95 protein-coding genes and 1 tRNA gene (1 of these 96 running past the window's edge) are annotated in these 115343 nt (G+C 66.7%); 42 read left to right on the top strand and 54 right to left on the bottom strand.

The annotated features are described in order from the left end of the window. The 3 genes from EJ903_RS16705 to EJ903_RS16695 form a co-directional block, all read right to left on the bottom strand. Nucleotides 1–2742, bottom strand: the 5' portion of a protein-coding gene (locus tag EJ903_RS16705) for a response regulator (RefSeq protein WP_246015673.1). It extends 999 nt beyond the left edge of the window; the window shows 2742 of its 3741 coding nt (coding positions 1–2742); the start codon lies at nt 2740–2742; its stop codon lies beyond the left edge, outside the window. Beyond that, nucleotides 2739–4151: a sigma-54-dependent transcriptional regulator gene (locus tag EJ903_RS16700; protein WP_126617477.1), complete on the bottom strand. Its 1413-nt coding sequence runs from the start codon at nt 4149–4151 to the stop codon at nt 2739–2741. Before EJ903_RS16700 ends, EJ903_RS16705 begins: the two co-directional genes overlap by 4 nt. 84 nt (nt 4152–4235) lie before the next feature. Next, nucleotides 4236–5006 (bottom strand): FCD domain-containing protein, encoded by a 771-nt coding sequence (locus EJ903_RS16695; protein ID WP_126617475.1) that lies wholly within the window; start codon nt 5004–5006, stop codon nt 4236–4238. A 498-nt stretch (nt 5007–5504) separates the two neighbouring features. Here EJ903_RS16695 and lldP point away from each other — a divergent pair, with 498 nt between their 5' ends. The 7 genes from lldP (at nt 5505) to EJ903_RS16660 (ending at nt 16864) form a co-directional block, all read left to right on the top strand. Beyond that, the gene (gene lldP, locus EJ903_RS16690) at nt 5505–7148 is read left to right on the top strand and encodes an L-lactate permease (protein ID WP_126617473.1); all 1644 of its coding nucleotides are present in this window, start codon (nt 5505–5507) and stop codon (nt 7146–7148) included. Nucleotides 7149–7269: 121 nt separating this feature from the next. After that, a complete protein-coding gene (locus EJ903_RS16685) occupies nt 7270–10125 on the top strand; it encodes an FAD-binding and (Fe-S)-binding domain-containing protein (protein ID WP_126617471.1) in 2856 nt (951 codons plus the stop codon). 63 nt (nt 10126–10188) lie between these two features. After that, nucleotides 10189–10959 carry a (Fe-S)-binding protein gene (locus EJ903_RS16680; protein ID WP_126617469.1) on the top strand — a complete coding sequence of 257 codons (771 nt, stop codon included), beginning with the start codon at nt 10189–10191 and terminating at the stop codon, nt 10957–10959. Further along, nucleotides 10952–12388, top strand: a complete 1437-nt coding sequence (locus EJ903_RS16675; RefSeq protein WP_126617467.1) for a LutB/LldF family L-lactate oxidation iron-sulfur protein — start codon at nt 10952–10954, stop codon at nt 12386–12388. Before EJ903_RS16680 ends, EJ903_RS16675 begins: the two co-directional genes overlap by 8 nt. Beyond that, nucleotides 12381–13040, top strand: a complete 660-nt coding sequence (locus tag EJ903_RS16670; protein ID WP_126617465.1) for a LutC/YkgG family protein — start codon at nt 12381–12383, stop codon at nt 13038–13040. The genes EJ903_RS16675 and EJ903_RS16670 overlap by 8 nt, the downstream gene beginning before the upstream one ends. A gap of 141 nt (nt 13041–13181) precedes the next feature. Continuing rightward, the gene (locus EJ903_RS16665) at nt 13182–16628 is read left to right on the top strand and encodes a pyruvate carboxylase (protein WP_126617463.1); all 3447 of its coding nucleotides are present in this window, start codon (nt 13182–13184) and stop codon (nt 16626–16628) included. 14 nt (nt 16629–16642) lie between these two features. Further along, complete coding sequence (locus tag EJ903_RS16660) at nt 16643–16864, top strand: hypothetical protein (RefSeq protein ID WP_126617461.1); 222 nt, start codon at nt 16643–16645, stop codon at nt 16862–16864. Between the two features lie 63 nt (nt 16865–16927). Here EJ903_RS16660 and glpK read toward each other — a convergent pair whose 3' ends face one another. From glpK to EJ903_RS16615, 9 genes are all read right to left on the bottom strand, one after another. Then, complete coding sequence (gene glpK / locus EJ903_RS16655; protein WP_126617459.1) at nt 16928–18418, bottom strand: glycerol kinase GlpK; 1491 nt, start codon at nt 18416–18418, stop codon at nt 16928–16930. Between the two features lie 284 nt (nt 18419–18702). Further along, on the bottom strand, nt 18703–20391 hold the full coding sequence (locus EJ903_RS16650; RefSeq protein WP_377007341.1) for an ABC transporter substrate-binding protein: 1689 nt from the start codon (nt 20389–20391) through the stop codon (nt 18703–18705). 167 nt (nt 20392–20558) lie between these two features. Next, a complete protein-coding gene (locus tag EJ903_RS16645; RefSeq protein WP_210211463.1) occupies nt 20559–20837 on the bottom strand; it encodes a DUF2160 domain-containing protein in 279 nt (92 codons plus the stop codon). 16 nt (nt 20838–20853) lie between these two features. Continuing rightward, nucleotides 20854–21723 (bottom strand): carbohydrate ABC transporter permease, encoded by an 870-nt coding sequence (locus EJ903_RS16640; RefSeq protein ID WP_210211462.1) that lies wholly within the window; start codon nt 21721–21723, stop codon nt 20854–20856. Continuing rightward, entirely contained in the window at nt 21720–22595 is an 876-nt protein-coding gene (locus EJ903_RS16635; protein ID WP_126617457.1) for a carbohydrate ABC transporter permease, read from the bottom strand. Before EJ903_RS16635 ends, EJ903_RS16640 begins: the two co-directional genes overlap by 4 nt. A gap of 12 nt (nt 22596–22607) precedes the next feature. Beyond that, on the bottom strand, nt 22608–23705 hold the full coding sequence (locus EJ903_RS16630) for an ABC transporter ATP-binding protein (RefSeq protein ID WP_126617455.1): 1098 nt from the start codon (nt 23703–23705) through the stop codon (nt 22608–22610). 12 nt (nt 23706–23717) lie between these two features. Next, nucleotides 23718–24821 carry an ABC transporter ATP-binding protein gene (locus EJ903_RS16625; RefSeq protein ID WP_126617453.1) on the bottom strand — a complete coding sequence of 368 codons (1104 nt, stop codon included), beginning with the start codon at nt 24819–24821 and terminating at the stop codon, nt 23718–23720. Continuing rightward, nucleotides 24818–26386, bottom strand: coding sequence for a glycerol-3-phosphate dehydrogenase (gene glpD / locus EJ903_RS16620; protein WP_126617451.1), 1569 nt, complete (start codon nt 26384–26386; stop codon nt 24818–24820). The genes EJ903_RS16625 and glpD overlap by 4 nt, the downstream gene beginning before the upstream one ends. Before the next feature lie 322 nt (nt 26387–26708). Further along, nucleotides 26709–28835, bottom strand: coding sequence for a methyl-accepting chemotaxis protein (locus EJ903_RS16615; protein ID WP_246015669.1), 2127 nt, complete (start codon nt 28833–28835; stop codon nt 26709–26711). 475 nt (nt 28836–29310) lie between these two features. Between EJ903_RS16615 and EJ903_RS16610 the strand changes: the two genes are divergently transcribed. Further along, complete coding sequence (locus EJ903_RS16610; protein WP_126617447.1) at nt 29311–30129, top strand: DeoR family transcriptional regulator; 819 nt, start codon at nt 29311–29313, stop codon at nt 30127–30129. A gap of 6 nt (nt 30130–30135) precedes the next feature. On the opposite strand, the gene EJ903_RS16605 is transcribed toward EJ903_RS16610, so the two are convergent. After that, nucleotides 30136–30804: a dienelactone hydrolase family protein gene (locus tag EJ903_RS16605; RefSeq protein WP_126617445.1), complete on the bottom strand. Its 669-nt coding sequence runs from the start codon at nt 30802–30804 to the stop codon at nt 30136–30138. A 149-nt stretch (nt 30805–30953) separates the two neighbouring features. On the opposite strand from EJ903_RS16605, the gene EJ903_RS16600 reads away from it, so the two are divergent. Next, complete coding sequence (locus EJ903_RS16600) at nt 30954–32000, top strand: GMP reductase (protein ID WP_126617443.1); 1047 nt, start codon at nt 30954–30956, stop codon at nt 31998–32000. 63 nt (nt 32001–32063) lie between these two features. On the opposite strand, the gene EJ903_RS16595 is transcribed toward EJ903_RS16600, so the two are convergent. Beyond that, a complete protein-coding gene (locus tag EJ903_RS16595) occupies nt 32064–32891 on the bottom strand; it encodes a substrate-binding periplasmic protein (protein ID WP_126617441.1) in 828 nt (275 codons plus the stop codon). 272 nt (nt 32892–33163) lie between these two features. Here EJ903_RS16595 and EJ903_RS16590 point away from each other — a divergent pair, with 272 nt between their 5' ends. From EJ903_RS16590 to speB, 5 genes are all read left to right on the top strand, one after another. Continuing rightward, nucleotides 33164–34258 (top strand): ABC transporter substrate-binding protein, encoded by a 1095-nt coding sequence (locus tag EJ903_RS16590; RefSeq protein ID WP_246015668.1) that lies wholly within the window; start codon nt 33164–33166, stop codon nt 34256–34258. Nucleotides 34259–34337: 79 nt separating this feature from the next. Further along, nucleotides 34338–35375, top strand: a complete 1038-nt coding sequence (locus EJ903_RS16585; protein ID WP_126617439.1) for an ABC transporter ATP-binding protein — start codon at nt 34338–34340, stop codon at nt 35373–35375. Next, on the top strand, nt 35372–36226 hold the full coding sequence (locus tag EJ903_RS16580; RefSeq protein WP_126617437.1) for an ABC transporter permease: 855 nt from the start codon (nt 35372–35374) through the stop codon (nt 36224–36226). Before EJ903_RS16585 ends, EJ903_RS16580 begins: the two co-directional genes overlap by 4 nt. Then, nucleotides 36223–37023, top strand: coding sequence for an ABC transporter permease (locus EJ903_RS16575; protein WP_126617435.1), 801 nt, complete (start codon nt 36223–36225; stop codon nt 37021–37023). The genes EJ903_RS16580 and EJ903_RS16575 overlap by 4 nt, the downstream gene beginning before the upstream one ends. 52 nt (nt 37024–37075) lie before the next feature. Then, entirely contained in the window at nt 37076–38131 is a 1056-nt protein-coding gene (gene speB / locus EJ903_RS16570; RefSeq protein ID WP_126617433.1) for an agmatinase, read from the top strand. A 28-nt stretch (nt 38132–38159) separates the two neighbouring features. Here speB and EJ903_RS16565 read toward each other — a convergent pair whose 3' ends face one another. Then, a complete protein-coding gene (locus tag EJ903_RS16565; RefSeq protein ID WP_126617431.1) occupies nt 38160–38798 on the bottom strand; it encodes a LysE family translocator in 639 nt (212 codons plus the stop codon). 218 nt (nt 38799–39016) lie between these two features. Here EJ903_RS16565 and EJ903_RS16560 point away from each other — a divergent pair, with 218 nt between their 5' ends. Further along, on the top strand, nt 39017–39652 hold the full coding sequence (locus tag EJ903_RS16560) for a YitT family protein (protein ID WP_246015666.1): 636 nt from the start codon (nt 39017–39019) through the stop codon (nt 39650–39652). 52 nt (nt 39653–39704) lie between these two features. On the opposite strand, the gene EJ903_RS16555 is transcribed toward EJ903_RS16560, so the two are convergent. Continuing rightward, nucleotides 39705–40946, bottom strand: coding sequence for a M20/M25/M40 family metallo-hydrolase (locus EJ903_RS16555; protein WP_126617429.1), 1242 nt, complete (start codon nt 40944–40946; stop codon nt 39705–39707). After that, a complete protein-coding gene (locus tag EJ903_RS16550) occupies nt 40943–42193 on the bottom strand; it encodes an allantoate amidohydrolase (RefSeq protein ID WP_126617427.1) in 1251 nt (416 codons plus the stop codon). Before EJ903_RS16550 ends, EJ903_RS16555 begins: the two co-directional genes overlap by 4 nt. A 351-nt stretch (nt 42194–42544) precedes the next feature. Between EJ903_RS16550 and EJ903_RS16545 the strand changes: the two genes are divergently transcribed. Beyond that, nucleotides 42545–42778, top strand: coding sequence for a hypothetical protein (locus EJ903_RS16545; RefSeq protein ID WP_246015664.1), 234 nt, complete (start codon nt 42545–42547; stop codon nt 42776–42778). A 96-nt stretch (nt 42779–42874) separates the two neighbouring features. Here EJ903_RS16545 and EJ903_RS16540 read toward each other — a convergent pair whose 3' ends face one another. Then, nucleotides 42875–43084: a hypothetical protein gene (locus EJ903_RS16540; protein WP_126617425.1), complete on the bottom strand. Its 210-nt coding sequence runs from the start codon at nt 43082–43084 to the stop codon at nt 42875–42877. A 202-nt stretch (nt 43085–43286) separates the two neighbouring features. Between EJ903_RS16540 and EJ903_RS16535 the strand changes: the two genes are divergently transcribed. Further along, nucleotides 43287–44033, top strand: a complete 747-nt coding sequence (locus EJ903_RS16535) for an SDR family oxidoreductase (RefSeq protein WP_126617423.1) — start codon at nt 43287–43289, stop codon at nt 44031–44033. 46 nt (nt 44034–44079) lie between these two features. On the opposite strand, the gene EJ903_RS16530 is transcribed toward EJ903_RS16535, so the two are convergent. Continuing rightward, the gene (locus EJ903_RS16530) at nt 44080–45504 is read right to left on the bottom strand and encodes a S41 family peptidase (RefSeq protein WP_126617421.1); all 1425 of its coding nucleotides are present in this window, start codon (nt 45502–45504) and stop codon (nt 44080–44082) included. Between the two features lie 435 nt (nt 45505–45939). Here EJ903_RS16530 and EJ903_RS16525 point away from each other — a divergent pair, with 435 nt between their 5' ends. Beyond that, the gene (locus EJ903_RS16525) at nt 45940–46194 is read left to right on the top strand and encodes a hypothetical protein (protein WP_126617419.1); all 255 of its coding nucleotides are present in this window, start codon (nt 45940–45942) and stop codon (nt 46192–46194) included. Between the two features lie 98 nt (nt 46195–46292). Here EJ903_RS16525 and EJ903_RS16520 read toward each other — a convergent pair whose 3' ends face one another. From EJ903_RS16520 to EJ903_RS16505, 4 genes are all read right to left on the bottom strand, one after another. After that, the gene (locus EJ903_RS16520) at nt 46293–48350 is read right to left on the bottom strand and encodes a methyl-accepting chemotaxis protein (protein WP_126617417.1); all 2058 of its coding nucleotides are present in this window, start codon (nt 48348–48350) and stop codon (nt 46293–46295) included. Nucleotides 48351–48516: 166 nt separating this feature from the next. After that, nucleotides 48517–51816, bottom strand: a complete 3300-nt coding sequence (locus EJ903_RS16515) for a PAS domain S-box protein (protein ID WP_126617415.1) — start codon at nt 51814–51816, stop codon at nt 48517–48519. Beyond that, nucleotides 51816–53651 (bottom strand): PAS domain-containing protein, encoded by a 1836-nt coding sequence (locus EJ903_RS16510; RefSeq protein WP_126617413.1) that lies wholly within the window; start codon nt 53649–53651, stop codon nt 51816–51818. Before EJ903_RS16510 ends, EJ903_RS16515 begins: the two co-directional genes overlap by 1 nt. Before the next feature lie 176 nt (nt 53652–53827). Next, a complete protein-coding gene (locus tag EJ903_RS16505; protein WP_126617411.1) occupies nt 53828–54526 on the bottom strand; it encodes a response regulator transcription factor in 699 nt (232 codons plus the stop codon). Between the two features lie 362 nt (nt 54527–54888). Between EJ903_RS16505 and EJ903_RS16500 the strand changes: the two genes are divergently transcribed. Both EJ903_RS16500 and EJ903_RS16495 read left to right on the top strand, forming a co-directional pair. Beyond that, a complete protein-coding gene (locus tag EJ903_RS16500) occupies nt 54889–55317 on the top strand; it encodes a response regulator (RefSeq protein ID WP_126617410.1) in 429 nt (142 codons plus the stop codon). Continuing rightward, nucleotides 55314–56393 (top strand): HD domain-containing phosphohydrolase, encoded by a 1080-nt coding sequence (locus tag EJ903_RS16495; protein ID WP_126617408.1) that lies wholly within the window; start codon nt 55314–55316, stop codon nt 56391–56393. Before EJ903_RS16500 ends, EJ903_RS16495 begins: the two co-directional genes overlap by 4 nt. A 12-nt stretch (nt 56394–56405) precedes the next feature. On the opposite strand, the gene EJ903_RS16490 is transcribed toward EJ903_RS16495, so the two are convergent. From EJ903_RS16490 to EJ903_RS16475, 4 genes are all read right to left on the bottom strand, one after another. Beyond that, nucleotides 56406–56867 carry a hypothetical protein gene (locus tag EJ903_RS16490; RefSeq protein ID WP_246015662.1) on the bottom strand — a complete coding sequence of 154 codons (462 nt, stop codon included), beginning with the start codon at nt 56865–56867 and terminating at the stop codon, nt 56406–56408. A 50-nt stretch (nt 56868–56917) separates the two neighbouring features. Next, nucleotides 56918–57313, bottom strand: a complete 396-nt coding sequence (locus EJ903_RS16485) for a hypothetical protein (protein ID WP_126617406.1) — start codon at nt 57311–57313, stop codon at nt 56918–56920. A gap of 244 nt (nt 57314–57557) precedes the next feature. After that, the gene (gene ggt / locus EJ903_RS16480; protein ID WP_174237314.1) at nt 57558–59327 is read right to left on the bottom strand and encodes a gamma-glutamyltransferase; all 1770 of its coding nucleotides are present in this window, start codon (nt 59325–59327) and stop codon (nt 57558–57560) included. Nucleotides 59328–59458: 131 nt separating this feature from the next. Further along, a complete protein-coding gene (locus tag EJ903_RS16475; protein WP_126617404.1) occupies nt 59459–60154 on the bottom strand; it encodes a TlpA family protein disulfide reductase in 696 nt (231 codons plus the stop codon). A gap of 39 nt (nt 60155–60193) precedes the next feature. On the opposite strand from EJ903_RS16475, the gene argH reads away from it, so the two are divergent. Genes argH through EJ903_RS16455 form a run of 4 tightly spaced genes read left to right on the top strand, consistent with a single transcriptional unit; the run spans nt 60194 to nt 64084 of the window. Beyond that, complete coding sequence (gene argH, locus EJ903_RS16470) at nt 60194–61621, top strand: argininosuccinate lyase (RefSeq protein WP_126617402.1); 1428 nt, start codon at nt 60194–60196, stop codon at nt 61619–61621. Continuing rightward, on the top strand, nt 61618–61809 hold the full coding sequence (locus EJ903_RS16465) for a hypothetical protein (RefSeq protein WP_126617400.1): 192 nt from the start codon (nt 61618–61620) through the stop codon (nt 61807–61809). Before argH ends, EJ903_RS16465 begins: the two co-directional genes overlap by 4 nt. A gap of 29 nt (nt 61810–61838) precedes the next feature. Then, nucleotides 61839–63098, top strand: a complete 1260-nt coding sequence (gene lysA, locus EJ903_RS16460; RefSeq protein WP_126617514.1) for a diaminopimelate decarboxylase — start codon at nt 61839–61841, stop codon at nt 63096–63098. After that, nucleotides 63089–64084 (top strand): heparan-alpha-glucosaminide N-acetyltransferase, encoded by a 996-nt coding sequence (locus EJ903_RS16455; RefSeq protein WP_377007344.1) that lies wholly within the window; start codon nt 63089–63091, stop codon nt 64082–64084. Before lysA ends, EJ903_RS16455 begins: the two co-directional genes overlap by 10 nt. 48 nt (nt 64085–64132) lie before the next feature. On the opposite strand, the gene EJ903_RS16450 is transcribed toward EJ903_RS16455, so the two are convergent. Then, nucleotides 64133–64741, bottom strand: a complete 609-nt coding sequence (locus EJ903_RS16450) for a TerC family protein (RefSeq protein ID WP_126617509.1) — start codon at nt 64739–64741, stop codon at nt 64133–64135. 548 nt (nt 64742–65289) lie between these two features. On the opposite strand from EJ903_RS16450, the gene EJ903_RS16445 reads away from it, so the two are divergent. The 3 genes from EJ903_RS16445 to EJ903_RS16435 all read left to right on the top strand — a co-directional run bounded on the left by EJ903_RS16445 (nt 65290) and on the right by EJ903_RS16435 (nt 70502). Then, entirely contained in the window at nt 65290–66987 is a 1698-nt protein-coding gene (locus tag EJ903_RS16445; RefSeq protein WP_126617398.1) for a methyl-accepting chemotaxis protein, read from the top strand. Between the two features lie 385 nt (nt 66988–67372). Beyond that, nucleotides 67373–69049, top strand: a complete 1677-nt coding sequence (locus EJ903_RS16440; protein WP_126617396.1) for a methyl-accepting chemotaxis protein — start codon at nt 67373–67375, stop codon at nt 69047–69049. A 244-nt stretch (nt 69050–69293) separates the two neighbouring features. Next, nucleotides 69294–70502, top strand: a complete 1209-nt coding sequence (locus EJ903_RS16435; protein ID WP_126617394.1) for an ABC transporter substrate-binding protein — start codon at nt 69294–69296, stop codon at nt 70500–70502. A gap of 48 nt (nt 70503–70550) precedes the next feature. On the opposite strand, the gene EJ903_RS16430 is transcribed toward EJ903_RS16435, so the two are convergent. The 3 genes from EJ903_RS16430 to zwf form a co-directional block, all read right to left on the bottom strand. Then, a complete protein-coding gene (locus EJ903_RS16430) occupies nt 70551–71630 on the bottom strand; it encodes an oxidoreductase (RefSeq protein ID WP_126617392.1) in 1080 nt (359 codons plus the stop codon). Between the two features lie 33 nt (nt 71631–71663). Beyond that, complete coding sequence (gene glk, locus EJ903_RS16425) at nt 71664–72665, bottom strand: glucokinase (RefSeq protein WP_174237313.1); 1002 nt, start codon at nt 72663–72665, stop codon at nt 71664–71666. A gap of 81 nt (nt 72666–72746) precedes the next feature. Then, nucleotides 72747–74252 carry a glucose-6-phosphate dehydrogenase gene (zwf, locus tag EJ903_RS16420; RefSeq protein WP_126617388.1) on the bottom strand — a complete coding sequence of 502 codons (1506 nt, stop codon included), beginning with the start codon at nt 74250–74252 and terminating at the stop codon, nt 72747–72749. Between the two features lie 553 nt (nt 74253–74805). Between zwf and EJ903_RS16415 the strand changes: the two genes are divergently transcribed. The 5 genes from EJ903_RS16415 to EJ903_RS16395 all read left to right on the top strand — a co-directional run bounded on the left by EJ903_RS16415 (nt 74806) and on the right by EJ903_RS16395 (nt 80897). Then, entirely contained in the window at nt 74806–75759 is a 954-nt protein-coding gene (locus EJ903_RS16415) for a carbohydrate ABC transporter permease (protein WP_126617386.1), read from the top strand. Between the two features lie 31 nt (nt 75760–75790). Beyond that, nucleotides 75791–76642, top strand: coding sequence for a carbohydrate ABC transporter permease (locus EJ903_RS16410; protein ID WP_174237317.1), 852 nt, complete (start codon nt 75791–75793; stop codon nt 76640–76642). 6 nt (nt 76643–76648) lie between these two features. Next, nucleotides 76649–77764 carry an ABC transporter ATP-binding protein gene (locus EJ903_RS16405; protein WP_126617382.1) on the top strand — a complete coding sequence of 372 codons (1116 nt, stop codon included), beginning with the start codon at nt 76649–76651 and terminating at the stop codon, nt 77762–77764. A 135-nt stretch (nt 77765–77899) separates the two neighbouring features. Further along, nucleotides 77900–79588: a methyl-accepting chemotaxis protein gene (locus EJ903_RS16400; RefSeq protein ID WP_126617380.1), complete on the top strand. Its 1689-nt coding sequence runs from the start codon at nt 77900–77902 to the stop codon at nt 79586–79588. A 238-nt stretch (nt 79589–79826) separates the two neighbouring features. Then, complete coding sequence (locus EJ903_RS16395) at nt 79827–80897, top strand: saccharopine dehydrogenase family protein (protein WP_126617507.1); 1071 nt, start codon at nt 79827–79829, stop codon at nt 80895–80897. An 87-nt stretch (nt 80898–80984) separates the two neighbouring features. Here the strand turns inward: EJ903_RS16395 and EJ903_RS16390 are convergent, their stop codons facing one another. The 6 genes from EJ903_RS16390 to EJ903_RS16365 all read right to left on the bottom strand — a co-directional run bounded on the left by EJ903_RS16390 (nt 80985) and on the right by EJ903_RS16365 (nt 87001). After that, entirely contained in the window at nt 80985–81314 is a 330-nt protein-coding gene (locus tag EJ903_RS16390) for an L-rhamnose mutarotase (protein WP_126617378.1), read from the bottom strand. A 17-nt stretch (nt 81315–81331) separates the two neighbouring features. Next, nucleotides 81332–82147 carry an amidohydrolase family protein gene (locus EJ903_RS16385; protein WP_126617376.1) on the bottom strand — a complete coding sequence of 272 codons (816 nt, stop codon included), beginning with the start codon at nt 82145–82147 and terminating at the stop codon, nt 81332–81334. Between the two features lie 4 nt (nt 82148–82151). Continuing rightward, entirely contained in the window at nt 82152–83180 is a 1029-nt protein-coding gene (locus tag EJ903_RS16380; RefSeq protein WP_126617374.1) for an aldo/keto reductase, read from the bottom strand. 107 nt (nt 83181–83287) lie between these two features. Then, on the bottom strand, nt 83288–84232 hold the full coding sequence (locus EJ903_RS16375; protein ID WP_126617372.1) for an ABC transporter substrate-binding protein: 945 nt from the start codon (nt 84230–84232) through the stop codon (nt 83288–83290). A gap of 103 nt (nt 84233–84335) precedes the next feature. Then, nucleotides 84336–85394: an ABC transporter permease gene (locus tag EJ903_RS16370; RefSeq protein ID WP_246015656.1), complete on the bottom strand. Its 1059-nt coding sequence runs from the start codon at nt 85392–85394 to the stop codon at nt 84336–84338. After that, complete coding sequence (locus EJ903_RS16365; RefSeq protein ID WP_126617370.1) at nt 85391–87001, bottom strand: sugar ABC transporter ATP-binding protein; 1611 nt, start codon at nt 86999–87001, stop codon at nt 85391–85393. Before EJ903_RS16365 ends, EJ903_RS16370 begins: the two co-directional genes overlap by 4 nt. Before the next feature lie 283 nt (nt 87002–87284). Here EJ903_RS16365 and EJ903_RS16360 point away from each other — a divergent pair, with 283 nt between their 5' ends. Then, complete coding sequence (locus tag EJ903_RS16360; RefSeq protein ID WP_126617368.1) at nt 87285–87980, top strand: FadR/GntR family transcriptional regulator; 696 nt, start codon at nt 87285–87287, stop codon at nt 87978–87980. On the opposite strand, the gene EJ903_RS16355 is transcribed toward EJ903_RS16360, so the two are convergent. From EJ903_RS16355 to EJ903_RS16345, 3 genes are all read right to left on the bottom strand, one after another. Beyond that, nucleotides 87970–88812, bottom strand: a complete 843-nt coding sequence (locus EJ903_RS16355; protein WP_126617366.1) for a fumarylacetoacetate hydrolase family protein — start codon at nt 88810–88812, stop codon at nt 87970–87972. The two genes, EJ903_RS16360 and EJ903_RS16355, sit on opposite strands and share 11 nt — an antisense overlap. A gap of 37 nt (nt 88813–88849) precedes the next feature. Further along, entirely contained in the window at nt 88850–89593 is a 744-nt protein-coding gene (locus EJ903_RS16350) for an SDR family oxidoreductase (protein ID WP_126617364.1), read from the bottom strand. A gap of 162 nt (nt 89594–89755) precedes the next feature. Continuing rightward, nucleotides 89756–90586, bottom strand: a complete 831-nt coding sequence (locus EJ903_RS16345; protein WP_246015654.1) for an IclR family transcriptional regulator — start codon at nt 90584–90586, stop codon at nt 89756–89758. Between the two features lie 111 nt (nt 90587–90697). Here EJ903_RS16345 and EJ903_RS16340 point away from each other — a divergent pair, with 111 nt between their 5' ends. Further along, a complete protein-coding gene (locus EJ903_RS16340) occupies nt 90698–91981 on the top strand; it encodes an L-fuconate dehydratase (protein ID WP_126617362.1) in 1284 nt (427 codons plus the stop codon). Between the two features lie 116 nt (nt 91982–92097). Further along, on the top strand, nt 92098–93981 hold the full coding sequence (locus EJ903_RS16335) for a matrixin family metalloprotease (RefSeq protein ID WP_126617360.1): 1884 nt from the start codon (nt 92098–92100) through the stop codon (nt 93979–93981). A 15-nt stretch (nt 93982–93996) separates the two neighbouring features. On the opposite strand, the gene EJ903_RS16330 is transcribed toward EJ903_RS16335, so the two are convergent. The 5 genes from EJ903_RS16330 to EJ903_RS16310 all read right to left on the bottom strand — a co-directional run bounded on the left by EJ903_RS16330 (nt 93997) and on the right by EJ903_RS16310 (nt 98028). After that, complete coding sequence (locus EJ903_RS16330; RefSeq protein ID WP_174237315.1) at nt 93997–94761, bottom strand: amino acid ABC transporter ATP-binding protein; 765 nt, start codon at nt 94759–94761, stop codon at nt 93997–93999. A 68-nt stretch (nt 94762–94829) separates the two neighbouring features. Continuing rightward, nucleotides 94830–95504 (bottom strand): amino acid ABC transporter permease, encoded by a 675-nt coding sequence (locus tag EJ903_RS16325; RefSeq protein ID WP_126617356.1) that lies wholly within the window; start codon nt 95502–95504, stop codon nt 94830–94832. A 5-nt stretch (nt 95505–95509) separates the two neighbouring features. Further along, complete coding sequence (locus tag EJ903_RS16320) at nt 95510–96157, bottom strand: amino acid ABC transporter permease (protein ID WP_126617354.1); 648 nt, start codon at nt 96155–96157, stop codon at nt 95510–95512. 127 nt (nt 96158–96284) lie between these two features. Beyond that, nucleotides 96285–97139: a transporter substrate-binding domain-containing protein gene (locus EJ903_RS16315; RefSeq protein WP_126617352.1), complete on the bottom strand. Its 855-nt coding sequence runs from the start codon at nt 97137–97139 to the stop codon at nt 96285–96287. A 76-nt stretch (nt 97140–97215) separates the two neighbouring features. Beyond that, on the bottom strand, nt 97216–98028 hold the full coding sequence (locus EJ903_RS16310; RefSeq protein ID WP_246015652.1) for a histidine utilization transcriptional repressor HutC: 813 nt from the start codon (nt 98026–98028) through the stop codon (nt 97216–97218). Between the two features lie 167 nt (nt 98029–98195). On the opposite strand from EJ903_RS16310, the gene EJ903_RS16305 reads away from it, so the two are divergent. Then, nucleotides 98196–98486, top strand: coding sequence for a hypothetical protein (locus EJ903_RS16305; protein ID WP_126617348.1), 291 nt, complete (start codon nt 98196–98198; stop codon nt 98484–98486). Between the two features lies 1 nt (nt 98487). Further along, nucleotides 98488–98847 (top strand): type II toxin-antitoxin system PemK/MazF family toxin, encoded by a 360-nt coding sequence (locus EJ903_RS16300; protein ID WP_126617346.1) that lies wholly within the window; start codon nt 98488–98490, stop codon nt 98845–98847. Nucleotides 98848–99013: 166 nt separating this feature from the next. On the opposite strand, the gene EJ903_RS16295 is transcribed toward EJ903_RS16300, so the two are convergent. Genes EJ903_RS16295 through EJ903_RS16275 form a run of 5 tightly spaced genes read right to left on the bottom strand, consistent with a single transcriptional unit; the run spans nt 99014 to nt 105674 of the window. Next, nucleotides 99014–99823, bottom strand: coding sequence for an inositol monophosphatase family protein (locus EJ903_RS16295; protein ID WP_126617344.1), 810 nt, complete (start codon nt 99821–99823; stop codon nt 99014–99016). Nucleotides 99824–99882: 59 nt separating this feature from the next. Beyond that, the gene (gene acpA, locus EJ903_RS16290) at nt 99883–101265 is read right to left on the bottom strand and encodes an acid phosphatase (protein ID WP_126617501.1); all 1383 of its coding nucleotides are present in this window, start codon (nt 101263–101265) and stop codon (nt 99883–99885) included. A 42-nt stretch (nt 101266–101307) separates the two neighbouring features. After that, entirely contained in the window at nt 101308–102423 is a 1116-nt protein-coding gene (locus EJ903_RS16285) for an ABC transporter ATP-binding protein (RefSeq protein WP_126617342.1), read from the bottom strand. Further along, a complete protein-coding gene (locus EJ903_RS16280; RefSeq protein WP_126617340.1) occupies nt 102420–104558 on the bottom strand; it encodes an ABC transporter permease in 2139 nt (712 codons plus the stop codon). The genes EJ903_RS16285 and EJ903_RS16280 overlap by 4 nt, the downstream gene beginning before the upstream one ends. A 12-nt stretch (nt 104559–104570) precedes the next feature. After that, nucleotides 104571–105674: an ABC transporter substrate-binding protein gene (locus EJ903_RS16275; protein ID WP_126617338.1), complete on the bottom strand. Its 1104-nt coding sequence runs from the start codon at nt 105672–105674 to the stop codon at nt 104571–104573. A gap of 467 nt (nt 105675–106141) precedes the next feature. Between EJ903_RS16275 and EJ903_RS16270 the strand changes: the two genes are divergently transcribed. The 4 genes from EJ903_RS16270 (at nt 106142) to EJ903_RS16255 (ending at nt 111114) form a co-directional block, all read left to right on the top strand. Then, a complete protein-coding gene (locus EJ903_RS16270; protein ID WP_158627945.1) occupies nt 106142–107125 on the top strand; it encodes a LacI family DNA-binding transcriptional regulator in 984 nt (327 codons plus the stop codon). Nucleotides 107126–107265: 140 nt separating this feature from the next. After that, the gene (gene msrP, locus EJ903_RS16265; RefSeq protein ID WP_126617334.1) at nt 107266–108210 is read left to right on the top strand and encodes a protein-methionine-sulfoxide reductase catalytic subunit MsrP; all 945 of its coding nucleotides are present in this window, start codon (nt 107266–107268) and stop codon (nt 108208–108210) included. 2 nt (nt 108211–108212) lie between these two features. Beyond that, on the top strand, nt 108213–108860 hold the full coding sequence (locus EJ903_RS16260; protein WP_126617332.1) for a protein-methionine-sulfoxide reductase heme-binding subunit MsrQ: 648 nt from the start codon (nt 108213–108215) through the stop codon (nt 108858–108860). A 34-nt stretch (nt 108861–108894) separates the two neighbouring features. Further along, nucleotides 108895–111114, top strand: coding sequence for a tetratricopeptide repeat protein (locus tag EJ903_RS16255; protein ID WP_126617330.1), 2220 nt, complete (start codon nt 108895–108897; stop codon nt 111112–111114). Between the two features lie 3 nt (nt 111115–111117). Here EJ903_RS16255 and EJ903_RS16250 read toward each other — a convergent pair whose 3' ends face one another. Then, complete coding sequence (locus EJ903_RS16250) at nt 111118–112212, bottom strand: FkbM family methyltransferase (RefSeq protein WP_126617328.1); 1095 nt, start codon at nt 112210–112212, stop codon at nt 111118–111120. A 55-nt stretch (nt 112213–112267) separates the two neighbouring features. Beyond that, on the bottom strand, nt 112268–113128 hold the full coding sequence (locus tag EJ903_RS16245) for a glycosyltransferase family 47 protein (protein WP_126617326.1): 861 nt from the start codon (nt 113126–113128) through the stop codon (nt 112268–112270). 216 nt (nt 113129–113344) lie between these two features. Between EJ903_RS16245 and EJ903_RS16240 the strand changes: the two genes are divergently transcribed. Then, complete coding sequence (locus EJ903_RS16240) at nt 113345–114880, top strand: B12-binding domain-containing radical SAM protein (protein ID WP_126617324.1); 1536 nt, start codon at nt 113345–113347, stop codon at nt 114878–114880. Between the two features lie 99 nt (nt 114881–114979). Here EJ903_RS16240 and EJ903_RS16235 read toward each other — a convergent pair whose 3' ends face one another. Both EJ903_RS16235 and EJ903_RS16230 read right to left on the bottom strand, forming a co-directional pair. Continuing rightward, nucleotides 114980–115165 carry a DUF2256 domain-containing protein gene (locus EJ903_RS16235; protein ID WP_126617322.1) on the bottom strand — a complete coding sequence of 62 codons (186 nt, stop codon included), beginning with the start codon at nt 115163–115165 and terminating at the stop codon, nt 114980–114982. Between the two features lie 94 nt (nt 115166–115259). Then, nucleotides 115260–115336 (bottom strand) — tRNA-Met (locus EJ903_RS16230). Nucleotides 115337–115343 lie beyond the last annotated feature (7 nt).

Here is a 115343-nt window from a genome sequence, read left to right as displayed (position 1 = left end):
CGGCTGCCCGGCCATCGCCGCCATGAGGGCACCGCCATCCATCACCGGCATGGTCTGGTCGATCATGGCGACGTCGAAGGGTTGGCCGATCATCGACGCGCGGTCCAGCGCGTCCAGGGCGGCCATGGCGCTGTCCACCACGCTGACGCTCGCCCCCAACCAATCCAGCATGCTGGACAGGACCCGTTGGTTGATCGCCAGATCATCGACAACCAACGCTCGCCGTCCGGCGAGCGGGCGGCTGGTCGGCGCGATCTCCTCCCCACCGAAGGCAAGCGGCAAATCAACCTGGAATCGGCTGCCCTGCCCCAACCGACTGTCCACGGTGATGCAGCCGCCCATCACGTCGGTCAACTGACGGCAGATCGCCAGACCCAGCCCGGTCCCGCCGTATTTGCGGGTGATGGAGCCATCCACCTGCTGGAATTTGTTGAACAGGTTGGGCAAGGCCTCCTCGGGAATGCCGATGCCGCTGTCTGTCACCGACACCCGCATCACCAGATGGTCGGAGGCCTGCTCCACCGCCTCCAACTCGATCGCAACGGTCCCGTGATCGGTGAATTTGACGGCGTTGCCGACCAGATTGATCAGAATCTGGCGAATGCGCGTCGGGTCGCCGATCAGGGTCCGGCGCAAATGCGGATCGACGAAAAAGCCGATCTCGATGTCCTTTTCCCGGGCGCGCGGCGTCAGCAGCTCCACCACCCCTTCCACCACGTCGGCGGGGTCGAAGGGCAGCGCCTCCAGCACAACCTTGCCCGCCTCCAGCTTGGAGAAATCGAGGATGTCGTTGATGATCGCCAACAGGGCGTTGGCCGATCCGCGCACCGCCTGGGCAAACTGGCGCTGCTCCTCGTTCAGCGGGGTGTCGAACAGCAGTTCGGTCATGCCCATGATGCCGTTCATCGGCGTGCGGATTTCGTGGCTCATGGTCGCCAGGAAATCGGATTTGGCGCGCGTCGCCTCCTCCGCGCGCAAGCGCTGCTCGTCGGCCTCCTCGCGGGCGGAATCCAGCCCCTCGGCCAGGGCGCACATGTCGGCGGCCTGGCGCTGCAACTCCACCTCGAACCGTTTGCGTTCGGTGATGTCGGTGCGGGTGCCGACCAACGCGCCGCTGGCGGTCTTGTTTTCCGCCACCAGAATCCATCGGCCATCGGCCAGATGCCGTTCGAACGGCGCACCGGGGTTGCGGTGCCGCACCAACTCGCTGCGGATCCAATCCTCCAGCCCGATGTCCGGTGGCGGACCGCCGAATTCCCCGTTGGCGATGGCCGTGCGCAGGATGGTTTCGAAACGCACGCCGGGCCGGATGATCGACGCGGTGCGCGGATGCGCGTCCAGATACTGCCGGTTGCACAGGATCAGACGGTCGTCGGCGTCGTAGAAGACAAAACCTTCAGGGATCGCCTCGATGGCATCGCTCAGGGTTTGTTTGGCCAGACGCAGGGCCTCTTCGGCCTCCTTCTCGCGGCTGATGTCGGTGTGGGCACCGACCATGCGCACCGCCCGCCCCTCCTCATCCAGCACATGGATGGCCCGGCTGAGGATGTGGACGATGTGGCCGTCCTTGTGACGGAAGCGCTGGACCATTTCGAACACCGGCACCCGACCGGCGTTGTAATCCTCCACCAGCGCCAGCGCCGCCAGCCGGTCTTCCGGCAGGATCAGCTTGGCCCAGCAATCCAGGCTGTTCTCCAACTCGTCGTCGCGGTAGCCAAGCTGCTCCTTCCAGGTCGGCGAGAACCAAACGGTCTCGGTGCGCAGGTCCCAATCCCAAATCCCGTCGCGCGTCGCCTGGAAGGTCAGGGCCAACAGCTCGCGGCTGGACCGCAGCGCCTCTTCCTCGCGGCGGCGGTCGGTGATGTCATGGATCACGCCGAACAGGCCGACCGGCGCGCCGCTCGCGTCCACATCCACCGTGCAGCGGGCCGAGGCGTGGCGCACGCTGCCGTCGGGGCGCACGAAGCGCACGGCGATGGTGAAGCCCTCGCCCAACGTCCGCGCCCGTTCCAGCGACACACGGACCAGTTCCTGATCGTCGGGGTGGGTGACGCTCATCGCCAACGCGCTCGATGGCGGCTCGAACGACGGATCCAGGCCAAGGATGCGGTAAATCTCATCGGACCAGCGCCGTTCACCGGTCACAAGATTGCTGTACCAATGGCCGAACTCGCCCACCTCTTCGGCCAGATTCAGCAGGCGGCTGCGTTCGCGCAGCTCGGTTTCGGCCTGCTCGCGCCGCAGGATCTCCCGCCGCAACTCCAGTTCATCGACCACCAGCTTGGCCAGTTGGGCCAGGGTTTCGGCGTCGCGCGGGCTGAAATCGGGGTGCGGGACCGTGTCGATGACGCAGAGCGTGCCCAGCCGATGCCCGTCGGCCAGCAGCGGCGCGCCCGCGTAAAAACGGATGTCGGGGGCCGACGTGACCAGCGGGTTTCCAGCAAAGCGCGGGTCCTGAAGCGCGTCCCGCACCACCAGAACATCATCGCTGTGGATGGCGTGGGCGCAAAAGGCCAGATCGCGCGGGGTTTCGGTGGCGTCCAGCCCGACCCGGCTTTTGAACCATTGCCGGTCGTGATCGACCAACGACACCAGCGCGATGGCGGTGCCAAAGAACTGCGCGGCCAGACGGGTGATGTTGTCGAACCGGCTTTCCGGATCGGTCTCCACCACGCAATAGGAGTCCAGCGCGCGTTGACGCGCCGCCTCGTCCGGCGGCAACGGGGCGGGAACGGCGCTCACGGTGCGCCCTCCCCCGCGTTGCGCCATTGCTGGAGCTTGCGATAGACGGTGGACGGGCTGATTTCCAGCATCAGCGCGGCGCGCGGCACGTCATCGCCGCACAGGCGCAGGGCGCGCAGGATCAAATCCTTCTCCATCCGCCACAGGGGCGGCACGCTGTTGTCGTCGCCCGCCAGAGACGCGGGGGTCGCCGCATGCGCGGCGGACGCACGCGGGGCCACCGGCAGCGGGGCCGCCAGTTGCGGCGGCAGCATCGCCGCCGTCACCTGCGGGCCGTCGTGCAAGACGACCACGTTGCGCACCACATTTTGCAGTTGCCGGACGTTGCCTGGCCAGTCATAGGCGCGCAACCGCGTCTCCACCTCGGGCGCGAAACCGGTGATGGTCTTGCCCTCCTCGCGCGCGTAGTCCGTCAGGAAGACACGCGCGATCTGGACCACATCCTCCCCCCGGTCGCGCAGCGGCGGCAGGGCCAGCGGGATGACGTGCAGGCGGTAATAGAGGTCCTCGCGGAAGCGCCCGGCCTGCACCTCCGCCAGGGGATCGCGGTTGCTGGCGGCGACGAACCGCACATCGACCCGCTCCTCCTGCCCGCTGCCAACCGGAACCACCGTGCCGGTCTGGACAAAGCGCAGCAGCTTGCTTTGCAGGTCAATCGGCATTTCGCAGATTTCGTCCAGGAACAGGGTCCCGCCATTGGCCAGCACGGCCGCCCCCGGCCGGTCGCCGCTGGCCCCGGTGAAGGCCCCCTTCACATGGCCGAAGATCTCGCTTTCCAGCAAATCCTTGGGGATCGCCGCGCAGTTCAGGGCGATGAAGGGCTGGGAGCGGCGCGGGCTGGCGCGGTGGATCGCCTGGGCCGCCACCTCCTTGCCGGTTCCGCTTTCCCCGGTGATGAAGACGTTGGCGCGGCTGGACGCGACGCTTTCGATGGTGCGGTAGACCGCCTGCATCTCCGCCGAGCCGCCGATGAAGCCGTAAAAGCGGTCGCGGTCCAGATCCTTGCGGTAGCCCTCGACCATCCGCGTCAGGGTGCGGCGTTCCAGCGCGTTGCGCAGGGTCAGGTTCAGCCGGTCGGCGTTGAAGGGCTTGACGATGAAATCGAAGGCCCCCAGCCGCATCGCCTCCACCGCGATGTCGATGGAGCCATGGGCGGTGATGATGACGATGGACACGCCGGGGTCGCGCTCGCGCAGGCGGCGCAGCACGTCCAGCCCCTCCATGTCCGGCAATTTCAGGTCGAGAACGACGGCGTCGGGCGCGCGCTCCTCCACCTTGGCCAGGGCGTCGCCGCCACGGGTGACGTGAACGACCTCCAGCGGCTCACCGCGCAAAAACTCGATGTAGAGTTTCGCCAGGGGAACCGTGTCCTCGATCAACAGCACGCGGGGCTTGGACTGGACGGGCATGGTCCGTTTCGTTCGTCGTCATCAACGGTGAAAGTGTACTCTGCGGCGGGGATTGCTGCCAGTTTCCCTTTGTTCTCCGTTGGATCAATCCGACGAGTCGATCAGATCGGTGCGCCCGATCCGCCGCAAGGACACCTTCAGCCGGGCGTCGTTCTCGCGGATCTCGCGCAGGGTTTTCAGGGTGAAGGCGACGTGCGCCGCCGCCGCCGCCCGGGCGCGGTCGCCATCGCCCGCCAGCACCGCGTCGGCGATGGCCAGATGCTGTTCCAGCAGCAGGTCGCGCACACCGGGGCGGGAATAGAGATCGGCGCGGTTGTAGAACACATCGTTGCGCAGCATGTCCGACAGGGTGCGCATGATGTGCAGCATCACCACATTGTGCGCCGCCTCATAAATCGCCAGATGCAGTTCGGCGTCGGAGTCCGCCTCTTCGGAGCTGTCGTCCTTGCCGTGGGCGGCCTTCATGCGGGCGACGATGGCGCGGATGCCGTCGCGGTCCAGATCGGTCGCCCGCCGCGCGGCCAGGGCGGCGGCCTCCACCTCGATGGCGCTGCGGAACTCCAGATAGTCAAAGGTGGTGTCGGGGTTGTTCTGCAACAGCGACACCAGCGGGTCGCCGATGTGGGACAGGAATTGCGCGATGTGGGTGCCGTTGCGCCCCGTCACCAGCAACCCGCGCTCCTCCAGCTTGGCGATGGCGTCGCGCAGCGACGGGCGCGACACGTCCAGCTTTTGCGCCAATTCGCGTTCGGCCAGCAGCTTTTCCCCCGGACGGAGCGCGCCTTCCAGAATCAGCTTTTCCAGATGATCGGCGATGGCGTCGGCCAGCTTGGCCGGTTTGATCGTCCCAGGCATGGGGAAAGGGTCCTTCTGCGCGTGTCGTTCTTCCATACCCCATGGATTCCAACGCCGTCCACTGCCCCGTCCACCGCCCAGTCCACCGCCCCGCCCGCGCGGACGGCGATGCAAGCCCCACCCCCCTACCAAAGTGCATCGTCGGACGAATGGTTTTGCCGTTGCGCAGTTTGGTAAAATCTTTTATCCACGCTTTCAATCTTGGACAGGAGATGTCCACACTGTCGCGTTTCGGGCAAGCTCCTTGTCCGGCGACGCAGGCGGTCAAGGGCATCCGGGTTTCTGGGGAACGGACGGTCCCGCCGAAAGGCGCAACCGCGTCGCGGCCATCGGGCGGCGGCGAACGCCCGTGTGTTGCCGGTCGCCCGGCCACGCCAACGGCCCAATCCCCACACCGTCCAGGCCAGGAACCCCCGTTGTTCGCACACGGGTGGCCCCATGGCGCGCGCGGTCGCGCCGGGCCATTCCGGTGCGGTCGCACAAACGAATGGATGGAAAATGCAACCTTGGATGCAGGTCTATGATCCGGCGGGAAGCCTGTGGCTGTCCGCGCTGATCGCGGCGTTGCCGATCCTGTTCTTCTTCGTGGCCTTGGCCGTGCTGCGGATGAAGGGGCACATCGCCGCCACCATCACCGTCGCCATCGCGCTGGCCGTCGCCATCCTGTTCTACAAGATGCCGCTGGGCATGGGCTTTGCGTCCGCCGTCTACGGCTTCCTCTATGGTCTGTGGCCGATCGCCTGGATCATCGTCGGGGCGGTGTTCCTCTACAAGATCACGGTCAAGACCGGGCAGTTCGACATCATCCGCTCGTCGGTGCTGTCGATCACCGAGGACCAGCGTTTGCAAATGCTGCTGGTGGGCTTTTCCTTTGGCGCGTTTCTGGAGGGGGCCGCCGGGTTCGGCGCGCCGGTCGCCATCACCGCCGCGCTGCTGGTCGGTCTGGGCTTCAACCCGCTCTACGCCGCCGGTCTGTGCCTGATCGCCAACACCGCCCCGGTGGCCTTCGGCGCGATGGGCATCCCGATGATCGTCGCCGGTCAGGTGACGGGGCTGGATCCGTTCAAGATCGGCCAGATGGCGGGCCGCCAACTGCCCCTGCTGGCGGTGTTCGTGCCCTTCTGGATCGTCTTCATCATGGACGGCGTGCGCGGCGTGCGCGAAACGTGGCCCGCCGTTCTGGTCGCCGGTTCGACCTTTGCATTCGGCGTCTTCTTCACCTCCAACTACATCGGTCCGGAGCTGCCGGACATCACCTCCGCGCTCATCAGCCTGGTCTGTCTGACGCTGTTCCTGAAGGTGTGGAAGCCCAAGCGGATCTTCCGCTTCGAAGGACAGGCGGCCGCCCCGGCGTCGGCCCCGGTCTACACCACCGGGCAGGTGGTCAAGGCGTGGTCGCCCTTCCTGGTTCTGACCGCCATCGTCACGGTGTGGAGCCTTGCCCCCTTCAAGGCGCTGTTCGCCAAGACCGGCGCGCTGGCCTCCACCGTCCTCTATTTCCCCATCGACGGGCTGCACCAGCTGGTGATGCGCGTCGCCCCCATCGTGCCGTCGCCCAAGGGCTATGACGCGGTGTACAAGCTCGATCTGCTGTCGGCCACCGGCACGGCCATCCTGCTGACCGCGCTGGTCACGGTGGTGTTCCTGCGGATGAAGCCCGCCGCCGCCGTCGCCACCTTCGGCGAAACGCTGTCGGAGCTGCGCCGCCCGATCTACTCCATCGGCATGGTGCTGGCCTTCGCCTTCATCGCCAACTATTCGGGCCTGTCCTCCACCCTGGCGCTGCTGCTGGCGGGCACGGGGCAAGCCTTCCCGTTCTTCTCGCCGGTCCTGGGCTGGCTGGGCGTGTTCCTGACCGGGTCGGACACCTCGTCCAACGCCCTGTTCTGCGCCTTGCAAGCCACCACGGCGCAACAGCTCAGCCTGTCGGACATCCTGATGGTGACGGCCAACACAACGGGCGGCGTCACCGGCAAGATGATCTCGCCGCAATCCATCGCGGTCGCCTGCGCGGCGGTCGGGCTGGTGGGGCGCGAAGCCGACCTGTTCCGCTTCACCGTCAAGCACAGCCTGTTCTTTGTCGCGATCATCGGCGCCATCACCACGATCCAGGCCTATCTGGTTCCCTGGATGATCCCCTGAGCGTGCCGTGAACCGCCGGTCGGGCGGGGTCCGCCCCACCCGACCGGCCTGTTGCCTCTTTTGACCCGCCACACCCGATTCACCGCCCGATCCGCCCCCCTGATCCAAAGGACCTGGACCGATGCTGACCACCCTGCCGGCCCCTTACGATCGCGTGTTGACCGAGCTGCGCGGCCTGATGCCCGACGCGCGCCTCATCACCGATCCGCTGCGCACGTTGGCCTATGGCACGGACGCCAGCTTCTACCGCCTGATTCCCAAGATCGTCGCGATTGTGGAGAGCGAGGCGGAGGTCGTCGGCCTGCTGCGCGTCGCCCGCGCCCACGCCACGCCCGTGACCTTCCGCGCCGCCGGAACCAGCCTGTCCGGCCAGGCGGTCAGCGACAGCCTGCTGGTGGTGCTGGGCGACGGCTGGCGCGGTTGTGCAATTTCCGCCGACGCCGCCCTGGTCACGCTGCAACCCGGCGTCATCGGGGCGGAGGCGAACCGCAAGCTGGCCCCGCTGGGCCGCAAGATCGGCCCCGATCCGGCCTCCATCAACACCGCCAAGATCGGCGGCATCGCCGCCAACAACGCGAGCGGCATGTGCTGCGGCACCGCCCAGAACAGCTACCGGACCCTGGAGTCCATGCGGCTGGTGCTGGCCGACGGAACCGCGCTCGACACCGCCGATCCGGCCAGCCGGGCCGCCTTCGCGCAAAGCCACGCCCATGTGCTCGACGCGCTGGCCGCGCTGGGAACCCGCACCCGCGCCAACACCGCCTTGGCCGAGCGCATCCGCAGCAAATTCCGCATCAAGAACACCACCGGCTACAGCCTGAACGCGCTGGTCGATTACAGCGATCCCATCGACATCCTGGCCCATCTGATGATCGGATCGGAAGGCACGCTGGGCTTCCTGTCCGCGATCACGCTGCGCACGGTCCCGGAGCACGCGCACAAGGCCAGCGCGCTGCTGTTCTTCCCCGACATCGCCGAAGCCTGCCGCGCCGTCGCCCTGCTGAAGCCGACGCCGGTGTCGGCGGTGGAGCTGATCGATCGCGCCGGACTGCGCTCCATCGAAAACAAGCCCGGCATGCCGCCCGCCATCAAGGGATTCGGCCCGGACGCCGCCGCCCTGCTGGTGGAAACCCGCGCGGAAAGCGCCGACGCGCTGGCCGCGCAGGTGGAGGGCATCGGCGCGGTGCTGGCCCAGACCACCACCATCGGCGATGGGGCCTTCACCACCGATCCGCAGGCCTGCGAGGGCTTTTGGAAGATCCGCAAGGGGCTGTTCCCGGCGGTGGGCGCGGTGCGCCAGACCGGAACCACCGTCATCATCGAGGATGTGGCCTTCCCGCTTGACCGGCTGGCCGACGCCACGCTGGCCTTGCAGGCGCTGTTCGCCAAGCACGGCTACCACGAGGCGATCATTTTCGGCCACGCGCTGGAAGGCAACCTGCATTTCGTCTTCACCCAGGCGTTCGACACCGACGCCGAGATCGACCGCTACCGCCGCTTCATGGACGAGGTGTGCGCCATGGTCGTGCGGGATTACGACGGCTCGCTGAAGGCCGAACACGGGACCGGCCGCAACATGGCCCCCTTTGTCGAGCTGGAATGGGGGCCGCAGGCCTACGCCCTGATGAAGGAGATCAAGAGTCTGTTCGATCCGCTGGGACTGCTGAACCCCGGCGTCATCCTGAACGGCGATCCCGACGCCCACCTGAAGGATCTGAAGGCGATGCCCGCCGCCCATGGGCTGGTGGACACCTGCATCGAATGCGGCTTCTGCGAACCGACCTGCCCGTCGCACAAGCTCACCCTGTCGCCGCGCCAGCGCATCGTCGGGTGGCGCGAGATCGCCCGGTTGAGCCGCGACGGTGCCGACCCCGCCCGGCTCGACGCCCTGAGTGCGGCCTATGATTACCAGGGGATCGACACCTGTGCGGCCTGCGGCCTGTGCTCCACCGCCTGCCCGGTCGGCATCGAAACCGGGTTGCTGGTGAAGGCCCTGCGCGGGCAGCGGCGCGGCGCGGTCGCCCAGCGCGTCGGCGATTGGGTGGCCGATCACACCGCCGGAACGCTGGAGATGGCGCGCACCGGCCTGCGTCTGGCCGATCTGGCCCGCCGCACCGTCGGCCCGGCGGCGCTCGACACCGCCGCGCGGGTGCTGACCGGTGGTCACGTCACCCGCCTGCCGCGCACCCTGCCGACCGCCACCCGCTTCACCCCCGCCCCGGCGGCCCCGACCGAGTCCAGCGACGCAATCCCCGAAGTCGTCTACATCCCGAGCTGCGTCAGCCGCAGCATGGGACCGGCGGCCAGCGACCCGGAACAAACGCCGCTGCCGCAAAAGGTCGAAGGGCTGATGCGCAAGGCCGGGTTCCGCGTGCTCTACCCGCAGGATCTGGCCGGGCAATGCTGCGGCATGCCGCTGGAAAGCAAGGGTCTGGCCGCCCAGGCCGACGCCAAGGCCGACGCGATGCTCGCCGCCCTGCGCGCCGCCAGCCGCAACAGCGCGCTGCCCATCGTGATGGACACCAGCCCCTGCGCCCTGCGCCTGAAAAAGCGCCTGACCGATGGCGGCCTGGCGATTCTGGACGTTGCCGAGTTCCTGCACCGCCACGCCCTGCCCCGGCTGGAGATCGTCCGCACCGACGAACCGGTGGTGCTGCATCTGACCTGCTCCACCCGCCGCATGGGGCTGGACGGTGCCCTGACCGCCGTGGCCCGGGCCTGTTCCAGCAACGTGGTGATCCCGGAGGATGTCGGCTGCTGCGGCTTTGCCGGTGACAAGGGTTTCTCCACGCCGGAACTCAACGCCCACGCCCTGCGCCATCTGGCCAAGGATGTGCCCGCCGGGGCCAAATCCGGCTATTCGACCAGCCGGACTTGCGAAATCGGGCTGTCGCAGCACGCGGGCGTGCCGTACCGTTCGATTGTGTATCTGGTGGACGCCTGCTCGCGCGCCAAAGCGCCGGTGCCCGCCTTCTGACCGGGCCACAACCCTCTGCTTCGCACCACCGCCTCTCCTCCCCGCCGTCACAGGACCACCGCCATGGACCGCCCCACACCGCCGCCCTCCACACTGGCGACCAAGCCAACCAAGGTCTATTTCTTCGGCACCTGTCTGGTTGACCTGTTCTTTCCCGACGCCGGAATGGCGGGGATGGAGCTGTTGCAGGCCCAGGGGCTGGAGGTGGTGTTCCCCCAGGGACAAAGCTGCTGCGGCCAGCCCGCCTACAATTCCGGCTACCGCGACGACGCGCTGACGGTGGCGCGCGCGCAGTTGGACCTGTTCCCCGGCGATCTGCCCATCGTCGTGCCGTCGGGGTCCTGTGCCGGCATGATGAAGAAACACTGGCCCCACCTGTTCCACGGCGAACCGGACGAGGCCAAGGCGGTGCAGGTCTCCTCCCGCGTGTGGGAGCTGACGCAATTCCTGGTCCAGGTGCTGAACGTGCAACTGACCGACAAGGGCGAGCCGGTGCGCATCACCTGGCACGCCTCCTGCCACGCGCAGCGCGAGATGGGCGTGGTGGAGGAACCCAAGGCGTTGCTGCGCCAACTGGCCAATGTGGAGTTGGTCGAGCTGAAGCGGGAAAAGGAATGCTGCGGCTTCGGCGGCACCTTCGCCGTCCGCCACCCGGACATCTCCGCCGCCATGGTGGGCGACAAGCTGGCCGACATCGAGCAGACCGGGGCCAAACGCGTCGTCTCAGGCGATTGCGGCTGTCTGATGAACATCAACGGCGCGTTGGAGGCCGGACGCAAACCCGTCCAGGGCCAGCACATCGCCCAGTTCCTGAAGGAGCGCATCCATGGCTGACCACGCCGCCCAGGCCGTGAATTTCGCCGCCGCGTCCAAGGCGGCGTTGCAGGACAGCGAGTTGCGCGGCAACTTCCGCCGCGCCATGGACGGGCTGATGACCAAGCGCGCCGTCCAGTTCGCCGATGGGCAGGAATGGCACCGGATGCGCGCGCTCGCCGCGTCGGTCCGGCTGCGCGCCCTGTCGAAGCTGCCCGAATTGCTGGAGCAGCTCGAAACCAACCTGACGCGCAACGGCATCCAGGTGCATTGGGCCGCGACCACGGCGGAGGCCAACGCCATCACGCTGGAGATCATGCGCAAGGCGAACGCCACGCTGGCCGTCAAAGGCAAGTCGATGGTGACGGAGGAGATGCACCTCAACGCCTTCCTTGAGGATCACGGCATCGAGGTGCTGGAAAGCGATCTGGGCGAATACATCGTGCAGTTGGACGGGACCATGCCGTCGCACATCATCATGCCCGCCATCCACCTGAACACCAAACAGATCGCCCACCTGTTCAAGCAGAAGATCAAGGACGCCGCGTCCACCGGCGAGGACGCCGCCGCCCTGACCGATCTGGCCCGCCGCATCCTGCGCCAGAAATTCATGAACGCCGGGGTCGGCATGTCCGGCGTCAACGCGGCGGTGGCGGAAACCGGTACGCTTTGCCTGATCGAGAACGAGGGCAACGGGCGGATGTGCACCACCGTCCCGCCGGTCCACATCGCCTTCATGGGGCTGGAAAAGGTGGTGGAGAAGCTGGAGGACGTGCCGCCGATCATCAGCCTGCTGCCGCGTTCGGCCACCGGTCAACCGATCACCACCTACGTCAACATGATCTCCTCCCCGCGCAAGGAGGGGGAGAAGGACGGCCCGCGCGAGATCCACGTCGTCATCCTCGACAACGGGCGTTCGTCGGTCTACGCCGATCCCGAACTGCGCGACACGCTGCGCTGCATCCGCTGCGGCGCCTGCATGAATCATTGCCCGGTCTACACCAAGGTCGGCGGCCACGCCTATCAGGCCCCCTACCCCGGCCCGATCGGCAAGATCCTGGTCCCGCAGATGGAGGGGTTGGCCAAGCGCGGCGAGATGCCCCACGCCTGCACCATGTGCAACGCCTGCGTCGAGATCTGCCCGGTCAAAATCCCCATCGTCGAGATCATGGGCCGCCTGCGCGTCGAGGCGGTGCGCCCCGGCACGGCGGTGAAGGACGCGGGCGCGCAGGCCAGCCGCACCGAGGCGCTGGTGTGGAAGGGCTGGGCGGCGATGAACAGCTCGCCGCTGGCCTACAGGCTGGCGACCACGGCGCTGTCCACCGTCGGCAACGCCGCCCCGGCCAGCCTGCCGCTGCTGAAGGATTGGACCAACGTGCGCAGCAAGCCGCGCTTTGCCGCCAAAACCCTGCATGATCTGGCCCGCAAGAAGGGGATCCCCGATGTCTGACGCCCGCGCCGCCATTCTGGGAACGCTCCGCCGCACCCGCGACGCCCACCCGCTGACTCCGCCGCCGTCCGATTTTGCCCCGCTGGCCGAGAAACAATGGCCGCCGGAGGAGCGGTTGCCCCGCATCCGCCGCCTGATGGAGGCCGTCCACACCGAGTTTCTGGAGGCCACCGAAGCCGATTGGCCCACCGTGGTGACGGATTTCCTGACCCGCGAAGGGGCCGCCACTCTGCTCTACGCCCCCGAGACCATCGACGGCGCGGTGCTGGCGAACGCGGGTCCGGGCGGAAGCCTGCACCTCATCCCCTATGACCGGCCCATCGACGACTTCAAGCAACAGATGTTCGAGGGCATCGACGCCGGGTTGACCGGCACGCTGGGGGCCATCGCCGACACCGGCAGCCTGATCCTGTGGCCCAGCGCCCAGGAACCCCGGCTGCTGTCGCTGGTTCCGCACATCCATGTGGCGCTTTTGCGGGCGGATGCCCTGTATGACAGCTTTTGGCAGGCGATGCGCGACGGTCGGTGGGCCGATGGCATGCCCACCAACGCCCTGTTGATCTCCGGCCCCAGCAAGACGGCGGACATCGAACAGACGCTGGCCTATGGCGTGCATGGGCCGAAACGGCTGGTCGTCGTGATTGTTCGCTGACCCCCCTACGAAGGGTCAAGTTTCCAAGGCTGGCCCGCCGGTGCGATGACCGCACCGGCGACCACGCGCGTTTGCGTCTGTGTCTCCGTTTGTGCCTGCACAGCCTGTGTCTCGCCCCCATATTTTGAGGAACCCGCGCCCATGCCGACGCCCGTCTTCCGCAAACTTCTGGTCGCCAATCGCGGCGAGATCGCCATCCGCGTGCTGCGCGCGGCCACCGAACTGGGGATCCCCACCGTCGCCGTCTATTCGACGGAAGACCGTTTCGCGCTGCACCGCTTCAAAGCGGACGAGAGTTACCGCATCGGCGAGGGCAAGGGGCCGATCGAGGCCTATCTCGACATCGACGCCATCATCGACGTGGCCAAGCAGACCGGGGCCGACGCCATCCATCCCGGCTACGGCTTCCTGTCGGAAAACCCGGCCTTCGCCGACGCCTGTGCGGCCAACGGCATCACCTTCGTCGGGCCGTCGTCCGACACCATGCGGTTGCTGGGCAACAAGGTGGCGGCGCGCAATCTGGCGGTGGCGGCGGGGGTTCCGGTCATGCCCGCCACCGGTGCCTTGCCCGACGATCCGGTGGAAACCGCGCGGCTGGCCGAGGAGGTCGGCTATCCGCTGATGCTGAAGGCCAGTTGGGGCGGTGGCGGGCGCGGCATGCGCGTCATCGAAACCGCCAAGGAGCTGCCCGATCTGGTCGCCGCTGCCCGGCGCGAGGCGCTGGCCGCCTTTGGCAACGGTGAAGTCTATCTGGAAAAGCTGGTTCGCCGCGCCCGCCATGTCGAGGTGCAGGTGATCGGCGATTCCCACGGCAACCTCGTCCATCTGTTCGAGCGCGATTGCACCGTGCAGCGCCGCAACCAGAAGGTCGTCGAGCGCGCACCCGCCGTCTATCTGACCACCGACGAGCGGCTGGGCCTGTGCGACGCCGCGCTGAAGCTGGCGCGCGCGGCCCAGTACCGCAACGCCGGAACCGTCGAATTCCTGATGGACGCCGACACCGGGGCCTTTTACTTCATCGAGGTCAACCCGCGCGTCCAGGTCGAACACACGATCACCGAGGTCGTGACCGGCATCGACATCGTCAAGGCGCAGATTCGCATCGCCGCCGGGGCCGCCATCGGCGACGAGGCCAGCGGCGTGCCCGACCAGCCCGGCATCCGCCTTTCCGGCCACGCCATCCAGTGCCGCATCACGACCGAGGATCCCGACAACAGCTTCATCCCCGATTACGGCCGCATCACCGCCTATCGCGGGGCCAACGGTTTCGGCATCCGGCTGGACGGCGGCACCGCCTTTTCCGGCGCGCTCATCACCCGCCATTACGACAGCCTGCTGGAAAAGGTCGTCTCCTGGGCACCGACGCCGGAGGAGGCGATCGCCCGCATGGACCGCGCCCTGCGCGAGTTCCGCATTCGCGGTGTCGCCACCAACCTCGCCTTTCTGGAAGCGCTGATCGACCACCCGCTGTTCCGCAGCGGGGCCTACACCACCCGTTTCATCGACACCACGCCGGAGCTGTTCCAGCGCCCGCCGCGCCGCGACCGCGCCACCCGGCTGCTGACCTTCCTGGCCGATGTGATGGTGAACGGCAACCCGGAGCTTAAGGCGGGCAACCACCCGCGCCCGGCGGAACCGAAGGCCCCGTTCGTGTCCCACGACGCCCCGCCCCCCGGCCTGAAGCAGGTGTTGCAGACCCAGGGGGCCGACGCCGTCGCCCGCTGGATGCGGGCGCAGACCAAGACGCTGATCACCGACACCAGCTTCCGCGACGCCCACCAATCGCTGCTGGCGACCCGCGTGCGCAGCCATGACCTGCTGGCGGTCGCCCCGGCCTACGCCCGCCTGCTGCCCGATCTGTTTTCGGTGGAATGCTGGGGCGGGGCGACCTTCGACGTCGCCATGCGCTTCCTGAAGGAAGACCCGTGGGAACGGCTGGACGGCTTGCGCAGCGCCATGCCGAACCTGCTGCTGCAAATGCTGCTGCGCGCGTCCAACGCCGTCGGTTACGCCAATTACCCCGACAATGTGGTGCGCCAGTTCGTCCAACAGGCGGCGGGCAGCGGCGTGGACGTGTTCCGCGTCTTCGACAGCCTGAATTGGGTGGACAACATGCGCGTCGCCATCGACGCCGTGCGCGACACCGGGGCGATCTGCGAGGCGGCGATCTGCTACACCGGCGATCTGCTCGACCCGTCGCGGCCCAAATACGATCTGGCCTATTACGTCGCGCTGGCCAAGGAGCTGGAGGCGGCGGGCGCGCACATTCTGGGGATCAAGGACATGGCCGGGCTGTGCAAGCCCGCCGCCGCGTCGCTGCTGATCCGCACGCTGAAGCAGGAAGTCGGCCTGCCGATCCATTTCCACACGCACGACACCTCCGGGGCGAGTGCGGCCAGCGTGCTGGCCGCCGTGGACGCCGGGGTGGACGCGGTGGACGCGGCGATGGACAGCCTGTCCGGCCTGACCTCGCAACCGCCGTTGGGGTCCATCGTCGCCGCGCTGCGCCACACCCCGCGCGACAGCGGCCTCGACCCCGACTCCATCCGCCGCATCGCCCATTATTGGGAGGAGGTGCGCGCCGCCTACGCGCCGTTTGAAAGCACCATCCGGTCGGGATCGTCGGAGGTCTACCGCCACGAAATGCCGGGCGGGCAATACACCAACCTGCGCGAACAGGCCCGCTCGCTGGGGATTGAGGAGCATCATTGGGACGATGTGGTCCGCGCCTACGCCACCGTGAACCGGCTGTTCGGCGACATCGTGAAGGTGACGCCGACCTCCAAGGTCGTCGGCGACATGGCGCTGATGATGGTGACGGGCGGCCTGACCGAGGCCGACATCCTCGACCCCGCCAAGGAGATCGCCTTCCCCGAGTCCGTCGTGCAACTGATGCGCGGCGAGCTGGGCCAGCCCCCCGGCGGCTTCCCCGAGGCGTTGCAGCGCAAGGTTCTGAAGGGCGAGGCCCCGCTGTCGGCCCGACCGGGTGCCACCATGCCGCCCGCCGATCTGGAGGCCGAACGCGCCGCCGCCGCCACCAAGACCGGGTTGGCCATCGACGACCGGCAGCTTGCCTCCTACCTGATGTACCCGAAGGTGTTCACCGACTTCGCCCAGCACCGCAAGAGCTACGGCGACGTCAGCGTGCTCTCGACCCCGGTCTTCTTCCACGGGCTGATCCAGGGCGAGGAAACCAGCGTCGAGCTGGAACCCGGCAAGGCGCTGCTGATCCGCTATCTGGCGACCGGCGAGGCCGACGAGGAGGGCCGCCGCGCCGTCTTCTTCGAGCTGAACGGCCAGCCGCGCACGATCAAAATCAGCGACCGCAAGGTTGCCCCCGCCCGCGCCGCCCACCCCAAGGCGGAGGACGGCAACCCGGCCCATGTCGGCGCGCCGATGCCCGGCCTCGTCACCGGCATCCTGGTTCAACCCGGACAGACGGTGGAAGCGGGTGATTCGCTGGTGTCGCTGGAAGCGATGAAGATGGAAACCACCGTCCGGGCCGAGCGCGCCGGGGTGGTGGAACGCATCGTCGCCATCCAGGGCCGCAGCGTCGAAACCAAGGACCTGCTGGTCGTGCTGGCGTGAGGGAGGGCGCGGTCATGTCCACGCGCGTCGCCACCGGTGAGCCGCAGCGGCTCTACGAAGCGATCCTGCACCTGCGCAAGCTGGGCCACGACGTGCGCCGGGCGGGCCAGGGCAGCAACCGCCGCCATCGCCATGTGCTGGACGGGGCGGAGGTCAGCGACGCCGCCCTGCTGGAAATCGCCATGACGCGATTCCGGCGGGCGGCGCGGGGCGGCGGGCGAACGGCCCCGGAGTGATTTGGTAAGAAAAGGCCATGCCGGTGGCGCAAAACCACCGGCATGGCCCCACCAATCACAGCTTCAGCGCGACCGGGTGCGGGCCACCGCGTCGCGCCACCCGGCGAACAGGCGGTCGCGGTTGGCCGGATCCATGCGCGGTTCGAACCGCCGTTCGCAGCGCCACCCGGCGGACACCGCCTCCAACCCATCGAACAGACCGACCTTGAGCGCGGCCAGACAGGCGGCCCCCAGCGCGGTGGTTTCGATGATCTCGGGCCGTTCGACCGGCATGCCCAACAGATCGGCCAGGAACTGACACAGCCAATCGTTGGCCGCCATGCCGCCATCGACGCGCAGCGCGTTGATCGCCCCGCCCCAATCCCCGGCCATCGCGTCCATCAGGTCGCGGGTCTGGTAGGCAACCGCCTCCAGCGCGGCCCGCGCGATGTGGGCGGGGCCGACGTCCAGCGTCATGCCGAAAATGGCCGCGCGGGCTTCGGAATCCCAATAGGGCGCGCCCAGACCGACAAAGGCCGGAACCAGATAGACGCCGTGGCTGTCCGGCACGCGGGTGGCCAGATCGTCGGTCTGGCTGGCGTGGGTGATGATGCCCAACCCGTCGCGCAACCACTTGATCGCCGCCCCGGCGACAAAGATGGACCCTTCCTGCGCGTAGCTCGTCACCCCGTTCAGGCGATAGGCGACGGTGGTCAGCAAGCGGTTCTTCGACACCACCGGCGTCGTGCCGGTGTTGATGAGGGCGAAACAACCGGTCCCGTAGGTCGATTTCGCCATGCCCGGCGACAGACAGGCCTGCCCGAAGGCTGCGGCCTGCTGGTCGCCCGCCACCCCGGCGATGGGAACCGGGGCACCAAGAAGGGTGGGTTCGGTGACGCCGAAATCATCGGAGCTGTCGAGCACGCGCGGCAGCATGGCGCGCGGGACCCGGAACAGGCCCAGCAATTCGTCGTCCCAATCCTGGGTGTGGATGTCGAACAGCATGGTGCGCGACGCGTTGGTCGCGTCGGTGGCGTGCACCGCCTTGCCGGTCAACTGATAGATCAGAAAGCTGTCGATGGTCCCGAAACACAGCTCGCCGCGTTCGGCGCGGTCGCGCGCGCCCGGAACATGGTCGAGGATCCAGGCGATCTTGGTGGCCGAGAAATAGGCGTCGATCAACAGGCCGGTCTTGGCCCGGACCATCTCGCCATGCCCGGCGTCGGCGATCTGGTGGCAGAGCGCGGCGGTGCGGCGGTCCTGCCAGACGATGGCGCGGTGGATCGGCTCGCCGGTCGCGCGGTCCCACACCACGGTGGTTTCGCGCTGGTTGGTGATGCCGATGGCGGCGATGTCGGCGGCGGTCAACCCGGCCTGTTCCATCGCTTCGCGCGCAACGGTGCGGACATCGCGCAGAATGTCGGCGGGATCATGCTCGACCCAGCCATCGCCGGGGTAATGCTGCGGAAACTCGCGGCGGGCCACGGCGATGGGCGTTCCGCGACCGTCGAACACGATGGCCCGCGACGACGTGGTCCCCTGGTCGATGGCGAGGATGTGGCCGTTACGGCTCATGGGTGGTTTCCCCCTGGGATGGCGTCGTGTCGTGTGTACCCTCTTCCGTTCCGGCAGAGGGAGGGGAACCGCAGGTCAACGGGAAAATGGTGCTGAAGGTGGTGCGGCGATCACGCCCCAGGGATTCGCCATGCCATCCCCGCACCCGTCCCGCTGCGCGGGTCCCTTCCCTCTCCCGGAACGGAAAAGGGGAACCATAAGAAAAGCGGGGCGGCGGCGCGAACCGCCGCCCCAGGTTTACCCCCGGCGCAACCAGGAGGGTGAACCGTCAACCGCCACCCGTGTTATTGGGCGCGGCCTTCCTTCCAGGCCTTCAGCAGGTCTTCGTAGAGCACGGTCTGACCCTTGGGCTTCTCGTCGGCCAGCTTGGCCTTCGGCGCCTTCGTGGTCGAGAACCACTCCTTCGGGTCCTTCTTCGCGTTCAGCTTGGGCGCGCAGTCGCCACCGATGTTGGCGCGCTCCATGCGAGCCATCACCTGCTCCATCTGCTCGGCCAGATTGTCCATCGCCTGCTGCGGGGTGCGCTCACCCGTCACGGCTTCGGCGATGTTCTGCCACCACAGCGGGGCCAGCTTCGGGTAATCCGGCACGTTGGTGCCGGTCGGCGTCCAGGCCACGCGGGCCGGGCTGCGGTAGAACTCGACCAGACCGCCCAGCTTGGGCGCGGCCGCCGTCATCGCGTCGGACTTGATGTCGCTTTCGCGGATCGGGGTCAGACCGACCAGCGTCTTCTTCAGCGACGCGGTCTTCGACACGGTGAACTGCGCGTACAGCCACGCGGCCTTGCGGCGTTCCAGCGGGGTGGACTTCAGCAGGGTCCAGGAACCGACGTCCTGATAGCCCAGCTTCATGCCCTGTTCCCAGTACGGGCCGTGCGGCGAGGGGGCCATGCGCCACTTCGGCGTGCCGTCGGCGTTGACCACGGGCAGGCCCGGCTTGGTCATGTCGGCGGTGAAGGCGGTGTACCAGAAGATCTGCTGGGCGACCGCGCCCTGGGCCGGAACCGGCCCGGCTTCGGAGAAGGTCATGCCGGCCGCTTCGGGCGGGGCGTACTTCTTCAGCCAGTCGATGTACTTGGTCAGGGCGTAGACCGCCGCCGGGCCGTTGGTGTCGCCGCCGCGCGAAACCGACGCGCCCGCCGGACGGCAGCCTTCGACGCGGATGCCCCATTCGTCCACCGGCTTGCCGTTCGGCAGGCCCTTGTCGCCGCCGCCCGCCATCGAGAGCCACGCGTCGGTGAAGCGCCAGCCGAGCGACGGGTCCTTCTTGCCGTAATCCATGTGGCCATAGACACGGACGCCGTCGATTTCCTTCACGTCGTTGGTGAAGAAATTGGCGATGTCCTCGTAAGCCGACCAATCGACCGGAACGCCCAGCTCATAGCCATACTTGGCCTTGAACTTCTCCTTCAGGTCGGGACGGGCAAACCAGTCGGCGCGGAACCAGTACAGGTTCGCGAACTGCTGGGCAGGAAGTTGGTACAGCTTGCCGTCCGGGCCGGTGGTGAAGCTGGTGCCGATGAAGTCCTTCACGTCCAGCGTCGGCAGGGTGACGTCCTTGCCTTCGCCGGTCATGAAATCGGACAGCGGGATGGCGTGGCCGTAGCGGACGTGGGTGCCGATCAGGTCGCTGTCGTTGATGTAGGCGTCATAGACGTTGCGGCCCGACTGCATCTGGGTCTGCAACTTTTCGATGACGTCGCCTTCCTGGATCAGATCATGCTTGATCTTGACCCCGGTCAGCTCGCTGAACAGCTTGGCGAGCGTCTTGGACTCGAACTCGTGCGTCGTGATCGTTTCCGAAGCGACGTTGATGTCCATGCCCTTGAAGGGTTCGGCCGCCTTGACGAACCACTCCAGCTCCTTCATCTGCTCGTCCTTGGAGAGCGTGGAGGGCTGCAACTCCTCGATGATCTTCTTGGCGACGGCCGCTTGTTCGGCGGTCAGCGCGGCGGCGGGTGCCGCCGAAGCCATGGCGAGCAGCACACCGATGCCACCGGCCATCACCGCCCCTGTCAACCGACGACGCAGCGTCGAGCCGTTGGTCGCGGTCGCAGTCATTCCCTGACGCATGATTCCTCCCAATTGGATCAAATCTTGGTTGACCGAGAGAGCTGTTCTTGAAGGACCGGTTCGGTTCTTCAGCCGAACCGGATGACGAAGGCAGTCCACACCAGGGAAACGCCCAGCGCCCCCCACAGCGCGGCATCGGTCGCCGCCAACCATCCCAGATGGATGAAGGCGCTGCCCAGAAGCCCGATGAACAAACGGTCGCCACGGGTGGTGCGCATCGGCAGGAAGCCCTTGGCCTCCACCGTCGGCGACACCAGTTCCCACACGGTCATCAGGACCAGCATGGAGGCAATCCCGGTGAAAAAGAGCGCGGTCGGCAGGGTCCACGCCATCCATTGCAAATCCATGGTCGCGACCTCCCGATCACACGCGGCCCAGGGCGAAGCCCTTGGCGATGTAGTTGCGGACAAACCAGATCACCAGCGCGCCCGGCAGGATGGTCAGCACCCCCGCCGCCGCCAACAAGCCCCAATCCATGCCCGACGCGCTGACCGTGCGGGTCATCGTCGCGGCGATCGGCTTGGCGTTGACCGAGGTCAGCGTGCGGGCCAGCAACAGTTCCACCCAACTGAACATGAAGCAGAAGAAGGCGGTGACACCGATCCCGGCGCGGATCATCGGCATGAACACGGTGGTGAAGAAACGCGGGAAGCTGTAACCGTCGATGTAGGCCATCTCGTCGATTTCACGCGGCACGCCGGACATGAAGCCTTCCAAAATCCACACCGCGAGCGGCACGTTGAACAGGCAGTGGGCCAGCGCCACCGCGATGTGCGTGTCGAACAGACCGACTTCCGAATAGAGCTGGAAGAAGGGCAGCAGGAAGACGGCGGGCGGGGCCATCTTGTTGGTCAGCAGCCAGAAGAACACATGCTTGTCGCCGATGAAGCGATAGCGGGAGAAGGCGTAGGCGGCGGGCAAGGCCACCAGCAGCGAAATTACCGTGTTCAGCGTGACGTAATAGATCGAGTTGATGTAACCGCTGTACCAGCTCGGGTCCGTGAAGATGATCGCGTAGTTCCGCAGTGTCGGCGCTTGCGGGAACAAAGTCAATCCAGAAAGAATTTCCTCATTCGTCTTGAATGACATGTTGACCATCCAATAGATGGGCAACATCAAAAAGACGATGTAGGCAACCAGGATGATGGTTCGGCGCGACACACGCGATTGCGCTTTGCGGATGTTGGCGGGCGCGGCGAGAGAACCAGGGGCGAGAGCGGCGGCCTTGCTCATTTCTTCTCTCCCGAGCCGGTGTTGGTGATGATGGTGTAGAAGACGAAGGAGAACAGCAGCACGATCAGGAAGTAGATGATCGAGAAGGCCGCCGCCCGACCGATGTCGAACTGCCCCACCGCCATCTGCGTCAGATACTGGCTGAGGAAGGTGGTGGAGTTGCCGGGACCGCCGCCGGTCAGGACGAACGGTTCGGTGTAGATCATGAAGCTGTCCATGAAGCGCAGCAGGATGGCGATGACCAGAACCCCGCGCATCTTGGGCAATTGGATGTAGCGGAACACCGCCCATTTTGACGCACCGTCGATCTTGGCCGCCTGATAGAAGGCGGGCGGGATCGATTGCAGACCGGCGTAGGCCAGCAGCGCGACCAGGCTGGTCCAATGCCACACGTCCATCACCAGCACCGTCAGCCAGGCGTCGAGCGGGCTGGAGGTGTAGTTGTAGTTGATGCCCAGCGCGCGGAAGGTGGCACCGGCCAGACCGATGTCGCCACGGCCGAAAATCTGCCAGATGGTGCCGACGACGTTGAACGGGATCAGCAGCGGCAGGGCCAGCAGCACCAGCGTCAACGAGGTCTTGGCGCTGCGTCCGCCGGGCATGCCCAGGGCGATGACGATGCCCAAGGGGATTTCAATCGCCAGCACCGCCAGCGAATAGATGATCTGGCGGAACAGCGCGTCGTGCAGCCGGTCGTCGGCCAGCACCTTGCCAAACCATTCCGTGCCGACGAACAGCGTCTGGCCGGGGCCGAAGATTTCCTGAACCGAGTAGTTGACGACGGTCATCAGCGGCAGGATGGCGCTGAAGGCGACGATCAGGAACACGGGAATGATCAGGAACCAAGCCCGGTTGTCCTGGACCTTATCCATGGCGTTGGCTCCTCAATTCACGAGATAGCTGTCGTGGTAGAGCTTGGTCCACCGGGTGGGGAAGCGGATGGCGGCGTCGAGCGGGATTTCCTGATCCTCGGACAGCCGCGCCTTCAGCGTGTGGCTGCCCATGCGGACGGTCGCCAGCTTCGAGGTGCCGAGATCATCCACCCCAACCACCTGCACCGGGATCGACCCGGCGGTCCCGCTGCGGGTCAGCTCGACGAACTCCGGGCGGATGCCCAGTTCGAACTTGGCACCGACCTTCGGCAGTTCGTGGTTGGGCAGGCCGTTGGCCGAACCGGGGGCGAGCGGGATGGAAATCCCTTCGACGATGGCCTGATCGCCGCCCAGCGTGCAGGGCATCAGGTTGATGCCGGGGCTGCCGATGAAGTAGCCGACGAAGGTGTGGCGCGGGGCTTCGAACAGCTCCTGCGGGGTGCCCAACTGGACCATGGCCCCTTCATACATGACCGCGACCTTGTCGGCGAAGGTCAGCGCCTCCACCTGATCGTGGGTCACATAGATCATGGTCAGGCGGTATTCCTCGTGAATCTGGCGCAGCTTGCGGCGCAAAATCCATTTGGTGTGCGGGTCGATGACGGTCAGCGGCTCGTCGAACAGGATGGCCGCGACGTCGGAGCGCACCAGACCGCGCCCCATGGAAATCTTCTGCTTGGCGTCCGGGGTCAGCCGCTGAGCGCGCTTCTTCAAGTCCGCCGTCAGGTCCAGCGCCTCGGCCACTTGGCGGACGCGGCGGTCGACATCGGCCTCGGGAACCTTGCGGTTGCGCAGCGGGAAGGCGAGGTTTTCGTAAACGGTCATCGTGTCGTAGATGACCGGGAACTGGAAGACCTGGGCGATGTTGCGCTCTTCCGGGGTGCAGCGGGTCACGTCCAGCCCGTCGAACAGCACGCGCCCTTCGCTGGGAACCAGCAGGCCGGAGATGATGTTCAACAGGGTGGATTTGCCGCAGCCCGACGGGCCGAGCAGCGCGTAGGCCTTGCCGTCCTCCCACTCCTGCGACAGGCGGCGCAGGGCGTAATCGGTCGGCGAGCTGGGCCGGGGGTGATAGGAATGGCCCAGATTGTCGAATTCAATGGTCGCCATGATGTCAGCGCCTCACGCGATGTTGCGCAGCATGCCGCGTCGGCCCTGCGGAGCGGCGACGAGGTCGCCCGCCGTGGAGAAGACGAAGATGCGGTCGGGGTCGGCGTAGACCTGGATCTCGGACCCGATGGGGTGGGTGTGGACGCCATCCTCCCGCGCGATCAGCGTGGTGTTGCCGTGGCGCAGGTGGATGAAGGTTTCCGAACCGCTGATTTCCGACAGTTCCACCCGCCCGGTGATCGGAACCAGCCGGTCGGACCGGCGCAGCACCGTCAGATGGTTGGCGCGGATGCCGACGCGGCAGGGACCGGCGGGCAAATTGCGGTCGTGGGCGGACAGCGGCAGGCTGGTCCCGTCGCTGAGCGCCACCCGGTCGTTGGTCAGGATGGCTTCCAGCACGTTCATCGGCGGGTCGCTGAACACCGACGCGCATTCCTCGGTCGCCGGAGCCTGGAACACCGCGTTGGTCGGGCCGGTCTGCAACAGGCGGCCTTCGTGCAGGACCGTGACGGCCCCGCCCAGGATCAGCGCCTCTTGCGGTTCGGTGGTGGCGTAAACCACGGTGGTCTTGCCGTCGGCGAAGATGTCGCGCAGTTCGGCGCGCAGCTCCTCGCGCAGCTTGTAATCCAGATTGACCAGCGGCTCGTCGAGCAGCAGCAGACCGGCGTTCTTCACCAGCGCGCGGGCGATGGCGCAGCGCTGCTGCTGGCCACCCGACAGTTCGGCGGGCAGGCGGCCCAGATAGGGGGTGATGCGCAGCATGTCGGCGGTGCGCCGCACCTGCGCGTCGATCTCGGTCGCCGATTTGCCCTGACGGCGCAGCGGCGAGGCGATGTTGTCGTAGACCGACATCGCCGGATAATTGATGAACTGCTGATAGACCATGGCGATGTCGCGCTGGCGAACCGGCGCGCCCGTCACGTCCTTGCCGTTTTCCAGAACCCGCCCGGCGCTGGGCGCGTCCAGACCGGCCAGCAGCCGCATCAGGGTGGTTTTGCCCGCCAGCGTCCGGCCCAACAGCACGTTGAAGGTGCCGGGCTGGAGCGCCAGGGACAGGGGGTGAAGATGAAGATCGGCGCCAACCTTTTTGCTGACGCCCTCAAGGGTTACAGTCACCGGAGTCCTCCCATCGACAGCCGCCCGCCCTGATTGTCGGCGGCGGCCGCCGCAGCGTGTCGGCGCTGGTCAAACCACGCGCCGATGGCGTCCCGGATCGTCGCGTCCAGGTGCAGCCCAAGTTTCGAACGACGCCACAGGAAATCCTCGCCGCTGATGGCGAACTCCTCGGTGGCGGCGTGGATCAGTTCCGCTTCATAGACCCCGCCGCCGAAATCGCGGCCCAGGTCGGACAGGCTGGTGGCCTTGCCCAGCACCCGGTCCACCCGCGTGCCATAGGCGCGGGCCAGGCGCAGCGCGGTGTCTTCGGGCAGCCAGGGGCGGCGGCGGCGCAGATCGGTCAGGAAGGCGTTGAAATCGGCGTTGGCGATGTCGCCGCCGGGCAGCGCGAAATCGGCGGTCCAGCAGCCGCCCTTGCGGCCCAGCGCGGCCAGCAGCTTGTCGGTCGCCTCTTCGGCCAGACGGCGGAAGGTGGTGATCTTGCCGCCGAAGATCGACAGCATCGGCGCTTGTCCGGCGGGCGTGTCCATCTCCAGCACGTAATCGCGGGTGACGGCGGACGCGTTGCCGCTGGCGTCGTCGAACAGCGGACGCACGCCGCTGTAGCTCCACACCACATCGCTTTCGGTCACGGGCCGCTTGAAGTAGCGCGACACCGCCCGGCACATGTAGGTGATTTCATCGTCGCCGATGGCCACCGCACCGGGATCGCCGGTGTAATCCTGGTCGGTCGTGCCGATCAGGGTGAATTTGCCCTCGTACGGAATGGCGAAGACGATGCGGCGGTCGTCGTTCTGGAAGATGTAGGCGTGATCGCCCTCATACATCTTCGGAACCACGATGTGACTGCCCTTCACCAGACGCACCGACTTGTCCACCGTGGCCCCGGTGCGGCGGCTGATGACGTCGCGCACCCAGGGACCGGCGGCGTTCACCAGCGCGCGGGCGCGCACGGTGCGGGTTTCGCCGCTGTCGGTGTTGACCAGCGTGGCGACCCATTCGCCGTTCAGGCGCTGGGCCTTCTCGCAGCGGGTGCGGGTCAGGATTTCCGCCCCGCGTTCGCGCGCGTCCATGGCGTTCAGCACCACCAGACGGCTGTCCTGCACCCAGCAATCCGAATATTCGAACGCCTTGGTGAAATCACCGGTCAGCGGCTTGCCCGCCGGGGCACGGGTCAGATCGACGCCGTTCGATCCCGGCAGCAGCTTGCGCTTTCCCAAATGATCATAAAGGAACAAGCCGATGCGCACCATCCAGGCCGGGCGCATGCTGCTGTCGTGGGGCAAGATGAAGCGCAGCGGCCAAATAATGTGCGGAGCGGCGCGCAACAGCACCTCGCGCTCCTGCAACGCTTCGCGCACCAGACGGAATTCGTAATATTCGAGATAGCGGAGGCCGCCATGGATCAGCTTCGTGCTGGCCGACGAGGTGGCGCCCGCAAGGTCGCCCTGTTCGCACAGCACCACCGACAGGCCCCGCCCAATCGCGTCGCGGGCAATCCCCGCGCCGTTCACGCCGCCGCCGACGATCAGCAGATCCACCGCATCGCTGGACGCGTTCGTCATCGTTCCTCTCCGTGTCGCGCCGCCCCGTCCGGGGGTCGGCTGCTTTCGTTTTGGAACATACAATGTTCGTTAGCGCGTGAAAAGGAAAATGTTGGTTGAACGGACCATATTTCGACGCTACGCCCCTTTGATCCGTTTGCCTATCGAAAACAACGAACGCGCCAACGCCTCCCACCTTTTCCAATCCGGTCCCGCATCCGCGCCGGGAAACCGCCTGTCCAATCGGCATAGATCGTTGGTGTGCAATGAATCCGTCACAAAAACGCCCCGTCCTCGGCGGGCGAGAACGGGGCGTTTTGCGAACACGGCCATTCCGTCGCGCTCAGGCGGCGCGGATGCGGCTCAGCAGTTGATCGACGTCATCCGACAGATCGCTGGATTGTTTCGAAAGCGCGCGTGTTGCGTTCAGAACCTTGTTGGCGGCGTTTCCGGTCTGATTCACCGCCTCGCCCACCACCGCCACGGTTTCGGAAATGCTCTGCACCGCGCCCGACGCGTGGTTGATGCTGCGCGCGATTTCGTTGGTGGCCGCCACCTGCTCCTCCACCGCGCTGGCGACGATGGCGGTGATCTCGTCGATTTTGCCGATGGTGCGGCCAATGACGTCGATGGCCGACACCGCGCCCTGCGTGGTGGTGCGGACCGACGCCACCTGTTGGGCGATGTCCTCCGTCGCCTTGGCGGTCTGGCTGGCCAGATTGCGCACCTCTTCGGCAACCACGGCGAAACCACGACCAGCCTCCCCGGCGCGGGCCGCCTCGATGGTGGCGTTGAGCGCCAGAAGGTTGGTTTGCCCGGCGATCGCGTTGATCATGCCCACCACGTCGCCGATCTTTTGCGCCGCCGTGGCCAGCGCGCTCATCAACTCGCTGGTGTGGCGGGCCTCATCGACCGCGTTGCGGGCGATCTGGCTGCTGTCGCTGACCTGCCGGGTGATTTCGGCGATGGAGGCCGACAGTTCGGTCGCGGTCGAGGCCACCGTCTGCACGTTCATCGCGGTTTCGGCCACGGCCTGCCGCACCGCCGCCATCTGCTCGCTGGTGCGTTCGGCGGTGGCGGTCATGCTTTCCGACGCGCTGCGCATGTCGGCGGAGGTGGTGGCAATGGTCGCCGTCGCCCCCTTCACGCTCGCCTCAATGCTGGAGGTGATGGCGGTGACGGTGCGCGCCCGCTCCTCCTCCGCCTGCCTCTGGATGATCTCCTGGCGCGCGTGCAAATCCTGAATTTCCAGGCTCTTGGCGCGGAACACACCGACGGTGTGGGCCATGTCGGCGATCTCGTCCCGCCCACCGACCGTGGCATCGACGCTGAGGTCGCCCGCCGCCACCGCGCGCATCGCCGCGATCACCCGCAGCAGGCGTTGGGTCAGCCGGTTGCGCACATAAAACCAGGCAATGAGCGCCGAGGACAGCAACACCAGCGCGGTGGTCGCGCTCTGCACCGCCACGGCGTGGCTGACGCTGTCCTCCGACGCCGCCACATCCTCGTCCACCCGGCCCTGCTGGTTGGCGACGACGCGGTCAATGGTCTGGCTCAATTCGGTGGCGCTGTTGAGCGTTTCGGTCAGCGCGCTGTCAATCTCCGTCATGACGCTGGCCTGATCGTTGCGGATGCGGAACACGCTGGTCGCCCCGCTGCCGAACACCGCCAGCCCATCGCGCGCCTTGACCAGGGCCGGACGGTCCTGATTGTCCTTCGGCACGCTGTCGATGGCGTTGTTCACCCGCAGCAGCGCCCAATCATATTTGGAGCGGATGCTGTTGAGCGACGGGCCGCTGGGCACGCTTGATGCGGCGGCGATCATGCCATAGGCAAGGTTGCCGTTGGCCTGCACGCTCATCATCGCGGTGATGATCGGCAGTTCCTCTCCCGCCAGCCGCTTGGCCAGCGTGGCGGCGGTGTCCCCGCCCTGGGCGCTGGCCAGATCGGTGACGACGTTTTTGACCGACAGGGTGGAGACCTCCAGCAGCGGCGCGATCAGGTCGGTGAAATCCTCGTGCGACAGCACCGCGTCGGCCACCAGATCGCTCAACTTCTTCTCGATGGCCAGCCGGTCGCCGGTCAGCTTGCCCAGCTTTTCGATGTTGGCGGTCATCCGCTGTTCCAGCCCGGCCACGGCGGTCAAATCCGCCGAGGCCCCCGGCCCGGCGGCGTCGCGCAAGGCCGCGATTCGCTCCTTCAGGCCGGACAGGCGTTGCGTCAGCGCGCCCAGACGTTCGGCCAACTCCTCCGGCGTGGCGGCGTTGGCAACCGACGGGGCGTTCGCCGCGATGGCGGTGCTTTCCTTGGCCAGCGACAACGATTGCACAATGGAGGGCACACCATGGCGGCCAATTTGGGTCATCGAGTCACCCAACACACCGAACGACCACCACGCCATGGCGCTGGCAAAGGCCGCCAGCGCCGCGACACCGCCAAAGGCCAGGAACAGACGGCCTTGTATGCCCATGCTTGCCCCGCTTGGGGCCGTGGGGGGCGATGCAACTGGCGCAGCGGTCATGCTTCTCTCCCTTACGTCAGGCGTCGCGCTTGTGGCTGCGCGTTCCGGCCCGTGGTTGGTTTCAAACGTGCAACAGCGTTGGCGGCTCACAGAAGCCGGGGAAAACCCGCATGGATCGCACAACAGCCCTCGCTCACCTCCCGCCTGTGGTGGCGGACGGGGTGGCAAGGGCCGAATCGCGCGGGTTCCGTGTTTCGTTTTCGTCATATCACGCGCGTTTGCTTTCGTAAAGCAACATGCTTGTGTTGCGAACAACTTTGCGGATACGGTTCGCGCATGCCCTGATCCGCGATCATCGGGGGACGCGAAACAACGCGCGGTGAGGGTTTCGCTTTTCGTTTTGACGGCTTTCGCGCCTGTCCGTTCCTGCGGATCGGTCCTGTTTGATGCCGTTGCCCGTTTTCGCCTTTGGGAGAGTGGTTGGATGGACGCACGCCTTGACGCCGAACACCGCCAGCAGGAGATCGTTGCCCTGGTCCACGCCAAGGGGATGGTGCAAATCCAATGGCTGGCCGAGCATTTCGACGTCACGCCGCAAACCATCCGCCGTGACATCGAACATCTGGCCGGGCAGGCGGCGGTGCGCCGCTTCCGGGGCGGCGTCACCGTGCCGTCAAGCGTGGAGAACATCGCCTACACCACGCGCCAGACCTTGATGGCCGACGAAAAGCGCAAGATCGCGGAACTGGTCGCCCGCCATGTGCCGGAAGACGCGTCCCTCTTCCTCAACATCGGCACGACGACGGAGGCGGTGGCCCAGGCGCTGTTGGGCCACAAGCGGCTGCGCGTGCTGACCAACAACCTGAACGTCGCCACCATCCTGCACAAGAACACCAACTTCGCCCTGTCCATCGCGGGCGGCCAGGTGCGCGAACGCGACGGCGGCATCATCGGCGAGGCGACGGTGGAGTTCATCCGCCGCTACAAGGTCGACATCGGCATCATCGGCATCAGCGGCATCGACAGCGAAGGCGACCTGCTGGATTACGACGAACAGGAGGTCCGCGTCGCCCGCGCCATCATCGAAAGCTCCCGCCGCGTCTTCCTGGTGACGGACCACACCAAATTCGGCCGCAACGCCATGATCCGCATGGCCGACGTCCGCGTCCTCGACGACCTCTTCACCGACCGCCTGCCCCCACCCGACCTGATGGAGGTCCTGTCCACCGCCGACTGCCAGGTTCACGTCGCCGACGGATCGGACAGCAACGGCGGCGCGGAGGAAGCCGGGGAGGAGGAGTAACCCCCCTCAAAACACCGCGCGCAGCAGGCCCAGCGTGCGGGTGCGGGCCAGGGCGGCGCTGGCGGGGTGGTGGCTGCCGCGTTCGTCGCAGTTGAAACCGTGACCGGCGGGGTAGAGGTGGACAGCGACCGTCGGGTGACGGGCGCGCACCGCCTCGGCCACCGACAGGGGGATGGCGTGGTCCTGTTCGCCGAAATGCAGCAGGGTCGGCGCGCGCGGGGAAGCGTCCAGGTTCTTGCCGATGTCGCCGCCGTAATAGCCGATGGCCGCGCGCAGCGGCAGGCGGGCCGCCGCCATCCACGTCAGGCTGCCGCCCCAACAATAGCCGACCATCGCCGCCGCCCCGCCCAGCGCGTCCAGCGCGGCGGTGAGGTCGAGCAGCGCGTCGTCGGTGGACACCCGGCCTTTCAGCGCCCGCCCGCGCGCAACCCCGGCCTCGTCATAGGCGAGTTCGACCGCCGGTTCGGCCCGTTCGAACAGGTCCGGGGCGACCACCCGATAACCGTCCGCCGCAAAGCCGTCGCACACCGCGCGGATGTGGCGGTTGATGCCGAAAATCTCCGGGGCCAGCAGGATGCGGCCGATCTCCTCCCCCCGCGCCGGGGCGTGGTAGGCGCGAAAGCCGTGCCCGTCCGCCGCGCGCAGACGGATCCAACCGCTGGTTTGTTCGTTCATGCCGTTCATCCTGCTCTGTCCGTTGCCCGCTGTTCCATGGGCGGGACGCACATCGGGCTTGCCGAAGCCGTTTCCCCCGCCCACTCTGTACAAGATAGAGCGCGTCTTTCAACCGACAGCCCGGTCACGCGGGCAAGGACAGGTGAGCGGTGATCATCGAAAGCGACCTGAAGCTCGATTTCAAGGATGTGCTGATCCGGCCAAAGCGCAGCACCCTGCAAAGCCGCAACGACGTCAACATCAACCGGACCTTCACCTTTCTGCACAACCAGCGGGATTGGACCGGCTTCCCCCTGATCGCCGCCAACATGGATGTGGTCGGCACGATGGGCATGGCGCGCGCGCTGTCGCGCTATGGCGCGATGACCGCGCTGCACAAGCATTACCCGGCGGACGATCTGATCGCCTTCTTCCAGAGCGATGACTCCGGCAACGTCTTCTATTCCCTGGGCATCACCGAGGCTGACGCCGACAAGTTCAGGGCGGTCAAGGCCAAGGCCCCGGTGGACAAGCTGTGCATCGACGTCGCCAACGGTTACACGGAACGCTTTGTCGAGACCGTCGCCCGCATGCGCGAGGAAAACCCCGACATCGTCATCATGGCGGGCAACGTCGTGACCGGCGACATGACCGAAGCCCTGCTGCTGGCCGGGGCCGACATCGTCAAGGTCGGCATCGGGCCGGGGTCTGTCTGCACCACCCGCAAGATGACCGGTGTCGGCTACCCGCAATTGTCGGCGATCATCGAATGCGCCGACGCCGCCCATGGGCTGAAGGGGCAGGTCTGCGGCGATGGCGGCTGCACCGTGCCGGGCGATCTGTCCAAGGCCTATGGCGCGGGGGCCGATTTCGTCATGCTGGGCGGCATGCTGGCCGGGCACGACGAATGCGAAGGCGACCTGCGCCATGAGGAGCGCGATGGCCAACGGATCCCGGTCGCCATGACCTTCTACGGCATGTCGTCCGACACGGCGATGCACAAATACGCGGGCGGCGTGGCGTCCTACCGCGCGTCGGAAGGCAAGACGGTGGAGGTTCCCTATCGCGGCCCGGTCGATGGAACCGTGCAGGAGATCATGGGCGGCGTGCGCAGCATGATGACCTACATCGGGGCCACCAAGCTGAAGGAGGTGCCCAAACGCACCACCTTCGTCCGCGTCGGCGCGCAACTCAACACCGTGTTCGGCGGCGGTTGATCCCACACGCCAAACCGATGGCGTTCCGGGGTGGCGGGCACCACCCCGGAACGCACGGAACCGTCATTCGCCCAGCGCGCGGGCGAGAATCGCCTTGGCGTCGATCTTCGCCATGCCCTCGGCGAAAAGCTTGGCCAAGGCTTGGCCGTTGGCGTCCTTGCGAAAGGCGATGTGCAGGGTCTTGTCTTCCAGGATCGTCGGGTTGAAGCGCAACTTGTCGGCGGATTCAGCCAATTGCGGCGTGCTGCGGATCAGGTCCTTCATCACCGCCCGATCAACCACCGCCAAATCAATGCGCTCGGCCAGAAGCTTTTTCAGATTGGTCAGGTCGCTGTTGGCCTTGTCGGCGTGCAACGCGCCCTTGGCGATGCGGCCATCGAGATCCTCGGTGTTCACATAGCCATCGACAACGCCAATCTTCTTGCCCTTCAGATCCGACAGGTTGGTCCATGAAACCGGGGCCGCCGTCCGTTCGGCAAACCCCAACGGGCTGCTTCCCAGCGGCACCGACAGGGTGAAATCGCGCTCCACCTCCGCCCCGGCGTATTCCGGGAAATAGCCCTGGAACTCCCCGCCGTCCTTCACTTGGGCCACCGCGCGGTTCCAGGGATAGAAGGCCACATCGACCGAATAACCGACGGCGGCGAAGGCGGCGCGCACCACGGCCACGGCGGCCCCCTTGTCCTTCAGCGTGTCGCCGCTGAAGGGTGGCCAATCCAGCGAGGTCAGGCGGATGGTCTTGTCCTGCGCAACGGCGGGCGTGGACAGGACGGGGAACGCCAAGGCCAAAACAGCCAACGCAACGGCGGTCAGGCGCAGCACACCACGACGGGACGAGCGGTTGGGCGAGCGGCGGAAAGGTTCAGGGCGTGTGGGAAATGAGCTTTGCATAGAGCAACCTCAAGCGATGCGGCGGGGTGTCCCGAACGGTAACACGCGCATCGTGACCGTCCCGTGACGTTTCCCTGCCACCAACCCGACCATGCTTTGCCCACTTAGTTTGACAATCATCAAAGCGAATTTCCGCAAATCCCTATTCTTCCCACCCGGTCCGGCGGTTAGTGAAGACTCAACGCCATCCCAAGCCACGCGCCCACGCGCAAGAAACAAACAAAATGGCCGCCGGATGAGCGCAACGGGAAGCATTCACGCGGAGTTTCACGATGAAAACGAACAACATGGCGGGCGGTCTGCTGGTGGGGCGTCGCGCCATTCTGGCCGGTGGCGCGGCGGCGGTCGGGTTGATGGCCGCCCCGTCGATTCTGCGCGCGGCGGAGACGCTGAAGGTCGGCGTTTACGGCGGTTACTTCAAAGACAGCTTTGACAAGCACATCTTCCCTGAATTCACCAAGGCAACCGGAATCGCCGTGGAGTCGGTGGCCGAACCGACCGGCGACGCGTGGCTGGTCCAGTTGGAACAGGCCGCCCGCGCCAACCAAGCCCCCGCCGACGTGTCGATGATCGCGCAGGTCGGCATGCTGAAGGGCATCAACGCCAAGCTGTGGACGGCCCTGGATCTGGCGAAGCTGCCAAACGCGGCGGCGGTGCTGCCCCATCTGGTCAACAAATACCCCGATGGCCGGGTGGCCGGCATCGGTGCCGTGTCGTGGTACATCACCCTGGTGTCGAACACCAAGGCGATCCCGGAAACCCCGTCCTCCTGGGCGGCGTTGTGGGATGCCAAGCGCAAGGACCAGTTGGGCCTGATGGCCCTGGTCTCCAACTCCTTCCTGCTGGAGGTGACGGCGGCGACCTTCTTCGGTGGCACCAAGCATCTGGACACCGAAGCCGGGCAGCTCGATTGCTTCAAGAAATTGAGCGAGCTGCGCAAGAACGTGAAGCTGTGGTACCGCGACGAGGCCCAGTTCGAAGCCGCCCTGAAGGCGGGCGAGGTGCCGATGGGCCAATATTACCACGACGTCACCGGGTTGGCGGTGGCCGATGGCCATCCGGTGCGCTCCACCTTCCCGAAGGAGGGCGGGATCACCGATTCCGGCAGTTGGGCGGTCAGCCGGGCGTCGAAGAAGGCCGAGCAGGCCCACATCTTCATCAATTACATGTGCCAGCCGTCCATTCAGGCGCTGCTGTCGCGCAAGGTTGGCACCGCCCCCACCATCGACCGCAAGAAGACCGACCTGACCGACGCCGAGTTCGCCGGGGTGTCGAGCGACATCGCGCCGATCATCCCGCGCTATGACCTGTATCTCAGCAAGGCCGACTGGCTGAACCAGAAATGGACGGAGATGATCGTCGGGTAAGGGAATTGCCGTCGCCCCTTTCCCGCCGCGCGGGGAAGGGGCCTGACCTGATGCCATCACGCCACTTCGGGAAGTCTCCATGTCCGGTCTTGCCCTTGACGGTCTCACCAAACGCTATGGCTCCTTCACCGCGTTGCAACCCACCCATCTGACCATCCCGCACGGTCAGTTCGTCTGTTTGCTGGGGCCGTCGGGCTGCGGCAAGACCACGCTGCTGCGCATGGTCGCCGGATTGGACAGCCCAACAGAGGGCCGCATCCTGCTGGACGGCACCGACATCACCCACAAACCAGCGCACCAACGCAATTTCGGCATGGTGTTTCAATCGCTGGCGCTGTTCCCGCATCTGACGGTGGGGGAAAACATCGCCTATCCCCTGCGCATCCGGGGCGTGCCGAAGGCCGACCAGGGGCGTGAGGTGGACCGGTTGCTCGGGCTGGTGCGGTTGCCCGGCGTGGCCGACCGTGCGGTGTCGCAACTGTCGGGCGGCCAGCGCCAGCGCATCGCCATCGCCCGCGCGCTCGCCCTGTCGCCCAAGCTGTTCCTGCTCGACGAACCGCTGTCCGCGCTCGACGCCAAGCTGCGCGAAGCGATGCAGATCGAATTGAAGCTGTTGCAGGAGCGGTTGGGCATCACCACCATCGTCGTCACCCACGACCAGCGCGAGGCGATGACCATGGCCGATCTGGTCGTGGTGATGTCGCAGGGACGGGTCCGTCAGGCGGCCTCCCCCATCGACGTCTACCGCCGCCCGGCCGACAGCTTCGTCGCCGATTTCATCGGCATGACCAACCTGCTGAACGGCCATGTCTCGGCCGGGTCCCTGGCGGTGGAGGGCGGGGCGCTGGCGGTTCCCGGCCTGCCCGCCTCCGGCCCCGCCACGATTTCCGTCCGGCCCGAGGAGCTGCGGGTGCACCGGGAGGGTGCCGGACCAAACCGTCTGCCCGGCACCGTGTCCTTCATCCGCGATCTGGGATCGCATGTGGAGATGCGCATCGACGTGGCCGGGCGCGAGATGATCGCCGTCGCCACCCCGCAGGACCGCCCGATGGTGGAGCCGGGCCAACGGGTGGGGGTGGAGTTGCCGCCGACCTCCTGCGTGGTGTTGCCGTCATGATGCGGCAAGCGCCCCGGCGGGCCGCCGATTACGGCCCCATCGCCTTTCCCGCCGCGATGCTGTTGCTGTTCTTCGCCGTTCCCTTTGGCCTGATGATCGCCGTCTCCTTCTTCCAGCGGGTGGAAGGAGGGTTTTACGAACCGGCCTTTGTCTGGTCGAACTACGCCCGTTTCCTCTCGGTGTTTTTCGGGCGGGTGCTGAGCTTTTCCATGCTGCTGGCCGCCGGGGTGGCCGTGCTGTCGGTGGCGCTGGCCTTTCCCTTCACCTATCTGCTGACCCGGTTGCGGCGGCGGACGCAGGTGCTGTGGCTGGTCTTCCTGCTGTCGGTGCTGTCGCTGTCGGAGGTCATCATCGGCTTTGCCTGGGCCACGCTGCTGTCGGCCAACGCCGGGTTGACCAACCTGCTGGTGATGCTGGGGCTGATGGACGCGCCGACCTCGCTGTCGCCGGGGTTGGGGGCGGTGCTGGTCGGGATCGTCTATCAGGCCTTCCCCTACACGGTGCTGGTGCTCTACCCGGCGCTGTCACGGCTCGATCCCACCCTGATGGAGGCGGCGCGGACCCTGGGGTCGTCCCCGCTCAAAGGCTTTTTCACCGTGGTGGTTCCGGCGCTGCGCAACAGCATCGTCGCCACCCTCATCATGGTCTTCGTCTTCGCGCTGGGCTGCTATCTGCTGCCGCAGTTGCTGGGACGGCCCCAGCACTGGACGCTGTCGGTGCTCATCACCGATCAGGCGCTGTTCCAGGCCAACATGCCGTTTGCCGCCGCGATGGCGGTGTTTCTGGTTCTGGTCAGCCTGGGGCTGGTCGGGCTGTCGCTTCTGGTCGGCAAGAAGGAGAACGCGGCATGAGCGCCTATCTCAACCGCCTGTTCCTGTCGGCGGTCGCCCTGTTCCTGGCGCTGCCGCTGATCGTCGTCGCCGGGGTGTCGATCAACGCCAAAAAGGCGCTGACCTTCCCGCCGCAGGGCTTTTCGCTGGGCTGGTACGCGGAGATCGTCACCGATCACGGCTGGCGTGATGCCCTGACCGCGAGCCTGCTGGTGGCGACCCTGTCGGCGGCGCTGGCGGTGCTGGTCGCCTTTCCGCTCGCCTGGTTCCTGTGGCGCTACCACGCGCCGTGGGCCAAGCTGGTGCACGCGCTGGGGCTGATGCCCTTTGTCCTGCCGCCGGTCATCACCGCGCTGGGACTCCTTGGCTTCTGGACCACCGCCGGTTTCTTTGGCGAGGCGTGGACCGTGGTGGTCAGCCACGGCATCTTTTTCGTGACTCTGCCGCTGGTGACGGTGACGCTGGGTTTTTCCGCCATCGAACCGACGCTGGTGGAAGCGGCGGCGACGATGGGGGCGGACGACCGCACCGTGCTGCGCACCGTGGTGGTCCCGCTGATCCGGCCCTATGTGGTGTCGGGCTTCGCCTTTGCCTTCGTGCTGTCACTCAACGAATACATCATCTCCTACATGACCGTCGGCTTCACGATGGAAACGCTGCCGGTCAAGATCTTCAACGCGCTGCGTTACGGCTACACCCCGACGATGGCGGCCATCGCCGTGCTGTTCGTCGCCGTCGCCGCGCTGGTGTTCGGCCTGATCGCCCGTTTTGGCGATCTCCCCAAACTGCTGGGCGCGTGGTCCGCCGAGGATCGCTGACGCGGCGATCCCCCGCCCGCCCACCACGATGACAACCCGAAAGGTTGCTGCCATGTTCGACGCCACCAAGCTGCAACGCCTGCGCGACCGCTACGCCAACGCGTCGGGCGGGGACATCCACGATCCCGCCTTCGCCCGCGTCGCCGCGCTGCAATTCACCGATGGCGACAAGCGCGCCCTGCCCTACGCCGGGGCCGCAACCCTGCTGGATGCCCCCTATCGACCCGACGCGGCGGATTTCGTCGATTTCGGCGGCCTCGACATCGCCCTGATCGGCGCGCCGATGGATTTGGGCGTGACCAACCGGGCGGGCGCGCGGCTTGGCCCGCGCGCCGTCCGCGCGGTGGAACGGATCGGCCCCTACGAACACGCCCTGCGCATGGTTCCGTCCGCCGAATGCAAACTGGCCGACATCGGCGACGTGCCCTTCACCAGCCGCTACAGCCTGGACCAGTGCCACGCCGACCTGTTTTCCTTTTACAACCGGATCAAGGACGCGGGCGTCATCCCGCTGACGGTGGGCGGCGACCATTCGATCACCGCGTCGATCCTGCGGGCGTTGGGGCGCGACGGCCCGGTCGGCATGGTCCACATCGACGCCCATTGCGACACCGCCGGGGACTACGAAGGGGCAAAGTTCCATCATGGCGGCCCCTTCCGCCAAGCCGTCCTGGACGGGGTGCTGGACCCCGAACGCACGGTGCAGATCGGCATTCGCGGCAACGCCGAATATCTGTGGGAGTTCTCCTACGACAGCGGCATGACCGTGATCCACGCCGAGGATGTGGAAAAGCACGGCATCGCGGCGGCGATTGAAACGGCGCGCCGGGTGGTGGGCGGCGGCCCGGTCTATGTCAGCTTCGACGTGGACGGGCTGGACCCGGCCTTTGCACCGGGAACCGGCACACCGGAGATCGGCGGCCTGACCACGCGCGAGGCGCTGGAGCTGCTGCGCGGCCTGATCGGTCTGGACGTGATCGGCGGCGACGTGATGGAGGTCGCCCCGCAATATGATTCGACCACCAACACCGCCCAGGCGGGCGCGCAGATGCTGTTTGAAATCCTGTGTCTGGCGGTGGACGCCCTGAAAGCGCGCCGCGCCGCATAACGGCAGCGCCGCGCGCGTTCAAAAACGGTCAAACCCGGCGGGCAAGCGCCAGCAGCCCGCCGGCCCCGATCATCAGGCCACCGGTCAGCCGGTTGAGCGTGCGCGCCGCCGACGCGTTGGTCAGCCGCGCGGCCAACCGGTCGCCACCGATGGCGTAGGCCATGATCCAACCGAACTCGCTCACCGTCATCGCGGCGATCAGGACGGTCAGCTGCGGAGCCAGCGGGGCGGCGGCGTCGATGAATTGCGGAAACAGCGCGGCCATGAACACCAACGCCTTGGGGTTGCTGAAGGCCACCAGCATGCCGCGCAGGAACAGGCGGACGGGCGCACCCTCCCCCACACCCGACACGGCGGAGTCATCGCGCGGCCCGGCCTCCGTCACCGGCGCGCGCCACGCGGCGATGCCCAGCCAGGTCAGATAGGCGACACCGGCCCAGCGCACCGCCTCGAACGCGACGACGGAGGTGGAGAGCAGCGCGCCCAGGCCGAAGGCCGACAGCGTGGCCATGATCGCCAGCGCCACGCACATGCCGATCCCGCCCCACACGGCGCGGCGCGCGCCAAAGCGCAGCCCCAGGCTCATCGCCAACAGCATGTTGGGGCCGGGAGTCGCCGAGATGAAAAAGGCGGTGGCGAAGAAGAAGGCGAGGGTCTGCCAGGTCATCGGCGGCGGCTCCGGTGGTGCGTGAAACGCGGGTGCGGGCGATCAGGGGACCACGAACAGTTCCGCCCGACAACCGTCGTCAGCGTCAGCGCAGCCATGCGGCGATCCGGTCGCACAGCCTTGACACCATGCCCCGTTGACAGGTCGCCCGCGCGGGAGTTTGCTGCACTGCACGCAAACCATTCCGCAAAACCATCCCGACGCACCGGAGGCCCATTTTGGCAGACGCCGCCTCATCCCCCACCCCCGCTTTGCCGGTGGAGCGTCATCGCCTGTATGAAGACGCGTTGGCGATGCTGCTCGGCACGCTGTTCATCGCGCTGGGCATGCTGATGTACACGAAAACCATGCTGCTGACCGGTGGGGTGGCGGGGGCGGCCCTGCTGCTCAGCTACGTCACCCGATTGGATTTCGGCGCGCTGTTCTTTCTGGTCAACGTGCCGTTCTACGCGCTGGCCTGGAAGCGGATGGGCTGGATGTTCACCCTGCGCACCGCCATCGCCGTCGGTCTGGTCGCGCTGTTTTCCCGCCTGACCGGCGGTTGGATCGGGGTGGAGCGGCTCGATCCGCTCTACGCCACGGTGATCGGCGGCGGGTTGTTCGGCACCGGCATGCTGATGCTGTTCCGGCACCGCACCGGCCTGGGCGGCATCAACATTCTGGCGCTGTATCTGCAAGAGCGCCACGGCGTGCGCGCGGGCTATTTCCAGTTGGCGGTCGATCTGGTGATTTTGGCCGCCGCGTTCTTCGTGCTGGCCCCGGACCAACTGCTGCTGTCGGTGGTGGGGGCGGTGATCGTCAATCTGCTGTTGGCGATCAACCACAAGCCCGGCCGGTATCTGGGCGTAAGCTGACTCACGCCAAAGCGCCACGGCGGAACGAAACCGCCGTGGCGTCTTTTCCAGTTTACGCCACCAGCAGGTCGGCCAACGCGCGGGCCACCACCAACGTCGCCTTGCGCAGATCCTCCAGCTTCAGCTTTTCATCGGCGCGGTGGCCGTTGGCCTCCAGCAGGTCGCGCGGCCCGGCCCCATAGAGCACCGTCGGGATCCCGGCTTCCGAATAATGGCGGGCGTCGGTGTAGAGCGGGATGCCGTTCTGGCCGACCGGTTGGCCCAGCACCGCTTCGGCGTGACCGGCGAACAGCGCGGCCAGACGCGGCGCGTCGCCGACCGAGCGGAAGGGACGGGCCAGCAGCACCCGGCGGACGCTGACGCGGATGCCCTCGCGCCCGGTCGCCGCCTGTTCGATCAGGGCGCGCAGACCGGCTTCGACCTCCGCCGGGTTTTCCTCCGGAATCATGCGGCGGTCGAGGCGGAAGGTGACGCGGTCCGGCACGACGTTGGTGTTGATGCCGCCCTGGATCAGGCCGATGGTCAGCGACGGGCTGGTGATGCCGGTGACGGCGGAACGCTGCTTGGCCAAGTCGGGCCGGTGGGCGTACAGGGCGGACAGGATGCCGTTCGCCGCCTCCAGCGCGTCAAACCCGGTGTCGGGGCGGGCGGCGTGGGCGGATTTGCCATCGACCTGCACCTCCAGATGCAGGCAACCGTTGTGCGCCGTCACCACCGAATAGGCGAAGCTGGCCGACACCGCGTAATCGGGTTTCGACAACCCCTGATCGAGCAGCCATTTCGGCCCGATCTCGCCCCCGGCCTCCTCGTCATAGGTCAGGTGGAGTTCCACCGTGCCCGCCAGCGGCGCGCCGGTCGCCATCAGCGCCTTGAGGGCAAAGGCGTAGGTGGCGAAATCCGATTTCGACACGGCCACGCCGCGCCCATACATCACGCCGTCGCGGATCTCCGCGCCATAGGGGTCGCTGGACCAGCCCTCGCCCGGCGGCACGACGTCGCCGTGCGCGTTCAGGGCCACGGTCGGGCCATCGCCGAAGCGGTGGCGCACGATCAGGTTGGTGGCGCTGATCATGCCGTTGGCGCGGACCAGATCGGCGGGAACCGGGTGGCGCTCCACGGTGAAGCCCATCGCCTCCAACAGCTCCGCCGCGCGGGCGGCGTGGGGGGCGCAATCGCCCGCCGGGTTGTCCGACGGGACCTTGACCAGTTCGGCCAGAAAACGGGTTTCGGCGTCAAAACCGGCGTCAACGGCGTCCGCCAGAGCGGCAAACAGAGCGGTGTTCGGGGTGGTCATGAACGGGCTTCCGATGCGGGCTGAAAATGATCAACGAAATGGGCGAGCACGCGGGCGCCCGTTTCGGCGTCGGCGGCGGTGATGCGTTCGGCGGGGTTGTGGGAAATGCCCCGTTCGCAGCGCACGAACAGCATGGCGATGTCGGTCAGCGCGGCGACCGCCATGGCGTCGTGACCGGCCCCGCTGGGCAGTTCCGGGGCCTCCAGCCCCAGCGCGCGGGCCGATTGGGCCAGTTGCGCCATCAGGGCGGGGCAGCAGGCCACGGCGGGGCTGTCGTGCAGCGGCGCGATGGAGACCGACACGCCGCGCTGGTCGGCGATGGCCTCCAGCCGGGCGCGGACGGCGGCGACCCGCTCCAGCCGCAGGGCGTCGCGGTCGGCGCGCAGATCGATGGTGAAGCGCACCCGCCCGGCGATGACGTTGGTCGCGCCCGGCGTCGCTTCGATCCGACCAACGGTGCCGACCAACCGTTCCTGGCCCGAACACAGGCTTTCCACCGCCAAAATCATTTCGGCGGCGGCGGCCAGCGCGTCGCGGCGCAGGGTCATCGGCACGGTTCCGGCGTGCCCGGCAAAGCCCTCCACCGTCACCGCCAAGCGTGTGGCCCCGGCGATGGCGGTGACGACGCCCACCGGCTGCCCCAACGCCTCCAGCACCGGCCCCTGTTCAATGTGCAGCTCGACATAGCCCGCGACCTGATCGGGGCGGTAGGCGGCGCTGGCCCAGGCGGCGGGATCCTGACCAAAGGCGGCCAGCGCGTCGCCCAGCCGGACGCCGTCGGCGTCGCGGCTGTCCAGCACCGCCGGGTCGAAGGTTCCGGCGATGGCGCGGCTGCCGATCAGGGTGGATTGAAAGCGCACCCCCTCCTCGTCGCCAAAGCCGATGACCTCGATGGCGAAGGGCAGGCGGCGGCCGCGCGCGTGCAGATCGGCGACGACGGCGATGCCCGACAGCACGCCCAGCATGCCGTCATACTTGCCCGCGTCGCGCACGGTGTCGAGGTGGGAGCCGATGAGCAGGGCGGGCAGGCCCGGCGCATCGCCCTCGTACCGGCCGATGATGTTGCCCAGCGCGTCTTCCCGCACCGCCATCCCGGCTTCCACCATCCAGGCGGCGACCTGATCGTTGGCGCGGCGGTGTTCGGGGGTCAGGTAATGGCGCGACAGCCGCCCCCCGTCGGCGCTGATCGCCGCCAGCGCGTCGCTGCGCTCAAGAAGGGATTGCCCGGAAAGCGGCGGATGAGGCATCGGGGAATCATCCCAAACAAACGGAAACACCGGCCATCATAGTGCCCAGCCTTTCCGCCTCCCTAGCCCCCATGCCGTGAAGACAGTTTCAAAGAATCCCGAAGCCCGCCCGCCAACCGGGCGCAACGCGTGTGCGTCCGCCCATTGTCTATGACGTAGGAGAGACTATCTGAGAAACAGAACCGCGCGCATTGTGATGGTGGCGTCGCGCCACCAAACAAAACGCACCGCACATTGTGCAGACGCAAAATATTGTGCAGATGCGAAAGAGCGCGAGGACAAGACACACGCACCGTCTTGGGGAGGCTCGCAATGCATCCATTTGAAAACGCAACACCGATATCCGGCCCGATGTCGGGGCGCTTTTCCTTCACCCTGTCCGCCGCCCAAATGGCCCAGGCCCAAACCCTGGCCGGCTGGATCACCCTGATCGCCGAGGATCGCGGGATGGACGAAGGGGCGCTCGCCGCCGCCACCGGCCTGGATGTGGAGGATGTGCGCGCCGTTCTGTGCGGCGCGGTGATGATGATCCCGTTGACCGTGCTGGACCACGCCCTGCGCCGCCTGGAAGGGCGCGTGCACTGACATCGGATAAGACTGGCGGAAAAGAGCGGCACGAAAAAGGGGCGGCACCGGATGGTGTGCCGCCCCTTCGCTGGATCGCCGACACCGCCTGAAAGATCAGGCGACCGCCAGAACGTCCCAGGTGATGTTCGCCGGCGCGGTCAGGTGAATGCGGTAGAGCATGCCAGCCTGATCGACCAGAATGTCGGACACCGGGTTTTTCGCCGACAGATCGGTGACGGCGGCGCGGACGTTGCGCGGCAGGTCATCCAGCGACACGGTGCGGTAGCCGACTTTGTCGGACAGCTTGACGGTTTTGTTGCCCATGATGAGGCGCTCGATTCCAAACGGTGATGCAAGACGGGTGAAGCGAGGGGGTGTAAAAAGATCGCGGGACAATGCTCCCGACCGGTTAAGCAAAGGTTAACCTTTTTCACCGCCCACGCAGGCCAGCCGCGCGGACTCCGCACGCCCTGCGGGGCCTCATCAACCATCGTCGAATCGAACAAACGGACCGGAACGAGCCGATATGGGAACCATCCTCATCACCGGCGGCAGCCGGGGCATTGGTGCCGCCATCGTGAAACGGGCGGTGGCGGACGGGCACAGCGTTCTGTTCACCTACCACAGCGACCGCGCGGCGGCGGACCGGTTGGTGGCCGAATGCGATGGCCGGGCGCAGGCCACGCGCTGCGACGTCGCCGATCCGGCGCAGATCGCGGCGGTCTTCGCGCTGGCCGATTCCTTGAAGGCACGAACCGGGGAGCCGCTGACCGGCCTGGTCAACAACGCGGGCATCACCGGCGGCTTTGCCCGCGTGGCCGATCTGCCCATCGACACGCTGCGCGGCGTGCTGGCGACCAACGTCGAAGGCTGCTTCGTCGCCGCGCAACTGGCGGTGCAGCGCCTGTCCACGGCGCGGGGCGGGGCCGGGGGCAGCATCGTCAACCTGTCGTCCCAGGCCGCACGTCTGGGTGGTGGTGGGGAGTGGGTGCATTACGCCGCCAGCAAGGCGGCGGTGGACGCCTTGACCATCGGCTTGGCCCGCGAGGTTGGGCGGGAGGGCATCCGCGTGAACGCCGTGTCGCCCGGCCTGATCGACACCGACATCCACGCGACGGCGGGCGATCCCGACCGGGTCCACCGCCTAGCCGACGGCGTGCCGCTGGGCCGCCCCGGTGCGGCGGTGGAGGTGGCCGACGCGGTGGCGTGGCTGCTGTCCGACCGGTCGAGCTACGTCACCGGGACCATCATCCCGGTGTCGGGCGGGCGCTGACACCGGGGCGGATCATCCGCCCCGCCTCTTCACCGCCCCCGCCCTCTCAGCGACCCGCCAGGGTGCCGGTCAGCCGGGTGCGGATCGCCGCGACGGCGCACTCCAGCGGGCGGTCGGCGTCCGGCTTCGGCGTGCTGTTGGCAACATCCGGACACATGTCGTCCATCCGCCACACGCGCGGCGGCGGCGGCGGCGGGGCGTGCGGGTCGCAGGTGGCCGGATCCGGGTGGGTTTCCTCGGCGTTGCCGTTGGCCGGTTTGACCTCGACGTTCGGCGACACGCCAAAGCAATCGACCAGCGCACCCGACGGGCGGAAATAGCGCGCGGTGGTCAAGCGGATGCCGGTGTCGGTGCTGAGAGACGAAATCGTCTGCACCGACCCCTTGCCATAGGAACGGGTGCCGAACAGCAGCGCGCGGCCATGGTCCTGCATGGCACCGGCCACGATTTCCGACGCCGACGCCGACCCGCTGTTGATGAGCAGCACGATGGGCAGCCCCGGCAGCAAATCCCCACTGGTCCCATGGAAGGAGCGCGCCTCGTCCGGGTCACGCCCGCGCACGCTGACGATGTCCACCGCCTCCAGGAAGCGGTCGGCGACGCTGACCGCCTGGTCGAGCAGACCACCGGGGTTGTTGCGCAGATCGATCACCGCGCCGCTGAGACGCCCGCCCGCCTGACGGCGCATGTCCTCCACCGCCGATTCCAGCGCCGAGGTGGTTTGCTGGTTGAATGTGGCGATGCGGACATAGGCCACATCACCCTCCAGCCGGTAGCGCACCGGGTGGATCTTGACAATGGCGCGGGTCAGCGACACGCGGGTCGTCGGCTCGGTCGCGGGCGGACGGCGCAGGGTCAGCGCCACGGCGCTGCCCACCGGCCCGCGCATGCGCGCCACCGCGTCCTGAAGATTGAGGCCCTTGACCGCCACCTCGTCGATCTTGGCGATCAGATCGCCGCTGCGCAGCCCGGCGCGCGCGGCGGGGGAGCCGTCGATGGGGGAGACGACGCGGATCAGGCCGCTGGCCTCGTCCATCGTCACCTCGATCCCCAACCCGCCGAACTCGCCCTGGGTCTGTTCGCGCAGATACCGGTAACGCTCGGCGTCGAGGAAGCTGGAATAGGGATCGAGCGTGCCCAGCATGCTGTCCAGCGCCGCTTCGGTCAGGGCGCGGTCGGTGGCACGCGGGTTGTCCGTCTTCTTCTTGGCCAACCCCACCAGCGCCTTGTCCACCAGCACCTGCGGGTCATAGGTCTTCACATGTTCCGTCAACACCCGGCGCAGAGCGTCGGCAAACAGCACATAGTTGCGGTCGGCGGTGGACAGCGTGCCAGCGCCGCGCGTCTTGGCGAATTCAGCGCGATAGCGTTCCAGCGCGGCGTTCGTGTCGGCCCGGTTGATCGGCGCAACCGCGCAGGCGGGACCGATCGCCACCATCATCAGCAGCAGGGCCGCCAGCAACTTCGCCATCCTAAGCCCCTCTCGACAGGCCGGGAATCCCGACGGAATCACTCGCATCTCATATGGTACCAGAGGGTTCGCGGTGGATGGCACCCTATCACGGCGTTTCGGCAATCTCAAAGGGTGGGCGGACCGGTGACGGGTGCGGCGGAAGCCGACCTCTGGCGCGTTACGTGTGCCTATTTTTTAAGCAAACCCACTCATCCACAGGCGGTGTTGGCGATTCCCAAGGGCGGCGGGAGTCTTGTTCGGCGCTTGCGCACACATCTATCCACAGATTCTGTGGAGAAGACCCAGGCTCAAAAACTTATCCACAGATATTCACAGAAATGCTCACCCCATCATCCCCAGAAAAGAATCGAATCCGCGCCGCCTGTTCTTGTATCCCCGCCGAATCTGAAATATCCAATCATGGTGCATCGGCAAACTTGATGGGTGTTCATCATGATCGGAGACGCGTTTCATCCAAGGAAAGCGACAATTTCGCTGCGCGTCGATCATCAGGTCAAGATGGCGGCCAAGAATTACGCGCGTCAACGGCAAACACCGCTGTCCGAAGTCATGCGCAGTCTTCTGGTGCGGTACGTCGCCGAATGCGCGCGGGAAAACGCCCAGGCGTCGCCTGACCTGCTGCAACAGCGCCCGCATCAATATGTTGATCTCGCCCGCCTGCAACGCCTGTTGAGCGGCCTGGACTGACCGCGAACCGTTCTCCCGGCAACAAAAAGCCCCGCCGACCCGTTCCCGGTCGGCAGGGCTTTTCTTTGTTCCAGCCGGTTGAGGCCGCCGTCACAGCGTCAGGCGGCGTTTTCCATCGGCGTCAAACCACGCGTCAACCGACCGACCTCGCGATCCACCCACTCCTGATCGGTGGCGGTCAGGTCGAACTTGACGTGGATTCGACCGTTCTCGCTGGATTTGACCCGGCAAGGCACCGGCCGCGACAGGCCATCGACGCGCAACACCAGCGTGCCGCCCGCCGCCGCATCCGGGCCGTCCACCAGCATTGCCCCGCCCGAGGACAGGTTGGCCACCCGCACGCGCACCGGCCCGCGCGCGCCCACTTCCACCGCACCGCTGATCGACACGGCGAAACGGGGGCGGCGGCGACGGTCGACATCGGTGGTGGAGGTGCGGACGACGCGGACCAACACATTGCGCAGGCTGTCGATGCCACCGGCCACGTCGTCGGCGATGGTGCGCACCTCGTTGGCCCGGTTTTGGGTGGCGGAGGCCTCCGCCGACACACGGGCGATGCGGCGCGACACCTCCTTGGCGGCGTCGCTGGTCTGGGCGACCGAGCGGGCGATCTCGTGCGTGGCCGCCGCCTGCTCTTCCACCGCTGCGGCGATGGAGGACGAAATGGTGGACACTTCGTTGATCGTTTCGGCCACCTCCGTCACCGCTCCAACGGCGTTGGCGGTCACGCTTTCGACCTCGCCAATCAGCGCGCTGATCTCCTCGGTCGATTTCGCGGTCTGGTTGGCGAGATTCTTCACCTCGTTGGCGACCACGGCGAAGCCGCGCCCGGCCTCGCCCGCGCGGGCGGCTTCAATCGTGGCGTTCAGCGCCAGCAGGTTGGTCTGGCTGGCGATGTCGTTGATGAGACGGGCCACCGCGCCGATCCGTTCCACCGACGCCGACAGCTTTTCGATGGTGGCGCGGGCCGTGCCCGACCGGTCCACCGCGCGGCCCGTCACCGTGGCGGCGGTCGCCACCTGATGGCCGATGTCGCTGATCGCCGCCGACAGCTCTTCGGTGGCCGCCGCGACGGTTTCGGCGTTGGTCAGCGCCTGTTCGGCGGCGGCGGCAACGTTCTGGGCGTTGTCGCTGACCTGGACCGCCGAGTCCGACATCGCCCCGGCGTTGCCGCTCATCCGCCCGGTGCTTTCCGCCACCTTGTCCACGGCGACGCGGGTTTCGTGCTCCACCTTGTCGGCCATCGCCGCCAGGGCCTTGCGCCGCTCCTCCTCGCCCCGCTCGCGCAATTCGTCCTGGGCGGCGCGCAGCCGGGCGTTCTCCTGCGCGGCACTCTGGAACACCCGCACCGTGTCGGCCATGTGACCCAACTCGTCGCGGCGTTCTTCCATGCCGACCGTCACGTCCAGACGACCGCCCGCCAGATCGACCATGACCCGGCGCAGCCGCTCCAGCGGGCGGATCATCGCCGCTTCCAGAAACAGCACACAGGCCGCCGCCATCAGGGCAATGACCAGCCCGGCCCCGATCAAGGTCAAACGCAAACCGTCGGAAACCCGTTGCACCTCGGTGATCGCCCCGGTCAGGCTGGTCATCCGTGCGCCGCTGACGGCCACCACGCTGTTGCCCAGCTTTTCCAGGCTGTCGCCCATGGCGTCGGCCACGCTGTCGAACTTGCCCATGATGGTGTTGCCCGCCGCCGGGCCGCCGTCGATGTAGGCCCGCGCCATCCGCTTGCCCATCTCATAGAACGGGCCATAGGCGCGCTTGGTGTCCTCGATCTGGCGCACCACCTCGGTCAAACCAAGGGCGCGCGCCAGCTTGGCGGCGGTGGCGGTGTGCTCCTCGAACGCCTTGGCGTAGTCGGCGGCCTTCTTCTCGCCATCGTCCAGCCCGTCCTGCCCGCGCGTGGCCGAAATGTCGGTCAACCATTGCTGGGTCTGGGCCACGTCGTAACGGATGTCCGCCACCACCGACACCAGCGGGACCACGCGGGCAACCACATCGTCGGTGGCCTGCTGGATCGCGGTCAAATGGGTGGTTTGCTGGTCCAGATCCCGCATGGTGAGCAGCGAGGACAGGCCGACGGCGGTGAACACAAACACCGCGACCGCAACGACCTTCGCCCGAATTGAAATGATATGAAGAATGCCCATGACCAACGCCACACCCGTGAAATTCAATCGTATGTTTGCGAACGATTTTCACAATTGGCGCTGGAGCGCCAATCGCAAGAAAACGGTGGTTCAGATTACTATGGCGTAACGAAACTGCCCATCAAAAAGGCGCATTGACCCCGAAACCGCCGAATCACCCCAACGATCAGGCCATCGCGTCGGCGGACAGGGCCGCCAAGGTGTCCGTCAACGCGGCGTCAAGGTCATCGAGCAACGGCGGCCAATCATCGGGGAAGTCGCATTTTTCCAGCCGGGCGGCGGCTCGGCTCAGCCGCAGCGCGCCGATGTTGGCGGCGGTTCCCTTCAGATTGTGGGCCAGAGCCGAAACCGCCACCGGATCGGCGTCCGCCACCGCGCGCAGCTGCGCCACGATCTTGTGCGCCGTCTCGGCAAAGCTGGCGGTTGCCTGCCCCCACGCCGCCGCCCCCACCGCCCCGCGCAGGGACTCGGTGTGTCGACGGTCGATCACCTCATCGTTCGGCGGCATCAACCCGACCGCAGCGCCACCGACCGGGGCGGTCACAGCCCCCAACGGCTCCGACGCGCCCCCGGCGGACAGGGTCGCAAGCAGGGTGAACAGGTCGGCGGTGGCGATGGGTTTGGCGAGATACGCGGTCATGCCGGCGTCACGATACTCCGCCTGCTGGTCCGGCATGGCGTTGCCGGTCAGCGCGACGATGGGGATGCGGGCCACCGCCCCCGGCAGGGCGCGGATGCAGCGGGTGGCGGTGATTCCGTCCATCACCGGCATCTGCACATCCATCAGAACCAAATCGAACGGCTGCTCCTGCACCGCGCGCACCGCCTGCGCCCCATCGCCAACCGCGACCGCCTGATGACCGGCCCGCTCCAGCATGGTCAGCACGATGTCGCGGTTGATGTCGTTGTCCTCCACCACCAGGACCCGCAAACGGCGCGGGGTGATGACGGACGGTGGCGCAGACGGGACCGAAGGCTCGCGCTGGCCCGTCGGCACCTCCGTCACCGGAGCCGCCGCCTGACAGGGGACGATGAACCAGAAGGTGCTGCCTGCCCCCTCACCACTGCGCACGCCGATGCGCCCACCCATCACCGTGACCAGTTCCCGGCTGATCGCCAGCCCCAACCCGGTGCCGCCGAACCGCCGCGTGGTGGAGCTGTCGGCCTGTGTGAAGCGGCGGAACAGGTTTGGCAACACCTCGGCGGGAATGCCGATGCCGGTGTCCTGCACCTCGAACCGCAGAACAAACCCGCCATCGGCCCGCACCGGTTCCTCCAACGACACCCGCACCGACACCCCACCCTGATCGGTGAATTTCAACGCATTCCCAATCAGATTGACCAACACCTGACGGATGCGGCGGACATCCGCCCGCGCCCGGACCGGCACCGCCGGATCCACCGTCGCCTCCAGCGACAGGGACCGCCCGCTGGCGGTTGGGTGCAGCAACTGCACAATTTCGCCCAGCGTGACGCGGGTGTCGAAATCCAGCGGCTCGACCTCGACCTTCCCCGCTTCCAGCTTCGACAAATCCAGAATGTCGTCGATGATCTGCAACAGCGCGTGGCCCGACCGGTTGGCGATGTCCAGCATCTGGCGTTGATCGGTGTCGAGGTTGGGACCATCCACCAGCGCCAGGGCACCCAGCACCCCGTTCATCGGGGTTCGGATTTCGTGGCTCATCGTCGCCAGAAACTCGCTTTTCATCCGGTTGGCGTGATCGGCGGCCTCCTTGGCGCGGCGCAGGCTGGCTTCGATCTCGCGCTGGGCGGTGATGTCGCGCAAGGCGGCGGTGTAATAACTGCGGTCGCCATTGCGCCAGCCGGCCAACGTCACCTCGATCGGGAATTCGCTGCCGTCCTTGCGCCGCCCGACAAAATCGCGGACGTCCGACAAGGGCATCATCGCGCCGACGCTGCGGTAGAACTCCAGCCGTCCATCGGAAGCCACGGAGAAGGCGCTGGGCAGCAACCGTGCCAGTGATCCGCCCACCACCTCGCGCGCGGCGTAACCGAACAACCGCTCCGCCGCCGGGTTGACGGCATCCACCACCCCAGCCTCGTCAATGGTGACAATGGGCTGTCCAACCGACGAGAACATGGCGCGGTACCGCGCCTCGCTGGATTGCAGCCGGAGCGCCGACAACTCCCGTTCGGTGATGTCGGTCGCCGATCCGCGATACCCCAGGAACACGCCATCCTCGCTCCAGATCGGACGACCGCTGACGCTGAAGTAACGAACACCGCCAGGGGTTTTCACCCGATAGCGGAAATTGCGGAACGATTCCCGCCGGTCCATTGCCCCCTGATGCTCAACCCATTTGGCCGCATCGCCCGGTTCACGCAGGGCAACATCCTCGCGCTTCAGGCCAATGGGCAGGGCACCATCGGCCGTCTGGGGGACCAGCGGACCAATCAGGCGGGAAAAGCGCAGGTCGGCGTCCATCTCCCAAAACCAGTCGGACGCCGTTTCCGCCTGGTCGCGAAAGCGCTGCTCGCTGTCGGTCAACCGTTGGGCCGAGGCGGCCAGACGGGCCGATTGCCGGGTCGCCAGCAACGCCAACCCCATCAACCCGACGCTGCTGACCGCCGCGCCGATGATGTAGACGCGCTGACGCAGCCGGGTGTCGGCCAGAAACGCGCCCTCGCCAAAGGCGGCGGTGACGATCAACGGATAATCGTTCAGCACACGATAGGATTGCAGCCGGGGAATGCGATCGATGACGCTGCTGACCCGCAGAAAGCCCTTGGGCTTGACCATCGCCTCGCGCACGGTTTGGGACTGGCTGACATCCTGACCGATGATCTGCTCGTTCAGGATCGAGCGCGCGCGCAGGACGCCATCCTTGCCGATGATCGCGACCACACCATCCGGCCCAACATCCAGATTTTCCAAGGATCGGCTGAAATAAAACGGATCCATCGACGCGACGATCACGCCGGCAAAACCACCATCCGGCTTGTCGATCCGCCGGGTCAGTTGAATCGACCATTTGCCCGATGCCCGTCCGAACACCGGCTTGCCGATGAACAGGCCCGCAGCGGGGTCGGCCACATGCACGCGGAAATGCTCCCGGTCCCCCAAATGCACCCGCGTCGGCGCGTCCTCCACGCTGGTCATCACCAGATCGCCGCGCTCATCGATCACCGCGATCTGGACCAGAATGCTCGACCGCAGCACCGCGTTGCGGATCAAGTCACGGATGTCATGATTGGCGCGCGGAACATGGGTCTGCAATTCGTCAATCAGAAACAACAGCACCTGATCGGCCTCGGCCACCGCACGGGAGGTCTGTTCAGCCACCACCCGGGCCAGGTTGCCGGTGTCACGCTCCGCCCGCGCCATGGTGTCCGACTCGTCCCGCCGCACCAACATCAGGGCGACCAGCCACAGGGAAACAGCCAGCAACAGCGTTCCCGCCCACACAGCGACGGTGAAGCGGTGATGCTGACCGCGCGCCCTCATCACAGGGCCTCGTCCCCTGTGGAACGATCCGGCAACGGGCCAACCAACCGGGTGATGGCATCGGCCAGACGGGCCAGATCGACGGGCGCGCCAAGACATCGGTCCACACCGTCCAGGCCATCCGGTTCCTGCGGGACGGCACCGCCGCCAACCCGGCCAGGCATGGAATCGGTGCACAGGATGCAGGGCAAATCGGGGCGCAGCGCCTTGAACCGCCCGATCAGGGACAGCGCGGTCATGCCGCCCGCCGACGGTCCAGCCACGACGGCAACGTCGAAAAAGCCCGGTTCATCCACCAGGATTTCCAGCGCGTCCGCCGCGCTTTCGCACACGGCCACCTCATAGCCCAACCGCTCCAACCCGATGGACACGCGGTCGCCGCTGGCCCGCACCTCATCCACCACCAGCACATGATGGGTGACGGGACGGGCCGGGGTTTCCGCCACCGCGAGCGACGAGGCCGCCAACGGAACGAACAGCCGCAGCACGGTCCCCTCGCCGGGGTGGGTCCAGATGACAACGCCGCCATCGATCGCCCGGGCCACCGCCAGAATCGAGGGGGGAGCGTCCCCCGCTCCCCCAGCGCGACCGTGGTTGCGCGTGAGCATCAACGGATCCGTCAGCCCGCGAATCTGGGCAACCGTCAGCGGCGGAACGGACCGCGCGAGTGGTGGCAGATGCAGTTCGAACAGCAAATGCGCGCGCGGGCATGGCGGCAACAGCGGGTGGCAGGTCCACCCCACGGGGGCACGCAGGGCATCATCCGCCCCACTCCAGCGGGCGGACAACACAAGCTTGCGATCGGAAACGGGCGCGCTTCCCACCTCGTCGGGCGGCGCAGCCCCGCCCGCACCGCCATCGAGAACAAAGCCAACCAACGCCTGACCCAGAAGGGCGCTGTCGCCAACGCCCTCCACCCCCCCCGCCTCGTTGCGCAGCGACGGGATCGCCCCCCCGGCACCCCGCAACAGCCGATCCACCTCCCCCAAAACCGCAACTGCGGACAGGGGTTGCAGATCGACCGGCATCTCGCGCAGGGAGGACAGAAGATGGCGCAGACCCGTTTTGCTGCGGTCGGTGGCCGCCAGGATGCGGGCGGCGTAACCGGCTTGAACCGACCCGGCGGGCAAATCGGCCACCAGGAAATCCGCGTACCCAGCAACCGCGCCCAAGGTGTTGTTGACATCGTGCACGATCATGCCCGCCAGATCGGCGGCGGCGTCCATGCGGTCGAGCTGGACGGCGCGGACACGGTCCTGCGCCCGATCCCGACCAAGCAACAGAACCCCGCCGTCGGGCAACGGCAGCCGCAGCGGCGTGACCGGCGACGGCCAGACCGTGTCGTCGTCCCATCGGGTTTCCGGGGCCGCCGCCGCCCCCAGCAGAGTCGCCGCCGCCGGGTTGCGGGCGATCACCCAATGGTCGGAGTCCAGGACGACCATCGCTTCCCCGGCCGCATCGAAGGCGGCGCGCAGGGCCGCCGCCGTCAACGCCGCCTCCCCGTCGGGGCGGTCGGTCGTGTCGTCGGCCTCGTCGTCCAGCAAGGCCGCGCGGACGGCGTCCTCCCGCCACGCGGCCGCCGCCTTTTCGCGGCGCAACTCCCGCTCCAGCCGCCGCACCTCCCGACGCGCGGCGAACAGGGCGAACAGGCCCGAGCCGGCCAACGCCGCCGACGCGGCAAACAGCCAGATCAGCGCCGCCCGTTCCCCACCCGCTGGAGACATCCACAGGGCCAGCATCCCCACCACGCCCGCCGCGACCAACGGGGCCACGACGAAAACCTTCCCGTTGGACATCCCGACGGCGGCGTTGGAGGGCGGTGGGGTCACTGGCATCAATCACTCATCGTTTCGGGCAACACGTCGCCGATGACAGATGGACGCCGAAAGCCGGTGCGGACACCGGGGTGCAGCGGCGCAAGGGAGTACAATATCGTGTTGATCGGAAAGGAACAGTTAGGGAAAGCACGGTGGTGCCCCCCCCGCGCCGTCAGCGTCGGCCCCGGCATCGATCAGGACGCAGCGCTCAACCCATGGGTCAAAAGGCCCGCTTCCTGCGCCCGACGGACCGCGTCCGTGCGGTTGCGTGCGCCCAATTTGCGCAGGATGCGGCGGGTGTGCAGCTTCACCGTCACCTCCTGCAAGCTGAGCTGGCGGCCGATCTCCTTGTTGGTGGCCCCGGTGGCCAGCATGCCCAGCACCTGCTCCTCCCGCTCGGTCAGCGGAGAGGACACGCCAAAGTCGGATTCGCCATCGGCGTCGGCCCCATCGCCCTGCTCCTCCGCCGCACCGGCGTCGCTCTCTCCCAGAGTGCCGGACTGACTGAGCAGTTCCAAGGCGACGTCCCGGGGAAAGAAGCTCCCCCCCTCGGCCACCAGGCGCAGCGCCTGGGCCAGCACCCGACGGGGTGTTGTTTTGGGCAAAAAGGCGTCCGCGCCACTGCGCAACACTTCAATCGCCGTGTCGAGATCCTCGGCACCGGTGACGACGGCGACCGGCCCCTCAACACCGGCGCGGCGCAGACGGGTGAAGGGATCGGCACCGCCCCCGCCGGGCATCCGCCAATCCAACACGATCAGGTCGAAACGCGCCGCCCCGACACCGTCGAGCGATCCGATTGACACAATGTCGGCGTCCGCCCACGCCTGACGAATGGACAACTCCAAAGCGTCCCGAAACAAGGGGTGGTCGTCCACCACCAGAATCTTCATCGACCGCCTCCGCCGCCCGGCATCCGCACACCCATCCCTGCCCGGAGTGTAGCACCAAAGTCGAATATAAAAGCGGAAATGTGGTGCAATGACCGTGTGTTCGACCATTGTCCACCCCCTGATGGCGAGGGGATATTATCCCCGGATATCCCATTGCCATGCCCCGTTATCCTTCATGCCCGGTCAGGATTCCCAAAAATGGCTGTACTCTGAGGCCAGGAAAAAGCGACCCTGTGGTTGTCCAACCCCGCCCGGATGGAGGGACCACCCGTCTTTTGGAGCAGCGATCTTTTGCCCCAGCCCACCCCCGGCTCACGCCGCCGAACCGCCGCCCATCCCGGTGGACAGCAAGGATCGACGCCATGGAAATGACCATGTATGAGTTGCGGCCAAGGACCAGCCCCAGCCACATCCTGTTGGTCGATGACGATCCCGATTTTCGCGGAATGGTGAGCACCGCGTTGACCCGGGCCGGTTACATCGTTCACGAGGCGAACAACGGTCGCACCGCGTTGTCTGCGTTTCAGACCCACAGCGTGGATCTGGTTCTGACCGACATCATCATGCCCGAAGCCGATGGTTACGAGATCATCCAACGGGTCAAAAGCGCGCCCAGCCGCCCACCGCTGATCGCCGTCTCGGGCGGCAGCGTCCGGTTGCGGATGGAACTGCCCGGCATGGCCCGCCTGCTGGGGGCGGACGCCGCCTTTGAGAAGCCGGTGGACATCGCCGTGCTGCTCGACACCGTGCGGGCCTTGCTGGACGCCCGGCAAAAGGAACAGCGGACATGAATGTCCTGATCGTCGACGACGACCACACCAATCTCATCATCATGGCCGCTGTCGTCCGCCGCCTGGACGACGCCGAACCCATCACCTTTTCCAACCCGATCGAGGCGCTGGCCTGGCTGGACAGCAACGAACCCGACCTGATCCTGCTGGACCAGATGATGCCGGACATGGACGGCATCACCCTGTTGCAGCGGGTGCGCCAGAACAAGAGCCTGGACGCCGTTCCGGTCATCATCGTCACCGCCGACACCAGCGTGGACACCCGCATCCGCGCGCTGGACGAAGGGTGCAACGACTTTCTGACTAAACCGATCATCATCCCGGAGGTGCAGGCCCGGCTGCGCAACCTGCTGGCCCTGCGCCAAAGCCGCGCCCTGCTGCGCGACCGGGCCGCCCTGCTGGCGGCGGAGGTGCAGCGGATCACGGCGGCGCTGCAACGCCAGGGGGAGGAGTTGGTGCTCCGCCTGTCCTGTGCGGCCGAATACCGCGATCCCGAAACCGGGTCGCACCTGGAACGGATGTCGCGCTACTCCCGCCTGATCGCCGAGGCTGCGGGCTATGACCGCGAGTTCTGCACCAATTTGGTGAAAGCCGCCCCGATGCACGACGTCGGCAAGATCGGCATTCCCGACATGATCCTGCTGAAACCGGGCCGCCTGACACCGGCAGAATTGTCGATCATGCGCCAGCACGCATCCATCGGCCACCGCATTCTGGCGGGCAGCGACGTGCCGCTGTTGCAGATGGCCGCCGAAATCGCCCTGACCCATCATGAGAAATACGACGGGACCGGCTATCCCAACGGCTTGGCGGGAAGCGCCATCCCGGTCGCCGGGCGGATCGTGGCGGTGGCCGACGTGTTCGACGCGCTGACCTCAACCCGGCCCTACAAACGATCCTGGACGTTGGAGGCCGCCCGCAACTTTCTGGAAGCCAACCGGGGCACCCATTTCGACCCGGCCTTTGTCGATGCCTTCATCGAACGCTGGGATGAGGTGTGCGCCATCCACAATGTCTATGAGGAGGCGTACAAGCTGAATCATCCGCCCGAGTTGCACCCGGAAGAACTTCATTAGCCCCGCACGCCATCAATCGACGATGCGCCACGTCCCATCGGGTTGCAGGCAGGCGGTCCCGTAGCTGGATTGGGGACGACCGCCCACCATCACCGTGCTTTGATACTCGCGGCACTGCGCGGTGTTGCGCACTTGCACGGGCGGCGGCGCGTAGATGACGCGCGGCGGCGGTTCATAGACCACCACCGGCGGGGCCGGATAGACCACCATCGGCGGCGGCGGGTAATAAGAGTGCCGGTGATGATGCGGGTAGGGATAGGCCGGGTAATAGCCACCGATGCCGATGTCCACCGTCACCGACCCGCGCGCCAGAGCCTGCACCGGCACCAGCGCCAGCAAAGCGGCAACGCCCATCGCACCAAGACCCAACGACCGCCGCAGCGCCTTCATCGTTCCTCTCCCGACCGCGAACACCGCGACCACCATCAGCCCGGCAGGATACACCGGAACCCCGATGGCCAACAGGGGGGACACGAAAAAGTCACGGGCGCAAGGCGGGCACGGCCCCCGCCTTGCGCAGCGGATCAGATGTCGAGCGGCAAGGTGTCGGGATCATAGCCCAACTGTTCAACGATGGCGCGGGCCAGCGGGATGCTGGTTTCAAACCGCCACTCGTTGCGGCCGGGCAGATATTCGGACACGTTCGGGCGGCCGTTGGCGAAACGGCGCGGGTTGACCTCGTACCAATAGGCATCGCTCAGGGGAATGCCCTGCTCGTCGGCGTAGGTTTGGGCGATGTTCGGCCATTCGTTGACGGCGTTGAGCGGAGCACCCGCGCGTTTGGCAATGTCGGTCTGCTCCAGGAAGGCGATGATGCGCTTTCCCTCGCGTTCGAAATCAGCGACTCGGACAGAGGCGGGGGCCTTGCCCATGCGCAGATACGTCCATTCGCGGTTTTTTTCGGCCAAAGCGTGTTCCACGATGCGTGCTCCGGTTTGCTCTTTAGAAAGCTAGCCGACCATCCGCCGCGCGCCAACAGTTCCGTTGCGCGATTCGCAAAAAGTCGTTGCCCCCCGTGGCTTCTTCTGCCCCCGAAACAGACTTTTGCGTGTTGATGCAGTCAACACCACCATCAAAAAGGGGAAATTGCGGGCAAAAGCACCAACGCCTTTGCCCGCAAACAATCCGCGCTGCGAACGGAAAACCCGATCCATCGCGCCCCAATCAATAGCCCAGCGTCAGGCCATCCGGGTTGCGGGGATCGGACGCCCCCAGGAACAGGCCGTCGGGCCGGATCTGGATGGTCTGGGTGCGGCCCATGGTCTGTTTGACCACCACCTTGTGCCCCTTCTGCTCCAGCAGGCGGATGGTGTCGGGGCTGATGCCGCGCTCCACCCGCAGCTCGTCCGGGGTCCATTGGTGGTGAACGCGCGGAACCGCCGTCGCTTCCGCCGGATTCATGCCGAAATCGATGTGATCCAGGATGGTTTCCAGGGTCGTGGTGATGATGCGGCTGCCGCCGGGGCTGCCCGTGACCAGCCAGGGCTTGCCATCCTTCAGCACGATGGTGGGCGACATCGAACTCAACGGACGCTTGAAGGCCTGGACGGCGTTGGCCTCGCCCCCCACCAGCCCGAAGGCGTTGGGCACGCCGGGCTTGGCCGAGAAATCATCCATCTCGTTGTTCAGCAAAATGCCGGTCCCCGCCGCCACGATGCCGCTGCCGAAATTGAGGTTCAGGGTGTAGGTGACGCCGACGACGTTGCCCTGGGAGTCGGCGACCGAGAAATGGGTGGTCTGGTCGCTTTCGTAGGGCTGCGGCTGGCCGGGCTTGATCGTCTTGGCCGGGGTGGCCTTGTCGGGGTCGATCTTCGCCGCCAGCTCGTCGGCGTAGCGGCGCGCGGTCAGCCCCTTGACCGGGACCTTGGTGAAATCGGGGTCGCCCAGATATTCGGCGCGGTCGGCATAGGCGAACTTCATCGCCTCCGCCATCACATGGATGTTCTGGGCGCTGCCCGACCCGTTTTCCTTCAACGGGTAGCGCTCCAGGATGTTCAAAAGCTGGATGATGTGGGTCCCGCCGGAGCTGGGCGGCGGCATCGACTTCACGGTGTAGCCGCGATAGGTCCCGCTGACCGGCTCACGATCCACGACCTTGTAGCCCTTCAGATCCTCCGCTGTGATGAGGCCGCCGTGACGGGCCATCTCCGCCGCGATCTTTTCGGCGATCGGCCCTTCGTAAAAGGCTTTTGGGCCGTCCTTGGCGATCAACTCCAGCGAATTGGCCAGATCGGTTTGCACCAGCCGTTCCCCGGCGCGCAACGGGCGGTCGCCCTTGAAGAAGATGGCGCGGCTGGCCTCCCATTTGGCGAGGTGATCGTCTTCGGCCTCCAGCAGCCCGGCCAGTTGCGGCGACACCTCGAACCCCTCGCGGGCCAGCCGGATCGCCGGAGCCAGCACCTCGGCCAGGGGCAAGGTCCCGTGCTGGGCCAGGGCGTGGGCCAGCCCGGCCACCGTCCCCGGCACCCCGACGGCGAGGTGGGTGTAGAGCGAGCGGTCGGCGACCACCTTGCCCTGCGCGTCGAGATACATGTCGCGACTGGCGCGCGCCGGCGCCATCTCGCGGAAGTCGATGGCGACGTCGCGCCCGCTCTTGGCCTCGTGCAGCATCATGAAGCCGCCGCCGCCGACGTTGCCCGCGTTGGGCAGCACCACGGCCAGGGCGAAGCCAACGCCCACCGCCGCGTCCACCGCGTTGCCGCCGCGCTTCAGGATCGCCAGACCGACTTCGGTGGCCAGCCGGTGTTCGCTGGCGACCATGCCGTTCAGCGCCCGCACCGGGTGGAAAATGTCATACCCGATGTCGTACCGCACCGACGGCGGGGCCGCCGCCGTCTGCGCCCCGACCGGGCCAGCCAGACCAACGCACAGCGCAACGACAGCGGACAGCATCACCGGGCCGGACAGGCGGAACCGGGCGGGCAGACTCGTCATGCGGGGAACTCTCCAGAACGGACGGAGGGGGGATGGATCGTTGACCAAACGATCAACAACCGCCCCATCGTCCACCGCCCGACCCCAAAAGGTCAATCTTTTGTGTGAAATGGATTCGACCCTGGAATCCCTCAACCGCCGGTCTTCACCACGCCGCCGCTGGGTTGGGAGCCGCCGCGCGCCGGGCCGTTGCCGCGACCGGCGTAGCCGCGCAGGAAGGCCAGCACCTCCGGCGAATCCCACTCCACCGCCCCTTCCATCCGGCCCAGCTCCCGCCCCTCCGCGTCGATCAGCAGGGTGGTGGGCAGGCCGCGCAGGCCCAACGCCTGCATCGACGCGCTGCCGGGATCGAGGAACAGCGCCAGATTCTTGACGCCGGTCTTCTGATAGAAGGGTTCCACCGCGTTGCGCCCGCCCCGGTCGAGCGACAGGGCGACCACCTGGAAACCCGGCCCGCCCAACTGGCCTTGCAGACGGTCGAGCGAAGGCATCTCCTTCACGCACGGCCCGCACCAGGTGGCCCACAGGTTGAGCAGCACGACGCGCCCGGCGAATTGGCTCAGGTCGGCCCGCCGCCCCTCGCCATCGACAAAGGACAGCGGCGGCAAGGGCTTGGGCGTTTCGGCCCCCTTGTATTTCTCCAAACCGGCGATGGTCTGCGCCCCGGCCGCTCCCCCCGCCGGGGATGCGGCGGGCGGCGACGGGGCGTCCAGCCGCAGCACCGTGGGGGCCGCCGGGGCGGACAGGGGCAGCGCGTCGGCGGCCCACCAGGCCCCGACACCGGCCAGACACACACAAACCGTTGCGGTGGCCGTCAAAGTCCGCATACTCACGCTTCCTTGCCCCCCTACCCGAATGCCGTTGACATGAGCGCCGATCACGCCCCGCAAGACAACGCCGCTGCCCCCGCCCCCGCCGCAAGCCAGATGTGGGGCGGCCGTTTCGCGCGCGGCCCTGCCGCCATCATGGAGAAGATCAACGCCTCCATCGGCTTTGACAAGCGTCTGGCCGATCAGGACATCGCCGGATCGAAGGCGCACGCCGCCATGCTGGCCAAGCAGGGCATCATCACCCAGGCCGACGCCGACGCCATCCGCGCCGGATTGGACCGGGTGAAGGAAGAGATTGACGCCGGAAGCTTCGTCTTCAAGACGGAACTGGAAGACATTCACATGAATGTCGAAGCCCGTCTGGCCGAACTGATCGGCGAACCGGCCAAGCGCCTGCACACCGGGCGGTCGCGCAACGATCAGGTCGCCACCGATTTCAAGCTGTGGGTGCGCGACGCGCTCGACCGGCTCGATTCCGGCCTGATGTCGCTGCAAAGCGCGCTGATCGATCTGGCCGAACAGAACACCGACACGGTGATGCCCGGCTTCACCCACCTCCAGGCCGCGCAGCCGGTGTCCTTCGGCCATCACCTGCTGGCCTATGTCGAGATGTTCGGGCGCGACCGCAGCCGCGCGCGCGACGCCCGGTGCCGCCTGAACGAATGCCCGCTGGGGTCGGCGGCGCTGGCCGGAACCCCCTACCCCATCGACCGTTTCATGACGTCGGAGGCGCTGGGCTTCAACCGCCCGACCGCCAATTCGCTCGACGCCGTGTCGGACCGCGATTTCGCGCTGGAATACCTCTCGGTCGCCTCGATCTGCGCGGTGCATCTCTCGCGCTTTGCCGAGGAGATCGTCGTCTGGTGCTCGGCCCAGTTCCGCTTCATCAAGCTGTCGGACGCCTTCACCACCGGTTCCTCCATCATGCCGCAGAAGAAGAACCCCGACGCGGCGGAGCTGGTGCGCGCCAAATCGGGCCGCGTCGTCGGCGCGCTGAACGGCCTGCTGATGGTGATGAAGGGGCTGCCGCTGGCCTATTCCAAGGACATGCAGGAAGACAAGGAACCCGTCTTCGAAACCGACGACACGCTGGCGCTGTGCATCGCCGCGACCGAGGGCATGGTCCGCGACATGCAGCCGAACAAGGCGGCGATGCGCGAGGCCGCCGACCGTGGCTTCCTGAACGCCACCGATCTGGCCGATTGGCTGGTGCGTGAACTCGACATGCCGTTCCGCGAAGCCCACCACGTGACGGGCCGTGCGGTGAAGGCGGCGGAGGACCGGCGCGTCGGCCTGACCGATCTGACGCTGGCCGAGTTCCAGGCCATCGAACCCCGCATCACCGAGGCCGTCTATCCGGCGCTGAGCATCGAAGCGTCGCTGGACAGCCGCCGCAGCTTCGGCGGTGCCTCCCCCGTCCGCGTCAAGGAAGCGGTGAAGGCCGCTCGGGAGCGTTTCCTGTGAAGCACCCCATCCGTGTGACCGTTCTGCTCGTGGCCGCCGCGCTCGCGCTGTCGGCCTGCGGCAAACGCCCGAAATACGTGGACCAGCCCATGCCGGAGGGGCAAACCGATCCCTTCCCCCGCAGCTACCCCAATCCCGCGTTGGATCCCAAGCCCGGCCAACCGTCTTCGGGAGTGCAGTTTCCATGAGCGCGTCCACCAGCAAGCCCAGCGCGCCGATGGGGGCGTTCGCCTACCGCTACGGCGTTCTCCACGCCGAATCGGTGTCGGTGAACGACATCGCGCGCGCCGTCGGCACGCCATTCTATCTCTACTCCACCGCCGCGCTGGAGGCCCATTACAGCGCCTACGCCGGGGCCTTCGCCGGGCAGGACGCGGGCGTCTGCTACGCGCTGAAGGCGAATTCCAATCTGGCGGTCATCCGCACCTTCACCCGGCTGGGGTCGGGGGCCGACGTGGTGTCGGTGGGTGAGATGAAACGCGCGTTGGCGGGCGGCATTCCCGCCGAGCGCATCGTCTTTTCCGGCGTCGGCAAGACGCGCGAGGAGCTGCGCGAGGCGCTGGAAGCCAAGATCCACCAGATCAACGTCGAATCCATCCCGGAGCTGGAGGCGTTGAGCGCGGTGGCGTCGAGCCTGGGGGTGGTCGCCCCCATCGCCATCCGCGTCAACCCTGACGTGGACGCCAAGACGCACGCCAAGATCGCCACCGGCAAGAAAGAGAACAAGTTCGGCATCGATTACGACCAGGCGCGCGACATCTACAAGCTCGCCGCCTCGCTGCCGGGCATCAAGCCGGTGTCGATCGCCGTCCACATCGGCTCGCAATTGACCGATCTGGCCCCCTTCCGCGCCGCCTATGAGCGGGTCGCCGCCCTGCTCCACCAACTGCGCGCCGACGGGCACGACATCCAGCGCCTCGATCTGGGTGGCGGTCTGGGCATCACCTACAAGAACGAGGCACCGCCCGATCTGGCCGACTACGCCGCGATGGTGCGGTCGATCACCGGCAATCTGGGGTGCCGCGTCACGCTGGAGCCGGGCCGGTCGCTGGTCGGCAACGCCGGAATCCTGGTCAGCCGCGTCATCTATGTGAAGCAGGGGTTGCACCGCCGTTTCGCCATCGTCGACGCCGCGATGAACGACCTGATCCGCCCGTCGCTGTACGAGGCCTATCACGGCATCATCCCGGTGGCGGAGCCGGAGGCCGGGGCCGCGTTGGAGCCGTTCGACGTGGTCGGCCCGGTGTGCGAAAGCGGCGACACCTTTGCCGTGCAACGCCCGCTACCGCCGCTGGCGGACGATGATCTGGTCGCCTTCCTGTCGGCGGGGGCCTATGGCGCGGCCATGTCCTCCACCTACAACACCCGCCCCCTGATCCCGGAGGTGCTGGTCAACGGCGACCGTTTCGCCGTGATCCGCCCGCGCCCGACGGTGGAAGAGATGCTGGCGGCCGAACGGGTGCCCGACTGGCTGTAACGGTCACAGATCCGGCCCAAACGCCGACGCGCCGCCCCCGTTTGGACGCGGCGCGCGGCGTGGCGCTGGTCGCCATGGCGGTCTATCACGCCTGTTGGGATCTGACCTTCACCGGCTTGGCCGGGTTTGACCTGTTTGACAACCCGCTGTGGCTGGCCGCCCGCACCGCGATCCTGTCGAGCTTTCTGCTGATCGCTGGCATCGGGCTGGTGTTGGCGACCGAGAGCGGGCTGGATTGGCCCCGCTTTTCCCGCCGCCTGGGCCGCCTGGTGGCCGCCGCCGCCGCCGTGTCGGCCGCGTCCTACGCCGTCTTTCCGGACAGCCCGATCTTTTTTGGCGTTCTGCATCACATGGCGGTGGCGAGCCTGCTGGGGCTGGCCGTCGTCCGCTGGCCCGCCGGGGCCACGCTGGCGCTGGCAGCGGCGGTGCTGGCCGCCGGGCAGACGCTGGCCTTTCCGCTGTTTGACAGCCCGTGGCTGCGCTGGATCGGCCTGACCAGCGTGCCGCCGGATTCCAACGATTTCGTGCCGCTGCTGCCCTGGATGGCGGCCCTGCTGGCCGGGGTGGCGCTGGCCCGCCGCTGGCCGGGGGTTGGCTGTGGCGGTTTGCCGGGGGGCGGCTTGCCGGGCGGCGGTCTGTTGGGGAGTGGCATCGGGCGGCCCGTGGTCCGCGCGCTGGTCTGGGGCGGGCGTCAAAGCCTGGCCATCTACCTGATCCATCAACCGATCTTGTACGGCGCGATCTGGGTTCTGGCGCAAAGCGGGCTGTTTGCGGTCGAATCACCGGCCTCCCGCAACTTCCTCGCTTCCTGCGTCGCCAGTTGCGAGCGGACCGGAACCGCGCCCGCGCTGTGCGAGAGCCGTTGCGGCTGCGTGCGGCGGGAGATCACCGCCTTGGGCCAGTGGGACGCCTTCCTGACCGACCGGCTCGACGCGCAGAGCCGCGCCAACATCGGGGCGGCGGCCCAACGCTGCGTCGCGCCATAAGCCAAGCGGGGGGAAAAAGCCCCCCCGCCGGTTCACCCGATCATCCGGTCAGCGCATTGCCCCGGCGACGGTCAGCACCTCGATCCCGCCGTTGTAGATCATCATCAGCGCGACATAGACGATCACGCCCAGCCCCAGATAGGCGATCCAGTGATAGCGGTTCAGCAGACGCGCGATCACGCTGGCCGCCGCCCCCATCAGCGCCACCGACAGCAGCAGGCCGATCGCCATCACCCACAGATGCTCGCGCGCGGCCCCGGCCACCGCCAGCACATTGTCCAGCGACATCGACACGTCGGCGACGATCACCTGCCAGATGGCGGCCTTCATCGTCTTGCCCCCGCCAGCGGCGGAGCCGGCACCGTCGCCATCGCCATCACCATCCGACACCAGATCGGCCCCTTCCGCCTCTTCCTTCTGTTCGCGCAGCTCGCGGTACAGCTTCCAGCACACCCACAGCAGCAGGATGCCACCGGCAAAGGTCAGGCCAATGATGTCCAGAAGCTGCGTGGTCAGCAGGGCAAAGACAATGCGCAGCCCCACCGCCGCCGCGATGCCCCAGAAAATCACCTGGGCGCGCTGCGCCTTGGCCACGCCCGCCGCCGCCATGCCGACGACGATGGCGTTGTCGCCCGCCAATACCAGATCGATGAACATGACCTGACCAAGCGCGATCAATTCGGGAAGCAGCGAGTCCACGGGCGGGGTTCCTGGGCTAGTTGTCAGACAGGTTGATGGATAGCCCTATATCGCGAGGCTTCGTGTTCGCGCAACCCCCACGCCCGGTGGAAGGTGCGTTTTTCGACGGCTGGGCAGCAAACCCTGGTCAGCCAATCGGATAAAGCCTCTCGCCCACGAGCAGGAGGATCTTGTATCGAATTTCCGCAATATGAATCATGGCGTAACAGATTGTGTAAATATTATAATCAGAAGAAACACTTGACTGCCTGGTCATGGAAAAATTTCACGCTCATCCTGTAAGAATAGGATGTTCAAAAATGGAAATCCCAATGCATTTGTCTCTGGAATTTTTCCGCATTTTGAAACAACAAAGTTGCCTTCGCACCTTCAGATGAACTTTCCGCTGCTTAGGTATCATGAATTTCAGGCTGATCTAAGGGTAGGCCCTGATAGGCGAAGGGGTCGCCTGTGATAGAGTCATGACAATCAACATCCCTTTTGCCTTACGCCCCCCTGGAGGTGTCATGATCCGCTGGTTCGCCAACCAACGTCTGCTGGTCAAAATCCTCACCCCGGTGTCCATCCTGGTCGCGGTGCTGGCGGTCATCAGCGCCACCGCCCTGTCGCGGATCGAGGATCTCGACAAGATGTCCACCGAGGTGATCGACGTGATCGCCGAACGCCGCATCCAGATGCTGGAGGTCAGCCGCCACCTGAACACGGCGACGATTGCGGAAAAAAACATCATCCTGACCAACAACCCGGATGAGTTGCGGGATGCGGCCAAACGTTATCAGGATGAAATGGCGGCCGTCGATGCGGCTCTGGCTGTGCTGGAGCGCACCGCGACCACCCAAGCCCGCCGGGAAACCACGCAGCGCTTGAACAGCCTGCTGCCCGCGTACCGCCAACTCGCCAGCAAGGTGATCGATCTGGCCAGCGCCAACAAGGACGCCGAGGCGGTGAAGCTGAGCATGACGGAATCAGCCGCCGCCCGCCGCGCCATCGCCACCTACATCGACGAACGTGTGGCGATCAACGGCAAGGAAATGGAAACCATCAGCGCCGAATCCGATGTTCTGCTGGTCAACACCCGGCTCGCCATCTGGACCACCTCGGCCGTGGGCCTGCTCGTCGGCGTCGGGTTGACCCTGTTGATTGTCATCGCCACGATCACCCGCCCGATGAGCCGGATTGTCGGCGCGATGGGTGAGGTGTCGCGCGGCAATTTGGACACCGTCATTCGCGGTGCCGACCAGCGCGACGAGGTTGGCCAGTTGGCCCGCGCCCTGGACGTGTTCAAAACCAACGCGCAGGAGGTGCGCCGCCTGGAAGCCCGGCAAGCCGAAGAAAAGGCCCAGGCCGAAGCCCGCCGCAAGGCCGACCTGAACCAACTCGCCACGGCCTTCGAACAGGCGGTGATGGGCATCGTCAACACCGTGGCCGCATCGGCCATCCAGATGGAAGGGGCGGCGACCAGCCTGTCCTCCAGCGCCAGCCAGGCGTCCGGCCAGGCCACCGCTGTGGCGACCGCGTCGGAACAATCCTCCGCCAACGTGCAGACGGTTGCGTCGGCGACCGAGGAGTTGGCGGCCTCCATCCTGGAAATCGGGCGCCAGGTTGCCAACCAGACCCAGATCTCCACCGAAGCGGTGCGCGAGGCCGAACGGACCAAGGCGATGATGCAGGGTCTTGTGGACACCTCGAACCAGATCGGGGCCGTGGTCGATCTCATCAACAACATCGCCAGCCAAACCAACCTGTTGGCGCTGAACGCCACCATCGAAGCCGCAAGGGCGGGTGAAGCGGGCAAGGGCTTTGCCGTCGTCGCGGGCGAGGTGAAGGCGCTGGCGAGCCAAACCGCCAAGGCCACCGACGAGATCCAGACCAAGGTCAAGGACATCCAAAGCGCCACCGTTGGCGCGCAGGGGGCCATCGTCTCGGTGGGCGGCATCATCCAACGGATGAACGAAATCTCCACCACCATCGCGGCGGCCATCGAAGAGCAGAACGCCGCCACCAACGAGATTTCCGGCAACGTCAACCAGGCCGCGCGTGGCACCGAACTGGTCAGCAGCAACATCGTCGGTGTGATGCAGGCCGCCACCGCCACCGGGGCCGCCGCGTCCCAGGTGCTCGGCACCGCCAGCGGCCTCAGCCGCGACGCCGACCGGTTGAAATCGGAAGTGAATCGCTTCATCGCAACGGTGCGCGCCGCCTGAACCGCCCCGTTCATCGTCAGAACAGCCTTCGCCCCCGTGCCGCGATCAACCACGCCCTGCCCGGCGTGGTTGATCTGTTTTTTGTTGAATGATTGATCAAGCTCAAGGGAATGGTCTGACCACATGACGCACAGTGCCGCCCGACATGGTGGATCGGGCATCAAAGAAGGGATGCGCCCTATGGTTGATTTTTCTGTTTTCCGCGAATGCCGTTCGCGCGATCGGCACCGGTTGAGCGGATTGTAACATTATCGTTGCCGAACGCATTCGTTCACCCAAACGGCTGTTGCCGCCTTTGACAACGGCTGATAGCCTGAAACAACCCTTGCGTTTGTTTTGCATTGCAGCAATTGCCCTGGCGTTTGCTGAGAGCGGGAGCCTGTGCATGAGCAATCTTCTGAGTCGCCTGTCCTTTGCCCAGAAACTGGTGTCGCTGACCCTGATCGGCACGATCGCAAGTTGTGCCGCGACTCTGTTCGTGTCGCTCTACTTCATCGCGACCGACCTGAAACGGCAGGAGATCGACCGGCAGGAGATGAACATCCGGGTCGCCAAAGAGATCCTGAATCCGAAAAACCTCCCCTACCGCATCGCCGATGGCAAGCTGATGGTGGGCGACACCCCGCTGGAAGGCACCTTTGAGCATGTCGACCGGATCAAGGCGGCGCTGAACATCACCGTCACCATGTTCCGCGACAACACCCGCATCGCCACCACCCTGGTCAACCCGGACGGAACCCGCGCGGTCGGTTCCAAGATGCCGGACGACATCCACCAGCGCGTCGTCGTGCGTGGGGAAAGTTTCCTGGGGGAATACCCGGTGCTGGGGGTGAATTTCCTCGTCACCTATGTCCCGCTGAAAGACGCGTCGGGCAAGGGCATCGGGGCGTTCGCCGTCGGCATGCCGTCGGGCGAGTTCTACGCCCTGATCCAGCAACTGGGCTGGCGCATCGGCGTGGTGTCGCTGCTGGTGGGCGTGGCGCTGTGCGTGGTGATCTTCGTCTACGTCAAACGCCAGATGGTGGCCTTGCAGCATCTCGCCGCCGCCGTGGAGGCGTTGGGGCACAAGAATTACACCACCCAGGTGACGGAAACCGACCGCGCCGACGAGATCGGCGAGATGGCCCGCGCGGTCGCCGGATTCCGCGACGGGCTGGCCACCGCCGACCGTCTGGCCCAGGAACAGCGCGACGCTGAAGAGGCGCAGGCCCGTCGCCGGGCGGAAATCGACAACGCCACCCGCAGCTTTGCCGGAAAGATCGACGTGGTGGTGCGCGCCGTCACCGAATCGGCCCAGCGCATGCGCGGCAACGCCGAACGCCTGACCAGCAGCGCCGAAAGCACCCAGGCCACCGCCAGCAACGTGTCCAGCGCGGCGGTCCAAGCGTCGAGCAACGTCGAAACCGTCGCCGCCGCCGCCGAAGAGCTGTCGGCCTCCATCGGCGAGATCGGCCGTTATGTGGGCGAGGCCACACAGGTCGCCACCCTGGCGGTGACGGAGGCGCAGACCACCAACGACACGGTCAAGGGGCTGGCCGACGCCGCCAACCGGATCGGCGAGGTGGTTCAGCTCATCAACTCCATCGCCGCGCAAACCAATCTGCTGGCGCTGAACGCCACCATCGAGGCGGCGCGCGCGGGCGAAGCGGGCAAGGGCTTCGCCGTGGTGGCCAGCGAGGTCAAGAATCTCGCCAACCAGACCGCCAAGGCGACGGAGGACATCCAGACCCAGGTCGCGGGCATCCAGGGCGAAACCAACGCGGCGGTGCAGGCGATTTCCACCATCGTCGACACCATCCGCCGCATCAGCGACATCACCGCCACCGTGTCCGAAGCCGTCGGCCAGCAGGGGGCCGCCACCCGCGAAATCGCCCGCAACGTGCAGGAGGCGTCCACCGGGACCCATCAGGTGACGTCGAGCATCGAAGCGGTGTCGCGTCAGGCCCGCGACACCGGGGCCAGCGCCGAAGAGCTGCTAGGGGCCGCGCGGTCGTTGCTCGGTGAATCGCAAAGCCTGTCCAGCGAGGTGGCCAGCTTCCTGTCGGTGGTGCGCCGGGCCTGATCCGGTCGCTCCTCATCATCAACCGGTCCATTCGGGGCCGGAGGGAACACTCCCTCCGGCCTCATTTTTTCATCGCTTGGCGATGCTGTATGTTATATCACCAAATTGGTGATTGACATTATTGTTATGAAGAATACCTTTTATGGATCGACCTCCGCCGGTGCCCGCGCGCCGGACCGTGGAACAAGGGCGGACCAACGCCCGGCCAACCATCGGGGGCAGCATCCAGGGAAGGACAAGCGCGATGATGAAGACAGCCGTTGGTCTGGCCGCCCTTCTGGCGGTCAGCGTGATGCCCGGACTGGTCCAGGCGCAGGGGAAGCCCGTGCGCATCGGCGTTCTGAACGACATGTCCGGCATCTACGCCGACGATCAGGGGCCGGGATCGGTGATCGCCGCCAAGATGGCGGTGGAGGATTTCGGCAATCGGCTGGGCGTGCCGGTGGAGGTGATCGCCGCCGACCACCAGAACAAGACCGACGTCGGGGCCGCCATCGCCCGGCGCTGGTACGAACAGGACAGCGTCGATCTCATCGTCGATGTTCCCAATTCAGCGATCGCGCTGGCCGTCGCCGGGATGGCGCGCGACCAGAACCGGGTGTTCATCGCCTCGGGGGCGGGAACCTCCGAACTCACCGGGAAATCCTGCACCCCCAACAGCGTCCATTGGACCTACGACACCTGGGCGCAGGGCCACAGCATGGGCCAGATTCTGGCCGCGCAGGGCGGCAAGCGCTGGTACTTCATCACCGCCGATTACGCGTTTGGCAAGGATCTGGAAAAGAACGCGGCAGAGGCCGTAACCGCCGCCGGGGGGACCGTGCTGGGATCGGCCCGCCACCCGCTGGGAACCTCGGATTTCTCGTCCTTCCTGTTGCAGGCGCAGGCATCGGGGGCCGATGTGATCGGGCTGGCCAACGCCGGGGCTGACACGGTCAACGCGTTGAAACAGGCCGCCGAATTCGGCATTGGTGGGCAGCAGCGGGTTGCCGCGCTGATTTTGAACATCGTCGGCATGCCCGGCGTCGGGCTGGCGGCGAGCCAGGGCGTGTCGGTGGTCTCGGCCTATTACTGGGACCGCAACGACAACAGCCGGGAGTTCGCCAAACGCTTTTCCGCCCGCCACCCGCGCGGCAACGTGCCCAACGACATGCAGGCGGGCGTCTATTCAGCGGTGCTGCATTACCTGAAAGCGGTCGAATCGCTGAAAAGCGCGGCGGATGGCCGGGCCGTGGTCGCGGCGATGAAGGCGATGCCGACCGACGACCCGCTGTTCGGGCCGGGAAGCGTGCGCGCCGATGGCCGCAAGCTGCACCCGCTCTATCTGCTGACGACCAAGCCGGTGAAGGACTCGCGCGGCGGCTGGGATTTCTTCACCGTCACCGGAACCATTCCGCCCGAACAGGCGTGGCGTCCGCTGGCCGATGGCGGGTGCCCGCTGGTGAAGGGATGACACAACGCTGGGGGGTGGGCGTGGCCGCCCACCCCGCGTTTTGCGCCGTTACGGCAGCGCCACCGTCCGCCGTTCCACCGCGCTGCGCGCGCAGGCTTCCAGCACCGCCATGACGTAGCGGGCGGATTCGGCCGTCACCGGCGGGGCCTCCCCGTCCAGGATGGCGGCGGCCACCCCCCGGTAAAAGGCGGCGTAATCGCCGACGCGGGTTTCGACCACCCGTTCGCCGCCGTCGGCCTCGAACAAGCGGCCATACCGGTCCGGCTCGTCCAGGCCCCAATCGCTGTCGGTCGGGCGGCGTCCGGCGCGCAAGGCGGCCTCCTGCCCATCCATGCCGGATTTCAGGAAGCTGCCCGCGTCGCCGTGGATCTGGTAACGCGGCCCCGGATGGCACACCACCGTTCCGGCGTGCAGGATCGCCCGCATCCGGCCGTAATTCAGGATCAGGTGGAACCAGTCATCGACCTCGCCCGCGCGGCGTTGGGTGCCGACGTCGGCGGTGACGGTCTGCGGCAGGCCGAACAGGGTCAGCGCCTGATCGATCAGATGCGCGCCCAGATCGAACAGCACCCCCGACCCCGGCAAGGGCCGTTCGCGCCACCCCTGCTTGATCGCCGGGCGGAACCGGTCAAAATGCGCCTCGTAATGATAAACCTCGCCCAGGGCACCGCTGTCGATGCAGTCGCGCAGGGTCAGGAAATCGCCGTCCCAGCGCCGGTTGTGGAACACGGTCAACAGCCGGTCCTGACGGTGGGCCAGCTCGATCAACTGGTCGGCCTCGCGGACGGAGGTCGCCATCGGCTTGTCCACCACCACATGCTTGCCCGCCAGCAGCGCGGCGCGGGCCAACGCGGCGTGGCTGGTGTTGGGGGTGGCGATCACCACCACGTCGATGTCGGGATCCGCGATGATGGCGGCGGGGCTGGCGTGGGCGACCGCCTCCGGTGCCGCCTTGCGGATCTCCTCAGTGCGCGAGCTGGCGATGGCGGCCAGCCGCAGGCGCGGTTCGCACTGGATCAGCGGGGCGTGGAAGACCGATCCGGCCAGACCGAACCCAAGCAGCCCGACGGACAGAGGACCGACGGGCGGGCCGGAGGACGGCCCGGAACGGGTCGCGCTGGTGCTCATGGGGCGTTTCCTCAAAAACGGGTGGGTGTGGAGTCAGGCGGCATCCGCCCGGACACCGTGCAGGCTGTCCAGATGGGCGGCGGCCCCGCTCAACGCCGGGGTGTTGGCCAGAATGAGCCAGCTTGGTACGGGCCGCAAGTAATCCGCCATCCGTCCTTTCGCCTCGAACCGGGCGCGGAAGGGGCTGGCGGCGAGAAAGGCGGCAAAGCGCGGGGCGATGCCACCGCCGACATAGACGCCGCCGCGCGCCCCCAAACTCAGCGCCAGATTGCCCGCCGCCCCGCCCAGCAGGGCGCAATAAGTGGTCAGGGTCTGGACGCACAGCCGGTCCAACCCGCCCTCGCCACCGCCAACCGCGCGGCGGGTGATCTCGGCGGCGGGCAGCGGGTCGGTGGACAGGCCCAGCGCCCCGGCGACCGCGCGGTGCAGCCGCTCCAACCCGGACCCGCACAGCACGCTTTCCAACGACACCCGCCCCCGCTCGCCGCGCACCCGGCGCAGCGCCTCGATCTCCAGATCATCGACCGGGGCGAGGTCGGCGTGACCGCCCTCCGCCGACAGGGCGATCCAGCCCTGCGGCGTCGGCAGCGCCCCCGACATGCCCAGCCCGGTGCCGGGCGCGATCAGCGCCAACGGTCGGCCCACCTCCCCGCTCGTCCCCTCCGGCCCCAGCCGCATCAGGTCGTCCGCCCCCAGGCGCGGCAGGGCGAGCGCCAGCGCCTCGCAATCGTTGATCAGGCGCAGCGGGGCAAAGCCGAACCGCTCCGCCAACGCCCGCACCGAGAAATCCCAATTGCGGTTGGACAGCACGATGCGGTCGCCCACCGTCGGCCCGGCCACGGCGATGCAGGCCGAACGCGGGCGGGCGTCCACCCGCTCCAGATAGGCGGCGATGGCGTCGGGCAGATTCAGGTAATCGGCGGCGGGCAGGCTGAGGATGGCGGACGGGGCGGCCCCCGGTTCGGCCACCAGGGCGAAACGGGCGTTGGTGCCGCCGATGTCGGCGACCAGGGCGGGCCAGGCGGTGTCGGTCATGCGGATCTCATGGCTGTTGCGGGTGGGGTGTTGCGGGTGGGGTTTTGTGCGCGGCGGAGGGAACGGAGCGGCGGCCGTGACTCAGAGCGCGACCGGCGCGCCATCCTCCACTTGCCCGTCCTCCTCATGCCAGGTCCGTCCGTCGCGCTCGATCATGGCGATGGCGGCGGACGGCCCCCAGGTCCCGGCGGTGTAGGGTTTGGGCCGCTCGCCGCTGTCGCGCCACGCGCCCAACAGCCCTTCGGCCCATTCCCACGCGCTTTCGACCTCGTCGCGGCGCATGAACAGGGTGGGGTTGCCGCGCACCACGTCCATCAGCAGCCGTTCATAGGCGTCCGGGACCCGCCGCTTGAAGGTTTCGGCGAAGCTGAGATTCAGGGCGGCGGCGCGCAGGCGCAGGCCGCCCGGCCCCGGCTCCTTCGTCATCAGGCGCAGGCGGATGTGTTCGTCGGGTTGCAGGCGCACGACCAGCCGGTTCGGCATCACCGGCCCGGCGGAAGCCCCGAAAATGCTGTGCGGGACCGGGCGGAACTGGATGACGATTTCCGACACCCGTTGCGGCAGCCGTTTGCCGGTGCGCAGGTAAAAGGGAACCCCGGCCCAGCGCCAGTTGCGCAGCTCCGCCCGCAGGCTGACAAAGGTTTCGGTCGCGCTGTCGGCGGCCACCCCGTCCTCGTCGAGATAGCCGGGGACCGGTTCGCCGTCGATGGCCCCGGCGCGGTACTGGCCGCGCACGCTGTGGGTCAGCCCGTCGGCCCCGGTCAGCGGGGCCAGCGCCCGCAGCACCTTCAGCTTTTCATCGCGCACCGCCTCGCGCTCCAGCGAGGCCGGAGCCTCCATCGCGACGAGGCAGAGCAGTTGCAGCAGGTGATTCTGCACCATGTCGCGCAGCGCGCCGGAACGGTCGTAATAGCCGCCACGCCGTTCGATGCCCAGGGATTCGGCGGCGGTGATCTGCACATGGTCGATGCCGCCGCTGTTCCACAGCGGTTCGAACAGGGCGTTGGCGAAGCGCAGCGCCAGCAGATTTTGCACCGTCTCCTTGCCCAGATAATGGTCGATGCGGAAGATCTGGCCTTCCTGGAACACCGCGCCGACCTCGTCGTTGATGCGGCGGGCCGAAGCCAGATCGCGCCCGATCGGCTTTTCCAGAACCACCCGCGACCGCGCCGTCACCAGCCCGGCGCGGGCCAGCCGCTGGCAGATCGGCCCGAACAGGTCGGGATGGGTGGCGAGGTAGAAGACGCGGACCTTGTCCGCCACCCCGTCAAACCGGCTGGCGAGCGCGTCCCAGCCCTCCGTCCCCTGCGCGTCGGCGGTGATGTGATCGAGACGGGCGAGGAAACGGTCGGTCGTCGCCGGGTCGAGCGGGGCGGCGTGCTGGGTCAGCGCGTCCGCAGCCAGCGCCCGGAACGCCGCCCCGTCCAGCCCGATGCGCGACACGCCGATGATGCGGCCATCGTCGGGCAACTGGCCGTCGCGGTCACGCTCGTACAGCGCGGGCAACAGCTTGCGCAGCGACAGATCGCCGGTGGCACCGAACACCACATAATCAAAGGAGGCCACGCGCTCGATGGTGGAACTCATGCTGCTTGTCTTTCCCAATGGTTGGAACCCGATCTTCCCCCTGGGGCGGCGGTGGGGATGATGGGGGTTGGCGCGGCCATAAGCGTCACGCGCCGCCTCCTCTCCCCGCCCCTCTCCCGCCCCTCTCCCTGGTGGGGGGAGCGGGAAGATATGCCGAACCCACGCGTCCCAAAAGCGTTTTGCTCACACCGCGCATTGTTTGCGGCCACACTAATCCGCGACCGCGCGTGCGGGGCCGGTTTCCGTGTAACAGCGGCGTATCAACCGCTTCGACCTGTTACGAAAAGCCGGTTTGTAACGCCCATGTAACAGCAGCCCGGCAACGAAAGCGCCCTGTTACCAAATAGTCCGCCCCCCGCATCATCGGGCAGGTACAGTAACCGCCAGACAAACGACCGCGATCCATCACCAGCGGTCCAACAGCAACCTGTTTCGGGAGGGACCAGAATGCGCGACCTGCGTTTTCCCACGGCGACGACCGCAAGGGCGACCGCGTGGGGGTGTGCCGATGGCGTCGCCCCATGACCGGCCCCCTTCCGGCGAGGATCGCCCCATGACCGTGCCGTCATCCTCTTACAAAGCCACCGCCGCGCCAATCGCCGCCGACACGGACGCCCCCGCCCGTGCCAGCTTGGGCGAGCTGGCGCAACGCCATCTGTCGAAACTGGTGGTCGCCCCGTCCTTCGCGGCGATCCTGGTGTTCGTCTATGGCTTCATCCTGTGGACGGTCTACATCAGCTTCACCAACTCCCGCATGCTGCCCAGCTACGATCTGGTCGGGGCGGAAGCCTATGAGAAGCTGTGGCGGATCGACCGCTGGTACGTCGCCATCGAAAATCTGCTGATTTTCGGCGGCCTGTTCATCGGCGTCAGCCTGGCCATCGGCATCGTGCTGGCGGTTCTGCTCGACCAGCGCATCCGGGGCGAAGGGGTGCTGCGCACCATCTACCTCTACCCGATGGCGTTGAGCTTCATCGTCACCGGCACGGCGTGGAAATGGATCCTGAACCCGACCATCGGCATTCAGGAATTCGTGCGCGATCTGGGCTTTCCCGATTTCACCTTTGACTGGATCGTGCAGCAGGACACCGCCGTCTACACGCTGGTGATCGCGGCGGTCTGGCAAAGCTCCGGCTTCGTCATGGCGCTGTTCCTGGCGGCCCTGCGCGGGGTGGATCAGGAGATCATCAAGGCCGCCTACCTCGACGGGGCCAGCCTGCCGCGTATCTATTGGGGCATCGTGCTGCCCTCGGTCCGCCCGGTGTTCATGAGCGCCTTCGTCATCCTCGCCCATCTGGCGGTGAAGAGTTACGACCTCGTCGTCGCGCTGACCGGCGGCGGTCCGGGTTACGCGTCCGACCTGCCCGCGACCTTCATGTACGAGATGACGTTCCGCCGGAACCAGATCGCCATCGGATCGGCCAGCGCCATGATGATGCTCGCCACCGTCGTCGCCATCATCGTCCCGTATCTCTATTCCGAGCTGAAAGGGGGCAAGCGTGTCTAGCCTGACCTCCGCGCTGCCGCCCGCCGAAGGGATGGGACCGCGCGTCGCCCGCTGGGGCCTGTATCTGATCCTGTTGCTGTTCGCGGCCTATTACCTGCTGCCGCTGGTGGTGATGGTGTCCACCTCCTTCAAGAGCCTGGACGAGATCCGCACCGGCTCGCTGCTGTCGCTGCCGCGCGACATCAGCACCGACGCGTGGACCTACGCCTGGACCCGCGCCTGCATCGGCGCCGATTGCCGGGGCATGGCCCCCTATTTCATGAACTCGCTGGTGATCGTCGTCCCGGCGGTCATCATCTCCACCCTGTTCGGGGCGCTGAACGGCTACGCGCTGACCAAATGGCGCTTTCGCGGGGCCAACGTGATTTTCGCGATGATCCTGTTCGGCAGCTTCCTGCCCTCGCAGGTCATGCTGCTGCCGATGGCGCAGACGCTGGGTTTCCTGGGTCTGGCCGGGTCGGCGGCGGGGTTGATCCTGGTCCACGTCGTCTATGGCCTGGCCTTCACCACCCTGTTTTTCCGCAACTACTACGTCAGCATTCCCGACGATCTGGTGAAGGCGGCGACCATCGACGGGGCCGGGTTCTTCCAGATTTTTACCAAGATCATGCTGCCGCTGTCGCTGCCGATCATGGTGGTGACGATCATCTGGCAGTTCACCCAGATTTGGAACGACTTCCTGTTCGGCGCGTCCTTCGCGGCGGGCGGGGCGCAGCCGGTCACGGTGGCGCTGAACAACCTTGTGAACACCACCACCGGCGTCAAGCAGTACAACGTCGACATGGCGGCCGCGATGATCGCGGGCCTGCCCACCCTCGTCGTCTACGCGCTGGCCGGAAAATACTTCATTCGCGGTTTGACCGCTGGCTCGGTCAAGGGGTGATCTGACATGGCGACTCTCACCATCAACAACGTCCGCAAGCAGTATGGCAACGTCGAGATCCTGAAGGGGATCGACCTCAGCCTGACGGATGGCGAATTCCTGGTTCTGCTCGGCCCGTCGGGCTGCGGCAAATCCACCCTGCTGAACATGATCGCCGGGTTGGAAACCATCAGTGCGGGTGAAATCCGCATCGACCAGCGGGTCATCAACGGTGTCCATCCCAAGGACCGCGACATCGCCATGGTGTTCCAGTCCTACGCGCTCTACCCCAACATGACGGTGGCGCGGAACATCGGCTTTTCGCTGGAGATGCGCGGCCAGTCCAAGGCCGACCGCGACAGCGCGGTGCAGCGCGTGGCCAAGCTGTTGCAGATCGAACATCTGCTGGACCGCAAGCCCGCGCAATTGTCGGGCGGCCAGCGCCAGCGCGTGGCCATGGGCCGCGCCCTGGTCCGCGACCCCAAGGTGTTCCTGTTCGACGAGCCGCTGTCCAACCTGGACGCCAAGCTGCGCGTCGACATGCGCACCGAGATCAAGAAGCTGCACCAGCGGCTTGGCACCACCGTCGTCTACGTCACCCACGACCAGATCGAGGCGATGACGCTGGCCAGCCGCATCGCCATCATGAAGGAAGGCATCGTCCAGCAATTCGCCCCGCCGCAGGAGGTCTATGAACGCCCCGCCAACATGTATGTGGCGAGCTTCATCGGGTCGCCGACGATGAACTTCATCCGGGGCACCCTGGCCGCCGAGGGCGACCGGCTGGGCGTCGGCCTGCGCAGCGACGGCGGCCCCGCCCGCTTCCTGCCGCTGCATGAGGCCCCGGCCCAGGCCGACCGCTGGCTGGGCCAGGAGGTCATCCTCGGCATCCGGCCGGAGGCGATCACCTGCTACGACCCCACCGTCGCGGCGGGGAACCCGGCGTTGGTCCAGGTCGGTTGCCCGGTGAATGTGCTGGAACCGACGGGGGCCGACACCATCACCTACATCCAGCTCTGCGGCCAGGAGGTCGTCGCCCGCATCAAGCCCAGCGACCGCATGGTCGAGGGCGAAAACGCCGACTTCATGATCGACATGGCCCGCGCCAACCTGTTCGACCCCAAGAGCGAACAGCGCATCTGACCGCGCGTGGCCGACGTCCCCCTCTTCCCTGTTGGGAGAGGGGGAGCGGCGCGCTCGCAGTCCTTCAAATCACAACCCCAAACCTAAGAAAAACCATCACCCCGCGCCGCGCACAGGCCGGGGACGGGAGGAACCATGTCCATCCACAGCCTCACCGGCGGGATCACGGGCCGCCTGTCGCTGGCCTTTGGCGGTCTGGCCGCCCTGGCGCTGGCGCTCGCCGCCCTGTCGCTCGCCAGCTTTGCCACCGTGCGCGACGGGGCCGAACAGGCCGGGCGCAGCCGCGACGCCTCGGACGCGCTGTCCGCCATCGCACAGGCCGTGTCCGAACAGCATCTGGGCGTGCGCGGCTATCTGCTGGCCGGGGACACCCGCTTTCTCAACCATTTCGAAACGGGCCGCCGCTCCTTCGACCGTTCCTTCGCCAAGCTGACCCGGCTGGCCGATGGCGACGCCGAACAGACCGCCCGCCTGACCGCCCTGTCCGAGGCGCTGAAGGCGTGGGTCGGGCAGGCGGTCGCCAAACAGATCGCGCTGATGGCCAACCCCGCCACCCGCGAGGAGGCCCGCGCCATGGAGGCCGCCGGGGCCGGGCGCGCCGGGATCGAGCGCATCCGGCAGACCATCGACGATCTGCGCAGCGCCGAAGCCCAGCGCATGGAGCAACTGACCGCCGGGCAGGAGGCGGAGGCCGAACGCGCGCAAATCCTGCTGATCGCCGGAACCGCCGTGGTCCTGCTGCTGGCCGCCGTGATGAGCGTGGTGGTGGCGCGCGGCGTGGCCCGCCCGGTGCGGCGGATGACCGGGCTGATGGCCCGGCTGGCCGACGGCGACCTGGACGTCGATGTGCCCGACACCAACCGGCGCGACGAGATGGGCGGCATGGCCCGCGCCCTGGCCGTGTTCAAGGACAGCGCCCGCCAGTCCCGCCAACTCGCCGCCGAACGGGAGCGCGAGCAACAGGCCAAGTTGGAGCGCGGCCTGATCCTGGAACGCGCGATGCGAGCGTTCGAAGCCGACGTTCACGCCGTGATCGGCAGCCTGTTGGAAGCCTCGGCCCAATTGGACGACACCGCGCGCACCGTCGCCGGGATCGTCGAGGAGACCGACCGCCATTCGCTGACCACCGCGCGCACAGCCGAACAGGCCAGCGTGAACATCCAGTCCGTCGCCTCCTCCGCCGACCAGTTGGCGGCGTCGATCAACGAGATCGGGCGGCAGATGGACTCCTCCCGCCGGGCGTCGGACGACGCGGTGGCGGCGGTGTCCGCCGCCGACGGCGCGGTGCGCGACCTGAACCAGACGGCGGGCCGCATCGGCGAAGTCGTCGGCCTCATCACCAGCATCGCCCAGCAAACCAACCTGCTGGCGCTGAACGCCACCATCGAGGCGGCGCGGGCGGGCGAGGCCGGGCGAGGCTTCGCCGTCGTCGCCGGAGAGGTCAAGGCGCTGGCCGCCCAGACCGCGCAGGCGACCGACGAGGTCACGGCGCAGATCGGGGCGATCCAGAGCGTCGTCACCACCACCGTCACCGCCATCGGTCGGATCGGCGTCATCATCGGCGACATGAACGGCATCGCGTCGGCCGTCGCCGCCGCCGTCGAGCAGCAGGCCGCCGCCACCGCCGAAATCAGCCGCGCCGTCAGCGGGGCCGGTCGCCTGTCCCACGCGGTGAAGGAGGATGTCGAGGCGCTGGCCCGCGCGGTGGCCGACACCGGGCGTTCGGCGGCCCAGGTGCGCGAACGCTCCGCCGACGTGTCCAACGGAGCCGCGCGTCTGAACGGAGAGTTGGCCGGTTTCCTCGACCGGGTGAAGGCGGCGTAACACCCGCCCCCCCGGAGAACATAGGGGAACAACACAGGGGAACAGCACAAGACAACAACACAGGGCACCGCGCCGTCGTTTCGCCGACCGATCCGTTGATTCAACGGAGATCGGCGGCGGAACCGGCGCTTTGCCCGCTGTTGTCCGGCGGCCCGCCCGGCCACTCTTGGGGTGCGACAAGATGGGTGCGACAGGATGTCGCCACCCGCACAACAGGAAGGGGAAGGCCGTGGCCGCGATGAAGGTTCTGGTTCTGGGCGCTGGCAAGATCGGGTCGATGATCGCCACCTTGCTGACGCAGACCGATGATTTCACCGTCACCGTCGCCGACCGCGACGACGCGCTGCTGGCGCGGGCCGAACGGGCCGGGTTCCAGGTGCGCCGCGTCGATGTCCATGATGGGGAGTCGCTGCGCGCGGCGATGACCGGGCAGAACGCGGTGTTGAGCGCCTGCCCCTACACCCTGACCCCGCTGATCGCCGGGGCCGCCGTCGCCTGCGGCGCGCATTACCTGGATCTGACCGAAGACGTCGCGGCGACGCGCAAGGTCAAGGAGCTGGCCGAAACCGCCAACAGCGCGCTGATCCCGCAATGCGGCCTGGCCCCGGGCTTCATCTCCGTCGTCGGCCATGATCTCGCCCGCCGGTTCGACACGCTGCACAACCTGCATCTGCGCGTCGGCGCACTGCCGCAATACCCGACCAACGCCCTGAAATACAATCTGACCTGGAGCACCGACGGGCTGATCAACGAGTATTGCAACCCGTGCGAAGCCATCGTCGATGGCAAGCCGCGCGAGGTCATGCCGTTGGAAGGCGACGAGCGGTTCGCCCTGGACGGCGTGGATTACGAGGCGTTCAACACCTCGGGCGGGCTGGGGTCGCTGTGCGAGACGCTGGCGGGCAAGGTGCGCAATCTGGATTACAAGACCGTGCGCTACCCCGGCCACCGCGACATCGTCCGCCTGCTGATCCGTGACCTGCGTCTGGGCGAACGCCGCCATCTGCTGAAAGACGTGCTGGAAACCGCCGTGCCGCTGACCTTGCAGGACGTGGTTCTGGTGGTCGCCACCGCCACCGGCGTGCAGGACGGCGAATTGCGCCAGGAAACCTTCGCCACCAAGATCTACAGCAAGACCATCGGCGGCCGGGTGTGGAGCGCCATCCAGGTGACGACCGCCGCCGGGATCTGCGCCATCCTGGATCTGCTGCGCGAGGGCAGCATCCCGCAGGCGGGCTTCATCCGCCAGGAACAGGTTCCGCTCAACGCCTTCCTCGCCAACCGCTTCGGCAAGCATTACGCGTCGTAACAGCGGGCGGGCAAACACAGGGTAGGCAAACGCCCGCCCCGGTGACGCACACCGGGGCGGGCGCTGTTCGTTTCGTCGCGCGCCCCGTCAGTCGACGTGAAAGACCTCCTGCATCATCGCCCAATGCTCGCCGGGGGCGCGGCTGTCCAAGGGGACTTGGCAGGGGCTGCAAAAGCTCCACCAGCGGCGGGTCTCCGGGTCGGCGGCGATGGCGGCCATGTCGGCCTCGAAATCGCTGCCGTGATACTCCCAACAGCCGAACAGCAGATTTTCCGGCTCGCGCAGGAAAATGGTGTAGTTGCGGATGTTGGATTGCGCGATGCGCGCCAGCACCTGCGGCCACACGGCGGCGTGCAGGCGGCGGTATTCGTCGATCTTGTCCGGCGCGATGCCGATCACCATGCCCATGCGTTGCATCGGTGTGCCCCCTGCCCTCAATCCAATCCGTAAAAGCGGCGCGCGTTGCCGCCGAACACCGTCGGGTGCGCGTCCTCCGGCACCAGTTCCCGCGCCATCGCCAACCAACCGCCATAGGTCCCGGCCAGTTCCAGCACCGGCCAATCGCTGCCCCAGATCAGGCGGTCCGGCCCGAAGACGGTGAACAGCGTGTCGGCGTAGGGGCGGATGTCCTCGATCCCCGTGCGCGTCCCCGCCTCCGTCAACAACCCCGACAGCTTGCACCAGATGTTGGGGCGCTGGCTCAACGCCACCAGATCGGCGGCCCAGCCTGGGGTTCCGCCCTGTGCGATCTCCGGCTTGGCCCCATGGTCAATGACGATGGGCAGATCCGGGAAGCGGTCGGCGAAGCGGCGCAAGGCCGCCAGATGGCGCGGCAGGACCAGCGCGTCAAAGCGCAAGCCCGCCGCCATCATCGCCCGGATCGCCGGGTCGAGTGCGGTATCGTCCAACCACTCCGGCGCCAAATCCTGAAGCATCGGGCGCAGGCCCTTCAGCGCCGGATGACGGGCCAGATCAGCGATGACCGCCGGGGCTGTGTCGCTTTTCAAATCGACCCAGCCGACCACGCCCCGGATGAACGGGTTCCAGTCGGCCAGATCCAACAGACACAGGGTGTCCTCCACCGACGGCAGCGACTGGACCAGGATGGTTCCCGTCACCCCGGCCCCGGCCAGATGGGGGGTCAGGTCGGCGGGTTGGAAATCGCGGTGGATGGCGGCCAGATCGGGCGGCGGCCATTGCCCGGCGCGGGCGGCGAGCAACCAGAAATGCTGATGGGCGTCGATCACCATGCCGTCACGCCCCCGCCGGGACCGGAGCGGCGGCGTCGATCAGGCCGCGCGCCGCCAGGGTCTGCCAGAATTCCGCCGGGATCGGCCGCTGGAACCAGGCGACGTTGGTGTCCAACTGGGCGCGGGTGCGCGCCCCGGTGACGCAGGACACCACCGCCGGATGGGCGAGCGGGAATTGCAGGGCGGCGGCGGGCAACGGCGTGTCGAACTCCCGGCACACAGCGTCCAACGCCTGCGCCCGCGCGATCATCTCCGGCGGCGCGTCGGCGTAATTGAACTTGCCGTTGCCGACCAGAAGGCCGGAGTTGAACACCCCGGCGGCGACGATGGCGTGCCCGGCTTTCACGCAGGCGTCGAGGAAGGGCGTCAGGCTGGTCTGTTCCAACAGGGTGTAACGCCCGGCCAGCATGGTGCAATCCAGGTCGATTTCGCCCATGGCGTCCAGCGCGATCTCCCATTCGTTCACCCCCAGCCCGATGGCCGACACGCGGCCGTCACGGCGCAATCCGTCGAGCGCGCGGAAGCCGCCGCCCCGGGTCAGTTGCTGCCAATGGTGATCGTGCAGGCCACCGTGGGTGACGCGGCCGATGTCGTGGACATACAGCAGATCGATGTTGGCCAAGCCCAGCCGCTGCAACGAATCCTCGACCGACCGCAGAACTCCGTCGTGGCTGTAATCATAAACCTGATGGAAGGGCAACGGATCGGCCCACCCGTTGGCGTCCACCCCCGCCACCCGCGCGCCGTCGGCGTTGGGACGGATCAGGCGGCCCACCTTGGTGCTGATGAGGAACTCGTCGCGGGGCCGGTCGCACAAGGCGGCCCCCAGGCGGCGTTCGGAGCGGCCATAGCCGTAATAGGGGGCGGTGTCAAAACAGCGGATGCCATGATCCCAGGCCGCCGCCACCGTGTCCTCGGACTCCGCCGGGGTGCTGCTGCGGTACAGGCCACCCATCTGGGCACAGCCCAACCCCAGAACCGGAACCGCCAGACCGGAGCGCGGGAGGGATCGCCGTTCGTCGAGCTTCGTCATGTCACAGCCGCCGTGTCAGAAAGAAAAGGCCGGGTGCACGCCAAAGAAGAGATGGACCACGCGCACCCGGTGAAGTGTGGATGGAGAAACGAGACGCGAAGACGCGATCAATACAGGACGTTCTTGGCCTCCGGCTGGTCGATGTTGGCCTTGTTGACCAGCACGACACCGGTGTCGAGGAACTTGTCCACCTTGCCGCCGGTGGCCAGCTTCACCACGCTCTGCACCCCCAGATACCCCATCTGGTAGGAGCCTTGGACCGCGATGGCCTCCAGCGTGCCGTCCTTGACGAAGCCCTGGAGATCCTGGTTGCCGTCAAAGCCGACGGCGACGACGCGGCCCGCCTTGCCCGCCTGCGCCAGCGCGCGGCCCATGCCGATGGCGGTCGGTTCGTTCGCGCCGAAAATGCCCTTCAGATCGGCGTTGGCGGCCAGAACGTCGGTGGTCTGGTTCAGCGCCGTGGCCATCTGCGACTGCGAATAGAAGGGGCCGACGATCTTCAGCTGCGAATTGGCCTTGATGTATTTGGTGAAGCCGCCCACCCGGCCGATTTCCGACCCGGCCCCGGCGACGTAGGACATGACGGCGATCTTGCCGGTGGTCCCGACCTTGTCGATCAGGGCCTTGGCGCACAGCTCCCCGGCCTTCTCGTTGTCGGTGGCCAGGAAGGATTGGTAATACTGCTTGCCCGCGTCGGAGATCTGGGAGTCGATCAGCACGACCGGGATCTTGGCTTCCCACGCCTTCTTGATCGCCGGAACCAGCGCGTCGGGGTCGGACGGGGCCAGCACGATGCCCGCCACCTTCCGGTTGACCGCGTTTTCCACCATGTTGACCTGATCGGCGATGGCGGATTCCGCCGCCGGACCCTGGAAGGTCATGGTGAAGCCGCTGGATTCCTTCTGCGCGGCGGTGGCCCCCTTCTGCACATTCTGCCAGAAGGTGGAGTTGACGGTCTTGACGACCACCGCGATTTCCTTGTCGGCGGCAAGCGCCGACCCGGCGACCAGAGCCAGAACGGACGCCAGGCAAGCCGAAACGATTGTGCGCATGTTTTTCACTCCCAAAGATTTTTGATGATTGTTGAGGTGGTTACGCGGTGATGACGACGCGGGCCGGGGGGAAACACCTCCCCCTCGGGCCTCCGCGTGGGCCTCAGCGACGGTTGCGCATCTGGTCGATCCACACCGTCAGAAGAATGACCAGCCCGATGATGATCTGCTGGGTGAAGGCCGAGACGCCGTTCATGTTCAGGCCGTTGCGCAGGATGCCGATGACAAAGGCCCCGATGGCGGTCCCGGAGATCGTGCCCACCCCACCGATGAGCGAGGTGCCGCCGATGACCGCGCTGGCGATGGCGTCCAGCTCGTACATCACCCCCTCGTTCGGTTGGGCGGTGACAAGACGGGACATCAGCACACATCCGGTCAGACCGGCCAGACTGCCCGACAGGATGTAGGTGATCAGGGTGACGCGGGCGACGTTGACGCCGGACAGGCGCGCGGCCTCCGCGTTCGATCCCACGGCGTAGATGTGGCGGCCCAGCGTGGTGCGGCTCAGCATCACCGCCACGCCGATGGCGGCGACCACCATCAGGATGACCGGATAGGGGATGCCGGGGAACACCACGTTGGGAAAGCCGTCGTCGCCGATGGTGACGATGCGGAACAGCGCGCCGTTGCCCAGCTCGCCAAAGGATTCACCCAGGCCCGACACGGCGCGTGCGCCGGTGATTTGCAGGGCGATGCCGCGCGCCACCAGCATCATGCCCAGCGTGGCGATGAAGGGCGGCAGCTTCAGCCGGGTGACGCACAGGCCGTTCAGCAGGCCGCAGAAGGCCCCGACCAGCACGCCCAGGACCATGCCCAGCGGAACCGGAACCCCGGCCTTGACCGCCAGTGCGGCCACCACCCCGGCCAGCGCCAGGACCGACCCCACCGACAGATCGATGCCGCCGGTGATGATGACGCAGGTGGCCCCGATGCCCAGATAGGCGATGGACGTGACCTGCAAGGCGATGGTCATGCCGTTGTTGACGGTCAGAAACGCGTCGCTGGTCATCGCAAAGACGGCGACCAGCAGCAGCAGGCTGGCCAGCGCGGCGAATTTCTGGATCAGGTCCTTTTTCTTGTCGTTCATCATGCGGGCCTTTGGTTCACCCGGCTCGCGCGCCGATTGGGGGACGGATTTGGTCGTGGTGCTGAGGTCGCTCATGGCGTTGCGGCTCCCGACGCGTGCGGGCGGCTGTGGCCCGAGGCGTAGTGCATGATCTCTTCCTGGCTGGCGTCGCGGGTGTTCAGCACCGCCGTGATGCGGCCCTCGTGGAACACCGCCACGCGGTCGGTCAGACCCAGGATTTCCGGCAGTTCCGAACTGATGAGGACGACGCCGATGCCCTGCGCGGCCAGCCGGTCCAACAGTTGGTAGATGGCGAATTTCGCCCCGACGTCGATGCCGCGCGTCGGTTCGTCAAAAAACAGGATGCGCGATTGGCGGAACAGCCATTTGCCGATCACGATCTTTTGCTGGTTGCCGCCGGACAGCAGCTTGGCGATCTGGTGCGGCGAGGGCGTGCGGATCGACAGCAGGTCGATGTAGGTCTTGGCCGCCTTGGCCTCCGCCGCGAAATCGATGAAGCCGAAGCGGTTGGACACGCTGTCCATGCTGGCCAGCGTCAGATTCTGCACCACCGACATCTTCACCGCCAGACCGTGGCTTTTGCGGTCTTCCGACAGATAGGCGATGCCGTGGTCGATGGCGTCGCGCGGGCTGCGCACGGTGATCGCGCGTTCGCCCAGGCGGATGGTTCCGGCGTCCAGCGGATCGGCCCCGAAGATGGCGCGCGCCACCTCGGTGCGTCCGGCCCCCATCAGCCCGGCAAAGCCCAGGATCTCGCCGCGCCGCAGCTCGAACCCCACATCGTGGAACACGCCCTTGCGGGTCAGGCCGCTGGCCGACAGCAGGACATCGGCGGTGGGGGTGGAGGTGCGTTCGGGGAACTTCTCCTCCAGCGACCGGCCGACCATGTGGGCGACGATCTCATCGACGGTGGTGGCGGCGAAATCATGGGTGGAGACGTAACGCCCGTCGCGCAGTACCGTGACCCGATCGACGATCGCCGCCATCTCGTCCAGCCGGTGGGAGATGTAGACGATGCCCACCCCCTCGCGCTTCAACTCGTGGATCACCTGGAACAGCAGGGCGGTTTCGGATTCGGTCAGGGACGAGGTCGGCTCGTCCATGATCAGGATTTCGGCGTTCAGCGACAGCGCCTTGGCGATTTCCACCATCTGGCACTGGGCGACCGACAGGCTTTTCACCGACGCGTCGGGGCGGATGTCCACCCCCAGCCGGTCCAGGCAGGCTTGCGCGTTGCGGCGCAGGGCCGCGCGGTCCACGAACCAGCCGCGCTTGGGTTCGCGGGCCAGATAGATGTTCTCAGCCACCGACAGATGCGGAATCAGGTTCAATTCCTGGTGGATGATGGCGATCCCCGCCCGTTCGGCCTCCAGGGAATTGGCAAAGCGGGTGTCGGCCCCCTTGTAGCGGATGGTCCCGCCATCGGGCTGGTATTGCCCGCTGATGATCTTCATCAGCGTGGATTTGCCCGCCCCGTTTTCGCCGCACACGGCGTGAACCTCGCCCCGCCGCAGGTCAAAACAAACCTCGTCCAGGGCGCGGACGCCGGGAAAGCTTTTGGTGACGTTGGTCAGGCGCAGCACCTCGGCCCCCGGGTCGGCCCCCGGTTCAGTGGCCGGGTCGGTGGCCGACGTGATGGCATGATGGAGGGATGACGCCCGTTCGGCGGTCAATGGTGGCATGGCTTCCTCCCAATCGGCGGCCCATGACGGGCAGCGCGGTCCCACTCTGAACGGTGGTGTGCGGGCCGTTCGCAACGGCTGCGTTCCCGGCCCTAGACTGTACGATAGGCGGACGAACTGTTTTGGTCAAGCCAATTTACCAGTCAGAGCAGGATTGGTTTGACCAGTGTATCAATTGATACCAATTTTCGCATCTTTTGCGCAGCAATTCGCCAACAGACCCCTCTTGTTGACCACCCCGCCGCCCTATATGGTAAGGCCAATTCATCGGGGAGCGCCGCGCATGTCCACTCTGGTCAAACCCATCGAACCGCGCCGCCTGTACCAGCAGGTGGCCGACCAGATCCGCGCGCTGATCGCCAGCAACGCCATCGCACCGGGCACCCGTCTGCCGCCCGAACGCGATCTGGCCCAGCAATTGGGCGTGTCACGCCCCTCCCTGCGCGAGGCGCTGATCGCGCTGGAAATCGACGGCAGCGTGGAAATCCGCATGGGGTCGGGGGTGTATGTCTGCCAGCCGCCCGAACGGCTGCTGCCAACCAGCACCGCCGCGCTGGGCGAAAGCCCGTCGGAGCTGATGCAGGCCCGCGCGGTGATCGAAGGGGCGGCGGTGGTTCTCGCCTGCGCCCGCATCAGCGCCGACGGTCTGGCCCGCCTGCGCGAGATTCTGGCGCGGATGCGCAGCGAGATGGAACAGGGCGGCCATCCGGTGGAACAGGACAAACAGTTCCACCTGACGCTCGCCGGGTTCAGCGGGAACAGCGTGCTGGTGCGGCTGGTGGGGGAGTTGTTCGACGAACGGCACAGCCCGATCTCCTCCCAATTGCGCGAGCGGTTCGACAGCACCCAGACCTGGCGCTTCGCCCTGGACGAACACGAAGCGATCCTTCAGGCGCTGGACGCCGCCGATCCGCTGGCCGCGCAAACGGCGATGCGCCAGCACCTGAAGGAATCCACCGACCGTTGGATCAGCAGCTGACGCAGATCTGGCGCTGCTGGCCCAACCCGTCGATCCCCAGTTCCATCCGGTCGCCGGGCTTCAGATAAACCGGCGGCTTTTGCCCCAGCCCGACGCCGGGCGGGGTCCCGGTGGAAATGATGTCGCCGGGGCGCAGCGACATGAAGCGCGACAGGTAGGACACGACGAAAGCCACGCCATAGACCATGGTCCGGGTCGAGCCGTTCTGATAGCGGTGGCCGTTGACCTCCAGCCACATCCCGAGATTTTGCGGGTCGGCAACCTCGTCCTTCGTCACCAGCCAGGGGCCGACCGGGCCGAAGGTGTCGGCCGATTTGCCCTTGGTCCACTGGCCCTGATGTTCCAGTTGGAAGGCCCGTTCCGACAGGTCGTTGATGACGCAGTAACCGGCGACATGGTCCAGCGCGTCGGCCTCCGACACGTATTTCGCCGTCTTGCCGATGATGACGCCGAGTTCGACCTCCCAATCGGTCTTGGCCGAACCGCGCGGGATTTCGACCGGATCGTTCGGCCCCTGGATGGCGCTGGTCGCCTTCATGAAGATCACCGGCTCCGGCGGCACGGTGGCCCCGGTTTCCGCCGCGTGGTCGGAATAGTTCAGACCGATGCAGATGAATTTCCCGGTCCCGGTCACGCACGGCCCCAGCCGGGGTTCCCCCTCCACCAACGGCAGGCTGTCCAGCGGCAGGGCGGCGATGGCGGCCAACCCCTCGGGCGACAGCGCCGCGCCGCCGATGTCGGCGACGTGGGCCGACAGGTCGCGGATGCGGCCCTGCGCGTCGAGAATGCCCGGCTTTTCGGCCCCCGGCTGGCCATAACGCAACAGTTTCATCGCTTGGTTCCTGGTGAAGAAAACGGGCGGGCGGTGATCAGGTGTTGGACCAACCGCCATCGATGGCGATGGCCTGCCCGGTCATGAAGGCGGACTCGTCGGCGGCGAGGAAGACCGCCAGCGCGGCGACCTCCTCGGCGGTTCCCAGGCGGCCCATCGGCTGGCGGGCGATGAAGGCGGCGCGCGCCGTCTCGTAATCGCCCAAGGCGCGCATGCGGTCGTGCAGCGACGGGCTGTCCACCGTGCCGGGGCAGATGGCGTTCACCCGCAGCCCGCGCGTCACGTAATCGGCGGCGACCGATTTGGTCAGGCCGATCACGGCGGCTTTGGTCGTTCCATAGATGAAGCGGTTCGGCGCGCCGATGATCGAGGAGGCGACCGAGGCCATGTTGATGATCGAGCCGCCGCCCGCCTCCAGCATGCCGGGCAGGAAGGCGCGGATCATCCGGTACATCGAGCGGACGTTCAGCGTGACCGAACGGTCGAACGCCTCTTCGTCGCAATCCAGCACGGTCCCGGCGTGGACGAAGCCCGCGCAGTTGAACAGCACCGACGGGGCCGGGGTTTCGGCGGCGAAGGCGGCGATGTCCGCCGGGTCGCACACGTCGAGCCGCCGGGTGGTCAGGCCGGGCGTGCCGTCCAACTCAGCCAGCAGGGCGGTGTTGATGTCGGTGGCGATGACCCGCGCGCCCTCGGCGGCGAAGGCCAGGGCGGCGGCGCGCCCCATGCCCTGGGCGGCGGCGGTGACGATGGCGGTTTTGCCGTTCAGGCGGTTGGCCATGGCTGTGGCGGTCCTTCCCTTGCGCGGCCCGGTGGGGCCGGTTCCGGTGATCCGTGTGGCGGATCGTTGGAGCCTACATACACAGCATCGTTCCACCTGTAAATCATCAATTCATCAGCGCGGCGATATTTCACCGATCAGTCGCCCCACCCTGTTCCCCTCTCAATCCAGAGACAGCGCGTCGGAGATGCGGCGGGCGGCCTGCGCCAACGCCTCCAGGATCGCTTCGGGTTCCTGCGGGGTGTTGCGCATGCGCAGATAGGGGCAGGTCAGCGCGGCGACCGCCCCGCCCTCATGGCCATCGACAATCGGGTGGGACAGATCGACCACCGCTTCGGAAATGCCGCTGGGGCGGCGGACATGGCCCGCCGCGCGCACCGCGTCCAGGGTTTGCGTCAGCGCGTCCAGATCGATCCACGGATCGTCCCGCCGCAACTCCTCATACAGCCGATGGCGGCGGCGCGCGCTCATGAAGGCCATCAGGCAATGGCCGGACCCCGTCAGAATCAAGGGCTGGCGGTAGCCGATGCGCACGGTGAAACCGATGTGGCTGGTGCTTTCCACCCGCGCGATGACGGCGATCTGCGTGCCCGACGGGACCGCCAGATGGCAGGCGTAGCCGGTGCTTTCGGCAAAGGCGTTCATCGTCGGCAGGGCGATTTCCACCAGCGACCGGTTCACCGGCCGGTTCAGCCCCAGGCGGAACAGCCGGTCGGTGACGCGGAAGCGGTCGTCGCCCTCCGTCCGTTCGATGTAGCCGCGTTCGGCCAGCACCGACACCATGCGGAAAATCTCGCCCTTGGTCCGCCCCACCCCATCGCCGATCTGTTGCAGCGACTGCGGATCCCGGCACTCCGAGAGGAATTCCAGAATGTCCAAGCCCTTTTCCAGGGCCGGGGCGGAGTAGCGGCGCTCCTTGTCATCCGCTCCGCCACCGTCGGCGACGGCGGACTCGGCCCCGGAGTCAGGCGGATCGATGTCGGTCGGGATCACGCGGAACCTCTCATGACGGCTTGACGGGTCGTTTCATATATGATTATCCATTTCACAGAGAAAACACTCCACCAAAAAAACACCCAACATCCGCGCAAGGGAGGCCCCCGCATGCCCGCCGACATCCGCATCACCGGCCATCGCAGTTACGATATTCGCTTTCCGACCTCCTCGCAAAAGGATGGATCGGACGCGATGAACGCCGATCCCGACTATTCCGCCGCCTATGTGGCGCTGGAAACCTCCAGCGCGTTGGAAGGCCACGGCCTGACCTTCACCATCGGGCGCGGCAACGATCTGTGCCGGGCGGCCATCGACCTGCTGATGCCGCGTCTGGTCGGGCTGTCGCTGGCGGAGATCACCACCGACATGGGGGGATTCTGGCGGCACATCACCGGCGATTCGCATCTGCGCTGGGTCGGCCCCGACAAGGGGGTGATGCATCTGGCCACCGGGGCGGTGGTCAACGCGGTGTGGGATCTGTGGGCCAAGCAGGCCGGAAAGCCGGTGTGGCAACTGGTGGCCGACATGACGCCGGAAGAGATCGTCCGTCTGATCGACTTCCGTTATCTGACCAACGCCCTGACCCCGGCGGAGGCGCTGGCCATCCTGACCCGCGCCAAGGCGGGCGAACCGGAGCGCCGGGCGCGGCTGCTCGCCGACGGCTATCCCAGCTACACCACCTCGGCCGGGTGGTTGGGATACGACGACGACAAGGTGCGCCGCCTGTGCCGCGAGGGCGTGGCCGCCGGGTGGAGCCATTTCAAGCTGAAGGTCGGGCGCGACCGCGCCGACGACATCCGCCGCTGCCGCGTGGTGCGCGAGGAGATCGGCCCCGACCGCGTGCTGATGATCGACGCCAACCAGATTTGGGAGGTGGACGAGGCCATCGGCTGGGTGCGCGATCTGGCCGAATTCAACCCGTGGTTCATCGAGGAACCGACCTCCCCCGACGACATCCTCGGCCACCGGGCGATCCGCGCGGGCGTGGCCCCGATCAAGGTCGCCACCGGCGAAATGTGCCAGAACCGCATCATGTTCAAGCAGTTCCTGCAAGCCGACGCCATCGACGTGGTGCAGATCGACGCCGCCCGCGTCGGTGGGCTGAACGAGAATCTGGCGATCATGCTGATGGCGGCGAAGTACGGCAAACCCGTCTGCCCGCACGCCGGCGGCGTCGGGCTGTGCGAGTATGTGCAGCATCTGTCGATGATCGACTATCTGTGCGTTTCGGGAAGCTGGGACGGCCGCGTCGCCGAATTCGTCGATCACCTGCACGAGCATTTCGAAGAGCCGTGCGTGGTCGAACAGGGCCGCTACCGCGCCCCGACCGCGCCCGGCTTCTCCATCACCATGAAGCCAGCCTCGATCAAAACGCACCTGTTCGGCGGATAAGGGAAGGCCCCCCATCATTGCCGCCCGTTTCCTGCTTGCATGGCCGGGTTGCCTTGGGGATCCTGTGACGGCGCGCGCGTCCGTCACAGGACCTCAGAGACACCAGGAGTTGCGGCATGGGGAACGGCATAACCAGCTCACGGGCGCAATCCACCGGCGTCACCCTGTCCACCGATTCGCAGATCAACGCCCTGATCGATGACGCCCGTTGGGGCACCGGCAGCGGGGCGACGGTGGCGCTGACCTACAGCTTCGAATCCTCGGCCAGCCGCTATTCCACCAACTACTCCAGCACCAACGAGTATCTGAACTCGCAAGTCCTGCGGACCGACCAGAAGGCGGCGGTCCGCACCGCCCTGACGGCCTGGGCGCGGGTGGCAAACATCACCTTCACCGAAGTGACCGACAGCTCCACCGAGGCCGGGGATCTGCGCTTCGGCATTTACAACAACATGCCGGAGGACACCGCCGCCTGGGCCTATTACCCTGGGCAATCCGCCGTCTCGGGCGATGTCTGGGTCAGCAGCGACATGCAATCCACCAGCACGTCGGCGGGTGGCTATTACATCGAATTGCTCCTGCACGAGATCGGTCACGCCCTGGGGCTGAAGCATCCCTTTGAGGAGGGCGACCAGAGCACCACCACCCTGCCAAGCTCCACCGACACCGATGACTGGACGGTGATGAGCTACACGCATGTGAACTCGCTCTACACTGTCACGCCGCAGGCCCTGGACATCAAAGCCATCCAATATCTCTACGGCGCCAACACCACGACCACCGCCGGAAGCGACAGTTATCAGGTCGGTGGGGCCGATCAAACCATCTGGGACTATGGTGGAACCGACAGCCTGATCGCCAGTGACAGCAGCCGCACCTACTCGCTGGATCTGCGCGCCGGAGCCGCAAGCACCGGGCAGGGCCGCAGCAACACCGCCCGCTATTACATCATGTCCGACACGGTGATCGAAAACGCGACCGGCAGCACCGGCAACGACACCATCACCGGCAACGACGCGAACAACACCCTGACCGGCGGGGCCGGGTCCGACACCATCGACGGCGGGGCCGGAACCGACAGCGCGGTCTACAGCGGGGCTTACGCCAACTACACCATCACCCGCTCGGGCAGCACCGTCCGGGTGCGCGACCTGTCCAGTTCGGCCAGCGACACCGACACCCTGACCAATGTTGAAAGTCTGGTCTTTTCCGATCAGACGGTGTCGTTGACGACGACCACCACCACCTCCACCGTCGCCGGGTCCACCATCTACCGGTTTTTCAACCGCAACAACGGAACCCATTTCTTCACGGCCTCGTCCACGGAACGCGACACCGTGATCGCCACCCTGTCGAACTTCAACTACGAAGGGGCGGCCTTTTCCGCCGTTGCGACCAGCCTGTCGGACACCACCCCCGTTTACCGGTTCTACAACACCGCCAACGGCAGCCATTTCTACACCGCCAGCGAGGGCGAGAAGAACAACGTCATCAGCACGCTGTCCGGCACCTACAATTACGAAGGGGTTGCCTATCAGGCCGTGACGTCCAGCAGCGCCAACGCGACGCTCAGCGGGATGACCCCGCTCTACCGCTTCTTCAACACGGTGGTCGGCTCCCACTTCTTCACGATCTCCGACACCGAACGCGACAGCGTGATCGCCAACCTGTCGAGCACCTACAATTACGAGGGGGTCGCCTATTACGTCGCCAGCGACACCTCGTCCGCCGCTGCGGCCCCCCTGGCGGCGGCCACGCCGGACAACGCTCTGCAAAGCGCCAGCACCGTCAGCGATGACGACGCCTCTGCTGCGTTCCAGGCGGCGATCAGCGACCCGCTGGCGGCCCTGACCGGCGGCAGCACCAACGCGGAGCTGACCTTTGACAGTGGGGGAACGGGCACCAGCCTGGCCAGCAACGCCCTGTCCACCACCGACAGCGCCACCCTCTACGGCGCGATGATCACCAGCGCGTTCGGATGGGAGTCCGCAACGGGCTGATCCCGCCCGCGCTGGTCAGAAGCTGTTGCGTTCGTGGTAGGTTTGCAGGAACTGGGTCAGGCGCGGGTCCGGGCTTTCGTGGAACACCTCGCGCGGCGGGCCGAAGGCGGCGATGCGGCCACGGTCGAGGAAGGCCACGCGGTCGGCGACGTTGGCGGCAAAGCCCATCTCGTGCGTCACCACCACCATGGTCATGCCGTCCGCCGCCAGATCGCGCATCACCTGCAACACCTCGCCCACCAGTTCGGGGTCCAGGGCCGACGTCGGCTCGTCGAACAGCATCAGATGCGGTTCCATGGCGATGACGCGGGCGATGGCCACGCGCTGCTGCTGGCCGCCCGACAGGCGCGACGGGTAGCTGTCGGCCTTGTCGGCCAGCCCGACGCGGGCCAGCATCTGGCGCGCCCGGTCAGCCGCAGCACCCTTGTCCATCCCGCGCACCTGGACCAGCGCCTCCGCCACATTCTCCAGGGCGGTCATGTGGGGCCACAGATTGAACTGCTGGAACACCATGCCGACGTTGCGGCGCAGGCCGCGCAGTTCGGCGTTGGACAGGCGGCGGCGCGGCGTGGTGTCGCTGTAACCGACCAGTTGGCCTTCGATGCGGATCTCGCCGCGATCATAGACCTCCAGGAAGTTGATGCAGCGCAGCAGCGTGCTCTTGCCCGAACCGCTGGGGCCGATCAGGCACACCACCTCCGACTTGTTCACCGTCAGATCGATGTCGCGCAGCACGACGTTGGGGCCATAGGCCTTGCTGACGCCCCGGATCGTCACCATCGGTGTCGGTTCGGCGGCGGGTGCCGGGGTCTTCACGGCGGCGGCAGGGGATTCGGTGATGGCCATGCTCAGGCCCTCGCGTTCGACGGGTGGGACAGGAACCGGGTGACGCGCGCCTCCACGCGGCGGCCCAGGCGGGACACCGCCTCGACCAGCAGCCAATAGAACAGCGCCATCCCCAGGATGGTTTCAAAGCTGGCGAAGGTTTCCGCCGCCATCGTCTGCATTTCGTACATCAGTTCCGGCACGGTGATGATCGACAGCACGACGGTTTCCTTGGTCAGGATCGCCATCATGTTGACCAGGGCCGGAACGGTGGACACCAGCATGGCGGGCAGGATCACCCGGCGCAGGATGCCACCATAGGGCATGCCCAGGCTGTGCGCGGCCTCCACCTGCCCTTTCGGAACCGCCTGGAACCCGGCGCGGAAGATCTCGGCGAAATAGGCGCTGCCATAGATGCCCAGCCCCAGAATCCCGGCGGTCGTCGCCTCCAGCCGGAGGCCGATGGCCGGACCGCCGCTGTAGAGCAGGAACAGTTGGATGAGAAAGGGCGTGCCCCGGATCACCTCGATGTAGGCGCGCAGCAGCCAGCGCAGCGGCTTCACCTCGATCTGCCGCAGCAGCATGATGACGAAGCCCAGCGCCATGCCGATGGCGCAGCCCGCCGCCCAGCACAGGATGGTCACGCCAAAGCCGCGCAGCAGCGCCGGGCCGTATTGAACGAGCAGGTTGGTGTCCATGCCCCTCACCCCTGCGCAAGACGGCGTTCAACCAGCGCCCCGAACAGGGCCAACGCGCTGTTGATCGCCAGATAGATGACGCCCGCCGCCAGATAGATTTCCAGCGGGCGGAAATTGCTGGCCGAAATGGTTTGGCTGGTCCGCGTCAGCTCCGCCACCCCGACCACCGAAATCAGCGAGGAGGCTTTCAGCAACAGGATCAGCTCGTTGACCAGGGCCGGAACCGAAATGCGGAAGGCTTGCGGCAGCAGGATCCGTTTCCAGATCGTCGGGGCGGAAAAGCCCAGCGCCAGCGCCGCTTCGGATTGGCCGTGCGGAACCGCGTTCAGCGACCCGCGATAGATCTCCGACACATAGGCCCCCGAGGCCAGGCTGAGCGCGCCAATGGCGGCGACCAGCGGCGGCACGTCGATGCCGATCAGGGGAAGCATGTAATAGATCAACAGCAGTTGGATCAGCAGCGGCACGCCGCGAAAGAAGCTGACATAGACCCCGCCCGCCACATCCAGGGCACGACGGCCCGATTGCCGCGCCACACAGACGAGCACGCCGATCACCTGCCCCAGCATGACGCCCAGCAGCGAGATCCAAATGGTCGTCACAGCCGCCCCCAGCAGATGGGGAAGCGCATCGACGATGACGCTGAACTTCATCGGCACATCCACGGTAAAATCAGGAGCACGCTCAGACCACGGCGCATCCCACCGCGCGTCTCAACCGGGCCGCGCCCCCGGCCCCACCGGGGACCGGGGACGCGCCCCACGGCTCAGAAGGCCCCGATCAGAACAGGGGTTCGGGAACCACGGTCGGCAGTTCGGCGGAGACGCCAAACCACTTCTTCTGGATGCTGGCCATGCGGCCATCCTTCTGGATCTTGACCAGGGCGGCGTTCACCGCCTCCACCAGGCTCTTGTCATCCTCGCCCGGACGGCCGACCCACGAGAAGAAGGACGGCTTGCCGAACGGCGGCAGAACGACGGTGAAGGTCTCCTTGCGCTGCGCGGCGGCAAAGGCAAGGTTGGGCAGCGAGTTGACCGACACATCGACGCGACCGGCGGCGAGATCGGCGTAGGACTGGTTGCTGTCGACATACTCCTTGATGGTCGGGGCGGGGGTCAGGCCCTGGGCGAATTCCTTGACCTGGGCCAACTGCGAGGTGCCCTTGCCGCCGCCGACGTTCTTGCCCGCGATGTCTTCCGGCTTGTTGATGGAATTGTCGCCGGTGCGCTTCATCATCGCCGCCGTCGCTTCGGAAATCGGCACGGTGAAGGAGTAGCGCTTCATCCGCTCCTTCGTGATGGTCACGGGCGCGATGACCAGATCGAACTTCTTGGCCTCCAGGCCGGGCAGGACGCTGGTCCAGGGCAGATCGATGTATTTCGGCTTGACGCCCAGTTCCTTCGCCACCTCGTCGATCAGGTCGCGGTCAACGCCCTTGTATTCGTTGTTTTCCAGGAAATCGAAGGGCGGGAACTGCATTTCGGTGGCGACGTTGATGACGCCCGCCTTCTTGATGTCGGCCAGGGTGTCGGCCTGGGCGGTGGCAACCCCGCCCAGCGCCAGCACCGCCGCGCCCAGCAGGGCGGCGCGCAGGGTGTGGCCGAAACGGCCGGTGGTCTTCGTCGTGACGTGCATCGCAACAGACTCCATAATCGTTGAACCCCCTGTGTGATCGACCGGCGCTGAACGACGGTGCGCCGGTCTTTTGTGTTTACAAATTAAGCTCCGTCGCGCTGTCGGTGATCGACGACCCGCTGAGGCTGAAACGGTCGCCGACGGACAGGAAATGCACCAGCGTGATGCAGCGGTTCAGATGCACGGTCTGGCGGCGGATCGACAGGCAGGCCGTCCCCGGCTCCACCCCCAGCAGGGCGGCGAGGTCGGCGGTGGCGTTCACCGCCTTGACCGTGTGTTCGGCCGACGACCATGGCACCTGATCGACCAGCCAGCGGCTGGGGGCGACGCTGTCGAACGGCTCGTCCACCACCTCCGGCACGGCGTCCAGATTGACCAGACGGCGTTCGTACTGGATCGGTGCGCCGTCGCCCAGATGCAGGCAGTCCAGCGACAAGAGCGGCGTGCCGTCCGGCACGTCGGGCCAGCGCAGCCCCTCGCCGTTGCGCAGGGTTTTGCGGTCCAGGATGCGGAATTCATAGACCCCGCCGTTGCGGGTGATGACGTCGCCGATGTCCTCGATGGGCAGGGCGAAACGGTCGTGCCGCACGCTGGCGACAAAGGTCCCGGCCCGGCGGCGGCGCACCAGAAAGCCTTCCCGCGCCAACAGCGCGATGGCCTTGTGCACGGTCTGCCGCGACACACCATAGAGGGACGACAGCTGTTCCTCGTTCGGCAGCCGTTCCCCGGCCTGCCAGCGCCCGCGCAGGATTTGCCCGGCGACCGCCCGTTTGATCTGGCCGAACAGCGGCCCCTTGCCATCCAGGCTGGAGCCGTCCAGGGCGACGGAAACACCGGCAGGACCGCGTTCCGCACCACCGTTCAGGCTTTGCCGCGCCGCGCCTTGCACCACCGCCCTCCGCCTGATCGTTCAGCGATGGCGACGATAATGTATGTACATAATTGGCCGGTCAATCGGGAAATCACAGGACGGACACACACCGTTGTTCGCGCGCGCCACTTGCGGAAAATCCATAAAATCCATAATCTTTGCACATCCATCCTGTGGAGCGCCCCATGCCAAACACCCCCATCGCCGTCTCGGCCTCTTACCGCGCGACCGACATGAACAAGGCGGGCGGGCAGATTTTGGACATGGTGGCCAGCAAGGGGGCCGTCACGATCACCCGGCGGGAGCAGGAATTTGTTCTGATTCTGGCGTCGGATCTCGCCAAGATTCTGGACGATGCCCGCGCCGACCGGCCACAAAGCCTGGACGATCTTTTGCGCGACTATGACCGCGACAAGATCAGCCGTTTGACGACCGGCTTCATGGCCGACACGCCCGTCGGCAAGGAGAGGCTGTGACATGCCCCGTCGTGGCGATGACTTCACCGGTGCGGGCTATGTGCCCGCGCGCGGGGATGTCGTTCATTTGAACTGGACCCCATCGGTTGGACATGAACAGGTCGGCCCGCATTACGGGTTGGTCCTGTCACAGGACGCCTACAATCTGGGAACCGGCTTGGTGATTGTGTCGCCCATCACGTCGAAAATGGGCAAGCTCAGCGGCTTTGAATTGCCGATCCAGGCCGGGCGCGTCAACGGTGTGGTGATCCTGTCGGAAATCCGCACGCTCGACTATCAGGCCCGGCGCATCGAGTGCGAGGACCGCGCCGCCGCCGATCTGGTGGCGGAGGCCATCCGCCGCGTCCGCCTGATGCTCTGATCCCGCCAGCGGACGGACACACACCCAAAAAGGCCCCCCGCCACCGGGTCACGCGGAACCGGCAACGGGGGGACAAGGACCAGGTGCCCATCGCGCACGCTGGAGGATCCGGGAGAGGAACCGGGAGACGAACCCGACACACCGGCAGGCAGCGGACCAAGCGCCGTCAGCGGACGGTGCGCAGCGCCTCCAGCGCCAGCAGGCGGTCGGTCAGTTCGGCGGTGCAGGCGACCACGGTGTTGCCCTGGCGCAGACCATCGTTCGCCAGGAAATCATTCACCCAGCCACCCGCCTCGCGCACCAGCAGCAGCCCGGCCAGCGCGTCCCAGGCGTTGATGTGAAGTTCGATGTAGCCGTCGCTGATGCCCAGCGCGACGTTCGCCAGCCCCATCGCGCCCGAGCCGCAGCGGCGGAACTCGATGGTGTTGGCGATCATCGCACTGATGAGGTCGAGGCTGAGCGCCAGCGGGCGGCGGGCCGACCAACCCATCTCCACCACGGCCCCACCGCCATGGCGCAGGCCGCTGGTGCGCAGGGGCCGCCCGTTCATCGTCGCCCCTTCCCCCCGGCGGGCGACGAACAGTTGGTCGAGGTCGGGGGCGTAGATCACCCCCAATTCGATCTCCCCACGATGGACCAGCGCCAGCGAGACGCACCAATTGGTGGTTCCGTGGATGTAGTTGGTGGTTCCGTCGATGGGATCGACCACCCACACCAGATCGGCGGGATCGCCCCCGGCCTCCTCGCCGATCACCGGGTCGCCGAAGGCGTCGGCGATGCGCTGGCGCACCAGGTTTTCCACGGCCAGATCGGCGGCGGTGCAAAAATCGATGCTGCTCTTGCTTTCAATTGCCCCCAGCCCCTGGCGCATGTTGCGGGCAAGGCGCCCCGCCTCCACGGCCAGATCAATGGCAAGACGGCGGCGGCCATCAAAATCGATGCTGGCGAAATCGGTTCTGTTTGAGTCAACGGTCATGGCGTGCAGGCTCCGGCGGGCCGCGCGATCATGGCGGCCCGCTGCTTCAGGAAAAGGGATTACGGCAAGGCCAGCGCGTTGGCCAAACTGGTGGCGGCGGCGTCGCGGCTGCCCAGCGGGTCCAGGCCGTGGCGCTGCTCGATCAGGCGCAGGATCGACACGGTTTCATACGGGGTGTGATCGACATGCCCCTTGCGGGCGAAGGGCGAGACGATCAGGGCGGGAATCCGCGACCCCGGCCCCCAGCGGTCGCCCTTGGGCGGCGGCACATGGTCCCAGAATCCGCCGTTTTCGTCGGAGGTGACGATCACCACCATGTTTTTCCACTGCGGGCTTTTTTCCAGCATGGCGATCAGGTCGGCGACGTGACGGTCGCCGTCGGCCACCGACGCCTTGCCGGGGTGCTGGTTGTATTTGCCGGTCGGCTTGTAGAAGGACACCGGCGGCAGAGCACCGTCGAGGATCGCCGTTTCAAAATCAGCGAGGTCTTTCAGGTGGCGCGCCCGCTCGTCGGCGCTGTCGACGAAGCGCTTGAAATAGGTGAAGGGGTGATGGTGAAAGGAAAAGCCGTCCGGGCTTTGCTTCGTCGGCATCCCGGCGACCGCCTTGTCGAAATCCCCGGCGTAATAGACCCAGTTCACGCCCTTGTCGGTCAACCGGTCGCCGATGGTCGGCAGCGTCTGCACCGGCAGCAGCGTTTGCTCCAGGCTGGTGTCGTACAGCCACGCGCCCTGGATGGTGTTGACGGCGTAGCCATCGGCGGTGACGGTCGGCTCACCGCCCTTGGCGTCCTTGCCGGTTCCCGCCACCTCGCGCAGGGCGTCCGGCGCGTTGGGGAACGGCGGGGTGCAGGCGCAGACCAACCACATGTGATTGAGGAAGGAGCCGCCAAAGGCCGACTGGAAGAAATGGTCGGCCAGGGTGTAGCGCTTGGCCACCTCCCACATCGCCATCTGCGATCCGTCGAAATAGCCCATCGGCAGACCGCCGGTGGTTCCTTCGCTGACAAAGCGGTCGTTGCGCCCGCCGTTGATCTGGCGCTGGTGGGTGAAAAAGGCGTGGATCGGGCTGGCCACCCGGTCGTTCAGCCCAACCGCCGGATCCAGGCGGAACGGCCCGTTGGCGGTGACGTGGGCCAGCCGGGCGTCCGGCTTCTTCTTGCCGTCCAGCGGCGGCGGCAGGGTGGCGAAGGGCGTGCCGTCGCGGTCCACCTGAACCGTCCCGGCCTGCGCCTTCTGCGCCGCCTCCAACCCCTCGGCCCCCGGAAACAGGCCATAGAGCGTGTCGAAGCTGCGGTTTTCCAGATAGATGACGACGATGGTGTCGATCACCGACAGCTTGGGATCGGCCTCGGCGGCGTGCGCCCGCGCCAGCGGCGCGGCGACAGCCAGGGTCAGGCCCGCCGCCAACGCGGCGGCGGTCAGCAGATGTCTCGCACCCATCACGGCGGGACTCCTTGTTGAAAGACGGAAACCGGTGGCGGATCAGCCGGGAATGACGGTGACGCCCTGCGGGGCAAAGCCGACCGACACCGCGTCGCCAATCGCGCGCGGGTGGTCCACATCGGCGGAGCGGGCGAACAGGGTGACGTCCCGGCCCGCCAGCGACACCGCCACCTCATACTCCATGTGGTCGCCCAGATAGGCGGCGTAGAGGATGCGCCCCGGCACCCCACCCGCTTCACCCGGTTCGGCCAGCCGGATGGCGTGCGGCCGCACCGCCAGCTCCACCGGCCCATCGGCCAGGTCACGGTGCGGCAAGGTCAGCGACGCCGCCCCGACGGCGATCCGCCCCAACGCCCCGTCCCGCCCGGCCAGCGCGGCGGGCACGATGTTGGCGTCGCCGATGAAATCGGCGATGAAGCGGCTGGCCGGGCGTTCGTACAGATCGCGCGGCGCGCCGTCCTGGGCGATTTTGCCACCCGCCATGACGATGATGCGGTCGGACACGGCCAGCGCCTCTTCCTGGTCGTGGGTGACGTAGACCACGGTCAGTTTCAGGCTCTGCTGAAGCTGGCGGATGTCCTCGCGCACCCGGCGGCGCATCTTGGCGTCCAGGTTGGACAGCGGCTCGTCGAACAGCAGCACGCGCGGTTCCAGCACGATGGCGCGGGCCACCGCCACGCGCTGCTGCTGGCCGCCCGACAATTCGCTGGGCAGCCGTTTTTCCAATCCGGCCAGCCCGACCAGCTCCAGCTTGGCGCGCGCGGCCTCCTCGGCCTGTTTCTTCGCCATGCCGCCGACCACCAGCCCATAGGCGACGTTGTCGAGGATCGACATGTGAGGGAACAGGGCGTAGCTCTGGAACACCATGCTGACGTCGCGTTCGGCGGCGGATCGGGTGGTGACATCCTCCCCACCGATCAGGATCTGGCCGGTGGAGGTCTGCTCCAGCCCGGCGATCATGCGCAGGGTGGTGGTCTTGCCGCAGCCCGACGGGCCGAGCAGAGTCACCAGCGTGCCGGTTTCGATGGCAAAGCTGACGTCGGTGACGGCGGTGAAGGAGCCATAGCGCTTGGTGACGGCGCGGAACTCCACCGCCGGGCGGCGGATGGCGGAGGCGGGCGTTCCCGACGGAACGGCGGTCGGATGGTGGGTCATGCGTTGACCTTTGAAACTGGGGAATCCGCCGAAGCGGAGGAGTCGGCGGACGGCGTTGGGGCGCGACGGCCCAGCCGGCGTTCGCCGACCAGCAGTTGGATCATCAGCAGCGCCAGCACCATGATGGCGATCAGGACCGAGGAATAGGCGATGGCCAGCCCATATTCGCCGACCTCCGCCCGCCCGACGATGTAGGCGGTGGCGAGGTTGTATTTCGCCGTGACCAGGAAGATGACGGCGCTGACGCTGGTGATGGCGCGGACGAAGGCATAGACCATGGCGGTGACGATGGCCGGGCGCAGCAGCGGCAGGATCACCCGGCGCAGCGTGGTGAAGGACCGCGCCCCCAGCGTCAGCGACGCTTCGTCCAGGCTCTTGTCGATCTGGCTCAGGGTGGCGATGCCGGCCCGGATGCCGACCGGCATGTTGCGGAAGACAAAGGCGATGATCAGGATCAGGCCGGTCCCGGTCAGCTCGATCGGCGGGGTGTTGAAGGCGAGGATGTAGCTGACGCCGATCACCGTGCCGGGAATGGCAAAGCTCAGCATCGTGATGAACTCGAACGCCCCGCGTCCGATGAAGCTCTGGCGCACCAGCAGATAGGCGGTCAGCAGCCCCAGCGCGGCGGTCAGCGGCATGGCGACCAGCGAGACGCCCAGCGTTGTGAACAGCGAATCCCAGGCCGAACCGCTGAACCACCAGCCGTTCGCTCCATGCTCCACCCCAAAGGCGGTCTGGTAGTGGATCAGCGTCGGCGTGTTGTCGCGCCCCAGGCTTTTCACGAAACCACCGACCAGGATGGTCCCATAGACCAGCACCGTCACCACCGTCCACAGCGCCGCCACGGCGGTGGCCGCCCAGCGCACGCCCGACGGCAGCGGGCTGGCCAGACCGGCGTCACCCTTGCCCGACACGGTGGTGTAGGACCGGCGGCCCAGCCACAACCGTTGCGCCAGAAAGGCCGACAGGGTGAAGCTCAACAGGATGATCGCCAGCACCGCCGCCCGGCCCTGGTCCTGCGCGGCCCCGACCACGGCGAAGAAAATCTTGGTGGAGAGCACATCGAAATTGCCGCCCAGCACCAGCGGGTTGCCGAAATCGGCCAGGCTTTCGATGAAGGAGATCAGGAAGGCGTTGGCCAGACCGGGGCGGATCAGCGGCAGCGTCACCGTGCGGAACGTCACCCACGGGGTGGCGCGCAGGGTCTGGCTGGCCTCCTCCAACGTCGGGCTGACGCCTTGCAGCACGCCGACCAGCACCAGGAAGGCGATGGGGGTGAAGGCCAGCACCTGCGCCAGCGCCACGCCCGGCATGCCGTAAATCCAGCGCGACCGGGGAATGTCGAACAGGGTGGACATCAGGTCGGTGACGACCCCCGCCCGCCCGAACAGCAGGATGATGGCCAGACCGATGACAAAGGGCGGGGTGATGACCGGCAGGATCGACACCAGCCGCAGCGCCGTTTTGAAGCGGAAACCGGTGCGCACGGCGATCAGCGCAAAGGCCAAGCCGGTCGCCGTGGTCAGCAACCCGACGACGGTCGCCAGCGCCAGCGTGTTCCAGGCCACGCCGCAGACGCTGCCCGACCCGGTGACGCAGCCCAGGCCCCAGATGCTCGAATCGGTCAGCTTGCCGAACAGCCCGGCGATCATCAGGTTGCCGTTGTTGTCCTGCACCGCCGACAACAGGATGCGGATCACCGGATAGCCGACGAAGACCAGGATCGACCCCAGCACCAGCCCGATGGCCGAGACGATGAAGACATCGCCCTTGCACCAGCCGCGCAGGGCCAGGCCATGGGCGCACAGCACCAGCGCGGTGACGGCGTAGAGTGCGGCCCCCAGCCCCAAACCCGGTTGGGCGACCAGCAGGCTTTGCAGGATGAGCCAGCCCAACCCGCCCGCCCCCGCCGCGATCAGCCAACCCGCGCGCGGGCGGCCCTGCGGATCGGGGGACAGGGTGGCGGCCAGGGCGGCCAGCAGCGGCAGGACCAGCGGCAGCAGCCACGCCGCCCCGCCCGTCACGCCCTGCACCAGCGCCGCATCGCCCGCGATGGAGCGGGTGGCGAAATGCCAGGGCAACAGCAGCAGCGCCGCCCACCCCATCGCCACCCAGAAACCGAGACGTCGTTGCATGATCCGGCCCGCCTATTTCGCCAGGGCCTTGACCTCGCGGTCCCACTTGCCGAGCAGGCGGGTGCGTTCGGCGGTGGAGCCGTAGCGCGCAAAGTCGTAGGAAATCAGCTTCATCTTGTCGATGCGCGGCGCTTCGGCCGGGATCGCCGCACCGGCGTTGCTGGGAATCTGATAATTCTTCACCTTGGCCGACAGCGCTTGCGCTTCCGGCGTCAGCGCCCATTCATAGAAGGCCTTGGCCGTTTCCATGTTGCGCGCGCCCTTGATGATGCTCATCGATCCGATTTCGTAGCCGGTCCCTTCGCAGGGGGCGACGATGGACACCGGGGCACCGGCGATGACCTCGGTCAGCAAATCATGCTGGAAGGTGATGCCGAGCATGGTTTCGCCCTGCGCCACCGACTTGGCCGGGGCGGCCCCGGATTTGGTGTATTGGTTGACGTTCTTGTGCAGCTTTTTCAGGTAGTCGAACGCCGCGTCCTCGCCCATCAACTGCACCATCGTCGCCAGCATGGTGTAGGACGTGCCCGAGGAATTGGGATCGGCGACCTGCACCTCGTCGCGGAAACCGGCCCCGATCAGATCGGACCAGCAGGCGGGCGGCGTCAGCTTGCGCTTGGCCAGCAGATCCTTGTTGTAGCCAAAGCCCAGGGCACCCATGTAGACGCCGACCGTGCGGTATTGCGACACCTCGGCCTGCTTCACCGCCCAGCCATACAACTCCTCCAGCTTGTTGGATTTGTAGACCTCGGTCAGCCCTTCCTCGGCGGCCTGCAAATGCGGATCGCCCGACCCGCCGAACCAGACGTCGGCCTTCGGGTTGGTCTTTTCCGCGCGGAGCTGGGCATAGACCTCGCCGGAGCTTTTCCGGGTCATCAGCGTCTTGATGCCGGTCTGGCGTTCAAAACTGGTCACGGCCTCGCGGCACCAATCCTCGTTGACCGAGCAATAGATCACCACTTCGGCGGCCGACGCCGTGGACGGGGTAACGCCGACGGCGGCGGCCACGGTGGCCAGCGCGCTCGACGCCAACAGGACCAGACGGGACGGAGCCAAACGGAACAGGCCCCGATGACGCGGCGGTTGGTTGTCGGGGCGGTGGGTGTGGCGGTGCATGATGGTCCTCCCAAATGATTTTTTAGGCAGGCGTGTGTGCGGACGGACAGGCGCCTGAAACGCCGCGCCGAAGCTCCCGGCTCTGTTGGCCGATCGGGTTTGCGCCATCGGATGAAACGGGTGAGGGCAGCCCTGCACGCGCGTTCATTCGTTAGACAAGCTATTCGAGCGCCCCATCAGAGTCAATCCCCAGCGCGCCCATCATGGAAAAATTATTCTATCGCTGAAATCACTGGGAAAACGCCAATTTTAGGGCAGTTTCCTTGCCCATTCTCCAGCCGTCTTCGCTGCACCGCACACCAAAAGCGCTCGATTATGGAACGTATGGATTATGCACGCGCGTGCATAAAAACGCACGCTCCACCGCTGTTCGGGCAAGAGCGGGCTTGCGGAACAGCCCTCTTCCGGGCGAGAGTCGCGGAGCAGGAGCGCCCGCGTGGCGCGTTTCAACCAGAACGGTGGAACCGGTGAAATCGCGTGTGACCGCCCAGCATGTGGCCGACCGGGCCGGAGTGTCGCGGTCGGCGGTGTCGCGTTGCTTTGGCGACGGGCAGGTGTCCGACGACACCCGCAAACGGATCGAAACGGCGGCGGAGGAGCTGGGCTATCGCCCCAACGCCATCGCCCGTTCCCTGACCGGGCGCAGCACCGGCTTGGTGGCCCTTCTGGTGGCCGAAATGGACAACCCGCACGTCGACATCGTGCTGAAAAAGCTGCTGCTGGCGATTGCGGAGGCGGACAAGCGCGCGTTGGTCATCCCGGAAACCCCGCGCCAGGACGTGACCGAATCCACCATGCACGCGCTGGACTATCAGGTGGACGCCATCGTCGTGGTCGGCGGCACGGTGTCCGACCGGGTGGTCGGCCAATTGCGCGCGCTCGACACCCCGGTGTTCCAGTTCGGCCGCCAATTGGCCGGGTTGGGCGGGGTCGCCTGCGACAGCCATCTGGGCGGGCTGCTGGGCGGGCAGTTCCTGATCCGCAGCGGGCGCACGCGCATCGCCTACGTCACCAAAACGTCGAGCACCGATTCAAACCAGCGGCGGCGCGCCGGTCTGGCCGCCGCGCTGGGGGCCGCCGGGCTGCCCTTGCTGGAGGAATTGTCCGAGGACAACAGCTTCGAGGGCGGTTACAACGCCGCCACCCGCCTGTTCGCCCGGTTGGAACGGCCCGACGCGCTGTTCTGCTTCAACGATATGTTCGCGCTGGGCGCGCTCCAGGCCGCCAGCGCCTTCCGCCTGCGGGTCCCCGAGGATGTCGCGATCCTGGGTTTCGACGATATCCCGATGGCCGCCTGGCCCGCCTTCGCCCTCAGCACGCTGCGGCCCAACCTCGACGCCCAGATCGCCCGGCTGATGGCGATGATCGCCGAGGTGTGCGACGGCGCGCCGCCACGCCGCACCGTCGATCTGGTCGTGCCGGAGCTGGTGATCCGACGCACCGCCTGTTGACCCCCCGATCCTCACGGAAATGTGTCCGGCTGTGATTTGCCGCCACGCACGCCCCGCCCTATGGTTATGGGGTGAAAAACAACGCGCCGCCCGGTCACGATCGGTCAGCCTCAGCCGTTCGCTTTTGGGAGATCACGCCAATGCTGTTCAAATTCCCCACCGCGTCGCAAGCCCGCGAGGACGAGGTCACGCCGCACGGGCTGTATCTCTCCCGCCGCGCCTTGATCGGTGGCGGGGCGGCGGCGCTGGCGTTGGGCGGCACCGCCTTCCCCCTGGACGCGCGCGCCGCCACCTTCCAGGTTCCCACCACCCGCAAACCCGCCGACGCCGCGCTGGACACGGTGACGCCGATCAAATCGGCGACGACCTACAACAATTTCTACGAATTCGGCACCGGGAAGGCCGATCCCGCCGACGGGGCCAAGGCGCTGCGCACCCGGCCATGGGAAATCACCATCGACGGCGAGGTTGCCAAGCCGCTGACCATCGGCATCGACGATCTGCTGAAAGTCTCGATGGAGGAACGCATCTACCGCCTGCGCTGTGTCGAAGGCTGGTCGATGGTGATCCCCTGGATCGGCTTCCCGCTGGCCGAGCTGCTGAAGCGGGTGGAGCCAACCGGCAACGCCAAGTTCGTCGCCTTCCAGACCCTGATGGATCCCGAACGGATGTACGGGCAAAAATCCTGGGTGCTGGAATGGCCCTACACCGAGGGGCTGCGGCTGGACGAGGCGATGCACCCGCTGGCCCTGATGGCGGTCGGCATGTATGGCGAGATTCTGCCCAACCAGAACGGCGCGCCGATCCGGCTGGTGGTGCCGTGGAAATACGGCTTCAAATCCATCAAGTCGGTGGTCAAGATCACCCTGACGAAGACCCAGCCGCCGACCGCCTGGAACCGCTCCCAGCCGCGCGAGTATGGCTTTTACTCCAACGTCAACCCGGAGGTCGATCACCCGCGCTGGAGCCAGGCGACCGAACGCCGCGTCGGCGATTTCTCCCGCCGCAAGACGCTGCCCTTCAACGGCTATGGCGACGAGGTGGCGTCCCTCTACACCGGCATGGATCTGCGGGTGAATTACTGACCATGCGCGCGACGTTGAACGCCCTGCTGCTGTCCCGCTGGGCCAAGCCCGTGGTCTTCGCCCTGGCGCTGGTCCCGCTGGTCTGGACCGTCTGGCTGGCCTGGACCGGCGAGCTGGGGGCCGAACCGATCCTGGAAAGCGTCAAGCAAAGCGGCCTGTGGGCCTTGCGCTTTCTGCTGATCGCGCTGGCCCTGACACCGCTGCGGGTGTTCACCGGGGTGGCGGCGCTGGCCCGCTTCCGCCGGATGCTGGGGCTGTTCGCCTTTTTCTACGCCAGCGTCCACCTGTTGACCTATGTCGGGCTGGACCAGTTTTTCGACTGGCACGCCATCGGCACGGAGATCCTGAAACGCCCCTACATCACCATCGGCATGGGGGCCTTCGTCATCCTGACCGCGCTGGCCGCCACCTCCACCGATGGCATGGTCAAGCGGCTGGGCGGCAAGCGCTGGCGGGCGCTGCACCGGGGCGTGTTCCTCGCCGGGCTGGGCGGATGCCTGCATTTCCTGATGCTGGTGAAGGGCTGGCAAACCGCGCCGCTGGTCTACGGCGCGCTGTGTGCCGGTCTGCTGGCGCTCCGCCGCTGGCCGCTGCGCCTGCCCAACCCCCGCACCGTTCGGACGCTGGCCCCCAAGCCCCAAGATGGGTAACATGTGATCCCTCCTCCCGAGAGACCAACGCATCTTGGCATCCGTTTCCGAGGCCCTTTCGACCGCTCTCGATCTTCATACGCAAGGTCGGTTGGCCGACGCCGAGACGCTCTACCGGCGCGTGCTGGACGCGGTCCCCAGACAAGCCGACGCCTTGCACCTGCTTGGCCTGCTGATGGCGCAAACCGGTCGGATGACGGAAGGGTTGATGCGGATCGAAACCGCGATCGCCATCAACCCCGCCCCCGCCGCCTATCATCTGAATCATGGGAAGATCGCGGACGCGCTGGAGCGGCACGAGCAGGCGTTGCGTGGCTACGCCAACGCCCTGTTCCGCCAGCCTGGACAGGCCGACGCCGAGGCGCGCCTGATGATGATCGCCCGCCTGCGGGCGGAGCAATCGTTCGACGAGGGCCGTTTCGACGAAGCGACCCGCCTCTACCGGCGCGCGTTGGCGCTGGCCCCCAACGATCTGGCGGCATCCTTCGATCACGCCATTGCCTTGAAACGGTGCGGACGTTTGCCGGACGCGGCCCACGCCCTGACCCGCACCGGCCGGCTGGATCCGACGCTGGATCGGGTGCAGGTGGAACGCGCCGCCATCCTGGAGGCGATTGGCGACCTCGCCGGTGCCGCAGCGGCCTATCGCACCGCCGCCCTGATCACGCCGACCGACTCCGCCCTGTGCTGGGCGGCGGCGGTGATGCTGCACCGCAGTGGTGCCGCACCGCGTTCCGTGCTTGCCGCGCACCGCCGCTTTCTGGCGCTCGAACCTGCACACGCCGCCGGGTGGAGCAACCTGTGTCTGATTCTGCGCTGCGTCGGCGACCGTGCCCCATCGGTGCTGACCGGGCGGCGCGCGGTGGCTTGTGCGCCGACGGACCTCGCTGCGCGTGTGAATCTGGGGGCGGCCCAACTCGTTGCGGAGGATCCCAGGGCCGCCAGCGCGACCGCCCGGATGGGCGTTGCTCTGGAACCAGGGTCCGCCAGCGCGCTGCTCAATCTGGGCGCGGCCCTGACCGAAACCGGAGCGGCGACCGCCGCCGAACCGCCGCTTCTGCGCGCCTTGCGCCTTGCGCCCGGCGAACCGCTCGCGCTGGCCCAACTGGGACGGGTTCGGGCAATGTTGGGCCTGGCGCAACCGGCCATCGCGGTTTTGCACCGCGCCCTCGCCACCCAGCCAACGGACGAGGAGGGATGGGCCTCGCTCAGCCGGGCGCAGCATCTGGCGGGGGATGTGACGGTCGCCTTGACCTGCGCCCGGCGGGCGTTGCGCCTGGTTCCCCAACACCCGCGCGGATCGTTGGGAGAGGCGATGGCCCTGACGGCCATGGGCGAAACCGCGCGGGCGCTGGTCGCTTATGACCGGGCAATCGCCGCCGCGCCGGGCCTTGGGACCGCCTTCACCCAGCGCGCCTTGCTGTTGCTGCGACCGGTTGCCCCACCGCCCCCGCCCCGCGCCCCGTCGGGACGCCCGCGTGTGATGGCCAGCCAGATCGGCAACGCCGGGCGGTTTGGCAATCAGGCGCTGCAATACGCGTTTTTGCGGCTGTACACCGAGCACGTCGGGCTGGAGTTGGAAACCCCGGACTGGATCGGGCGCGCGCTCTATGGCTTCGACGATCCGCTCCCCGGAACCCCGCTGCCCACCTTGCACGAGGACGACGGCGCTTTTGCCGCCGTGCTGGCGGACCGGGAAGCCGATCGCAGCGCCGGGCACGACATCGTCGGGTATTTCTGCGGTGACACCACGCCGTTCGCCCCCTTTCGCGCGCGGATTCAGGGGTGGTTCCAACCGGTCGGCGCGGTCGCCGCGCACGCCGACGCCGCGCTGGCCGCGCTCCGCGCCCGTGGGCGCACCGTTGTGGCCATCCATCTGCGCCGGGGCGATTTCGGCGGCGGGCGGTTCTGGATCGCGCCGGAACGCTGGTATCTCGATTGGTTGGCGCGAATCTGGCCGACGCTCGACCAGCCGGTGCTCTATGTGGCCACCGACGCACCGGCGCTCGTCAACCGCTTCGCGCGCTACGCGCCGCTCCAGGCCACCGATCTGGCAACGCCGCTGCCGGGGGCGGAGTTCTTCGCCGATCACTGGATCCTGTCGCAGGCGGACGTGATGGCGGCGTCGAACAGCTCCTTTTCCATCACCGCCGCGATGTTCAACGCCCGGGCGCGCCTCACCGTCCGTCCCGACCGCCAAAGCGGGCAATTGGTCCCCTTCGATCCCTGGGCTGGCCCGGTGCTGTGGGAGTGAACCTCAGCGGCGCACGTAAAAGGCATCGCCCCAACTGTGGTGGTGCGGGCTGATTTCCTCGACCCGTTCGAAGCCGTGCGGAAACAGCAGATCGTCCAGATCGGCCAGACGGCCGCATCCCTCATACAGTTCGGCGTAATTCGCCTCCGTCACCACGGCGTCAAAACCCGACAGCAACGGGCCGCAACCGGCAAGGATCATCCGCTCCGCCCCCTGGGTGTCCATCGCCAGGATGTTGAACGCGTCGGCCTCCACCCCATGCGCCGCCAGAATGGCCGGCAGCGTGTCGGTCTCCACCTCGATGGTCCCGCTGACGGTGATGTGCGGGTACAGGGTCAGATGCTCGCGGGGGGGGAGAAGCGAACTCGACATGCCACCGCTCATCCGGGCGAAACGGGCGTGCCCGGCGCGGTCCGACACCGCGCGGTTGATGCACAGGACGTCGGGGTTGTCGGCAAAGCGGTCGCGCAGCCCGACGAAGGTGTCGGGATCGGCCTCGATGAAGACGACACGGCGGCACCCCGCCTCGACATAACCGTCATACTCCTGCCCCTCGTTGGCTCCGACATGGACAATCCCGCGCGGGACCACGCCATGGCGGGCAAACAGGTCGGCGTACTGGAACATGCTCTGGTCGCGGGCAAACAGCCGTTTCCAGTGGCGGGGGGCGACCGCCAGATGGGTGGCCGGTGCCCCATCGGTCGGCGCGGTGCGGCGGAACTCCAGATTTCGGTTTGCGAAACGGAACAGGCTGTAGCCGCGCGCCTGCAACAGGGCGTAAACCCGCTCAAGATCCGCAGCGGCCTCGTCCTGGTCGAACTGGATGAAATCGATCCGGCGCAGGCGGAGCAACCGGTCGGCCCCCTCCAGCATCGCCAGCGCGCCACCGGCACGGTGCAGCACCAGCCAATCGATGTGGCGCACGCCCCGCTCGTCCGCCCAGCGGTCGAGCGCAGCGGCGGGCGGCGCGGTCTGGATGATCCGCTCAGCGGCAAAGCCAGCGATCCACCCCTCCACCTCCGTTCCGGCGGCGAGCAGGAGCGTCCCGGAAGGCAGGAAGCGCTTTTGCAGCAAAGCTTCAGGCGGCACCATCGTCATCGTTCGCTGTCCCGTTCCGCCATGTCAGAAATTCCGGAGCAAAGGGTTCTTTGGATCAGTGAGTGCGCAGCGCCATCAGGCGCGCGTGGTGCTCCCAGGTCTGTTGCCGCCAATGGCTGGTGAAGAACAGCCCGCTGCGTTCGGCAAAACAGCGCAAGGCGTAGGCGCGCAGCGGCTCTCCGGTCGCCACCGTCCGGGCGGCTTCGGCGGCCTGCTCCCACTCCTGGATGATGATCGCGCCGAACCGGCGGTAGATGGGATCCAGAATGCCGGTGCGTGTGATCGGGACCGCCCCCACCGCCAGCGATTCCCACAGGCGGATCGAATCCGGGGCGTTGCCGCGCGGGCAGATCACGAACTTCGCCTGGCCCAAAAGCTGGATGTAGTCGCGGTACGGCAGCCGTTCGCGCAGCACATGGGCACCCTCCACGACGATGTCGCGCCGCTCGGGTGAGGTGGCCGACATCGGCGTGACCAGAATGTCGATCGGCCGCTCCGCCCAAGGCAGGCCACCAACCGCATCCACAATCGCCTGCTGGTCGCCGCAATCCCGTTCCTTCTCGGCAAAACCCGAAGGGTATTGCAGAATTTTCTCCGACCATTGCGGCAGGAACGGCCCGGACCAGGAAACGATGCGCTCGTCCTCGAGCAGGAACGCGTGGTCAAGCGGGCAAATGTCGCTCACGCCCGTGACCAGGCCGATTGGCACCTTCAGCTTGGGCAGGATCTGGCAAAAGACCGGAAGCGCGTCGGTCTTGATGAACACCAAATCCCCGGCGCGCACGCGGTCCAGGTCCAGACGGTCGTGCGCGTGCACCCGGCTGGTCCCCGCCCGCCGATAATACTCCTCGCTGTGGTCCAGCGCGTGGCTGCAAAAGGCGGGTGGGGTGTTGTAACGGAACAAACCGATGTCCATGGTCGCACCCGGCCTTGATTGGGTCGTGTGGTCGCCGCAGCGCGCACGCGCCCGTCGTAGCATTTGCACCCGGCCCCATCAACACATCCCGATCACAGGATCATACGGATGGGGCGGACGATTCCACCGCCATTAAGGCTCGGTTGACGGTTCGGCGTTAGCGTGGATCGGCCCGCGCGCCGATCCATTGCGCCTCTGGACGAGACACACAACGCCATGCCCCGTTTTCTTCAGCGCGCGACCGCGATCAGCCAGGGAACGCCCCGCCGCTCGGTCGGATTGGTGATCCCGCCCTCCGCGTTCCTGTTGGACGAACGGGTCTTCGTCAGCCTGGGCGTTCTCAAGGTCGCGGCGGTGCTGGAACAGCGCGGGCACGCGGTGAGCGTTCTCGACCTGTCCGGCGTCAGCAATTTCGAAGAGGCTTTGCGGGCCTTTCTGGAGAACGCGGGCGTTGAGGTGCTTGGCCTCACGGCGACCACCCCGCAGCTTCCCGCCGTCGCCGTCATCGCGCGCGTTGTCCGGGCGGAGCGGCCCGACATTCGCCTGGTGTTGGGCGGCCCCCACGTCACCTTGACCCATTCCGCGCTGAAGTTGGAACGCAAGGCCGGTCAGACGAACGGACGGGCCGCCGCATCGGTCCGTCGGCTGGAAGAGATGTTTGACATCCTCTGCACCGGCGATGGTGAGTTGACGATCCTGCGGGCGATCCAATCCGATGCACCGGCGTTGATCGACGGTGACGACATGGTCGGCGACTATTTCCTGGACGACGAAACTTATGAAGGCACGCCCCTGCCCGCCCGCCATCTGGTTGATCTGGACAGCTACCGCTACACAATCGAAGGCCATCGCGCCACCAGCCTGATCGCCCAGCTTGGCTGCCCGTTCGGTTGCGGGTTCTGCGGTGGGCGCAACAGCCGCAGCCTGCGGGTCATCCGCACGCGAACGGTCCAGTCGATCGTCGATGAGGTCGCGTTCCTGCACCGGACCTACGGCTACACCGGTTTCATGTTCTACGACGACGAACTCAACGTCAATCGCAGCATGGTTGCGCTGATGCGGCAATTGTCACATCTGCAGGACCGGTTGGGGGTGGAGTTCCGCCTGCGCGGTTTCATCAAAGCCGAACTTCTGACCGACGAGCAGGCCGCCGAAATGCGCCGCGCGGGCTTCCGCTGGCTCCTCTGCGGGTTTGAGGCGGCGCACCCGCGCATCCTGACCAACATCCAGAAACGGGCGACCCTGGACGACAACACCCGCGCGGTGGAGATCGCCAAGCGGCACGGCCTGAAGACCAAGGCCCTGATGTCCATCGGTCATCCGGGAGAAACCGAAGACAGTGTGCTGGCGGTGCGTGATTGGCTGGTCCGCATGGAGGTCGAGGATTTCGACTGCACCATCATCACCACCTATCCCGGGACCCCCTATTACGATCAGGCGCTCCCTCACCCTGAGCATCAGGATGTCTGGACCTACACCCAACCCAAAACCGGCGACCGGCTTCACAGCATCAACGTCGATTTCACCCAAACGGCGGAGTATTACAAGGGCGCGCCGGACGGAGGATACAAATCCCACGTCTTCACCGACCATCTGTCCGCCGCCGACATCGTTGCCCTCCGCGACCGCGTTGAATCGGATGTCCGCAAGACGCTGGGCATCGCCTTCAACCCATCCCGTCCCGCCATGCTGTATGAGCATTCCATGGGACAGCCCCTGCCCCCTTCCATTTTGCGATCCGGAGTTGGTTGACTGCGGATCGCACCGCCTGATCACTCCCGCAGCCCACCTTTCAAACAATCACGCGTTCGCATGAAAGCGGGAACACCTTTTGATTTTCTGATCCCGCGTTCAGAAACGGTCTTTGTTCTCATCCCCGCCCGATGCGCACCGCCGCAAATTCCCTTTGCAACGGTTCGAACAGGTTTTCACGCTCTCCCAGTCGCGCGCCCATTTCTTCCGCCACGCAAAAGGTCGCCCGCAAGCCAGGCAGGACTTTTCCGGCAAGGTGGATTTGGTGTAGCGCTTGTCAGTCATCGAGAGTCCAACCGGTTGACCGCAAGATCAAGAATAATAGAACGCACAGCAAAAACCCCTGAAAGCTTTTGGCTTTCAGGGGTTTTTGTAGATTTGGTTGCGGGGGCAGGATTTGAACCTGCGGCCTTCAGGTTATGAGCCTGACGAGCTACCGGGCTGCTCCACCCCGCGGGCGATG

Source organism: Azospirillum griseum, from assembly GCF_003966125.1.
Classification (GTDB): Bacteria; Pseudomonadota; Alphaproteobacteria; order Azospirillales; family Azospirillaceae; genus Azospirillum; species Azospirillum griseum.
This window is presented reverse-complemented; position numbering and strand designations above follow the sequence as displayed.

Bases quoted from the DNA above. Each gene is read 5' to 3' on its own strand.
- EJ903_RS16695 (WP_126617475.1), bottom strand. From the start codon at position 5,006: ATGCCTGGGACGATCAAACCGGCCAAGCTGGCCGACGCCATCGCCGAT.
- EJ903_RS16585 (WP_126617439.1), top strand. From the start codon at position 34,338: ATGTCCGGTCTTGCCCTTGACGGTCTCACCAAACGCTATGGCTCCTTC.
- EJ903_RS16680 (WP_126617469.1), top strand. From the start codon at position 10,189: ATGGACCGCCCCACACCGCCGCCCTCCACACTGGCGACCAAGCCAACC.
- EJ903_RS16440 (WP_126617396.1), top strand. From the start codon at position 67,373: ATGAGCAATCTTCTGAGTCGCCTGTCCTTTGCCCAGAAACTGGTGTCG.
- EJ903_RS16545 (WP_246015664.1), top strand. From the start codon at position 42,545: ATGTCGGGGCGCTTTTCCTTCACCCTGTCCGCCGCCCAAATGGCCCAG.
- EJ903_RS16645 (WP_210211463.1), bottom strand. From the start codon at position 20,837: ATGGATTTGCAATGGATGGCGTGGACCCTGCCGACCGCGCTCTTTTTC.
- EJ903_RS16235 (WP_126617322.1), bottom strand. From the start codon at position 115,165: ATGACTGACAAGCGCTACACCAAATCCACCTTGCCGGAAAAGTCCTGC.
- EJ903_RS16390 (WP_126617378.1), bottom strand. From the start codon at position 81,314: ATGCAACGCATGGGCATGGTGATCGGCATCGCGCCGGACAAGATCGAC.
- EJ903_RS16640 (WP_210211462.1), bottom strand. From the start codon at position 21,723: ATGAGCAAGGCCGCCGCTCTCGCCCCTGGTTCTCTCGCCGCGCCCGCC.
- EJ903_RS16535 (WP_126617423.1), top strand. From the start codon at position 43,287: ATGGGAACCATCCTCATCACCGGCGGCAGCCGGGGCATTGGTGCCGCC.
- EJ903_RS16610 (WP_126617447.1), top strand. From the start codon at position 29,311: ATGGACGCACGCCTTGACGCCGAACACCGCCAGCAGGAGATCGTTGCC.
- EJ903_RS16605 (WP_126617445.1), bottom strand. From the start codon at position 30,804: ATGAACGAACAAACCAGCGGTTGGATCCGTCTGCGCGCGGCGGACGGG.
- EJ903_RS16615 (WP_246015669.1), bottom strand. From the start codon at position 28,835: ATGGGCATACAAGGCCGTCTGTTCCTGGCCTTTGGCGGTGTCGCGGCG.
- EJ903_RS16335 (WP_126617360.1), top strand. From the start codon at position 92,098: ATGGGGAACGGCATAACCAGCTCACGGGCGCAATCCACCGGCGTCACC.
- EJ903_RS16285 (WP_126617342.1), bottom strand. From the start codon at position 102,423: ATGACCCACCATCCGACCGCCGTTCCGTCGGGAACGCCCGCCTCCGCC.
- EJ903_RS16300 (WP_126617346.1), top strand. From the start codon at position 98,488: ATGCCCCGTCGTGGCGATGACTTCACCGGTGCGGGCTATGTGCCCGCG.
- argH (WP_126617402.1), top strand. From the start codon at position 60,194: ATGAGCGCCGATCACGCCCCGCAAGACAACGCCGCTGCCCCCGCCCCC.
- EJ903_RS16380 (WP_126617374.1), bottom strand. From the start codon at position 83,180: ATGACGAAGCTCGACGAACGGCGATCCCTCCCGCGCTCCGGTCTGGCG.
- EJ903_RS16590 (WP_246015668.1), top strand. From the start codon at position 33,164: ATGAAAACGAACAACATGGCGGGCGGTCTGCTGGTGGGGCGTCGCGCC.
- EJ903_RS16280 (WP_126617340.1), bottom strand. From the start codon at position 104,558: ATGCAACGACGTCTCGGTTTCTGGGTGGCGATGGGGTGGGCGGCGCTG.
- EJ903_RS16410 (WP_174237317.1), top strand. From the start codon at position 75,791: ATGGGACCGCGCGTCGCCCGCTGGGGCCTGTATCTGATCCTGTTGCTG.
- EJ903_RS16700 (WP_126617477.1), bottom strand. From the start codon at position 4,151: ATGCCCGTCCAGTCCAAGCCCCGCGTGCTGTTGATCGAGGACACGGTT.
- ggt (WP_174237314.1), bottom strand. From the start codon at position 59,327: ATGACGAGTCTGCCCGCCCGGTTCCGCCTGTCCGGCCCGGTGATGCTG.
- EJ903_RS16370 (WP_246015656.1), bottom strand. From the start codon at position 85,394: ATGAGCGACCTCAGCACCACGACCAAATCCGTCCCCCAATCGGCGCGC.
- speB (WP_126617433.1), top strand. From the start codon at position 37,076: ATGTTCGACGCCACCAAGCTGCAACGCCTGCGCGACCGCTACGCCAAC.
- EJ903_RS16385 (WP_126617376.1), bottom strand. From the start codon at position 82,147: ATGGTGATCGACGCCCATCAGCATTTCTGGTTGCTCGCCGCCCGCGCC.
- zwf (WP_126617388.1), bottom strand. From the start codon at position 74,252: ATGAGTTCCACCATCGAGCGCGTGGCCTCCTTTGATTATGTGGTGTTC.
- EJ903_RS16240 (WP_126617324.1), top strand. From the start codon at position 113,345: ATGCCCCGTTTTCTTCAGCGCGCGACCGCGATCAGCCAGGGAACGCCC.
- EJ903_RS16320 (WP_126617354.1), bottom strand. From the start codon at position 96,157: ATGAAGTTCAGCGTCATCGTCGATGCGCTTCCCCATCTGCTGGGGGCG.
- EJ903_RS16475 (WP_126617404.1), bottom strand. From the start codon at position 60,154: ATGCGGACTTTGACGGCCACCGCAACGGTTTGTGTGTGTCTGGCCGGT.
- EJ903_RS16660 (WP_126617461.1), top strand. From the start codon at position 16,643: ATGTCCACGCGCGTCGCCACCGGTGAGCCGCAGCGGCTCTACGAAGCG.
- EJ903_RS16430 (WP_126617392.1), bottom strand. From the start codon at position 71,630: ATGAGCACCAGCGCGACCCGTTCCGGGCCGTCCTCCGGCCCGCCCGTC.
- EJ903_RS16295 (WP_126617344.1), bottom strand. From the start codon at position 99,823: ATGACCGTTGACTCAAACAGAACCGATTTCGCCAGCATCGATTTTGAT.
- EJ903_RS16405 (WP_126617382.1), top strand. From the start codon at position 76,649: ATGGCGACTCTCACCATCAACAACGTCCGCAAGCAGTATGGCAACGTC.
- EJ903_RS16375 (WP_126617372.1), bottom strand. From the start codon at position 84,232: ATGCGCACAATCGTTTCGGCTTGCCTGGCGTCCGTTCTGGCTCTGGTC.
- EJ903_RS16395 (WP_126617507.1), top strand. From the start codon at position 79,827: ATGAAGGTTCTGGTTCTGGGCGCTGGCAAGATCGGGTCGATGATCGCC.
- EJ903_RS16580 (WP_126617437.1), top strand. From the start codon at position 35,372: ATGATGCGGCAAGCGCCCCGGCGGGCCGCCGATTACGGCCCCATCGCC.
- EJ903_RS16510 (WP_126617413.1), bottom strand. From the start codon at position 53,651: ATGCCAGTGACCCCACCGCCCTCCAACGCCGCCGTCGGGATGTCCAAC.
- EJ903_RS16665 (WP_126617463.1), top strand. From the start codon at position 13,182: ATGCCGACGCCCGTCTTCCGCAAACTTCTGGTCGCCAATCGCGGCGAG.
- EJ903_RS16305 (WP_126617348.1), top strand. From the start codon at position 98,196: ATGCCAAACACCCCCATCGCCGTCTCGGCCTCTTACCGCGCGACCGAC.
- EJ903_RS16365 (WP_126617370.1), bottom strand. From the start codon at position 87,001: ATGCCACCATTGACCGCCGAACGGGCGTCATCCCTCCATCATGCCATC.
- EJ903_RS16515 (WP_126617415.1), bottom strand. From the start codon at position 51,816: ATGAGGGCGCGCGGTCAGCATCACCGCTTCACCGTCGCTGTGTGGGCG.
- EJ903_RS16325 (WP_126617356.1), bottom strand. From the start codon at position 95,504: ATGGACACCAACCTGCTCGTTCAATACGGCCCGGCGCTGCTGCGCGGC.
- EJ903_RS16670 (WP_126617465.1), top strand. From the start codon at position 12,381: ATGTCTGACGCCCGCGCCGCCATTCTGGGAACGCTCCGCCGCACCCGC.
- lldP (WP_126617473.1), top strand. From the start codon at position 5,505: ATGCAACCTTGGATGCAGGTCTATGATCCGGCGGGAAGCCTGTGGCTG.
- EJ903_RS16530 (WP_126617421.1), bottom strand. From the start codon at position 45,504: ATGGCGAAGTTGCTGGCGGCCCTGCTGCTGATGATGGTGGCGATCGGT.
- EJ903_RS16260 (WP_126617332.1), top strand. From the start codon at position 108,213: ATGCGCGCGACGTTGAACGCCCTGCTGCTGTCCCGCTGGGCCAAGCCC.
- EJ903_RS16330 (WP_174237315.1), bottom strand. From the start codon at position 94,761: ATGGTGACGATCCGGGGCGTCAGCAAGGCCTATGGCCCCAACGTCGTG.
- EJ903_RS16520 (WP_126617417.1), bottom strand. From the start codon at position 48,350: ATGGGCATTCTTCATATCATTTCAATTCGGGCGAAGGTCGTTGCGGTC.
- EJ903_RS16495 (WP_126617408.1), top strand. From the start codon at position 55,314: ATGAATGTCCTGATCGTCGACGACGACCACACCAATCTCATCATCATG.
- glpD (WP_126617451.1), bottom strand. From the start codon at position 26,386: ATGACGAACGCGTCCAGCGATGCGGTGGATCTGCTGATCGTCGGCGGC.
- EJ903_RS16400 (WP_126617380.1), top strand. From the start codon at position 77,900: ATGTCCATCCACAGCCTCACCGGCGGGATCACGGGCCGCCTGTCGCTG.
- EJ903_RS16275 (WP_126617338.1), bottom strand. From the start codon at position 105,674: ATGCACCGCCACACCCACCGCCCCGACAACCAACCGCCGCGTCATCGG.
- EJ903_RS16450 (WP_126617509.1), bottom strand. From the start codon at position 64,741: ATGTTCATCGATCTGGTATTGGCGGGCGACAACGCCATCGTCGTCGGC.
- EJ903_RS16630 (WP_126617455.1), bottom strand. From the start codon at position 23,705: ATGGCGACCATTGAATTCGACAATCTGGGCCATTCCTATCACCCCCGG.
- EJ903_RS16650 (WP_377007341.1), bottom strand. From the start codon at position 20,391: ATGGCTTCGGCGGCACCCGCCGCCGCGCTGACCGCCGAACAAGCGGCC.
- EJ903_RS16575 (WP_126617435.1), top strand. From the start codon at position 36,223: ATGAGCGCCTATCTCAACCGCCTGTTCCTGTCGGCGGTCGCCCTGTTC.
- EJ903_RS16635 (WP_126617457.1), bottom strand. From the start codon at position 22,595: ATGGATAAGGTCCAGGACAACCGGGCTTGGTTCCTGATCATTCCCGTG.
- msrP (WP_126617334.1), top strand. From the start codon at position 107,266: ATGCTGTTCAAATTCCCCACCGCGTCGCAAGCCCGCGAGGACGAGGTC.
- EJ903_RS16355 (WP_126617366.1), bottom strand. From the start codon at position 88,812: ATGAAACTGTTGCGTTATGGCCAGCCGGGGGCCGAAAAGCCGGGCATT.
- EJ903_RS16675 (WP_126617467.1), top strand. From the start codon at position 10,952: ATGGCTGACCACGCCGCCCAGGCCGTGAATTTCGCCGCCGCGTCCAAG.
- glpK (WP_126617459.1), bottom strand. From the start codon at position 18,418: ATGAGCCGTAACGGCCACATCCTCGCCATCGACCAGGGGACCACGTCG.
- EJ903_RS16505 (WP_126617411.1), bottom strand. From the start codon at position 54,526: ATGAAGATTCTGGTGGTGGACGACCACCCCTTGTTTCGGGACGCTTTG.
- EJ903_RS16445 (WP_126617398.1), top strand. From the start codon at position 65,290: ATGATCCGCTGGTTCGCCAACCAACGTCTGCTGGTCAAAATCCTCACC.
- EJ903_RS16685 (WP_126617471.1), top strand. From the start codon at position 7,270: ATGCTGACCACCCTGCCGGCCCCTTACGATCGCGTGTTGACCGAGCTG.
- lysA (WP_126617514.1), top strand. From the start codon at position 61,839: ATGGGGGCGTTCGCCTACCGCTACGGCGTTCTCCACGCCGAATCGGTG.
- EJ903_RS16555 (WP_126617429.1), bottom strand. From the start codon at position 40,946: ATGACCACCCCGAACACCGCTCTGTTTGCCGCTCTGGCGGACGCCGTT.
- EJ903_RS16435 (WP_126617394.1), top strand. From the start codon at position 69,294: ATGATGAAGACAGCCGTTGGTCTGGCCGCCCTTCTGGCGGTCAGCGTG.
- EJ903_RS16360 (WP_126617368.1), top strand. From the start codon at position 87,285: ATGTCCACTCTGGTCAAACCCATCGAACCGCGCCGCCTGTACCAGCAG.
- acpA (WP_126617501.1), bottom strand. From the start codon at position 101,265: ATGGGTGCGAGACATCTGCTGACCGCCGCCGCGTTGGCGGCGGGCCTG.
- glk (WP_174237313.1), bottom strand. From the start codon at position 72,665: ATGACCGACACCGCCTGGCCCGCCCTGGTCGCCGACATCGGCGGCACC.
- EJ903_RS16340 (WP_126617362.1), top strand. From the start codon at position 90,698: ATGCCCGCCGACATCCGCATCACCGGCCATCGCAGTTACGATATTCGC.
- EJ903_RS16540 (WP_126617425.1), bottom strand. From the start codon at position 43,084: ATGGGCAACAAAACCGTCAAGCTGTCCGACAAAGTCGGCTACCGCACC.
- EJ903_RS16250 (WP_126617328.1), bottom strand. From the start codon at position 112,212: ATGACGATGGTGCCGCCTGAAGCTTTGCTGCAAAAGCGCTTCCTGCCT.
- EJ903_RS16525 (WP_126617419.1), top strand. From the start codon at position 45,940: ATGATCGGAGACGCGTTTCATCCAAGGAAAGCGACAATTTCGCTGCGC.
- EJ903_RS16550 (WP_126617427.1), bottom strand. From the start codon at position 42,193: ATGCCTCATCCGCCGCTTTCCGGGCAATCCCTTCTTGAGCGCAGCGAC.
- EJ903_RS16565 (WP_126617431.1), bottom strand. From the start codon at position 38,798: ATGACCTGGCAGACCCTCGCCTTCTTCTTCGCCACCGCCTTTTTCATC.
- EJ903_RS16350 (WP_126617364.1), bottom strand. From the start codon at position 89,593: ATGGCCAACCGCCTGAACGGCAAAACCGCCATCGTCACCGCCGCCGCC.
- EJ903_RS16315 (WP_126617352.1), bottom strand. From the start codon at position 97,139: ATGCACGTCACGACGAAGACCACCGGCCGTTTCGGCCACACCCTGCGC.
- EJ903_RS16595 (WP_126617441.1), bottom strand. From the start codon at position 32,891: ATGCAAAGCTCATTTCCCACACGCCCTGAACCTTTCCGCCGCTCGCCC.
- EJ903_RS16500 (WP_126617410.1), top strand. From the start codon at position 54,889: ATGGAAATGACCATGTATGAGTTGCGGCCAAGGACCAGCCCCAGCCAC.
- EJ903_RS16415 (WP_126617386.1), top strand. From the start codon at position 74,806: ATGACCGTGCCGTCATCCTCTTACAAAGCCACCGCCGCGCCAATCGCC.
- EJ903_RS16245 (WP_126617326.1), bottom strand. From the start codon at position 113,128: ATGGACATCGGTTTGTTCCGTTACAACACCCCACCCGCCTTTTGCAGC.